The organism is uncultured Helicobacter sp., assembly GCF_949282165.1.
Classification (GTDB): Bacteria; Campylobacterota; Campylobacteria; order Campylobacterales; family Helicobacteraceae; genus Helicobacter_F.
The window spans coordinates 1-114501 of sequence record NZ_CASDOV010000003.1; the positions used below are offsets into that span (position 1 = coordinate 1).

Here is a 114501-nt window from a genome sequence, read left to right on the forward strand (position 1 = left end):
GTATTCTCACGGATATTTTCTAATTTTTTAGAATCTCGTGTTTGCGCAAAAGAAAAAGGGGTGTTATCCCCTCCCCGCACTCTCAAAGCCCCGAAAAAGCCGCCGCTTTTTGCGCAGCCACAAAGTATATCTTTTGGCGGGAGTGCCTCGCTTTTTCCTTGTCTAGGCAAAAATGCTAAAAATGCACTACTGCATTTTTTTAACGCATTTTCGCCACCACGACAAGGGCGAGAGGCGGTTGGTGCTTGCGCACCTACATATTGATTGGATTTTTGCTTTGCAAAAATGGCAGAATCTAAATCCTTAGATTCTGCTCGGCTTGCGCTATCGCGCCCATTGATTGTATTTGGCAAAGCCTCGCACAAAGTTTTTGAAGTGAGAGATTCTATAAATTGCTTAGATTCTGAATCTATTGGGCTAGATTCTGTAAATGTCTTAGATTCTATGTGGATAGGCTCTGTTATTGCTTTAGATTCTGAATCTAAATCTTTAAATCTAGATTATAATTTTTCTTTAGATTCTGAATTTGCCTCTAAAATCCCGCCCTTGGCTTGCCAGAAATTCTAGGATTGTGCGTAAGATTTAAATGTTGTGCAAGGGGCGGCGCAGGGATTTTACTAGGCGTAAATGAGCAAGCCGCCCCGCCGCACTCATTTAAAGATTGCGTGCAAGCCGAATTTCTAGAATCTAAAAATTTTGAAAGGATACCTATGCGTCTCACTCTCCCCTGCTGCCTCCTCCTCTCTCTCTCAATCGCTTGCGCAGCAGATATCGTGAGCGCCCCTCCGCCCTCCATCTCAAGCCTAAAACTCCCTAAAGATAGCTTTGGCGTGCAGGGAGGGGGATTTGCCTCATCGGGCTACTCCGAGCTAGAGCTCAACAACAAAACCTTTAAACAAAACGAGATAGACACCACTCTATGGCGCGCTGGGGCGGAATACCGCGTGTATTATGAGTTTCACCCCTTCAAGCACACCTCCATAAATCTCTTTTTTGGCACGAGCCTTGAGATCACGCAATACCGCACAGGCAGCAGGACTAAAGCCTACAACGACGGAATCTACAATGAAGACCATTCCTATGATTGGGGCGGGAGATTTTATTATGGCAATCGCGTGCATAAACTCGGTGTTGCCATTAGCATTAATCACTTTCACAAGCTCCATATCGTCCTGCGACAGGCGTTTTTGGACGATTTTAACCTTGAGGCGGTGGGCTTGCCCTTTGCCAACACACTTTGGGCAAACTCCCAAAATGCGCAGCTCTCAAGCGGCGGGGCTCGCGCACTACAAAACACACAGATTCTAATTACCTACATTCTCTACTTCTAAACGCTATATTTTTCTTGGAATGAGAGCATTCTCTGCCCCTCGGTATTGAGCGTGTATTCCCTATCATAGCCCTCTTTGAGCCGCTCGCTAAAGACTTCGAGCAAATGTGCAAACATCGGATCATCAAGGATATCAACCACCACGCTATAAAGCTGGATATTTTGGAGTAGGATTTCAAAAATCTTGCCACGATCTTGGAGGTAGTGCTTCTCATCGTTTTTGTATCTCAGCACGCGCATCACGATCCTATCGAGGATTCTAGGCAGGGCGTAGGCGTTTTGCTTGAGGTATTTTTTGAGCGCATCGTGGGTGCGCAAGAGCAGGATATCCACCTTAGCCTTGTCTGCATAAATCACACAGGGCAAAATCGCAATGAGCCTATCAATATCCGCGCCAAGCGATCTTGTCTCCCACTTTATCGCAAAACGCCTAAGAGGGCTGAAGTGATAATCCCCAAGCCTTAGCTTAGATGTTTCCATAGCTCTGCGCTTTTGGGGATTGGGGCTTGTTTGGGTGAGGCGCGGGGGCAGATTCATTAGATTCCCTAGATTCATTAGATTCACGAGATTGCGTCGGACTAGCTCCCTGCACCTCGCAAGCTTGGGACAAATCCTTTTGCCCAATCGCCACTTCTAGCGATATTTGGGCATCCACGCCGTGTAGCTCCAACGCAGGCGCGCCAAATGCAAAATCCCCATAGAGCACCTGCGCGCCCTTGTGATAGCCTCTAACTTGGAGCACGATTTTATCATCTACGCGCCCCACTTCCTCGCCCACCAAGCCCCTAAACGCGCTCCCGATGAGACTCTGTCCGCTGCGCTCATACACCGCGACATTTTCTGCGCACACGATGAAAGTCTTTGGGCTCAAATCCTGCGCTAGATTCTGTGTGGGATTGTGCGCGGGCTTAGACACAGAATCTAAGTCCATATTTGAGGAATGCTCGGGCGCAGCAGGGTTAGGCTTAACACTAGATTTAGAATGAGATTCACTGCTAGATTGGGATTCTTGAGACTTGTCAGAATCTACCTCCTGCGTGAGTGTCTGCTTAGATTCCTCGCTAGCCTGCTTAAGTCCCTCACTATCTTGCGCACTAGATTCACTGAGCTCTTGTGTGGGGACTTGCGTGCTAGTTTCGCTCTTTGCCGCTTCGCTACTTTTGGGCTGAGAGAGCACAAACACCGCGCACACTACCGCCACCACGACGACACCAAATGCTATTTGTTTCATACACCGCTCCTTTTAGATGATTGCTAGATGATTGCGCGTCCTTGAAGGATCTGCGCCACTTCCTTGGCGTGATAGGATATGATGATATCCGCGCCCGCACGCTTAAAACAGATCATCGTCTCCATAAGCACCTTAGGATAGTCGATAACGCCTGCTTTTTGCGCCATTTTTAGCATTGCGTATTCGCCACTCACATTATACACAGCAAGGGGTAGGAGCGTGCGCTCACGTATATCGCGCACGACATCAAGGTATGCCAACGCGGGCTTTACCATCAAAATATCCGCGCCCTCGCTCTCATCATTGAGGCTCTCTAGTATCGCCTCACGCCTATTTGCGGGATCTTGCTGGTAGGTTTTGCGATCCCCAAAGCTAGGAGCGGATTGCGCGACATCGCGGAATGGTCCATAATACGCGCTCGCAAACTTCGTGGAATACGCCATAATCGGTATGTGCGAGAATCCAGCCCCATCCAACCCAGCGCGCAACGCCCCCACGCACCCATCCATCATACCACTAGGTGCGATCATATCCGCGCCGCTTGCACACAGCACGAGAGCCTGCTGCAGAAGGATCTCCAAAGTCGCGTCATTATCCACTATGCCATTTGTATCCAAAATCCCGCAATGCCCGTGATCGGTGTATTCACAAAAGCACAAATCCACGCTCACAAACATCTGTGGCGCGCTTTGCTTGATCGCGCGCAGGGCTTTGGCGATGATACCATTATCACTTAGTGCCTCGCTCCCTTGAGAATCTTTGCGGCTTGGAATCCCAAAGAGGATAATGTGATAAATCCCAAGCTTATTTAGTGCTTCAATCTCTCTTAGCACCTCATCAATGCTCATCTGAAAGACGCCCGGCAGGGAATCCACCTCGTGCCTCACTCCGCTACCCTCCACCACAAACAGCGGATAGATGAAGTCCCTCACACTCACACTATGCTCACGCACGAGATTGCGTAGATTCTCATTTAGCCGCGTGCGCCTTAGGCGTTTAAACATACTCCCTCCTTATTTTAGAGTTTATCTGACACAAGCTCGGGCTTGGCGGGGCGGTTTTTGAGATCGCAAAAATTCTCAACCACACAGCCTTTGATGATAAAAATGTTTTTACCGCCCTCGTGCGTGTATTTTAGCCTAAAATTTTGGTTATCTAAGATATTTTTGATGATATACATCCCTAGCCCAAACCCTTGGATATTTTTTTTAGAATCCCTAAAATAGGGCTTAAAATACTCATTTAATCCAAATTTTAGCGGGCTGCCTAGATTCTCCACACACAGGCTATCGCCTTGAGTATAGACACACACTTTGCCATCATCGCCGTATTTTATGGCATTATCGAGCATATTTTTCACCGCGATAGCAAAGAGTTCAAAATCCGCCTTAATCAGCGCGTATGGGGATTTGAGCGTAATGGGATTTGGCGTGTTGGAATCTATAAGGAGCATATTTTGGGTTTGCTCTATCAAATCCTCTAGCACAAACTCGCTTTTTTTGATCGCATACATACGCGAGACGAGCTGCTCGATTTTGGCAAACTCCGAGATGAGCTCATTTAGGCGACTAAACGCCGAGCAAAGGCGATCTTTTTGCTGCGGATTTTCTACCATCTCAGCGGTGATACGCCCCTTGGTAATGGGGGTTTTGAGCTCGTGCATAATGGAGCGCAAAAACAAAAGCCGAGATTCATTAAGCGCCTTGACTTTGTTAGAGAACTTATAAAATTCATTTGCTAGTAGCTCGATCTCATCTCTAGGATTGCGCTTGGTGCGGATATAGTCTGCCTGCATAGAGTTGATATTTGCCACCTGTGAGCGCAGCGTGTTTAGCGGGATGAGGGCTTTTAGCAAAAGCGCGTAGATAAAGGTGAGCATCAAAATCCCCGCTAGCGTGATAAAATAAAAGCGATCGTGCGAGCTTTGCGCGCTATCTTTATACAAAATCGCTTCTTTGTTGTTCTCAAGCAGGATATAAATGCCGTTGTTGGTGTTGCGGATTTTAGCAATCGTGCCCACAAAGCCATCTGGGAGCCTATCCTCATCGCGCAGCTGATCCTTTAGGCTCTCTTGCACTTCCACAAAGCCCAAATCGTGCAAGTATTTTTTTACCACATCGCCCCCACCCCCAAAGCGCCCGATTTCATTCATCATCATCACGATTTGGTTGTATTTGATGGCGTTGATACGCTGATCCTCTTCAATCTTGTCTTTGATAAAAAAATACGAGAGGGCAAAAAACCCAAGCAGTGCCGCGCAAAACAATAGCGTGATTTTAAAAAATATGGAATTCCAAAAATGCTTCATACCCTTGCCTTAGATTCTCTATCTCGCGTGCATTGTAGCAAAACGCGCCTATACCTCGCCTAAAAAATACCTAATCGAGGCAAAGCCATAGAGATTTTCAATCTGTACGAGTTGCGCGAGCTTGCTGGGTGTGTCAATCCCGCCAAGCCCAAATGTCCGTGCCCGTGCGTGTGAATCTAGCGCGCGCAGAGATTCTATCCCGATAGGCGTGCCCTTGTGCGGCGTGGCAAAAATGGGGCTAAGCGTGGCATAGCTCGCGCCATTGCACAGAGCCTCTCGCACCTCTTTGGGGCTATGTGCGCTAAAGCCAACCATACAATGCGCGCTAAAATCGGCAATGAGCGAAAGTGCAGTGCCCTTTAGATGAATCCCATCAAAATACGGCAGGAGTGAATCTAGCTCCCCATCGCCAACGCCCTGTGAGTTTAAAAAACAAAGAATATTATGCGCGCGACAAAGAGCTGCAAACTCTCTAGAAAAGGCTCTATCGCGGCTACGATACATCGCATAATCGGGACGAAAAGCCTTTAAAATAGAGGGAAAGGATTTAAGATACGAGGGACTAACCTCGGGAGTGATGAGATAGGATTTCAAAGCAATGGGGCAGGAGAGATCTAATGATCAGAATCTACCACAACAGCCCCGTGCAAATACACATATGTGAGAATCATAAACACAAACGCTTGCAAAAACGCCATAAACGCCAAAATCGCAAAGGGCAGCACAGGCACCACCCAAGGCACAAGCACGAGCATAATGAGCAAAAACATATCATCACCCTTGATATTCCCAAACAAACGGAATGAAAGCGAGATGATACGCGAAAAATGCGAGATAATCTCCACGGGCAACATCAGCGGGATAAGCCACCACACAGGTCCAGCAAAGTGCTTGAAGTAAGTCACTACGCCTTGTGCCCTAATCCCCTCGAAGTGATAATACACAAACACCACAAGTGCGAGCACGAGCGTAAAGCTTAGGCTCGATGAGGGTGCCTCAAAGCCCGGGATAATCCCTATGAGATTGGCTGCCAAAACGATTAGCCCAATAGTCGCAGCAAGCGGGAAGTATTTGCGCGCGACTTCCTCGCCTACGATATCTTTAGCAAACCCAATCACACCGCTAATGAGCGTTTCAAAGACATTTTGAATCCCGCTAGGCACGAGCTGCATCCTACTCGTCGCAAGCGATGCGCAAATAAGCAGCACAAAAGCTATCAAAATAGTGCAAGCCGCCACCACAAAATCGTGATGAGAAAAAACACCCTCCAAAGAATGTGGATACAACGCCCCTACAAAGGTAAAAACCCGCTCTGTTATATCAATCTTTTCTTCCATAAAGCTACCTCGCTAATGCTTGAAATTTGTTTCATTATGCCTTGTTTTGAGTAAAAAAAATATAAAAAGTTTGCATTTAGATAAACTTTGTGTTGATTTTGCGCAAAAAATACATACTCACGCCAAACAAAATGATAAATGGCGTCAAAACCCCAATCTCTGGCTGCAAAATCCCGCTAATGCTAAGCTCGGAGAATGAAAAAAACAGCCCCCATATCACGAGCGCGCCCACCACGCACGCGAAGCTAATGAGCGCGAGATTGCCATAGCGTGCGAGTGAGGGGATAAAGGCAGCGATGATAAAAATGCTAAGGGGCACAAAAAACGGCACGATGACAAGCGCATACAAAATCGCGCGCATTTTGGTGGTATTAGTCCCCTGCTCAAAGGAGATAAAAAGCGTATCAATCGCATCGAGCACAGAAACCGTGGGCTTATCTTGGGAAAAGGTATCAAGCACCTTGGGGCGAAAGCCCTTTAACACCTCTAATTGCGTTAATTCAGTCTTAGTCAGCGCACTTTTGCCCAGCTCTAGCTCCTCCCCGATGAGCAGATACGCCACCTCGCTAAGCCGCCACACATCGTTGGCAAAAATCGCAGTCTTTGCCTCATAGTAGCTACGCAATGCGCGATTTTCTAGCTCAAAAATCTTGATATGCTCAGCCTTTGCCCCGCCATTTTCTAGCGGATAAATCTTACCCATAAAGATATATTTGTTGTCAAACTTTAGCAGCACATCTTGGCGCGTGTTTAGCACGGCTTGATTATTCACGATAGATTCTGCGCTCTCTTGGGCGTAGGCAAACGAAGTGCAATTGAGCCCGATATGCAAGCAGGTAAAAAAGCTCGCCACAAACACCACGGGCTTTAGAATCTGTAAGCGCGAATAACCAAGGGCTAGGAGCGCGGTGAGTTGGTTTGTCTTTAAAAAAGTGATAAAAAACATAATCGAGCTAAGCACAAGCGAGATGGGCAGTGTGTAGCTCATCGCATACACGCTATCATAAAACAAAAAGAGGATAAAGAGATTGGCAGAATCTGGCAAATCATCGACATACTTTAGCGTATCAATCGCCACGAAAAACATCTCTAGGGCGAGAAAGATGATAAAAAAATATTTGAGATAATGAAGCGAAATGAAGCGAAAAAACATCTTTTATAAATCCTTAATATGGCAAATTGCGCGCTTATCCTCGCAGCCTAGCAAAAGCTACATTATAACATTTTTTGCACGATATGGGGAGTGAGGCTTTAAGCCAAATGTGGCTTTTTAGTGGCTATAATGCGAAGAATCTACGACATTTAAGGAGTTAGATATGCGATTAATGATGATTGTCTTGCTCATTGGCTCATCATTGGGCTTTGGCGCGACAAATGCCTTCCAACAATACAAAGGCTATGAGAATGCCCTGCTCTCAAACTTTGGCGCAGGACGCGTCGTGCGTGCAAGCAGCGATGGCACCACGCGCTGGATTCTCTACAATGAAGGAATGCTAGGCTACTCTTACGCAAAGCTTGGCGATAGCTTTTTGCACTCGGCTGATATTGGGTATTCTAGCTATATTATGTCCGTCTCGAGTATGCGCGGCGTGTATCCGTATGTGGGCGTGGAGGTTACCCTGCCTATTTATATCAGACAAAGAGGCAATAGCAACGCATTTGCCACGAGTCCTTCTGACTTGCCCGGCGGCACAAAGCTCCTAGGCGAGATGGGCTTTAATGGCTGGGGCGTGCAAGTGCCTGTGGTGATAGGCTTGCAGATGAAGTCCTTTTATATCCAAGCGATGGGGGGCTATGCCTACCATTCTATCAAAGATGTGTTTTACAAAAGTGAGACAGAAAACGACTGGTCGCTTACCAACACCTATCAGGGCATCATCTATGGCGCGGGGCTTGGCTTGCGCCTGCGCAATACCTTTAGCATAGGCGCGCGATTTGTGATGGGCGATCTTAGTAGCACCCTACGCGATCCCGAGCAGCCCGCCCTGCAGAGCCATATCCGCGCAAAGGACTTCCAAGTCCCATATTGGCGCGCTTCTGTTATCTTTGGCGTGGTGTTTTAAGCACGCAAGCCACACATTACATATAAAGGAGTTCTTATGAATCTTAAAGAGACTTTAAAAAACTTTCGCAATAGGCTATTAGGGGGGGGGGCTAGTGCAGATTTCTCACGATGTGCAGTTTATCAAATCCCTCCTACTCAAACAATCCTCTCTCAACACACTCTTTGATGTCGTCTATGAGACAAACTACTGGGGCTCTGGCTCTGGTAGCGGCTCAGATGCAAACCTCTGTCGCGGCTATGTCGCGTTTTTGCAAGAATTTTTCAAAACCCACCATATCACAAGCATAGTCGATGCGGGCTGCGGGGATTGGCAGTTTTCTAAAAATATCGATTTTAGCGGGATTACTTACCAAGGCTTTGATGTCGCCTCTTTTGTGATCAACGCCAACACGCCTCTGTATAGCAAGGAAAATATCTCCTTTCATCTCTATGATGGGGACTTTGGCAAGCTCCCCAGCGCAGATTTGCTGCTGTGCAAAGATGTGCTCCAACACCTCCCAATCGCTAAAATTGAGGAGTTTATCGCGATTTTGCCGCGATTTAAATACGCACTCATCACCAACGATATAGGCGCACACAACAACACCGAGATTTTACCCACACAGGGCAGGACGCTTGATTTGCGAGAAGAGCCATTTAATCTTCAATGCTCCATCGTCTTTGAGATACAAGAAAATTACCCAAAAAGCTGGGGGATAGAATCTAAGCCCGTGATGCTGTGGGAAAACCCAAACAATCGCTAAAATCGCCCAAGCCCTAAACAGAATCTAAGCTCTAGATTCTGTGGTTTTGCAGAGCAAAAATCATAGGAAAATATGTAGCACGCAGGCACAGATTCAAAATCTTCAGAATCTAAGGAAGATTGAATGTTTCCCAATGGCGATATTGTCTCCAGCATTACAGAGAATCTGCGCTAAAAATGCAAACATAAGAAATAATTTGCTACACTTTTTTGTCGCTTGCCAAAAGTGATAGAGCCAAAAAATTCTTAAGGAGCTTACGATGAAAAAAGGACTTTTGATGGTAATTAGTGCAATAGGTGCTATGCTGCTTACGGGATGTGCGGTAGGAGGACCTGCTCTTGTCTATACCAACACCACACAACCATTAGTGGCTACCACCACTGCCTTGAGCAATTCTGGGAATATCTCCGAGGCTTCCAAAAGAGGCGAGGCGAGCTGCCACAATGTGCTAGGGATTGTTGCTTTTGGTGATTGTTCTGTGAGCGAGGCTGCAAAGCAAGGTGGTATCAGTCAAGTCAAAAGCGCTGATGTAAAAACCACTAACATTTTGTATCTTTACAACAAAACAACGGTTATCGTAAAGGGACAATAGCAAGCATTTGACGAGCAAGGAGCTCTTACTCCCTAAGTAAGAGCTAGATTGCTTGGACTTTGCCAAAGTCCTTCATTCCTCAAAGTCTCCAAAAATAGCCACTACCCTATGCCATTCTCCATTTTTTAAATACTCTCTAATCATACAGATATGTCTTTTGTAATGTGGTATCGCTAAGGGATTAGATTCTGTATTTTCATCACTTTTGCTATTTCTTGAGCAATACGGCTAACAAAAGTAAATCTAGCGATTATCAAAAATATTGCCACCCCTCTAAGCACGACGATTATTTATGCTAAGGCAAAAGGTATTTTTAAGATTTAAGGAGTGTAGGCTTGGATGAGTATTAATCTATCCAAATTATAGAATCTTAGAAGCTTTTATAAACACAGGATACCGCCCAATCAGTGCCTACATAAGACACGACCAGGCATTTTGTCATAAAGGCATAAGCTGGAAGTGATACCACCTTGCTTTGGCTAGCAGAACAATCGCCAAAAGCGACAATCCCTAGCACATTGCGGCGGTTCACTTTGTCTTTTTGGAGGCTAGGAGATATGTCCAGAGTTACCTAGAGTAGCAGCTGTGGCCGTTAATGGCTGTGTAGTGTGAGTAGAGGCGCTAGCTCCTCCCGGCGCACACCCTACAAGCCACATAGCAGCTATTGCACCAATTACCATCAAAAGTCCCTTTTTCATCGTAAGCTCCTTAAAATTTTTGGTTCCATCACTTAATGCAAAAAGTGACAAGGCAAGTATAGCAAAAATAATGAGGTTTTGCCAGCGTTTAAGGGATTGGGGTGGATTAACTTAAGCAATAGCCTTGCCAAGCAAACCACACCACACAAAGCCCTAGTTATACTCCCTTAGCATCGGGCTTGTGTCGATGTCAAAATCAAAATATTCTGATACAAAATCACTGCTGCTCACCTGCTCGTAATGATCACGCGCAGCTTTGAAGTTTTTGGCTTCTTGATAAAGCAGTCCTAGGGCAAATTTGGCTTCTAAATTCGTAGCAGATTCTATCTTAGAGATTTGCAGCAGTGCCACGGCATTCTCGTGCCGCCCAGCTCCTAGTGCCGCCACCGCACCTAGGAAGCGCGTCTGCGGATCGTCCTCTTTGAGATCATCAATAAGCGTGTTGTAATACACAAACGCCTTTTCAAAATGCCCACTATAAATGTTTAAAAGCCCCAAAACCTGCAAAATCCCTGCGTTATTGTCATTGGTGCTAAGGAGCTTTTTTTCTAGCTCAGGCTCGATACTTAGCAAAGTCCCCGTGATAAAGGAAGTATAGATATAGAGCTCGCGTGCCAAAGACGCCCCAAAGTAAATGCTGCTCATATCCAAATCCCTCTTATAATAAAGCTCATTGAGCTCTAGTGCCACCTCTTTGAGATCACGCCTAAAAAATCTCGCAAGCTCATACATCACATTTGCCACCACATCTTTTGGGTAGAGCTCTTGGATTTTTTGAAAACTCTCCATACTCATTTGCGGATCTCGCTTGGCTATGCCATAGGCACTTTTTAGCGCGTGGTATATGGGCTTTTTGGCATTGCCTATCCACGCAAAATCCTCGATTGGCACATTATTGAGATAGCGCAAAAAACAGAGCAAAAACGCCTTTTGCTCGCTAGATTCAAAGCTAATATCCGCAAAATCTGCGCTAATAGTGCTTAGGATTCTATCGACATTGCGATAGGTCAGTCGCCCAGCCACCACGGCAAAAAGTCCAGAGAGCACATCACTGCTATCTAGATGATAGGCGCGCAAAAAATGCGTATAAGCACTATCATAATCCCCCACTTGGGCATACAGCACGCCTATGTTGTAGTGCAAAATCGCGTGATTGGGGTAGATACGGAGGGCTTTTAGCATATAATCCCTTGCCTTGCGGATATTGTTTTGATTGACTTCGCGCAGGGCTAGGGCGATATTTTGATTGACTTTAGCGATCCCGCTGCCCTCGCCTAGCGCGCTTTTGGCAAACTCGATATTATCGATTTTTAGGTGTATGCCACCCTCTTGGATCACCCCAAGCCCCTGCTTAGCGTCAAAAACCCTAAAAGGCGCGTAATAATACACAATCTTATAGCCCAAAATCTGCTCGTGCTCAAACTTGCGATTCCAAAAATTCTCTTGGGCTTTGTGGATATCAAAAAGCTCATCTTTGAGCTTCACGCGTATGGGATAGAGGCTCAAATCCGGATTTTTCTCATCTTGGCGCATCATACGATTGAGGATACTCACACTTTCTTTAAAATTCCCCAGCTTTAGCTCAATAAGCTGCAAGGACATCAGCGCGTGGGGATCTTTGGCAAAGGCGTTTAGGTATTCATACATATATTGGCGCGCCTGCTTGTATTCGCCCACTCTAGCGTGGAGCTGGGCGATGGCGAGATTGTCCTTTTTGGCAGGCGTTTTTTTGAGCGCAGCGAGGGCGTTATAATCGTCGTTAAAAAGCGTGAAAACGCGTGCGGCAAGGCGGTTATTATACGCTTGGTAGGCTTTGGAATTAGGATTTAGCAATGAAGAGAGGGATTCAAAATAAAAGCCCTTATACACATCAACAAGGCTATAAAGAAAGGAGTAAAAAGGTGCTTTGCTAGATTCAAAAAGATGCGAGGAGCTAATACCTACATAGTAATCCACCAAATTTTGCTTACCGAGCTTGTGTGCGGCATACGCGGCATTTATCGCGCTCACTGCCACATCTTCACCAGATTCAATAGCCAGATCAAAGGACTGCAAAGCCTGCGCATATTCTTTTTCTTTGAGCTTAATCACGCCCAGATTGTATCCCGCAAGCGATTGGGAAAATATCGCAATATGCTCAAAGAGATCAAGTGCCTCTAGCTTGTCGCCCTGCTCATAGAGGATATTTGCCTTTTTTATCATCTGCCCTAGCTCGCTCTCATCGATACTACCCTTTTTAGAGAGCTGCTCCACTTGGGGGGCTTGGGAGATTTTAGCGGGCTTTGGCGGCGGTGGGGGGGGCATATCCTCCTCCTCACTACTGCTAAAAGCAAAAACCACAAGGCTGATGATAAGCACTAGCGCGCTCACGCCCCCGCCAATGAGCGCGATCAACGCCTTTTTATTACCCTTTAGCGCGTTTAGGGCGGGGAATTTTTGCGCTATGGGGGATATGAGCGCGGCGATTCTTTGCCCTAGCCCTAGCTTTTGTTCCGAATCTTGCTCTGCTTGCGCGCTAGATTCTGTATCTTGGTTTGGATCGTTAAGATCGACTTCTTGTGCAGCCATAGCCTACCTTAGAGATATTTTTGTAGCACCTTTGGGATAGTGATACTCCCATCTTGGTTTTGGTAATTCTCCATAATCGCAATAAGCGTGCGCCCCACGGCGAGTGATGAGCCATTTAGGGTATGCACGAGGGTGTTTTTTTTCTCATCTTTAAATCGTATCTTTGCCCTGCGTGCTTGGAAGTCGCGCGTATTGGAGATGGAGCTAATCTCGCGATAGCAGCCCTGCCCGGGCAGCCAAACCTCGATATCTATGGTATTGCTCGCGCTAAATCCCAAATCCCCCCCGCATAGCTGCACGAGGCGATGGGGTAGCTCTAGGGCTTGCAAGATTCCGCTTGCTGTCTCTACCATTTTTTCTTGCATCGCGTCGCTAGAGTGAGGATGTGTGAGGGCGACGAGCTCGACTTTGTCAAACTGATGTTGGCGTATCATTCCCCGCGTATCGCGCCCCGCGCTCCCGGCTTCTTTGCGAAAGCAGGGCGTGTGGGCAGTGAGCATAATGGGCAGCTTGTCTTTGGGGATAATGGTGTCGTTGTAGAGATTAGTGAGCGTGATCTCTGAAGTGGAGATGAGATAGAGCTCGTGTATCTTACTATCGGGAGAATCTAACTCCTCTATGTGGGTTTTTACCTTAAACATATCCTCTTCAAATTTAGGCAGCTGTCCCGTGCCAAAGAGGCAATGCGCATTGACAAGTAGCGGCGTGCTCACGACTTCAAAGCCCGCGCGCTCATTATAATCCAGCATAAAATTAATCAGCGCACGATTTAGCCGCGCACCCTCGCCGCGCAGCACGCTAAAGCGACTTTTGGCAAGCTTCACGCCAGATTCAAAGTCTATCCACCCATTTTGCTCGGCAAGCTCCCAATGCTCCTTAGGCGTGAAGTCAAATGTGCGAGGAGTTAAAACCTTAGCCACTTCCACATTATCATGCTCATCATCGCCCGCAGGCGTTTTAGAATCTGGGATATTAGGAATCGTGTGGGCGAGCGTTTGGAGCTTAGATTCTATCTCACTAAGCTGCTCTTGGGCGTGGGCGAGCTTTTGCTTGTTGGTATCTAGTGCCCCTTTTAGCTCATTGGTATCCTGCCCTTGGGCGCGGTATTGCCCAAAGAGCTTGGAAGTTTTGTTTTGGTAGGCTTGGAGCTCCTCTAGCTCTTGTTTGCATTTTTTGTGCGCACTTGCTAGCTCGCGCAACTCCGTGAGGACTTGCGCGCTCACCTTTTTTATCGCAAGCCTCTCTTGCAGAGATTCAAAGTCGTGTAACACCGCTTTTATATCAATCATTGCCTTTCCTTATAGAATCTTTGCGCTTACAAAAGCATTTGTTATTCCGAGCGGGATTTACTCTGCTCCGCGCTCGCCCAAAAAGGCTCTTAGCTTTTTATACTCCTCTTTTGTGAAATACCGCCATTTGCCACAAGGCAGGTTGTTAAGAGAGCAAAACCCATAGCCCACACGCTTCAAATCCAAAATCTCATAGCCAAATTGCGCAAAAAACCGCCTTAGCTCTCGGTTTTTACCCTCCTCTAGCACGACACGCACGCGTGGCAAAGCACTATGGCGCAAAATCTCAAAGTCTAGAAATGGTGCAAGTGTGAGGGATTGAATCTTGCTCAAAGTATGCGCACCCTTGGCATTATCTATCTCAAAGCCCCTGCCCTCCTCTAGCATCAAACGCACAGAATCCAAGAGTTTGGGGCTAAGCGCGTGGGAGAGCTTGAGATTGTATGTGCGTGGGAGGGCTGCGGTGCTTAGAGAATGCACCACCTGCTTACTATCGCTTAGGATTAAAAGCCCCTCACTTGCATAATCCAGCCGCCCGACATAGCTAAACCCCCTAAACTTAGAATCTAAGCTATCATAGATAGTCCTGCGCCCCCTATCATCGCGCTTGCTCACTAGCTCACCTTTGGGCTTGTGGTAGATGAGCGCGGTGTATTTTTGCACAGGGCGCAAGAGCTTGCCATCGACAAACACCTTATCCTTCGCTCCCAACACACTTTGCAAGGTAGCCTTTGTGTGATTGAGTTTCACGCGTCCAGATTCTATGAGCGCATCAGCCTCGCGGCGCGAAAACTTTGAATGATGGGCGATGTATTGGTTTAGGCGCATTGGATTCCTTTATGCTTGAGATGTGTGTGATGGGTGGTGGCATTGTAGCAAAATTCCTTTTTTTCCCTTTGCTCCATTATGGCTTCTTGTGCCTGTTGGCTTGGTATTACACAAAGCATTCCATAATACCCCACAAAGCATAAGCCAAAAGGAGAAAATATGCGCTATAAGCTTGTGATGTTTGGATTTTCTGCATTATGCGTGGATTTGGAGGAGGTGTTAGCGCGCCTTAGGGGCTATCCGCCAGAGCGCGCACAACGCGAAAATGGCGATCAGTGCTATCTCATCGATTTGCACGATGGCGCGTCCTATGAGATAGCCCTAGATTCTAGCAATCACTACGCCATTATTGGTTTAACCACTCAATCATCAGCGCATTAAGCTGCTTGCTAAACTCCCCGCCCTGCTCTGGGCTCCCCCCTTCAGCAATCAGCGCACTGCCAAAGAGCAGCTGCGCGACTTTAGCGATTTTGTCTTTGTCTTGTGAGTTTTTGAGCTTTTGGAAAATCTCGTGATTGACATTAATCTCGATGTTTGGCTTGGCTTTGGGGGCTTGCTGTCCCATTTGGGCAAAGAGTTGGGCTAGCATAGGATTGTCGTCTTGCTTGATGAGGCTTAGCGGGGCTTGCTGCATAAGGCTTGTGAGGCTAACCTCGCCAATTTGCTCGCCTAGCGTGTCTTTAAAGCCCGCTACAATGGGCTCAAACTCCTTTTTTACCTCCTCACTCACGCCCTCATCGCCGATCTCATCTAGCGCGTCTTTGGAGCTGATGTTTTTGAGCGGCGTTTTGTCGTATTCGCCCACCATTGGCATCACCATACCATCGATTTCATCACTTAGCAGCAGCACCTCAAAGCCCTTGTTGGCAAACTTCTCTAAAAGCGGAGAGTTTTTGAGCAGCTCCTTGCGCTCGCCTAGCACATAATAGATACTCTTTTGCTCTTTTGGCATAGATTCTTTATAACTTTTAAGCGAGATAAACTCGCGGTTTTGGCTATCAAAGCGCATAAGCTCAAGCAATTTTTCTTTGTTTTCATAATCCCCATAAAGCCCCTCTTTGAGCACCTTGCCAAATTGGGCGAAAAATTCCTTATAGAGATTCTCATCTTTTGCCATCGAGGCGATTTCTGAGAGGATTTTTTTGGTAGAGGCGGATTTGATATTGGCTAGGATTTTGTTTTGTTGCAAAATCTCGCGACTGACATTGAGCGGCAAATCGCTACTATCAATCACCCCGCGCACAAAGCGCAGATAAGAGGGCAAAAGCTCCTTATCATCATCGGTAATAAACACGCGCTTGACATAGAGCTTCACGCCGCTTTGGTAATCCACACGATAGAGATCAAAGGGCGCGCTTTTGGGGATAAAAAAGAGCGTGGTGTATTCTAGGTTGCCCTCGACTTTGGTGTGAATCCAGCGCAAAGGATCGGCATTATCGTGCGCAAAGGACTTATAAAAATCCTTATAATCCTGCTCTTTTAGCTCGGATTTGGGCAGAGTCCAGAGGGCTTTTGCCGAGTTTATCTGCTTTTGCTTTTGCTCAAGTTTTTCTTTTTTCTTGCTCTTATCCTCTGTGCCCTCTTTTTTATCCTCTGCGTTATCCTCTTGGGGCTCGCTCACGACTTCGCTATAGTGCAGATAGATAGGGAAGGCAATGTGCTCGGAGTATTTGCCAATGATACTCTCAATCTCCCAGCGCGAGGCGAAGTGCTTTTCATCGTTTTTGAGATAGAGCGTGATTTGCGTGCCAAAGTCCTCCTGCACGCACTCGCCTATCTCATACTCGCCCTTGCCATCGCTCACCCACGCATACGCCTTATCCTCGCCTGCCTTTTTGCTCTGCACCACCACGCGATCTGCTACCATAAACGCCGAGTAAAACCCCACGCCAAACTGCCCAATGAGCGCAGAATCTTTTTTCTTATCCCCAGAGAGTTGGGAGAGGAAGCTTTTGGTGCCCGATTTGGCGATCACGCCTAGATGTTCTTTGAGATCGGATTCATTCATTCCGATACCATTGTCTTGGATGGTGATAGTGCCCTTTTTGTCATCAAAGGATATATCAATACGCGGGCTAAAGGCGAGACTTTTAAACTTCTCATCGCTCAAAGTGAGATAAGAGAGCTTATCGAGCGCGTCAGAGGCGTTGCTCACAAGCTCGCGCAAAAAGATTTCTTTGTTGGAATACAAAGAATGTATCATCAAATCCAAAAGTTGTGTGATCTCTGTCTGAAAAGAATGCTTAGTAGCCATACAATACTCCTTGTGTTGAGAAAATTTGGGCGCATTGTAGCAGAAAAAACTAAAAAGATTCTGATTTTTATAGATTTATACTCAATAAACTTTATACTACTTCTATAAAGATTATTTATACTCTACGCTTAGACTTGCTTCTTTAGATTCACTCCTTTGGCGAAACTCATAAGTCTGCCCTAGTATCTGCAAATGCTTGCTTTTTAGCTCTAGCACGATGTTTTTTAGCTTGATGATGTCTTGTTTGTCTAGCTGCAAAAGCGTTTGGGTGTTGATTTTAAGATTCTGTGAGATGTTAGCCTCTTGTGATTTGTTATTTTCCATAAATCCCGCTCCTGTAAGTGTTTTCTAAAGACAAAAGTATAGCTATAAATTAATTAATTTTTACTTAATTTATACTCTATAGGGTATTTATATTATTTTATAACTACTCTTTAGAGTATATTTTAAGCTTTAGTATGGAATGCCTTTTGCTAAAAGTGTGGTTATGGACAAGCGAACATTTAAAACACTCCTAGCACGCGCAAATCTCAGCAAGAAAGAATTTGCCCAAATGGTGGGGATCAGCCCACAGAGTGTAAATAACTGGGGTTGTAGCAAGGAGTTTCCCTACTGGGTGCAAAGCTATCTGCAAAACTACATAGAAGTGCTAGAATACCGCGCACTTAAGGCACGGCTAAAGGAGATTTTGCCTGTCATTTAGGCGCAGAGTGCTACAATGCCACGAGTAACGCAAAAGGAGCGCAAATGCCACACACGCACAAAATTGCCAAGCTAAAGACGCAGCTAAACGCCTGCATTTTAGGACAAGAAAAGCTCATAGATATGGTGCTTATAGGGATTTTTGCACAAGGACACATACTCCTAGAGAGTGTGCCCGGACTTGCCAAAACCACGCTTGCTAAAGCCCTCGCCAAATCCCTAGAGCTTAGTTTCAAGCGCATTCAATTCACGCCCGACTTGCTCCCTAGCGACATCATCGGCGCACAGATTTATAACCCCAAGGATAGCGATTTACACACGCGCTTTGGTGCGATTTTTACTCATATTTTGCTTGCCGATGAGATCAATCGCGCGCCCGCTAAGGTGCAATCCGCGCTCCTAGAGGCGATGCAAGAGCACCAAGTCACCATAGGCGAGGATTCCTACCTGCTCCCAAGCCCCTTTATCGTCATCGCCACTGCCAATCCCATAGAATCTGAGGGCGTGTATGCGCTCCCTGAAGCCCAGCTCGATAGGTTTATGCTCGCCATTCCCCTAAGCTACCCCGATAGCGCAAGCGAGATAGCCATACTCCAAGGCAAGCACCACGCGCACGAGCCTAAGCCGATTTTGCAAGCCTATGAGCTAGATTCTATTAGGCAGTCCATAGAATCTGTGTATTGCGATGAGAGCGTGTATGCCTACATAGTCGCCCTGAGCCAAGCCACGCGCGGCGAGCTCCTCATAGAGGGCACTCAAGCACTGCGCCTAGGCGTCTCGCCCCGCGCAAGCCTCGATCTAAGCCTAGCAGCCAAAGCCTATGCGTTTTTGCACGCCAAAGACTATGTGAGCCCAAGCGATGTGCTAGAGGTGCTGCCCTTTGTCTTCTCTCACAGAATCTTACTAAGCTTTGAAGCCATCGGGCGTGGGATAAGCCCACAGACAATCCTAGATGAGCTCTCCCAACGCGTGCCAATCCCTTAAAGCCAATCCCTTAAAAGTAGAGAATCTATGCTAGGATTTACGCGCAAACTCCCCTTTGTCCCCCTCCCACATTTGCGCGCACGCGACACTGCGGGTGAAGGTGGAGATTTCTTCGAGCTAGGCGAGTATGTGTATGGACAGGACGCACGCCTCCTCTCACCCACTGCCTGCCTCAAACACCAAAAACCAATGGTTAAGGTTTTTCAAAGCCAAGCCCTCTCCTATCTGCACCTCTTCCTACTCCCTAGCCAAAGCCTCCTGCTAGGCACGCCCACCAAGCTAGAGACAATCGCGCAAATATGCGAGCTCCTGCTCATAAGCGCGCGCATGTATGGGCTAAAACCACTTTTGCACTACCTAGACGCACGCGAGCCAAAGACACTTAGCACGCCCTCACACATACGCGCCTTGCTAGATTCACTCAAAGCCCTGCGTTTTGCTAAGCGCGCAACTCTCCACAAAGCCACGAGCGCAAAACTCCTGCACCACCTCATCGCGCACAGACACCAAAAGGGCTTGGGCGTAGTTATCGGGGATTTTTACAAGCTAGATTCACACGCGCCCATCGCCTCGCTCAAGCACCACTTGGTGCTTTATGCGCTCTGTGTGCGCTCTATGCAGGAATGGGAGCCGAGCTTTTTAGATTCTGCGTGGGGGTATCGCATATGCGATATAGAGACTGATGAGAGCTGCACGCACGCCCTCACGCTCGCGCACTATAAGGAGAATCTAGCGCGCTATGATACTAAGCTAAGCGCGTATTTTGCGCATATGGGGGCAAAGCTCGCCTTTATCAATCCACAAGCTTCACTCCTGCCCCAGCTTCAGCGTATCTTTCATAGCTAGACTAGAAGTAGATTCTAAACCCACTTTGCAGCCCATAGCGCGAGATATAGGGCTGTGGGAGGAGATTAGATTCTATGGTGAGAAAAAGCCCGAGGTTTGGGCGCAGATTTATCGAGCCTGTGGCACTCACATAATGCCCAATATCCTGCACGCCATAGGCTCTTAGCTTATACTCTAGCGCGAGCTTAGATGCGCCATCATTGCCTAGCACCACCCCAAAGGCGTTGGAGAGCAAAAACCTGCCTTGATTGTGTCTATCAAAATACAAAGTGGGCTCAAGGAGATAATACACATAGCTATAATCTCCTATGCGCGTGGAGAGCCCGCCACCAAGGGCGAGGTAATAGCGCAGATTATCGTGCAAAAACTGCCGTGAAAAGCCCATATCTAGGCGATAAGAAAAGGGCGTGAAAAACTTGCTCACCATACCAAAGGAGGCGAGCGAGAGAATCGTAGCGTGGTGGATATGCGCGCGCATTTGGTTTTGTGAATCCACCCCAGTGTAGCCTAAGATTCTCAAAAACTCGATCTGCGCACCTATGAGATAGCCCCTGTCATTATCGCTAATATCGTGGTAGGCAAGGCGAAAATCTAGCCCCAAGCCCTGCCCTGTGATCCCGCTAGAATCTGCAGTGGCGACATACATCGGGCTAACTCGCAAGCCACGATTGCCCTTAAGCGGGGAGTTTGGCGTGGGGACTTCCACTGCTTTGCTCGCGCCAAGCTTTGAGCGCACAGACGCGCTCTCGTGGATTATGTGCGTGTAGTCGTCTTTGCTTAAGCGATCTTTGGCATACCAATACTCGCTCATCTCAATGCTAGATTCTAAGATATATTGCTTTTGGCGCAAGGAGAGATTCTCATCATCAGCGATTTCTTGCGCGCTTAGCTTGCCTTTGGCGAGCTTTTTTGCCTTGCGCACATCGCCAAAGCTCATATCGCGCTCATAGGCAAGGAGCTTAGCACGCCTGCTAGGGCGATAAGCCTCACTGATAATAAGCCCCGCATCGCGCATCACAAAGAGCGTCTCGGGAGGATTGACTTGGTAGATAAACTTCTCGCGCAACGCTAAGCTAGGGCGCGCCACCTCTAGGAGCCACAGGATATTATACGAGCAGTTTTTGTCAAAAAAATAATACCACGACCACGCATCGCCAAGCTCCCAAATATGCCGATACATCTGCAGGACTTCCTCATAGTCTAAATTGAGATCAAACTCCCATATATCGCGGTTTTCGACATCGCGATATTCTTTGAGCTTTTCGTAATAAGGCAGGATAGAAAAGCGCCCATCATACATTCCAAATAGCCCCTTAAACGCAAAGGCAAAGCCATTTTCGACATTGGGATCGGCTGAAGCTTGGTAATTAATCGCAAAGGAGAGCAGGCGTGAGTTAAACCCCGAGTTTAGAAGCAAAAAGGTGTGCCCAAACATCGAGGCGGGGGAGTTGATATGCGCTGCGGGGAAGATGAGTGTCGCGCTTTTGGGATTGACATAGGCAAACATTGCTTTAAATTCTTGGCATTCCACGTGCGGCAGCTCCTCAAAATGTAAAAGGGAATGGAGATAAAAAAACCTTGCTGGGAAGCGACAAATGCCATGGTAATCCTCTGAACTACTCGAGCGGCGCGGCAGGGAGGTCACTGCGGCATCAAGCAGGGCGTTGGATTTGCTCACGCGCTCTATGAAGTCCTCTGGCACGATGACAGAATCTATGGGCTGATAAAACGCCTCAATCGTGGCGATAAGCTCGGCTTTGGCGTCCCTTTTGCCATCTTTGGCATAAAAAAACTCAGGCGAGACAATCTCACTCTCTTTCCCATCAAAATGCAGCAAATCCCGCCACTGCTTTTGGTTATGCAGCTCTAGCTCTAGGGCTCGCGCAATCGCCCTATTTTTGGCACTATCGCGCGCCTTGCTTTGTGCCTCGTTGTGCGCCTGCACCCCGCTTTGCGCCTCATTTTGCTCCTGCGCCTGCTTGCTTTGGAGGGCGAGTAGGGGCAGCACGCACAAGGCTAATACAAGAAAATATCGCATACACGCTCTTTTTTGGATTTTGCGCGGCATTATAGCCTAATTGACATTGATTAATCCAAGCAACCTATAATTGTCGCTTACCTCAAACTTTAAGGAGCTTTTATGAAGACACTCATACTTTTTGCCCACACTTTTTGGGAAAATTCTAAAGTCAATAAGGCACTGCTGCAATCTGTGCAGGGCGCGCCAAACCTCACGATAGAGAATCTCACGCTTAGCTGCCCCAATGGCGCCATCGATGTAGAAGCCCAAAAGGCATTGCTCAAAAACGCTGATAGCATTATTTTTCAGTTTCCTTTGTTTTGGTTTAGCACGCCAAGCCTGCTCAAAGAATGGCAAGATAGGGTGCTAACGGGAATCCTCTATGGGAGTGAGCCAAAGCTGCTAGAGGGCAAGAACTTTGGGATCATCACCACCGCAGGCGGCGCAGAATCTAGCTATGATGGGCATCACGGTGCGACGATAAAGGATATTTTTGTGCCAATCTATCATAGCTTTAAATATCTAGGGACAAAGCCCAAAGAGCCTTTTTGTATCTTTAGCGCAAATGCGGAGAAGCTCCCGCTGGAGGAGTATAAGGCGTATTTGGGGGTGTAGTTTAGATTCTGTGTTAAGGCATTCAGCTTTTAGCGAAAAATCGGGGAGTTTGATTGTCGGCGGCGGTCACTACCGCCTAGGTAGCTCCCTTGCCTCCAATCTGCACAACCCCAATTTTTCATCTAAAATCTTAGAATGCCTAGGCAAGCCAAGCGCGGAGTCTCAAGCAGATTCAGAATCTAGCTCTACAGAATCTAAAACAATTACAGAATCCACAACGCTAAAAAATCCTAACAAGGCTTTGCCAAATATCAATAATAGTGCGTGCGTGCTTGCGCACGCACTATTATTGATATTTGGCAAAGCCTTACACAAAGTTTTTTAAAGTGGGGGATTTGTGAATTTGTTTTAGATTCTATAAAGATGAGGTTTTGTGTTTAATTCTATCAGTCTAGATTTTATAAGCGTTTTAGAATCTGTGAGGACAAATTTTCTCAATCTAGATTCTGTAATTCTTTAGATTCTGAACACAAATCTAGATCTGCTAAGCTAGATTCTATAAAACTTTAGAATCCAAATCGCCAAATCCAAACCCCCAGATTCCATAATTTAAAGTTTTTTGTATTACAATCCCCCTTTTTGCTTTGGCGATAGATTTTTACACAGAAGGTTGTGGAATGTTTGGCGTGGGTGTTTTTGAGATTGTAGTCATTTTGGTGGTGGCAGTGATTTTTTTGGGACCAGACAAGCTGCCCCAAGCCATCGTGGATATCACAAAGTTCCTGCGCGCCGTCAAAAAGACTATCAACGACGCCAAAGATACCTTTGACAAAGAAGTGCAGATAAGCGAGCTCAAAAAGGAAGCTCTAGAGTATAAAAAACTCTTTGAGGACAATGTTAGCGCCGCAAAGAGCGGGGTGGATTCGCTCACAAAAGATTTGGAGTTTAAAGAGCTTAGCAATCTCTCGCTACACAATCTCACTGACGAAACTACCCCCGCCCACTCACAAAAAAGCGCAGAATCTCGCGCCCTAGAATCTCTTAATAATGAATCGCTCAATCTAGAATCGCTCAACTTCCAAAGCGCGCAGATAGACGCCCAGCTAGGCATTTCAGAATCTAGCGCGCCAAGCGAGGCTAAGCCACCCAAGCAAGATTCTCACCAAAGCCCACAAAGCGAGCCCAAACCGCTAGAGCGCGATTCTTATCAAGATTCACAAAACAATCCCGCGCCCCCTCACATAAGCGACTTAACCCCCACCAACGCACCCAAAGGAGCCTAAGCGATGTTTGAAGACTTAAAACCTCACTTACAAGATTTGCGCAAGCGGCTTATCATCTCCGTGGCGGTGCTGCTCCTTAGCTTTGGGGTGTGCTTTAATTTTTGGGGCGTGATTTTTGATTGGGTTGCTGCGCCTATCAATAGCGCGCTAGAAAACGAGTCTATCAAAGCCCATCTCGCCGCCCTCACGATACTAGAAAATGTCTTTGTCGCGCTCAAAGTCGCCTTTTTCGCCGCGCTCGTGGTGTCTATGCCTATCATTTTTTGGCAGTTTTGGCTTTTTGTCGCGCCGGGCTTGTATAAGCACGAGAAAAAAATCGTCCTGCCCTTTGTGGCGTTTGCAAGCGTGATGTTTGCATGTGGCGTGGGCTTTGCGTATTATATCGTGCTGCCTGTGGTGATTGAGAATGTCCTGCTTTTTGGGAGCGATAAATTTGAGGGGAGTTTGAGCGCGGAGAATTATGTGATGTTTTTCACGCGCCTTGTGGTGGGCTTTGGGATTGCCTTTGAGCTGCCCGTGCTTAGCTATTTTTTAGCCAAAGTGGGAATGATCACAGACAAAAGCCTTAAAAATTTCTTTAAATACGCGGTGGTTATTATCTTTATCATCGCTGCCATCATCACGCCCCCCGATGTGCTCTCCCAAATCTTTTTGGCTATCCCGCTTGTGGGGCTTTATGGGTTCTCAATCCTCATCGCGCGCTTTGTCAATCCCGCACCCAAAGAGAGCGAGCAAGAGCCACAAGAAGACGAGCACGATGAGAGCCAAGAGAGTGAATCTAGCGCGCCAATCTCTACGCAAAACCCCTAGATTCTATGCGCACACACACGATCCCAAGCGATTTTGCCCTCTCTAGCTACGACTACGCCCTGCCCCAAGAGCTCATCGCCACGCACCCCACCCACCCACGATGCGATGGGCGACTGCTCGTGTATCATCGCACTAGCGGGCGGATTGAGCATAGGCATTTTAGGGATTTTTGCGAGGTGGTGCCGCGGGATTACACGCTTGTGTGTAATGATACCAAAGTCCTCAAAGCACGGCTGTATGCGAGCAAAGAGGGCGGCGAGGCGCGTAGTAAGAATCTAAGAGAGATTTTGTTTCACAAAGCCTGTGGCAAATCGCGGTTTTTCGTCCAGATTCGCGGCAGAGCACAAAGCGGCGCGCTCTTTAGAATTTACGATCACGCCAAATCCCCCACGCGCTTTTGTATGCGCGTGCTAGAGGTACTAGAGAGTGGCTTGCGCGTGGTGGAGTTTAGCAGCAGAGATTCTCAATCCATAGAATCCAGCGCGCCCCTAGAGATAGATGAGGTGTATGCGCTGCTAGATCTGTGCGGGCACACGCCCCTGCCGCCTTATATCAAGCGCGAGGATACGCCTAGTGATAGCAGGGATTATCAGAGTGTGTTTGCGCGCAATGCAGGGGCTATCGCCGCGCCCACGGCGAGTTTGCACTTTAGCCAAAAGGATTTTTCGCGCATTAAATCTCTGTATGAAGTGTGCTTTGTCACCTTGCATGTGGGAGCGGGGACATTTGCCAGTGTGCAAACCCACGACATACGCGCCCACACTATGCATACAGAATCCTATGCCCTCTCATCACAAGCGTGCGATGTGATCGCGCGAGATTCTAAGCTATTGTGTATCGGCACGACTGCTGCGCGCGTGGTGGAGCATTTTTGGCGTGTGGGGGAGAGTGAGGGCGCGTGTGATTTGTTTTTGCACCCCGGGAATGCACCAAAGCGCACAAACGCGCTTTTGACAAATTTTCATCTCCCAAAAAGCACGCTTTTAATGCTTGTGAGCGCGTTTATCGGGCGTGAAGAGATGAGGAGAATCTATGAGTGTGCCATCGCGCATAAATACAAGTTTTTTTCCTATGGCGATGGTATGCTGATACTCTAAGGAGGTGCGATGCAAGAAAACACACAGATGAGCGATGTACGAGAGCATTGCCACTCGCTTGGGATTGCCCTTAGTAGTGAAGGCGCACAAAAGCTAGGGGCGTATGCGAGTAGGCTACTAGAGTGGAATAAGATTCATAATCTAAGCGGGGCAAGCACGCTAGATTCACTCAAAGAAAATATCATCGACTCGCTCTATCCCCTGCGCTTTGTGGATAGCTTCACAAGCTGCCTTGATATAGGCAGCGGAGGGGGATTCCCCGCTATTGTGCTTGCAATCGCGCTGCCAAAAGTGCGCTTTACTCTCACCGAGCCTAGGGCAAAACGCTTTGGTTTTTTGCAGCATATCATCGCCGAGCTTAGACTAGATAATGCCAAGGTGCTGCCTGCGCGCATTCAAGAGATCCCTATCACGCAGGTTAATAATATCGATCTCATCACTTCTCGCGCGGTGATGAGCGCGGAGGAGATTATGCGCTATGGGCGCAGGTTTTTGAGCCACAATGGGCATTATCTGCTCTTTAAGGGCTCAAATTTGCAAAAAGAGTTGCCAAGTATGAGCATTGAAGAGTGCTTTAGCAGGAATGAGAGAATCTACTTTTACAAAAAGGGGTGAAGCGATGAAGTTTTTGATTATTATCGTAGCGATTTTGGCGGTGGTGTGGTTTATGCTCCTGCGCCCCGCTCTGGGCTCTAGTGAAAAACCTCGCGCGAGGAAATCGCGCAAGGATTTGCCAAGTGAGGTTATGCAAGAGTGCAGCGTGTGCGGGGTGTTTGCCTCACAAAAAGAGGGGATTAGACAGGGCGAGAAGTTTTTTTGCTCCAAAGAATGCAAAGCGCGAGGAGATGGGCGATGATTGTCTTTGGGTATCCGCATTTGCGCTCGCCCAGATTCCGCCATATCCGCACAAGTGCAGACATCGCGACAAGTGGGAATGATGAGATTGTGTGGTTTTATGCGCGAGAGGATAGGGAGTTTGCGCTGCTAGGGCATTGCGTGAGCTATGAAATCCCCTGCGCGGTGAGAGTGGAGGAGGTTTTGGACTTTGTGCTATGCGCGAGTTTCAAGCCCACCTATCTCATTATAGAATCTAGCCCCGCGACATACCAAGCAATCGCCGAAAATTATATGCTAGATTCTAAGCTCCTATGCCTCATCACGCACGAGGGGCAAATCGCCGCCCTAGCCCAAGAGGGTATCGATGGCGTGATTTTTGAGAGTTGGCTTGAGGGAGCGCGATACCCCGCGCGATGAGCGCACTGCCCTATTTTAGGGGCTTGTTGGTATCTTATTGCCCTGCCCTGCGTGCTAGCACCACGATACTCATCGCCACGCAAAACACCCCAATGCCTAGCAGCGCCCAAATATGCCCCATCACATCGCCAAATTCCGCGCCCATTTGGTTTAAGCTAACAAACCCCCTAATGCCGTGGTAGGCGGGTATCACATACGCCAACTCGCGCAGGAAGCTTGGCAAAAGCTCGCTGGGCCAAATAAATCCCATAATAAACACGAGCGGCATTGAGGAGAGAAAAATAATCTGTGTGGGCAGGCTCTCGTCCTCTAGCAGCGCACCTAGCAGCACGCCACACGCGCTACAGCACGCAATAAACACAATCCCAAAACGCCAAAAATCCCCCATACTCGCGTGGATATGCACGCCAAAATAAGGGAAAAGCACCCCAAAATACACCAAAAACCACACACAATACACGCTACTAAACGCGCAGATTCTCACAAGCACGATCCTTGCAATCCTGCTATAACCCTTAGAATCTAGCGCGCCTTTTGCCTCGCACAAGCCCTCGCTACCACCGCTAGCGCGCTTAGATTCTTTGGCGAGGCGGTTTTGGTATGCAGTGAGGATCGCGCTGCCACCGATAAGCGTCTGATGCAGGATAAACACGAGCACCGCCGCTAGCGCGTAATTGATATAGCCAAGGCTTGGATTATAGAGCGGGATTGCCTCATAGCGTATGTGAGAAGCACTTAGGGCATTTGGGTGATGAAGCTTGTGGAGCTTTTGAGAGAGGGCATCTAGGGCATTATGTATGCCCTCTACAATCGCGCCATAGATGAGGAAATACGAGGCATTGCCCATATATGAGACAACGCTCCCCACTCCCAAATACGCGCTAGATTCAAAGCCTTGTGGGATAAAAAGCACGCCATCGGCTTGAAAAGATTCTATGCTCTCCTGTGCTTCTTTGAGGCTTGGGACTTCCGCGATGAGCTCGATTTGGGGCGTTGCTCCTACTAAAAAAATGAGCTCTTTTGAAAGCGTGCTTTTGTCCTCATCCACGATGAGCAGCTTTTGCTCGCTCACGACATCGTTAAGATATGGCATAGGATAGAGCAGTCCATACACCATAGAGCCCACCACTACGACAAGCACCACGACGCGATTGGTAAAGATCGCCCTGTATTCTGCCAACAAATCGCGCCAAAACCTCATCGCCCTCTCCTCGCGTGATAGATAAGACTCCCTAGCGCAAAAAAGAGCACAAACACGCCCATCTGCCCCAAAATCTGCCACGCCCCGCTTACACTCCCCCCATAGTTTGCCTGCTGGATATAGAGCTCCATAAAGCTAGATATGGGCAAAAGCTTGCTCCAAAAAAGTGCTAGGAGATTCATAGAATTTTGCGGATAAGTCACACCCGCAAATGCCAAAGACGGCGCGGTATAGACAGCCACGACGCCAATAGTCTTTTTGATATCAAGCAAGAGGGCTTGCAAGCACACCACCACGCCATTAATCCCAAGCAGCAATACCCCTAAGCCTAACACAAGCAGCCCAAAGCTCCCGCGCACCTCAAAGCCGAGATTTTTTAGCAACAACAGCATACAAATCCCCCACCACATAAACACCATCGTATTGCCCACATAGCGGATAAAGAGGCTTTTAAACGAGTGCGGCGCACTTTTTAGGAGTTGTATCATTGCAAGTGCGCTAAGAATTTGCAGCATACAAGGGAGCAAGAGCGTGAGCAAAAACTGCGCGTAATTGCTCGAGGCGTTATAAAGCGGGATAATCTGTGAAAAAATGGGCATAGCCTTGCTAAGGGCGAGGTGCAAATCCCCATCTTTAATGAGATTTTGCGCCACGGATTGCTTAGCATCAAGCGTGCCCACAACCTGCGCAAACGCGCTATTTAGGGCTTTTCCCACGAGCACAAACTGCGCATTGTAATACAACGCGAGCTTCGCACCCTTGCCAAGTGTGAGATCTCGCTCAAAATGATGGGGTATCACGGCAAGGGCGTAAATCTCCGCGCTAGCCAAGTGGGCTTTAGCCTCCATAATCGAGCCATACTCGCGCTTGATATACATCGTGGGCGAGGCATTGATAGCAAATCTCACATCAGCACTCGCGCTTGTCCTATCCAAATCCACGAGCCCAATGGGCAAATCCCTAGGTAAGGACGCGCTAAAGATGGCATACATAAACCACCCAACCAAAATGGGCAGCACAAAATAGAGCAAAAATAAGACAAAGCGTCTGGAGAGAAACTTCCAAAGCTGCCGAAGTTTTTTCATCATCGTGGCGGGAGCGTGATGATAGCACTCATACCCACGGCGAACTCGCCCTCATTGTGCAATGGGCGTGCCTCTATCTCAAAGCTGCGCAAATCATAGCCCTTAGAATTAGAAGTCGCGCGCCAAGTGGCAAAATCCCCCATTACCGAGACATATCGCACCCTAAAGCGCACTTCTTTTTGCAATGCTGGGATATAGGCGCTAAATTCTGAATCTTTTTGAAAGTCTTTGAGGTATTCCTCCGAGACTGCCACGCGTAGCCACACATCTTTGGTATCTACAAGCATCACGACGGGGAATCCCGTGGGGCTTAGCTCACCCTCGGAGAGCAGGACATTAGCGACTTCCCCATCAGCAGGGGCGTAGGCTTGGATATCTTTGATATAGGCTTCCACTTCGCTTAGCTGCCCCGCTGCGGCGATTTCTTTTTGTTTTGCTGCTTCTTTGGTTTCATTTGTCGCGCCATCAAGGGCGATTTTGTATTGCTGATAGGCGGTGCTTTCGTTGTATTTGGCGTTTTGATACGCGGTGTAGGCTTCATCGCGCTTTTGTAGGCTTGCCACGCCTTGGTTATACAAATCATCAATGCGCTTATAGGTGTTTTCTGTGAGCTCGCGCATAGCCTTGGCACTCTGATACATATCCTTTGCCGAGAGGATTGTCTCTATGCGCGCGCCCTTGTGGGCTTCTTGGGAGAGGGCTTTGGCTGCTTCATAGCCCGCTTGGGCTTGGGTGAGCTTGGCTTGGAGCTCGGGAGATTCTATAGTAAAGATGAGATCGCCTTTTTTGACAAAATCCCCGCGTTTGACTAGGATAGATTCTATACGCCCTGCGATTTTGGAGCTCACTTTGTATTCTCGTGCTTGAATCTGCCCTTGGAGTTGCTGGGGCTTTGGCGTATAGGCTTTGTAAAAATTGATAACTAGCCAAACCACGATAGATACGCCAATAAGCGCGCCTAGGATAAGGGTTATTTGCTGCTTTTTCATCGATACTTCCTCATTGCTGGTATTGGTAAAAAGATTCTATATCATCGCTTAGCGCGAGGAGCTTGGCAAGGGCTATGATGGCTTTATAAGCGATGGTTTTTTGCTCAATAAGCGCGCTTTGGAGCATATTTTGGGCGTCTATGACTTGCGCGCTTGTCGCCATACCTTGCTTAAAGGCATTTTGCTGCAGTTTGAGATTTTCTTGTGCGAGCTGGATAGAGGAGTGCAGGCTTAGGTATTCCTCGCGCGCATACAGGGCTTCTTTATAAGTGCGCCGCACAAGTAGGGTTAAATCCTTAGTCGCTTGGGCTTTGAGGCTCTCAAGCTCTAGTTGGGCGAGCTTAGAGGCTTGGTATTTTTGGATACGCCCATTTGGTGTGATGAGGGGCACACTCACGCCCACGCCCACATACCAGCTTGGGAGGGCTTGGATCAGCAGTGAATCTTGCCTATCAGTCACGATATAGCTTCCCATACCCACTACTTGTGGCAAAAACGCCCCACGCGCGATTTTAGTGGCTTGGGCAGCGGATTCTAATTTGAGATCCATAGATTGCAGCGCGGGGTAGCTTGAGAGCGTCTTTTGGACATAATGCTCTTCATTCTCAAGTGGCTTTTGTGAGAGCATTAAGCGCGATGAAGGCTCGATATTTGGGCTATCTAGCGCGGTTTGCAGGGCGAGGTTGGTGCTTTGGTAGGTGTTTTGTGCTTGGTGGAGCTTGGTTTTGCTCTTATCGCTTGCCACTTGGGAGCTTAGCACCTCAAGGCGCGCGATTTGCCCGCTTTTTTGGAGGCTAAGCGCGTTTTGGTAGTGCAGCTGCGCGGCTTCATAATCCTGTGCAAGCACCTCCTCTAGCTCACGCGCGAGCACATCGCCATAATAGATATTGATAAACTCCTCAAAAGTCGCGAGTTTTTTGAGCCTAAGGGCTAGCTCTGCGTCCTTTTTGGCAATCTCTGCGAGCTCCACGCCCGCGGCGCGCACGCCCCCGGTATAGAGCGGATAGAGGATAGTGAGCGCACCCAGCATCACATCGCGCTGCAGTAGCGTAACGGGGCTACCAAGCGAGGCGAGGAGTGAATCTAGCGGGGGCGTGGCGGGGAGGTTTGAGGGTAGGAGCTGATGGCTCATAGGCTTGTCAAAATACACATACGCCCCGCTAAAACTCACCTCAGGCAGATAGCTTAGCTTTGCGCCTAGCGCGAGCTTTTGGGCGCGATTGAGGTTGTAGGTTTGGGCTCTTAGCGCATCACTGCTTTGGAGCACTCGCTCCCACGCACTACGGACATCTATGGCTTTAGCCTCCTTTTCCTTGGCCCCCTCACAGGAATCTTGCGCGCAAATGTGTGAAAAGTCCGTCTTTGCGCTTTGCGTATCTAGGTTTTGAGAATCCACTCCTTGTGCCACACCCACGCACAAGACAAACACGAGCGCACCTAGCCTCATAGCACACCTTTTGTCGTTAAATTTTAAGGCGCAGATTATAACGCCTTTGCGCTTTAAGTGCAAGAAGTGGTTGTGATAGCAACCAACCCACACTTGCACACGACGAATTTTTGTTTGCAATAGTAAGCCCACACAATCCACACCACACCAAAGGCAAGCCTTGATGAGATTCTATAAATGAGTGTTTGTGAATCTAAGCTTTCTTAGATTCTGAATCTGCCCCTAGAATCTCACACTTGGCTTACTCTGTGGATTCTGTAATGCCATAGAATCTTATCAAGGCTTGCCCCTTGGCATTTTAAGATTTTTTACTCCTTGAGCAAAGCTGTTGCGAGCGTAAGCGAAGCAAAAAGCCCAATGCCTTAAACACAATCTACAATCTACAATCTCAGTAACCAAAGTAACATAAAGTAACACTTGCAGCTTTAGCACCTATGTCAAAACCCTTATATTTGCTATATATGCGTGTTTAACGCCCAATGCTCCCCAAAGAAAATATGTGAGAGATTCTGTAACAAATTTTGAAATTTACCAACTATTTACAATCTCTTAATGTTTTTTTTACAAAAGTGGAGTTACATTTTTCTTGTCCAAAAACACGTTTAAGGAGGCAACTATGAGAAACAAGATTTCTTTAGTTTTGGCAGGCTTGCTCGGATCTGGGCTACTTGTGGCAGATGAGGCTAACGCGCAGCAGGCTACACAAGCTCCAAGTGAGGTCAAAAAGACGCTTGGCGGGTTTTTTGATGGTATGGAGGCAAAGGGCTTCGCGCGTGCGCGCTACACGACTATCGATGGCGCGGGCGGCACAGGGGCTGATCAGCAATATCGTATGAAGCTCGATATCACAACTGGCAAAGTCGATGGCTATAGCTTCACAGGTGGAATGATGTTTAACTACGGCACGACAGCCGTCACCCCCGCTAGCCATAGCAATGGTGCGGCACAGGGCTCTATGGCCACAATCATCGGAAAGGGCTACAACGACAGATTTGGTATCGCGACTTTTTCGGTAAATAAAGAAATTATTAGCGAATCTAGCAAAACCGAGTTTAATGTCGGCCGCCTAAACCTCAGCACCGTATTTACCAACAACACGACAGATCTCGGCACTGGAGGCAAGGTGCGACTGAAGACAAATGGCGGCATCACCTATGGCGCAGATGTCTATGGTAGCTGGATTACAAGCCATGTGATGTATAACCTAAGAGATTCTGCATTTGGTGGGTTGACTAATAATACAAGCAGTAATAACACTAGTGTTGGCGGTTTCAATCACTACAACGGAAGCCTTGGGAATGATCTGCTTATGCTCTCTATCAAAGGCGACAAGGTGGCCGATAGCGGCCTTAGCTTTAACGCAAGCTTAGGATATGCTAATCGCTTGCTAGATTATCTCGCGTTTGTGGATGCTAAATACGACTTTGGCGGATTCTATGTGCTTGGACAAGTCTCGGCAGCGGGTATGGCAAGCAATCCCAACTTTATGACAGGCGGTGGCGATAAACTCGTCAATAATTGGGTGGCGGTGTCTCAATCGCAATTAGGACAGGGGGGATTTAACGGCTTTGGCAATAATAGTGAGTGGGCAAAAACTCGCGGGATTTATAATATCCAAGTTGGCTACAAGAGCAAAGAAGCTCCGATGTCGGCTAAACTCGGCTATCTGGGAAGCTTTGGCGATGGCTATGGCACACTGCTTGATAGCAGGGGCGGTATCGACATAGTAGGGAAATTCTGGGTAGATAACTACGATGCCACCAATGAGGGCTTTGGCTTTATGGGTGCTGGGGGTAGAAAGGGCACAAGTATCCAAGTGGCGTATGCGGCGATAGACTACGCCTTTGCTAAATCATGGAAAATCGGGCTAGACTATTCCTATGTCACAGGAAACAACAACTACCCATTTGTGCGCGCTGCGGTTTCACAGGCTGCCAAAAATGCCGCCCTCGCTGGCAAAGGTGTCTCATTCCATGAAGTGGCTCCATCCATCACCTTTAAGCCTATCAAAAACATAACCGCTGTGGCTCTGTATGCCCGCAACTTCGGCGATGTGAATTATGGCAAGGGCCTCTTTGAGATCCGCTATGATTTCTAAGCCACTTTTTAGGACTGCGTGCTTTTAGTCCGTGCATCTCAAGTCTGTGCGCTTTTAAGTCTGTGCGTCCCCCGCACAGGCTCCCCCAAATCCCTCTATATACAATAAACTTTATCTGACACCCGCTGTAATGTGCTATAATGCTCAGCAAAAAGGAAGAACTATGGCATACACGATTATTGAAGTAGAGAGAAAGACGGGCGTGGCGTCTAGGACACTGCGATTTTGGGCGGATAAGGGACTCTTTCCTTTTGTGCAAAAAGATAGTAATAATGTGCGGTATTTTAGCGAGAAGGATGTGCAATGGGTGTTTTGGATAGACTGCTATCGGCAGATTGGTATGAGTATCGAGGATATAAGGCACTACATTACACTTTGCGCTCAAGGTGAGGACACCGCACAAGAGCGGCTAGCAATCATAGAGAAACAGAGGCAAAAAACGCTCAATGAGATAGAAAAGCTCCAAGTCGTGCTAGAAAAGCTAGACTACAAGGTGGCGTATTATAAGGATATGATAGCTAGACACAAAGATGATATAAATCCGATGAATGGGGAGTATGTGGGGCGCAAAAAGCGCGTAAAATTTTAGGAGTGGGGGCATTCAGCTTTTAGCGAAAAATCGGGGAGTTTGATTGTCGGCGGCGGTCACTACCGCCTAGGTAGCTCCCTTGCCTCCAATCTACACAACCCCGATTTTTCATCTCAAATCTTAGAATGCCCGGCAAGCCAAGCGCAGAATCTCAAGCAAATCTAGAATCTAGTGTAGTCTTAGATTTTAGATTCAAGGTTTTAGGTTTAGAATCTAAAGCAATAACAAAACCGAGGAAGCGCAAGAAGTGCAAAACGAGGAGGTTTTAGGTTTAGAATCTAAAGCGATAGCAACCAAACCACCCTACTTGCACACGACTAATTTTTTGCTTGCAGTAGCGAGGCTATGCAATCCACACGAGGCGAGGCAAAGCCTTGATGAGATTCTGTGAAATAGTAGATTCTATAATTGCTTTAAATTCTGAACTCCTGAATCTAAAATCTAAATCCGTCTTAGATTCTAACTTTTTACTAGATTCTGCAATTTTATAATACCTTTTGCGTGGCGTGGATTCTAGGGTTTTATAGAATCGTAATGCATGCCGAGGCAACTTTTACTAAAATTTTTACTTTCTCCCCTTGACAGACACTAGGTGTAAGGATTTAGAATCTCACAAAAACTCAAGGAGTGAGAATGAAAAAGTCAAATCGTAGGAAATTTTTGGGAGATTCTCTAGCTAGTGGGGCTTTGGTATTTGGGAGCTTGTTTAGCACTCTAGCTAATGCCTCCACAGGCAAGCAAGCACACAATGAGGGCGCAAAAATCCCTCATAAAGCAATGAATCCAAGCAAAGAAGCAAGACTTAATGCCTCTAAAAATCCCTTTGGCTTAGTCTATGAAAACGCCATTGGCAAAAACGAAAAAGGCAAGGTAAATCTGCAAAAAGTGAGTTATAAAACGCGTGGTTTAAAAGCTGTGGCAAACCTCTACACGCCTGCAAACTTTACAGCTTCCTGCTATCGTGGTAGCCCACCCAAATGGAGGTGTAAAAGAGCAAGTCGCAGGGCTTTATGCACATAATTTAGCCGAGCTTGGCTATATCACACTAGCCTTTGATGCCCTGTATCAAGGGCAGAGCGAGGGAAGCCCTAGAAATGTCGATACGCCGAGCAATCGAGTAGAGGATATAAGAGCGGCGATTGATTTTTTAGAGACTTTTAAGGGCGTGGATAGCAGCCGTATGGGGATTTTAGGCATTTGTGGTGGTGGAGGCTACACGCTAAAAGCCGCACAAGGCGATAAGAGGCTAAAGGCAATCGCCACTTTAAGTATGTTTAATACGGGTAGGGTTAGGCGAAATGGCTTTTTGGATTCAGAGAAAGACAGCATTCAAGCTAGACTTGAGGAGGCTTCAAGAGCAAGGAGACAGCAGGTGTTAGGTAATATCCTTTACGCAAGCGAAGCACCTAAAAAGCTAAGCAAGGCAGAGCTTGCTAAGATAAGCACGGATCTTTATCGCGAGGCAGCGGAGTATTATGGCGACACGCACGCGCACCCAAATGCCAGCTTTGCCTACACTACCGCCTCGCTTTTAGAGCTTATGAGCTTTGATTGCTGCGAGACAATCGAGCTTATCAATAAGCCTCTTTTGCTAATGGTAGGAGATAAAGCGGACACGGCTTATATGAGCGAGGAGGCGTATGAAAAGGCGAGTGGTGCGAGTGAGCTTTTTAGGCTCAAAGATTCTACGCATATACAAACTTATTATAAAAAAGAAGTGGTGGCAGAGGCACTTGCTAAGCTAGAGGATTTTTATAGGGCAAATTTATAGTGGATTTTACAAAGGAAGTGAGTATGCAAACAAGGAAATTAAGGGATTTGGAAGTCTCTAGTCTGGGTTTGGGCTGTATGGGTATGAGCTATGGCTATGGTAAGGCAAAAGATGTCAAGCAAATGCGTGAGCTTATTGCTAGAGCCTTTGATATGGGCGTTACATTTTTTGACACGGCTGAGGTGTATGGACCTCACACAAATGAAGAGCTTGTGGGCTTGGCGATACAGCCCTTTAGGGATAAAATCGTAGTGGCGACAAAATTTGGCATAAGCATAAAAGAACACAGGCAAATCGTAGATAGCAGCCTAAGCGTGATACGCAAAAGCATAGAGGGGAGTTTGAAGCGACTTAACACCGAGTGTATAGATTTGTATTATCAGCACAGAGTGGATCCTAATACGCCTATCGAGGAAGTCGCAAACCTTATGCTAGACTTACACAAAGAGGGCAAAATAAGGGCGTGGGGTATGAGTGAAGCGGGGATTGAGAGTATCAAAAAAGCGCATAGTGTCTTTCCCCTTACTGCGATACAAAGCGAATACTCGATGTGGTGGAGGGAGCCAGAAAATGAGCTTTTTGGGCTCTTAGAGGAGCGAAATATCGGCTTTGTGTCCTTTTCACCGCTTGGCAAGGGCTTTTTAACGGGGCGATTTGATGAGAATGCTCGCTTTGCAGGTGATGATTTTAGAAGCACGGTGCCAAGGTTTGAAAAAGAAAATATCAAGGCAAATTTAGCCCTAGTCAAACTCCTAGAGAAAATCGCAGAGAGCAAAAACGCCACAAAGGCACAAATCGCCCTAGCGTGGAATCTCGCACAAAAGCCCTATATCGTGCCTATCTTTGGCACGACAAGCATTAAGCGACTAGAGGAAAACCTAGGCGCACTAAGTGTAAGGCTTAGCAAAGAGGAGTTAGGAGCTATCAATGAAAAGCTAAATTCTATAAAAATCGTAGGCGAGCGGTATAGCGGCGATGCGGCTAAGAGAGTGGGGAAGTAAGATGGTAAATTTTATCAAAACACTTGAGGGACACTAGGTGTCAGGTAGTAGAATTTGCCTTAAGAATCTAAAGCTAGATTCTAAAAACACATAAGGAGCAAGTATGCAAGGCGGGATACAAAATCGCCGAGAGTTTTTGAAAACAAGCACAAAAATATTGGGTGTGAGTATGGCTATGGGATTAGCAAATTTTGCGATGTCGGGGGATCTGCAAGGGGTGGATTCTAAAGATTCTAAAAACATAAATTCCAAAAACACGAGAAAGGAAAAACAATGCAAACAATCACTTTAAACAACGGCGTGAAAATGCCTATTTTGGGCTATGGCGTGTATCAAATCGAAGCTAAAGAGTGTCAGAGGTGCGTTGAGGACGCCCTAGAGGTAGGCTATCGCCTCATTGATACGGCGGCGAGCTATGACAACGAAAAGGAAGTGGGTGCAGCGATAAGAGCAAGCGGGCTTAAAAGGGAGGAAGTTTTTGTAACCTCAAAGCTTTGGGTGAGCGATGTGAGTGAAGACGGAGCCAAAAGGGGCTTTGAGAACTCACTTAAAAATTTAGGGCTTGATTATATCGATCTTTACTTACTTCATCAGCCCTTTAACGATGTGTATGGAGCGTGGCGGACTCTTAGCAAACTTCACACAGAAGGGCTTATAAAAGCCATAGGGGTTAGTAATTTTTACCCTGATAGGCTTGTGGATTTTTTCTTAAATAATGAAGTCAAACCTGCCCTAAATCAAGTCGAGTGCAATCCGCTGCACGCGCAGTTTGAGGCACAAAAGATAATGAAAGATTTGGGCGTGGCTATGCAGTCTTGGGCACCTTTTGGCGAGGGGCGCAACAATATGTTTAAAAATCCTATCATCGAGGGTGTCGCTAAAAAGCACAATAAAAGCGTGGCGCAGGTGATTTTGCGCTGGCTTATACAAAGAGATATTTTGGTTATCCCAAAGACGACGAGAAAAGAACGAATGATAGAGAATTTTACGCTCTTTGACTTTGAACTAGATTCTAGCGATATGCAGATTATGGCAGGGCTTGATGATAGTAAAAGCCTCTTTTTTGATCACAGAGATCCCAAAATGGTAAAGTGGCTTAATGAATACAAAAGATGAGTGCTGCGCCCCCTTAGAGTTACCCTCATTATCTATAATACTCCTCATGTTGTTGCCACATTGTGCGCCGCGGCTTTGCACTATGACGCGCAGTGGGCAACCCACCACATACAATAAAGGCAAAGTATGAATCTACTCTATAAAATCTTTAGTGTCAAAAGAGGGGAGCTGCCCCTGCTTATCCTCTCTGCTAGCTTTATTTTCGTGCTTTTTGCGAGCTATGCCCTCTTGCGTCCTTTGAGGGATTCTCTAGGGCTAGAGGGCGGAGAGGAGGAGCTCAAATGGCTTTTTTTGAGCACTTTTGTGGCTACGCTCTTTGCCTCCTTGCTTGCGATGTGGCTTAGCACAAAGGTGAAGCGCAAAAACTACCTTAATACCATTTATTGCTTTTTTGCCCTCAATCTCTTGGGCTTTTATGTCGCTATGTCCCTTATCGCCCCGCATACTGAGGCGTTTGTGTGGCTTTGTAGAGTGTTTTATGTGTGGGTGTCGGTGTTTAATCTCTTTGTGATTTCTAGTGCGTGGAGTTTGCTAGCTGATGTGTTTAGGCAGGATTCTAGCAAGCGGCTTTTTGGCATTATCTCTGCTGGGGCAAGCCTTGGGAGTATCGTGGGAGCAGCTCTTGTGAGCCTCTTTGTCTCATATCTTGGCAATACAAATTTTATTTTTCTCTCCCTTTTGTTTTTGTGCCTTAGCCTTGCTCTTAAGTGGCTTTTAGTCAAAGAGGCGCAAAAATTCGCACTAGATAAAGAGGAATTTACGCATAGATTCCAAAAGCCCATCGGCTCGCGCAATCCTTTTGCGGGCTTTAGCCTTATCTTGCACTCCAAGTACCTCTTAGCTTTCCTAGCTTTTATCTTGCTGCTTACAAGTGTGAGCACCTTTTTGTATATGGAGCAAGCGCGGATTATCAAAGAGCTTTTCCCCACGCGTGAGGCGCGCACGCAAGCCTTTGCCAATATCGATTTTATCGTGCAGACTCTCAGCTTTATCATACAGATTTTTTTTACCGCTAAGATTGCAGAGTTAGGGCTTAGGTGGCTGCTCTCCTTGCTTGGCTTTGTGGTGGGCGTGGGCTTTGTGATTCTTAGTCTTACACACCCGATGTTTTTGCCCTTTGTGATAGTGATGAGTGTGCGCAGGGTGGGCGAGTATGCGCTTGTAAAGCCGGGCAGGGAGATGCTCTTTGTCCCACTTGATTCGGATTCTAAATACAAGGTAAAAAATTTCTTTGACACCGTTGTGTATCGCGGGGGCGATGCGCTAGGAGCGCAAGTTGAAAGCGCGGTATTAAAGCTTGGCGTGGGTGCTACGCTGCTAGTGGGCGCGCTGCTTTCATTCATATGGGGGGCTTTGGGATTTTATCTAGGCAAAAGGTATGAAAAGCCCTAGCCTATGCTCCCTAAAACCCCACGCGCATATTCGCACTTACGAGCCAATCGATATTTAAGATTCCAAAAAAGCTACGCTCAAACTCGAGATGAAAGCGCAATCACTCACTTAGCACATAATCAAGTGAGAGAGAGGCAAACATACGGCTATCGGCTATGCCTCTAAGCTCGCGCGCCCCGCTCCTATCGCGCAAAATCCTATCCCCATAGCGGTGCATATCAATCGCCCCACCTAGCCCAAAGCGCATACCAAGGCTCTGATCCTGCGGTGTGAGACAATCACTCATAGCCTGCGCGCTTTGCTTAGGGGATTGCTCAGAATCTTGAGCAAAATCTCGCACAGAATCTCCCAAAAGATTCTGTGAAGCGGGGCGTGCGCGTGATGGGCTAGCGCAAGCGGCGTGTGCCCCCGCACCCTTGGGGCTAAAGAAAAATCGCTTGCCGACAAAAAGTGCGGGCTTCACGCTCACAGGCACAGAATCCCTAAGCTCTAAGCTCACGATTGCATTTTGCCATTTTGCCCCTTGCAGATAGCCCGCGATAAGCTCGACTTGTGGCTCTAGGTAGAAATGCCTAAACGCCCTATGTGTGAAAAAATCCTCTAGCCTAAGCCTATATCCGCCCTCAACACTAAAAAGCAAGGTATTGCCCCCACTAGCACCACTTAAGCCACTTATCCCGCCTGCGCCATTTGGGATAAAGCTCGCATCGATAGAATACTCCTTATACACATAGCGCAGCACAGAATCCACATACACCCCGCTATCAAAAAGCGCGCTCACATACACGCCCGCGCCATAGCCATTGCTCTGCGCGCCTGTGCCCACGCCTTGGAGGAGATTGCGCGTGTAGTTTAGCAGCCCGCCCACATAGAGTTTGCCCCCTCTAAAGGGCAGCTGATAATCACTCCCTAGCTGCACCTCAAAGAAATTCCCGCGATAATTACCCTCGCTGCTCCCTCCGCCAAAGGTGCGCACCCACGCGCCCACTGCCTTTGGATTTTCGCGCAATTCGCCCATTCGCTTTTGCAGGTTGTTCCACTCGATGACATAGCCTAGTAGGACTTGGTTAAAAAGCCCATTGGCGCGGTTTAGCGATTCTGCATTGGGGCGGATACTAAAATAGCTTAGATTCTCTCCCATAGCGTTGTTTTGACTACCGCCGCTCTCACTGCCACTATTTTGGCTGCCGCTCTCTTCGTGCGATTTTAGCTCCAAGCTCCACTGCGCCTTATCGCCCTTATGTGTGAAAGCGACATTTGGCGTATATGTGCTAAAGCCCTCCTGTATATCGGGGAGGGCAAAATACTCCTTGCTTAGATTCTGTTTAGAATCTTGCAGGGAGGCAAGGAGGAGGCTTGGCGACGCTGCGCTAGTGCTTGGGGCAGCAAGCAGGTGCAATAGCAGTGTATTGCTGCCTCCTTGCGTATGTAGGCTAGATTCTACTCTTTGGGCGGTGTTGCTTGCCAAATCCACTTGTAGGCTAAAGGTGGTGTGATTTGCGCTTAGTGTGCGCACGGTTGAGTGAAAGCGTGGTTGTGGCGTTTGTGTTTGTGATATTGCCCTGCAGGGTAGAATCTAATATCCCTATCGTGTTGCTGCTGCCCTTAGATTCTATATCCCCCACAAAGAGCACTTCTCCTTTTGCAGAATCTGCGATTTGCCCTTGCCTTAGATTTTGAGTAAATCTCATATCCTTGCCTACGCCCTCAAGCTGATCACTCCCTACTAGAATCTCGTTGCCGTCTCTAGCGTTTGTGCTTACATTCTCCCCATCGTTTTCATCACGCCATAGGGTGCTTGTGCCTAGGCTTAGGGTAGAATCTGTAGCGTTTGTAGTCGTGCGCAGGGTGGCGTTGCGCGCTAGGCTAAAGCTCGCACTTTGCAAATCTAAGGTTTTAAGCACAAACTCCCTATGCTCCCAATCGCCTTGAGAAAAGCTCGTGGGGCTAGTGAAAACCCCTTCACCTAAATTCATAGAATCTAACTTCTCTTTTACCTCCTCATTGACAAAGGCGTGGATTGTGGGGTGTCCTTGAAAAGTGAGGCTACCATTGCTAAAGCGCATCGTGCCCTTAGCATTGTCAATATTGCCATCAAAGATGAGATTAGCTCTTGTGCTAGATTCTATATTGATACCGCCTGCGCTTGAGGCGATATTGCCGTGGTAGAGATAATCCTGCGTGTTGTTTATCGTGAGCGTGGCGGCAGTAGCACTTGAGTTTAGGATATTTGCGCCATTATCACTCGCATAGATTCTCTCAAACTTAAGATCCTGCCCATTCATATCAAGCTTCCCGCCGCGCGCACCAAAATACACATAATTTGTATCGATATTGCTCGCGCTCTCTAGCCTTAGCTCCCCACGCCCGCTGACAAAATACACTTCCTTAAAGCTTAGCCCATCGCCCCTGCCCTATCCTAAGCCCCGCATCTGGACTAGAGCTAGTAACTACGAGTGTGCCCTCCCCTAGCTTGTGCAAAAAATCATCTTTTTTAGTGGCGACATTATAAGTGATACGCGCTCCAGAATCCGCATAGATCCCGCCGTGCAAAAACCAAGGATTTGCGTTGTTGCCTGTGCTATTATTCGCTCCATTATTTGCGCCATTATTCGCGCCACCCGCATTCTCAATGCGCCACACAGAATCTTTGCCAAAGACCAAAACGCCCGCGCCCAAATCGATGTCTTTCTCTAAGGAGAGTGTGCCAGAGTCGCTAAAATACAAGTCCTTGCTAGCTTTCATCGCTTGCAATCGTTGCGCGTAATTGCCTTTGTTGTTAATGTTATGCCATAAATTCTCTCCAGCTACAGAATCTAAGATTGTGTGCGCACCCAAATCTACATTATTAGAATCTAATAACTTACCTGTATTATCAAAGCGATAAGCCCCACTGCCTATAAACACCGATTTGGGCTCTTTAAGCTCTTCAATAAGCTCATCATTGATAAGAGTGTATTGCACTTGAGAGCAAAGGGTTTCATAATTCCCATCGCAATTACTCTGACTAACCACACCCACGGCATACCATTTTTTATCGAGATTGTCATACACATAGAGTGCCGAGCCAGAATCTCCGGGAGCGGATGAGGAGCTAAAGGGGATTCTGCGATTGTCATTGTCCCAATCATAAGCATACATTTCAAGCACAAAAGGAATGCCAAGCCTCTTTAGCTCCAAAAGCCCGCCTGTGTGGTAGGCATTGCTCCCCTCTATCTTTACTGATCCTTGTCCCTCATAGCCTATCATCTGCACGCCTGTGCCTTCCCTTGCAAAGAGTGTGTAGCGATGAGAATCTAAAAGCTACCTTGCCTCACTTTCATTATAGATGTATTTGGCATAGAGGCTGCTGCCTTGCGGATTATTTGTGCTCACAAAATCTAGGTGGGGGCTGAAGTGCGCCTCGCTATTTAGACTTAACTTACTCATTTTAAGTGCGGCAAAATCAGCTGGTGCTCCCTTATTGCCAAGACGCGATTCTAAGCTATCTACCACCACAGAGCTAACCCCGCCAAAGTTGAGACTAGAGCCTACTTTTATGGGGTTTGAGAGGGAAGTATCTAGCATATGCGCCGCGGTGATGGCATAGCCTAAGCCGATATTAGTCGCCTCACTCTGCCAAGTGCCTTTCAAATTTGCCGCAGAGAAATCGGACATAGGGGCGGGGAGCGTGAGGGTGTTGGCAGGATCTTTTGCAGGGATAGTGAGGTTTGAAGCATTTGGGCTAAACTGAGCGCGATTGAGCGCGAAGTCTAAATAGTATTGATAGGCAAACTTTGGATCAAGAGCCGAGGCGTATAGCCACCCCTGCGCGATACAAACATACAAAAAAATTCCAAAATTGCGTATCATTGAGCATAAATCCTAGGTTGTCAATAGAGATTTTCATTTAGCGCGCCATTGTAGCACCAAAACACTCAAGGAAACATTATGCGCGACTTGCTGATAGGATTATTTTATCACTAGGCAAAGCTATGCGCTCCTATACTCCCGCCAAAACACGGGCAGGGCTATTAAGACGCCTGAAAGCACGATTAAAGCTATACCTATGCTAGGCAGTAAATTTAAGCTATCGCCCAAAGCCATACCCAAAAACACGCTCCACACGATACGCATATAGGCTATGGGTGCGACGATACCGGGCTTTGCATACATATAGGACTTAGTCATCAGATACTGCCCTGCTGCTCCTGTAATGCCTGTAAGTATGAAAAGTCCTAAGGCAAAGCTATCAGGCAGGATAAAGCCGCCCATTTTTTCCACAGGCACAAAGACACCGCCGATACCCACCACGCACATAGAAAGCCCGTAGTATAGGCTTACGGATTCTGCAGTGTAAAATTGCTTTAGGCTGGGTATGGTAAGAAAAGCGAGTGCCGCACAGATAGAGCCAAAGATACCTAAGATAGCGTTTATAAGAGGAATGGAGCTTGTGCTAGGATTTGCGATTAATAGCACGCCCACAAATCCTATTATCGTAGCGAGGCTTACAAAAAGGCTAGGTTTGTTGCGTGTGAAAAAGGAGAGAAAGACGACAAAGATAGGCGAGGCTTGCAAAAAGGCAGTGGCGATACCTAGCGGGATAGTGGCGAAGTTATAATACCCTATGCCAACCGCCACCGCACCAAAAAAGGAGCGCAAAAGCATAGGCTTAAAGCCGCCCTTAGCCTTTGGTTTAAATTCTAGCCTTTTAAGATTCTTAAAAAAGGGCTTAAGCACAGGGTAAAATCCGGCTAGAGCATAAAGAGAGAGCACCATAAAAAAGGCACGAAAAAAGACATTCTCCATAGAGGAGTAGCCAAGGTTTGAAAGGTATTTCACAAGGGCATTCATCAAAGCAAAAAAGATAGTGGAGATAAGCATAAGGATAATGCCAAGAGTGAGGGAATTTGAGTTTTTTGAGGACATAAAAATTCCTTAAATAAAATGGCGATGGGATTTGCTAAAATTTTGCTAAAAACCCTTAGGTGCAAGTGCTGCTATAATACCATAAAAAACGGACAAAAAGGCTAGGCGTGGATTTTGCTATCTTTGATGAGTATCTTTACTATGAAAGTGTGATAAAGCTTAGGGCTAAAAGCTTTAAAGAGGCAAAAAAGCTTTTTAAAAAGCTTGAAAGCTTAAAGCATAAATACTACTTTTTAGGCTATGTCTCTTATGAATTTTATAAAATTTTAGAAAGTCCTAGCTATGAAAGCGATGAGAATTTGGCGTATTTTGAGGGCTTTGCTAAGAAAAAAAGTCTTAAAGACTTACAAAGCGAGGCTAGATACTACCCAAAGCTTTCAAGGCTAGAATTTAGTCAGTATGAAAAGGCTTTTAAGGCAGTAAAAGAGGCGGTTGCTAAAGGACAGAGCTATCAGCTAAATCTCACACAAGGATTATTATTGCAAACAAATCTTAGCGGCTTTGAGCTTTTTAAAATCCTAGCAAAAGAGCAAAACACGAGATATAAAATGTATCTTAAAAATGAGGATTTACAGATTCTAAGCTTTTCGCCCGAGCTATTTTTTAAAACTAAGAAAAGAAATATCACAACAAAGCCTATGAAAGGCACTATCTCTAAGGGCAAAAACAAAAAAGAGACAAGACAAAATGCTAAATTTTTACAAAACGATGTCAAAAACAGAAGTGAAAATGTGATGATAGTGGATTTGCTTAGAAATGATTTAGCCCATATCGCAAAGGATATAAAGGTAAAAAGGCTTTTTGAGATAGAGAGCTATAAAAGCCTCTTGCAAATGACATCAACTATCAAGGCAAGGCTTTATAAGGGTGTGAGACTTTTTGAGATTTTCGCCGCTCTTTTTCCCTGTGGCTCGGTAACGGGTGCTCCTAAAAAAGAGACGATGAAGCTTATAAAAGCCCTAGAGCAAAGGCATAGGGGGATTTACTGCGGGGCTTTAGGGCTAGTGCATAAGGATAAAAGCATCTTTAGTGTCGCCATTCGCACGCTTTTTAGAAAAGAGGGCGATGAGAATTTTAGATACGGCGTTGGAAGTGGGCTTGTGTGGGATTCTAAGCTAGAAGAGGAGTTTAGGGAGCTAGAGCTAAAGAGTGCTTTTTTAAAGGGGGATTTTCTGCAAAAAGAATTTTATCTTTTTGAGACTATGTATCTAAAAGGTGGGGAAATTTTATTTTTTAAAGAGCATTTAGAAAGGCTCTTAGCTAGTGCTAGGCATTTTAATTTTAAGTGTGATAGGATTTTTAAGGACTTTGCGAGGGTTTTAGAGGCAAAAAGAGAGTATAAAAAGGACTTTGCAAAGGATTTAAAAGAGCTTTGTGAGGGCTTGTTTAGTAAAAAATACGGCTTTTTTGATGAGTTAGATTGTGTAGTTTCAAAGCTACGCCCTTGCGTATCACTCACACAAAATGAATCCGCCCTCACTCCGCCACACTCGCACACACTATCTAAGTCAATTTGCTTAGATTCTCTAGATTCTGCAATATCGCTAGTGGGCTTAGATTCTATAAATTCAAAGCCTGAAAATAAGGCTATCGCAAAGCTTATCCTTAAAAAAGATGGCAGTTATTTTTTTGAATTTAGCCCTTTAAAAAAGACGCAAAATACGCTTTTACTCCTTGCAAATAGTCCTGTATATAAAGATGATTTTAGCTTTCATAAAAGCTCTTGTTCTTTTGCTAAATACCACAAACTTTGGCAGGATAATAAGTGCTTTGACATAGCCCTTTTTGATGAGAAAAAGAGGCTTTTAGAGGGTAGCAGGAGTAATCTCATCGTGCAAAAAGATGGGCTTTTTTACACACCAAGCCTAGAGTGTGGTTTGCTAAATGGGCTTTTAAGGCAGTTTTTACTAAGACTTGGGAGGGTAAAAGAGAGTGTTTTATACAAAAAAGACTTGTTAAAGGCACAAAAGATCTATGCTATAAATTCAGTGCGTGGGCTTGTAGAGCTTGATTTGGAGCAAAAATGAAAGTTTTAGTGCTTGATAATTACGATTCCTTTACTTATAATCTAGTTGCCTTGCTAAAGAGCCTTAAAGCTAGGGTAGAGGTGGTGCAAAGCGATGAATTTACTTTAGCTCAAGACTTAGAAAGTTTTGATTTTTCTCATCTACTCATCGCACCGGGTCCAAATTCTCCAAAGGAAGTGCCGCTGTGCTTGGAGGCGATTTTATATTTTAGACACAAAAGCATACTAGGCGTTTGTCTTGGTTATCAGTGTATCATTGAGGCTTATGGGGGCGAGATAGCTAGACTAGATAGTCCTAAGCACGGCAAAGTAGCCATTATCAGGCACAAAAAACACGGGCTCTTTACAAAAATACCAAAGGAATTTGAGGTGTGTTTGTATCACTCCTTACACGCAAAGTCCCTGCCTAACTGCCTTAAAAGTCTAGCTAAAAGTAAAGAGGGTGTAGAGATGGCATTAGCACATAAGCGGTATAAGACTTTTGGTGTGCAGTTTCACCCAGAAGCTATTTTAAGCACCTATGGCAAAAGACTTTTAAAAAATTGGCTTTTTTTGTAGTGGCTTTAACTCTTTTCTATTTTTTAGCCACGAAAAATAATCGTGGCACTTGTAGTAAAACCTTGCCATCTTTTTGAGGCTTGATTTGTTCTTTTAGTCTTTTTAAAAGCTCATTTGTAAAGCTTTCTTTATCACTTGCAAATTCCAAATACGGACGCAGTCCCGAGCCGCTATACCAGCGGATTATGGATTCTACATTTTCTAGCGGGTGTATGTAGGTGCTCTCCCACAGCACAAAGTCGCTAAAATTTTGCTTTAAAATGTCGTAATACTGCTGCATCATCAAAGATGAAAAGACGCGAATTTTAGAAGAATTTAAGCCAAAATCCCTAGCTAAATTCTGCAAAATTTGATGAAAAACAGACTTGCTATCAAGTGGAATTTGCACGGCTAAAACGCCCTCATTTTCTAACAGCTCTAAGGCTTCTTTGAAAAATCTATCCTGTTCTTTTATCCAGTGTAAGGAGGCGTTTGCAAAAAGCAAATCAAATTTGGAATTTAGACTTAAAAAATCCTTGTTTATATCGCAGAATCTAAACTCACACTTATGAAGTTTTAAAGAATTTGCCCTCTCTAGCATAGATTCTGAATTATCAACGCCAAGCATCTTAGAATCTTTAAAATTTTCTCTTAAAAGCCTTGTGCTATTACCCGGTCCGCAGCCTATGTCAAGGATATTTTCACACTTGCTTAAAAAAGGCTTTGTTTTTTGTATAAGATCCAAAACTGCGACATTTCTCTCACTCTCAAATTCTACATATTTACTGGCGTCCCAAGCCATCTTTTCTCCTTTCATAATGCATTTGTAAATTATAAAAAAAATCCTAAGCAAAATAAAAATATAAAGCAAAAGTGAGCAAAAACAAACAAATTTTTTTACAATTTTTCCCAAATCCCCCTTGAATTAGAGTGGCTCTCATGCTTTATAATGCTTTTTAGAATCTCACAATAGATTCTAATTGCTTTCAAGGAATATGCGATGGAAAAGGTATGTGCATTGCTTTTGCTTTTAGAGGGAATCTTCTATGGCAGGCAGCCGCCCTTTAATAGGCTTGTGTATCTTGGCAAGTTAAGGGGCGATGGCGTGGAGATTCTAAAAACTATCAAGGGCGATTTTAAGGCAAAAATCACAAAATAATTAAGGAAAATATGCACACAACCATCAATGGCAAGGCGGTGGATTAGGAGGCTGTAAGGTTTATTTGTCTTTGTAATGCGTCTTGCAAGCGATGATATAGAGGTTTTCACCCTCTGTATAGTAGATTAGTCTATGCTTATCATTTATCCGCCTTGAGTAAAGCCCCTTTAAATCGCCCTTTAAGGCTAGGTTTGCCAAGCCCTTGTAAGCTACCGTTTCGTTCTATGTCTTTTAGCAGGGTATTGATTTTTTGTAGAATTTTTTTATCATTTTCTTGCCAGTAGCAGTATTGCTCCCAAGTAATATCCCAAAAAACCTTATTCATCGATAAGTTCCTTTACCATACCCTTGCCATTTTTCAAGGCCTCATAACCCGCCTTTAAAATCGCTACATTTTCCTCACTGTAAAAGGCTTCTTCTTCTGGTTCTTTTACACTTTTTTGTCTTTGCACTCTAAACGGTAAGCCTTTTTTTCTAAGGCAGGTTTTTAAAAAGATTCTAACCGCTGTGGTAGTATCAAGTCCTAAGTCAGCAAAAAGCTTATCCGCTTCTTTTTTGAGATTCTCATCTACGCGTATTTGCATTAAGGTATTTGCCATAGTAACTCCTTGTGTAATTATATACAAAAGTATAGCATAAGTATTGTTAGTGTATAAAGTTTTATCTTTGGCACATGCCCTCATCCAACCGCCACCATTTGATTAAGACACATACTTAAGAGCGGCTTAGATTGCCCCTAATCTAGAGGCTTATTTGGCTGCTTGAGATTGTCTATCAAAGGCTCTTTGCACTCTCTCCCCGCTACACAAACCTCTTGCATTTTACACACAAAGCTCACCCTGCGTCTATCCTCTGAAATATGGACAGATTCTATCCTTAGCACTCTATCTCTTGGGAAAAGCAATTCGTATTGCGTAGAAAAGGCGGCAAGCTCTGGCATAGAGACAAACATCGCATCATTTAACCTTGGCACTTTGATGATAAGCTCCACAGGGCGGGTTTGAAACACAGAATCTTTAATCAGTGTGGTAGACATAAAGCCATAGTCTTTGTAATGCTTCCCCATAAGCGTTGAGAGATACCGCTCTGCCGCACCCTCTACAAATTTGCCATTTTTATACACATGCTCAAAGAAAAACTTAGAATCTATAAGCCTTGTGATAAAGCCTAGCTTTTCATAGCGATAGGTTGTAAGATTTTCAAAGATAATGGTTTTTGAAAGAGCAGAATCTAGCTTTTTTACCTTTTCTTTCTGCTCTGATGAGAGTGAATCTAGTGGCTTGCCATCTCTAAGCTTGTCATTTATCATAAAAAAATTCCCAAAGGTATAGTCATAAATGATATCTTTCTCCTCTTTGCTCAGTATCAAGCCTGCATAAAGCCTAGACCACCACTCAATCGCCTCTTTACCGCTGCTAAATTCTCTATAATGCTCCTGCGTGGCGTTTTTTGGGCTTTCTGCAAAGATAAGGGGGCTTTGAAACATAAGGACACACAAAAGACACAATATTTTTTTCATATTAATCTCCCACAATTAAAAAGGTGCTATGAGGATTCAGAGATAGCGCAAAAAAATGGCTAGAAAATTAAGAGAAATTCCCTAAAAAGGCTACTATTAAAACTAGGAGCAAAATCTCTCTAAAAATCTTTTGTATTTTTCTACTCTTTTTGTTAGGGCCTCCTCGCTTATGCCGCCGTCCTCAATAGGCATAGCCTCAAAGGTCGTAAAATGCCCTACATAAGTGCCTCCGATAAATCTAAAAGTTGCTTGAAAAGGAGTGAGTATGGATTCTACACTAAAGCCTATGCGGGAATTGCTTTCAAAAGATTCTTTATGATCGCCAAAGCTCACCGCAAGGGCGAATTTTTTATCTTGCAAGGCAGTGCCGCTGCTACCATAAGCAAAGCCATAGGCAAAAACCTCATCAAGATACTTTTTCAAAAACGGCGGGCAGGAATACCAAAAGATGGGGAATTGAAAGATGATATTAGAATACTCTTTTAAAAGGCTCTGCTCTTTTTCTATGTCAATATCCCAAGTGGGATAAGTGGCGTAAATGTCGTGGATTGTTAGCTTAGAATTTGCCTTAGCTCCCTCGCATAAAGCCTTGTTTATGCGTGAGTTTTTTATATCCGGATGGGCTAGGAGGATTAAAGTTTTGTTTTGCATTGTGTTGTCCTTATCATAAATAAAATGGCGGTAGTCTAGCAAAATTTTGCTAATTTTTCTTCTAAAAGCCCTTGACTTAGAGTAGCTCTAATGCTTTATAATCTTTTTTAAGTTTTTGGATTCTAATTACTCCATTTGACCTTTCTTTTACCGATAAGAGTGCTTTGGCAAACAAAAATTGCCCCTGTTAGATTTAACTTACAATACACAAGAGGTATTGACTAAAAATAAAATATAATATATAATATTATAAAAATTAAAAATGAGGGAATGTATGACTAAAACAATGGCAATGCAAGGCATAGCGACACAATGGGAAGCCAACTACGCACAAAGTGCAGAAAAACATCTCGTACATAAAGCCTTTAATGGTGAGGTTTTTCTCACAGATTCTCATAGAATAGACGAAAGCACCTTTGAGATTGCAGCCTTTTTACCTAGAGCACATACTTATTATAACGATACCCAAGACTCTACAAGGCACGATGTATCTACTCTACTTGAGGTTTTTAGGCAATGTTCTATCTTGGTGGCTCATAAATTTTATGGTGTTGCTCTTAATTCGAAATTTATCTTTGATAGTGCAGATTTTAAAGTGCTGCATAATGAAATCTTGGAAAATTCGCCACAAAGCTATCAATCCATTATAAAGATTACTATTTTACAGGTAAAACATAAAAGAGGAAATAATTATGGCTTACTGCTTGATATGCAGCTTTTCATAGGCTCTAAAAAATATGCCACGAAAATTATGGATATGTCTTGGTTTGCTCCTAAGATGTATGAAAGGCTTAGAGGTGAAATTGCAAATGAAAATTATATACCATTAGACAAGAATGAAATGTCGCCAAAATCTTTAGGGCGAAGCACTATCACAAATGTTGTTATCACACAGTTCTTACAAGAATCACAATATTTTCAAACTACCATAATCCCAAACCAAGCACACCCAGCTTTTTTTGACCACCAGCTTGATCATATTCCAGCTTCTTTATTAGTTGAGGCGATAAGACAAAGTTCTTTATTGGTAATACATAGCCTTTACCATTTAACACCAGCTAATGTATATGTAAGTGGTATCAAGATTGATTTTAAGGCTTTTTGTGGATTATATAATGACAACTTTTGTTTTATTGAAAAAGAGCATTGCATCAAAAATAACAACGATAAAAATTACAGCCACCATAAAAGCAAATCATACAATCTGTGCAGTATCAGAAATTGTATTTACACTTCAGGGATAAACGATGGATACCGCGATTGCAATGATTTGGTTTGATTTTGGAGGGGTTTTATCGCCACCTATTGATAAATTATTTGAAATATATCATAAAAAAAGCGGCATTAAGCCAGAACAGCTTAAAAATGCTATGTCAAATGTAGCACAAACTATGAGTATGCCAATGCTTGCTCCCATAGAAAATGCTGTAATCACACAAGAACAATGGGGGAAGCTTTTGCGTGATTCTTTGCGAAAACTTTATCCAAACCTTGACACATCTAAAGCGAAATTAGAAGCTTTTGGGGAGCAATGGTTTGAAAATATTATGCCAAATGAAACTATGGTTTTGCTCTTTAAACAATTAAAGTTTTTTGGATACAAAGTAGGAATTTTAACAAATAATGTTATTGAGTGGGAATCTCATTGGCGTTCAATGATACAACTTGATGAGTATGTTGATGTCATTGTAGATTCTTGTAAGTTTGGGTGTCGTAAGCCAGATAGAAAAATTTTTGAAATCGCACAAAAACTTACTAACACCAAAGCACAAGAAAATCTTTTAATAGATGATGTGCAAGAAAACTGCGAAGCAGCAAGTAAAATGGGTTGGAAAAGTATCCAATTTATTACTAATAAACAAGTATTTAGCGAAATAACACGGACTTTAAAGTATCCAAAAAATACTTTTATGGATACTTTACCCTATATTACTGACATACCGCAATATGATTGCAAACAGTCTTACAAACTTATATCGCAATGCAAGAATGATAAACCCGAAATTATCGAAATTTTAAGCGGACATCAAGTGTATCACGTCACACAATATGATGATGTAAAAGCCATTCTTAGTAGCAAAGATTGTGTTAGAAAACCCACAAACAAAATTGGTGGAGCTAGCATCTTGCCTACTCTTACGCCTGATGAGCTTTTATTAAATCTTGATGGAGACGAGCACAAAAGAATGAAACAATTTGCTATGAAAGAGTATGCTCTAACAAATTTATCTAGTTGCAAGCAAGATATGCAAGAAATCATTACAAAGCATTTGCTCTCTGTCTCTAAAAGTGAAAAGTTTGATTTATTTGTGGTTTTGGATAGTATTGTCTTAGAGATTAACGCAAAACTTTTAGGGCTTGATTGTAAAGTGTATGAAGCAACCCTAAAGCCATTAAGTAAAACTATCCAATTAGCAGATTCTAAACACACAGATAAGTTGATACAAGATTTTACACAAATGTATGATTTTATCTTAGAATTTTTACAAAACACGCAATCTTTAAAGACAGAAGGTATTATTGCAAAATTTATAAAAAATAAAAATGCTACAAATCCCCATTTAAGCGATAAAGAATTATGTGGTTTATTGCTTGGTTCAATTTTGGGAGGCTATCAAAATGTTCTTACTTTTATTTCAAAAATGCTCTATGCCCTCTTATATTTTCCGCAATTTTGGAATCTACTGCTTATCAAAAGAAATCTTTGTGAGAATATGTTGTGCGAATTTTTACGATTAACAAACTTAGGCACGACCTCTACATTTCCTAGAATCACGACTGCAAACATTAGGCTATCTAAATGCGAGATACCAAAAGATAGCGTGGTGTATGCTGATGTGCTTTTAGCTAATAGAGATCCTTTGGTATTTTTGCTAATCCCACGCAAATCAATCCCTTTAGGCTTAATAATAAGCAACATTTACAGTTTGGCAGAGGAGCTCATAGCTGTATGGGACAGCACTTATTACAACTTGAGAGCTTACTAATCCTAAATGCTATTTTAGACATATTGCCACATATACAGCTAGATTCTAGCATAGCTATTAAATGGGATAGTGGCGTGATATTGCATAGACCACAGAGTATCCCTGTAATCAATCAATCCAAAACACCAAACACATAAAGGAGCAACTTATGCAAACAAAGAAAAATCTTATCTTACTTACCATTCTTTTAGCTGTTTTTGTCGTGCCAAGTGGCATTTCTGGCACTGCCATAGCCCTACCCTATATCGCTAGGGATTTGGGCGATAATCCCACATTATTACAATGGGTTGTTAATGCTTTTAATCTTTTCTTTGCCTGTTTTACGCTTATCTGGGGCAGTCTAAGCGATAGATTTGGTGCAACCAAGGCTTTGAAATTTGGTATAAGTTTATTTTTACTAGGCTCTTTGTTATCTAGTCTTGCAACTTCCTTGGTTTTGCTAGACATCGCTAGAGCAATAGCAGGTATTGGCGGAGCTAGTGTTTTTGCCTGTGGTTCAGCTATTCTTATAAAAAACTTTGAAGAAAAAGAGCGACTTAAAGCCTTTGCGCTTTTTGGCACAACCGCTGGGCTAGGCATTACCTTAGGACCTACTCTAAGCGGACTTTTGATAGATAGTTTTAGTGGCTTAAGTGTAGATTCTACTCCTATCTCATGGCGTGCTATCTTTATTCTACATTTTCTTATCCTAGCTCTTGTGCTACTTTTATCCAAAGTCCTGCCACAAGAAGATTCTAAAGAAAAGCCTAGCAAAACTGCTTTTGATTACAGCGGTGCAAGCCTTTTTGTGCTATGTATCTTTTGCTTTATGCTAAGTATCACAAGGCTTTCAAGCTTAGATTCTATGACTTTAGCAATTTTTCTCATAAGCCTAGTAAGCGCCGTAGCTTTAGTATTGCAACAAAGGCATTTACATAGCTTAGGACGCACTCCTTTACTAGACTTTGCTTTGCTAAAAAACAAAGCCTTTTTTGGCTTTTCTTTGGTGGCTGTTGTTTCTGGTTTTAGCTTTGTGGTTTTGCTAACTTATTTTCCCACATTTTTACAAGTTATTTTTGGCTTTTCAGCCTCTCTTAGCGGTCTTTTTATGCTAAGTTTGACTACGCCTATGCTTTTTTGTCCCTTTTTAGTGGGTAAGCTTTTAGCAAAAGGTATAGATTCTAGATTGCTTGCCCTTGCTATGTCTTTGATGATGAGTGTGGGAATCTTTGCTCTTTTAGCCTCGCTTTTTATTGAGAATGAGGGTGTGAAAATGGCTTGTATGGCACTAAGCCTTTTTATAATCGGCTCTGGTATGGGCTTACACGCAGGAGGCATTGATAATCTTGCTCTTAGTAGCCTAAAGGGGCAAAACACAGGCTTAGGAGCAGGACTACTAAATACCCTAAGATTAGGCAGTGAAAGCATAGGCGTAGCCTTATATGCGTCTTTGATGGTGGTCTTTATCGCTATGGCAAAGCTAACAGATTCTCATACACAAGCCCTAGCAAGTGGGAATCTAGGCTTTGCAAACTCCCAAGTTTTAGCTAAAGAGGTCTTAGTGCATATATACGAGCAAAGCTTTATTTATAGCCTATCAATTTGCGGAATTCTTTGCCTTATCTTAAGCCTTTTTGTGTGGAGGTTGTTAAGAGGGAGGCAAAAAGTGCATTCAAAGAATTTGCTATAATAATATCAAAGATTTTATAGGCAAGGAAAACCAATGCAAATTCCCTCAAGGTTTAGCATAGCCATTCATATTTGTTTGTGCGTAGAGTTTTTTAATGCAGACTCTGAATTTAATAAGCACACAGACAAAAAACACTGCAAAAAGGTAACGGGCGAGGTTTTGGCTGAATCTGTGGGGATTAATAGCGTTATCGTGCGAAATATCCTAGCGCTTTTAAAAAATGCTGGACTTATCTCTATTTTTCGTGGTAGCAATGGTGCAAGGCTTATGAAAAGTGCCACGCAAATAAGCCTTTTAGATATTTTTTATGCGGTAGAATCTACGCCTAAAAGTAAAGATTTTCTAACACTCAAGAAAGAATCTAAAGAAAGCACACACAAAGAGAGTGCTTATACAAAAGAAAAAATAGGCTATACGCTTTTTAGATTTCATACTAATCCCAATTTGCTCTGTCCTTTGGGTAAAAATATCCATAGCCTTTTAGATTCTCATTTTTTAAAGGCTCAAAGGGTTTTAGAAGAGTATTTGCAAAGCGTAAAGCTAAGTGCTTTGCTAGAAGATTTGGATAAGGATAATCTTGTGGGTTAAAGTCTTGATTTGTATCACTTCTGTGGGTTGTAATAACAATACACTGCGGCATAATCAAGTAGATTTTATGCCCCATAGTGCCGCCAAAGATAGAATATCGCCTAAGTGAGCTTGACAAGAGTAGCGCAGATTCTCTGTGTGTCTTTTGCAATGGTATTATGGGCTTTGAGGAGTAATGAGCCTCATAAAAAGTGAGAAAATACCACAAAATAAGCCATAATTTTGCATAATTCATAAAAACGCATTAAAACCTCATTTCCCCCTTGACTGATAGTAGCTCTCATCTTTTATACTATCTTTTTAGAATCTTAAGCTAATCATAGATTTAAAAAAGATTTTCAAGGAGCAAGAATGCAAGATATAGATACAAAGCAAAAAGATTCGCGTAGAATCTTTTTACAAAACACAAGCAAGGTTGTGCTAGGAGCAGCCGCATTAAGTGGCTTTGGTAGTAGCCTTTTTGCCCTAGATTCTAAAGAAGCTAAAGGCAAGAATTTTTCAGATTCTAAAAACAAAGGAGCAAATATGAACACTGTAACACCAAACGCAAAAGCAAATCTACAAAAGCTTTTTGGCAGCACTAATCTACCTAAAGAGGATTTAGAGTTTTTCACAAACTACGCAAATTTCGCATTTGATGAGGTTTTTACGCACTCAAATTTAGATGAAAATGAGAGGCTTTTAATCATCTTAGCCTCCCTTACAGCAGTCCCTGCAAAAGAGGAGTTTGAGACTATGCTAAAGGCAGCGTTAAATGCAAAAGTAAGTCCTATCGCCATAAAAGAGGTGATTTATCAAGCTACGCCTTATGTGGGTATGGCAAAGGTTGCGGACATTTTAAGTATAACAAACAAGGTTTTTAAGCAAAGAGGCATAAAACTCCCTCTAGCAAAGCAAGGCACGACAAATAAAGAAAACAGATATGAAAAGGGTTTGCAAACGCAGGTAGATATTTTTGGTGAGGGTATGAGAAGTGCGATAGACAAAGCCCCTAAGGGACAAAGGCACATAAGGGAGTTTTTAAGTAGCAATTGCTTTGGAGACTACTACACACGCACGGGGCTTGATTTGAAATTTAGAGAATTACTAACCTTTGTGTATCTCATATCTATGGGCGGGCTTGAACCGCAGGTAAAAGCACACATACAAGGAAATGTAAATATGGGCAACGACAGAGACAAACTCATAGCAGTTGTTACAGCCTTAATCCCATACATCGGCTATCCACGCGCTCTTAATGCCCTAAGTGCGATTGATGAGGTGGCGCAGATTCCATAAATCCACCTTTTAATACTTCCTCTCCAAAATCCCCTGTGCCTTTTTAATCATCGGTATATCCACGACATTGCCCTCAAAGCTAAAGGGCTCGCCCTTATGAATCGCCGCTAAGCGCAGCACTTCCTTCGCCCACTGCATTTGCGTGCTGCCCTGCGAAAACACGGCATTGATGATGGCAAGCTGATTGGGATAAAAGGTGAGCGATCCGCCAAAGCCCATAGAATAGGCAGATTCCATATTTGCTTTGAGCCTTGAGTCATCGCGGGTATTGGGGAAAACGCGATTGATAGGCGGCAGGAGATTATGCGTCCTACTAGCTAGTGCCATCTGCACGCGCACGAAATTGAGCATAAAGTCCTTGCCCTCGCCATCGCGCAAGCCCAAATCCAAAATCATATCAAACGCCCCAAAAGCAAGCTGCGCCACACAAGGGTGCGATGCGGTAACATTGAGGTTTTGCACCCCTAGCGCGCTCTCAACGAGCAACAGCAGCGCTATCTCCCCTAGCGCACCAATCACAGATTCTATATGCGCTCTTTGCTCGGCTTTTGGGAGCATTATGCCATAGAGCTGCTCTAAGCCTAATTGCTTCAAAAACGCCATATCATCGGCAAAAAACGCACTTTGCGCGTCGTTAATACGCACGAAAAATTTTGCGCTTGGGTTAGCCTGACAAAACGCCAAAATATTCGCCCTGCCCTCGTTTTTGCGCTCGCTTGGCACAGAATCTTCTAAATCCAAAATGACAGCGTCCGCCTCGCTCCCAAAGGCATTTTCAAACTCCTCCCTGCGCGTCGCAGCAACAAAAAGAAGGCTCTTAGCGCGTGGGAAATCCCGCATAATCGTCTCTCGCATAATCCGTCCTTTGTGGTAAAAATTTGGGCTAGGATTATACAAAATTCCGCATTCAATGCGCTTAAGAAATAAAAATTTTTGGCTTTATCAATCCCCACTCTTAAACAAAGGGCGAGCCTAGATTCTGTGTTTGTGGCATTTGGCTTTTTTAAAAAACTTTGTTTTTAAGACAAGTTTAGATTCAAATGCAAAATACAGAATCCAACCTAGATTCACAAAAGTAAAATATAAATTCTCAAATTTTTACAAAATCTAGCTCCATAGATTCTGAACTTGCCTTACATTCTGCGCTTGGTTTGCCCGGGCATTCTAAGATTTATGAAAGAAATTTTGGCTGCGCCTTGTTGTAAAACAAGGGAGGGGTGAAGTGAGGAAATCCTAGGGGGTAAAGGGGGCTATGCAATCGCAAGCGAGGAGATAAGACTAGAGTATCTATCGAGCAAGTGAGCGACAAACTCCCCGATGTATTGCTCCTTGAGCAAAGCTGTTGTAAGCGTGAGCGAAGCAAAGAGCCAAATGCCCCCACACACAGAATCTAAGCTAATGCGCAGGGCTTGTGGCGGCTTGCCCAAAGCACACGCTAAAGGTGCTGCCCTCGCCTAATTTGCTCTTTAGATTCACACTCGCGTTGTGATAGCCCGCCACAGATTCTACGATGGAGAGTCCTAGCCCCGTGCCGCCTAGCTGCTTGCTGCGCCCCTTATCGACACAGAAAAACCGCTCAAACACGCGCTCTTGCGCATCTTTTGGTATCCCCACGCCACTATCGCGCACCTCTAGCACGACTTTGCCATCGCTTTTTTGGAGCGCGATATGCACTGAACCCTTGGGCTTGTTGTATTTGATAGCGTTGTCACAGAGGTTATACACGAGGTTTTCTATAAGCTCGGCATTGCCCATTATCGCGCAATCCTCTAGCTTGGTGTGGATGCTGATATGCTGCTTTTGGGCGATGAGTTTCAAGCGTTCAAGCACGCTCTGAATGATGGCTTTGAGGCTTAGCTTTTGCATAGGCAGCGTGTGTGTGAGCTCGCGCTGCTCATCGAGGAATGAGAGCTTTAGCACCTCATCGATCATCGCCAAAAGCCGCCCCGCCTCACGCTCGATTTTGCCAACAAATTCTGAAAAATCCTCCTTTGCCACGAGGTTATTGCTCATCATCTCGCTAGCAGCAAGGATTGAGGTGAGCGGGGTTTTGAGCTCGTGGGTTACATTGGCACTAAAATGCCGCTGCAGCATTTGCGCCCTTTTTTTAGCACTTAAATCCCGCACGAGCACCATCATACCCTTAAACTTTTTCTTAGAATAAATCGGACCAAAGAGCAGCTCGCATTCTTTGTGTGCAAACTCTAGTGTCTGGGGCGTGGAACGCTCTGTTTTAAACCTACTGAGCAAAAAAAGTGTTTTTTGCAAAAAAAATGTATCCTTGCTCTCATAGATATTTTGCAAAGCACCTCCTAGATACGCCTGTGCTTTTTTGTTAGCGAGCAGGACTTTGCCCCGTTTATTGAGTAGCAAAAAGCCATCGCTCATATTTTGGGCAAGGAGCAGAATCTGACTTTGCTTTTGTTTGAGGATTTTGAGCTGATTTTTGACAAGTCTGTGCTCGTTTTTGACTTTTTGGACAAAGGGCTTTAGCTCATCATAGGGGATTTTGCTAAGGTTTTCGAGCTTGATAGTGCGCAGGGGCGCGATGATGGAGCGCGTGAGGATCCTAGCAATCACAAAACTTAAAAGCAAACAGCCCAAAAACTCTAGCCCAAAATAGGGCAAAAACTGCACAAACAAATCCTCTATCGTGCTTTTTTCTAACGCGAGACGCAGCACCACCTCATCATCGCCCAAACTCGCCATCGTCGCAAAATAGAGCATATCGTGCTTAAGCGTGTCTGAATAGCGCACGCTCTGGGCTTGTCCGCTTTGGAGCGCACCCTCAATCTCTACGCGCTGGCTATGGTTTTCGCTTCTACTCACATCCGAATGCGTATCATAGAGCACCTCGCCGCTAGGCGCGATAAGCGTGATACGATAGGAGCTAGGGGCACTTTCATAGGTTATGAGTGAATCTAAGTGGGGCTTTAGCGAGGTGGCTTCTTGTCTTAGCATATCAAAGGCTTGGGTTTGGAGGGAAGATTCTAGCACGATGAGCAGCGCGATATTTACCACCACTAGCAGGCTCGCACAGCTAAAAAATATCGCGCTAAAGATTTTTTGTCGCATATTATTCCTTATCGAGCTTGTAGCCCACGCCGCGGATAGTTTTTATCCTCTTGCTCCACTCCCCGAGCTTTTGGCGCAGGGTTTTGATATGCACATCGAGCGTGCGCGTCTGCGTGGTGTAGTGCTGCCCCCACACGACTTCTAGTATCTCCTCGCGGCTAAAGGATCGCTCTTTGTTTTTGAGCAAAAAGCCTAGGAGCTCAAATTCTTTAAGCGTGAGATCGAGCTTTTTGCCTTCCAGCGCCACTTGGTGCTTGGTGAAAGAAAACTCCAGTCCCTCAAAGCATATATCCTCCTCATTGCGCTCTATCCTCCTTAGCATAGCGCGGATTCTCGCGAGTAGCTCCATCACGCCAAAGGGCTTAGTGAGATAGTCATCAGCACCCAAATCCAAGCCCTTGACTTTGTCATACTCGCTGCTTAGTGCCGTGAGCAAAAGCACGGGAATATGGCGCGTTTTGGGACTACTTTTTAGCTGCTTTAGCACTTCAAATCCGCTTGTGCCCGGCAGCATCACATCGAGCACCACGAGACTTGGGGATTGAATCTTGCAGGCTTCAAAAAACGCCTTGGCATTACCAAAGCCGCTAGATTCTATATTTTGGGATTTGAGCGCATAGAGCACAAGCTCGAGGATTGAATCGTCATCTTCTAAGACATAAACCACATTGAATCCTTTCATTAATTTGATGCAAGTTTTTGCTATGGCAAAAACTTGTTACCGCTCGCGGAGAGTGAATCTCCGCTCGCTCCGCTGCGCGAGCATACACAGAATCTAAATGCGAGATTCTGGAATCTTTGGTGTCGCCACATCATTGACACCCCTTGAGCTAGCACCTTTTCTATAAACCCGCCTTAGATTCTATCATTTTAGCAATCACCCAAATTTTCCTTCAATATAATCTTGGGTTTTCTTATCCTTTGCCTTACTAAAGATTTTTTGTGTCTCATCAAACTCTATCATCTCCCCTAGTAGAAAAAACGCCGTCTTATCGGAGATTCTATGCGCTTGCTGCATATTATGCGTAACGATGATGATGGTGTATTCTTTTTTGAGCTTGGCGATGAGCTCCTCGATTTTGAGCGTAGAGATAGGATCGAGTGCGCTTGTGGGCTCGTCCATCAAAATCACTTCGGGATTTATCGCAATCGTGCGCGCGATACACAGCCGCTGCTGCTGCCCACCACTTAGGGAGAGCGCGCTTTTGTGCAGTCTGTCCTTGACATCTTTCCACAGCCCCACATCTTTTAGAGACTCCTCCACGATAGAATCTAGCTTGGCTTTATTTTTCACCCCGTGTGTTTTGGGACCAAAGGTGATATTGTCATAAATGCTCATCGGGAAAGGATTTGGCTTTTGAAACACCATACCCACCTTTTTGCGCAAATCATTAACATCGTATTTTTTATAAATATTATCCCCGCGGAAGAGAATCTTGCCCTTTATCCTGCAGCCTTCCACGAGATCGTTCATACGATTAAGACTCTTAATAAAGGTGCTCTTCCCACAGCCACTAGGACCGATAAAGGCGGTTACATCGCCCTTGTAAATATCCATATTGATATTTTTTAGCGCGTGAAAATCGCCATAGAAAAGATTCATATCCTTGATACTAAAGATAAGCTTTTTATCCATTTGTGCTCCTTATGCTTTTGTGAGTTTTTTGGCGACTATGTTTGAGATGAAATTAATCCCAAGCACGATGAGGATGAGCACCATCGCCGTGCTATAGGCTTCATTGATATGCAAGCCCTCACTAGAGATGATATACATATGCACGCTCAAAGTCCGTCCAGAATCTAGCATACCCGCCACCTTTGCCACGCTCGCGGAGGTATAAAGCAGCGCAGCAGATTCCCCCACGATTTTCCCAATGCTCAAAATCACTCCTGCCAAAATCCCCGGAGCTGCAGCGGGCAGCACGATAGAAAAAATCGTCCTAAGTTTGCCCGCCCCAAGCGCGAAACTCGCCTCGCGATAGCTTAGCGGCACGGCGAGCAATGCCTCTTGAGAGCTGCGCAGGATAAGGGGCAGCACCATAATGCTAAGCGTGAGGCAGCCCGCAATGAGGCTATAGCCTAGCCCAAAGTAAATCACAAACGCCAAATACCCAAAGAGCCCATACACGATAGAGGGAATGCCCACAAGCGTCTCAGCCGCCACGGCGATCACGCCTAAAATCTTAGATTGTTTCTTGCCATATTCATTTAAAAAAATCGCGCCAAAAATCCCTAGAGGCATAGCAATCAGCAGCGAGACAAACACCATCGTGAGCGTGTTGATGATAGCAGGCATCATCGAGACATTTTGTGAGTTATACTCCCACGCGAACAAGTCCAGATTGAGATAGGCAATACCTTTGATAAAAATAAATCCTACCAAAAGCACAAACACCCCAAGCACGCCGACGAGTGAAAGCCGCAGTGCGAGGAATAAGACAAGTGAGATTCTGTCTTTTTTGCGCACTTCCCGCCATAGAGAATCTAGATATTCTTTCATCATCGCCCCCTATGCCTTGTCTTTTTTGAGCAGGTTAAAGCTCACATTGATAAGCAGGATAAACACAAAGAGCACCACGCCATTAGCGATGAGCACATCGCGATGTAAGCCCTCCGAGTAGCCCATCTCCATCACGATATTTGTGGTGAGCGTGCGCACGCCTTCAAGCACGCTGCTAGGGATCTGCGTCTGATTGCCCGCTACCATTATCACTGCCATCGCCTCGCCAATAGCCCTGCCCACGCCCAAAATCACGCTAGCTAGTATCCCTGATTTTGCCGCAGGGAGCATAGCAAAAAACACCGCCCTCTCCGCGCTCGCGCCCAGAGCCAGCGCGCCTTCATAATAGCTCTTTGGCACAGAATCTATTGCCGCCTTAGAGACGAGAATAATCGTAGGAAGCACCATAATGGCGAGGATTATCGCAGCAGCGAGCACGCTTTTGCCCGAAATCCCCCCAAAGGTATGAGAGAGAAATGGCACGATAACCACAAGCCCAAAAAACCCATACACCACGCTAGGAATCGCCCCTAATAACTCCACAGCGGGCAGCAAAAAGCGTGCGATTTTAGGCGGGCAAAACTGCGAGAGATACACCGCACTTAGCACACCCAAAGGCACACCAATAAGGATAGCAAGGGCGGTCACATACAAGCTGCCCACAATCATAGGCAAGATCCCAAAAATCTCTTCAATTGGATACCAATCTAACCCAAAAAGGAAATCAAATGCACCGATTTGGTGGATAGTGGGCAGGGCATTGCTAAATAAAAAGAGGCATATCATCGCCACAGCGAGGATAGAAACCATCGCACAAAAGGCAAAGAGAGTGGCGAAAAACTTCTCTTTGTATTTATAAAAAATGTGTGTCATCGTAGCTCCTTTCTTAGATTCTATGAATTTTTAGGCTTACTTGTGTTATAGGCAAGTGTATCTTTCTTGCGTTTCATACTATGTGTAAAAGCCTCTTGGATTGTGGTTTTATAACTTTCACTAAAGCGACCAGTGGAGTCGCATAGTTTCTCCATATCATAATGACCATCAAAAAGATTGCTAAAATATCCTCGCACAGATAATCCATCTGCCTTGCAGTATTCGCAATATGAGAGCAAATCATATAGGCTTTCCTCACTAAAATCCTTGCAGGCTATATCCTCACAAATATTTTTCCAAAAACCTGTATCGCCATAAGAAAGGTTAAAAAACTCTTCTATTTTTTGATCAAAAAATCGCTTTGCTTTTTCAGCATTAGTTTTGATGATTTCTGCTAAAGTGTTTATGGCGTTTTTACCCATTTGGGTATTGCTAAAAATGGCAGCGAGAAAGGCAATGAGTGCGGCGACAATAATAGCAAGCCACCAAGTAAGAGAGGCGGTAACTATTATGGTTACTACAATGGTTAAAAGCTCAAATATAACAGCCACAACACCTCTATACCACTCTTTTGTGCCTTGATTGTAAGTAAAAGTTATGGCTAGGCTTTCTAGTGTGAAAATCCATTTCGTGAAACCAACTCCTTTGATATTTAGATGTCCAGCTTTTCTTAGCTCATCAATGCCTTGTGTGATAGAGACAAACACACTACTGATAGTCGCCATACCGATGTCTGAACCATTTCCTTTAAAAGATAATCCTGTAATATTGATCTCTAAACTATCCTCTTGTTTGTTTTTGTAGAATGCTACATTTTTATCATAAAAGATACGCGTTTTTGCACTCTCTATCTTTGCTTGCTCTTGTTGATAATATGAAGAATCATTAAATAATGGAAAATCTCCCCAATCTCTCATCAAAACTCCTTTATATACAAATGCTGTATGATTTCTTTGGCATTATGGCATTCTATGCCTTGTTTTTCTAATGCTTCCCGTGTCTTTTCGCGTAATAGGCTAATGAGCTGTTTCTCATCTTGAGATTCTCTATTGTCGGCAAACATATACATTTTTGCATTCCTTGCAAAGATACTATATCTCTTGTGTATGCCATAGATTTTGAGAATCCCAAAGCTCCCTATCTGCCCTCCGCCTATCCCTATGTATGCTCCAAAGCTGCCATACTCATAGAATCTATGGTCATACCAAAGTTTCATACTCATAAATGACACCGATTTGACATACATACCTTTTTGGGTTAGTAGTATTTTGCTATGTGGCTGGAGGAGGAGCATATCAACTATGCGGATAATACACCACAAAAAAACTATGAGTATAAAGGCAAAAATCCCACCCCAAAGAAAGTCGCTTAAAGATACATAATTTGAGGTCACAAAAATCATCTCAAAAAAATACCACCACCAATACACAGCAACAAAAAGGGCGATAGTCAAAGCGGTATTATCCAAAATCTTTACAATGCGATTCCCAAGTGTCTTGGGAAATGTGTAGGCAAACTCATAGATAATCTCATCTTGACTTGGTTTGTTTGTGTTCATCAACACTCCTTATCGTTAAACCTCTAGATTCTAGAAATTCGTCTCTTTGTGTAATCTTTAAATGATTTCAGCGACTTGGCTTGGTTACATACGCTAAGTATGCGCCCTCGCGCTTTTTCTTGCAACCCACTTTTACCCTCTGGGATTTCCTCGCTTCGCTCCAGCATCTCATCTAAAATCTTAGAATGCAAGAGGCAAAGCCAAATATAGAATCTAGAGAAGCATTGTCATTGCGAGTGAAACGAAGCAATCTAGAATCTAAAACAAAAGTTATTTCAGAATCTAGCTTCTTTAAATCTCTTGTCCTACGAATATTTCCTAGATTCTCCACATCTCTTGTTTTATGCGAGAGGGGGGAGGGGCTTGAATGTGCAAGTGTGGGCGAGTGGCAAAGCCACGCGCGCGAAGGTCGCTCCCTCCCCTCTCAACCTCTCCCCACCCCGACGACGCTTCTTACGGGTGCTCCGCACGGGATAATGTTATAGGCAAGCCAAGTGCAGAATCTAGGGTAGATTCAGAATCTAAGAAAGCTTTAGATTCTAGATTCAGAAGTTTAGAATCTAAAGCTGTTTTAGAATCTGCTACTTTCGTAGAATCTCATCAAGGCTTGCCGGGCATTCTAGGATTTGAGATGAATTTTTAGGGTTATCAAGCGAGGGGCGCAGGGATTTACCTTAATCGGTAATGACCAAGCACCGAGCGCAGATTCCCTAAAAAGTCGCTCAAAGCCGAATGCCATAACGGATCAAAGCTCTTCCCATTTTGTGATTTCTCCCATAAAGATTCCTTTCACATGCTCTTTTGAGATATTATCAAGCCCATTGGCTTTATTGACAATCACAGCTAGTCCATCAGTAGCGAGCACTTGCACTTTTAGCCCCTTTTTGACTTCCGATTCTTTAACTTCACGAGAGACCATACCGATATCAGCTATCCCCTCCACGACGGAATTTACCCCCGTAGTAGAATCGGATTGTAAAATCTCGATAGTGGCGTTTGGATTGACACTCTTATAGCTCTCTGCGATTTTTTCCATCAAAGGCGTTACCGAGCTAGAGCCCGCAATCACGAGCTTGCCGCTTGGCTTTTTGGAGCTAAATTTAGAATCTTTATTAGCGATATAGCCCGCCTTTTCTATCACGGCTTTTGCATTCACCGCATAGCCCAAAAAGTCCGTAGCTAGCACAGAATCTTTGCCCTCTTTGGTTACGACATTAAAGGGGCGAGAGATTTTGTAGCTTTTGTTGTTGATATTTTCCACGCTTGGGGCTACTCCATCGACTTTGAGAGCCTTTATTGTATCATTGAGCGAGCCTAGTGAGATATAGCCAATAGCACTCTTAGAGTTGGCTATGCTTGTTATCATCACGCCTGTGGAGTTGGTAACCTCCGCTTTTGTCGTGGTGGCGTCAATCTTTTTGCCCTTGACTTCTTTTTGGATTCCAAAGATCTCTACAAACGCCCCGCGTGTCCCAGATCCCATCTCACGCGAAATAGGGTGGATAGCCTCTGCTAGAAGCGTATTTGCACTAAGGGTTAGTCCCGCAAGTATGCCTAATGCCAATTTTGAAAATGTGTTTTTCATCGTATTCTCCTTGTGATTTGAAATACGAGGGCATTATAAAGGTGCTGTGTAAAATGCATAAGTAGTGATTGTAAAATTTTTGTAAAGTTTGGTGTGTTGCTCCAAAACTATGTAAAAAATCAAAAACACATATTGTATTTTAAAAATTTTGTGATAGAATCTCGCGCTTATTTGTAAAATATAAATGCTTCATCATTTATGTAAGGGGTGTCCCATCATCACATTAGAGCAGATTCAAAAAACCTATCCCAACGGCTTTTGCGCGCTCAAAGGCATCGATTTGGAAGTGCAAGAGGGCGATATAATGGGGATTATCGGCTATTCTGGCGCGGGCAAAAGCACGCTTGTGCGTATCATAAATCGCCTAGAGGAGCCAAGCAGTGGGCGCGTAAATATCGGTGGCGTGGATATGCTACGCCTCACGCCCAAGGAGCTCCAAAAGCAGCGACAAAAAATCGGTATGATCTTTCAGCACTTCAATCTCCTAAGCGCGCGCGATGTGTTTGGCAATGTCGCCTTTGCACTAGAGATTGCCAAATGGAGCAAAAGCGATATAAAAGCGCGCGTGCTAGAGCTTTTAGAGCTTGTGGGGCTAAAGGAAAAGGCACATTTTTATCCAAGCCAGCTTAGCGGGGGGCAAAAGCAGCGCGTGGCGATCGCTAGGGCATTAGCCAATCATCCAAAGATTCTGCTATGTGATGAAGCCACAAGCGCGCTAGATACCAAAACGACAAAATCCATCCTAGCCCTGCTAAAAGAGCTCCAATCCAAGCTCTCGCTCACCATCGTGCTCATCACGCACCAAATCGAAGTCGTGCAGCAGATTTGCAACAAAGTCTGTGTGATTAGCGAGGGGGCAATAGTCGAGCGGGGCAATGTGGAGGAGGTGTTTGCCAATCCCAAACAAGAGATTACCAAAGAGCTCATCTCCTTTTTGCCTAAAGATGAGCGTGAAGTCGTGGCGCATTTGGCAGATTCTCATAATGTCTATCGTATCATTTTCACAGGACCAAATGCCCAAAATCCGCTCATCAGCCAAGCGATTAAAAAATTTGGTATCGATGTGAATATTTTAAGCGGCTCTATCGAGGAATTTAACGCCAAGGAAGTGGGGCATTTAGTCGTGAAGTTTTTGGGTGTCAGCGAGGATATCACGCGCGCACTAGAGTGGCTCCAAGCCCAAGGCGTAACGCTCCAAACAATGGCAGATTAAAGGAATAGAAAATGAAAGAATTTTTGCGCGCAGGCGATAGAATCTTTGAGGATATTTTGCACGCGCTTTTTGGCAATGATTTGCTCTTTTTGCTGATGAAAGGCTTGTTTGAAACAATCTATATGGTTGGCTTTTCTATCGTGTTTGCCGTGATTTTTGGCTTGCCCCTTGGGGTGCTACTCACGCTCACGCGCGCAGATTCTATCAAGCCTATGCCACTGCTTAATAAGACACTAGGCTGGGTGGTTAATACGATTCGCTCCTTTCCCTTTATGGTGCTCATCATCGCGCTATTGCCCATTTTCCGCTATCTCATTGGTATCAGCACGGGCTCATCGGCAGCGATCATCGCCCTTAGCATCGCAGCGATCCCCTTCATCGCGCGGCTTTTTGAGGGCGCGCTGCTAGAGGTGTCAAAGGACTTGGTAGAAGCCACGCAGAGTATGGGCGCAAACACTTGGACGATTATCAAAATGATGCTTAGTGAATCTAAGCCCGCGCTTGTCAATGCCGTGGTGATCACTTCTGTGAGCCTTGTGGGGTATTCTGCGATGGCTGGGATCGTGGGCGGGGGCGGACTTGGGGATTTGGCCTATCGCTTGGGCTTTAATTCTTTTAGAGAAGATGTGCTCATCTATGCAGTGCTCATCACGATGGTGCTCGTGCAAGCGGTGCAAAGCAGCGGCGATCTCATCGTCAAAGCCCTAAGAAAGCATAGATAGAATCTAAATAAGGAGAGTGTATGCGATATGTAGTAAGCATTGTAATGCTAAGTGTGGCGTTGTTTTTGGCTGCGTGTGGAGAGAGTGGGGGCAATGCTAAGGCTGAATCTAGCGCGCCAGATTCTATAGATTCTAAAAGCACACAAACAACGCTTGTCGTGGGGGCTACGCCCGTGCCAGCTTCCGAGATTTTGGAGTTTGCCAAGCCCTTGCTAGCCAAGCAGGGCGTGGAACTGCGCGTGCAGGTTTTCACAGATTATGTGATGCCTGATGTCGCGCTTGATGATAGGAGCAATGACGCTAATCTCTATCAGCACAAGCCCTATATGGAGGCGCAAAACGCCCAAAGGGGCTTTAATCTCGTGTCCCTAGCGCCCGTGTATGTCGTGCCGCTTGGGTTTTATTCTAAAAAATACGCGAGTGTTGATGAGATCCCAAATGGTGCGGATATCGCCCTGCCTTCAGATAGCTCAAACCTCGCGCGCGCGCTTATCCTGCTACACGATTTTGGCGTGATTAAGCTAAAAGATCCTAGTAATCTTGCCGCGACTATAGAATCTGATATTTTAGAAAATCCCAAAAATCTGCGCTTTAAGCCCATAGAGGCGGCGGCACTGCCTAGGGCGTTGCCCACGCTTGATGGCGCGGTGATAAATGCCAACTACGCCCTGCAAGCTGGAATGAGCATAAAGGAGGCGTTTTTCCACGAAAATGAGAAATCTGAATATGTCAATGTGCTCGTCGCACGCGAGGACAACAAGGACGATGAGCGTATCGCTAAGCTCAAAGAGGTGCTGCTAAGCAAAGAGGTGGCGGACTTTATCTTAGAAAAATACAAGGGCGAGATAATCCCTGTGAGTGCCAAATAAAACAATAAAGAAAACAAAGGAGAGTGCAATGAGAGCAAAACAAAGTCTATGGGCGTTTGTGCTAGGCGTGGCGGTGCTAGTGAGTGGCTGCGGGCAGAATGATGGCAAAAATGAGGCGCAAAAAACAAATATGGTGGAGCTCAAAGTAGGGGCTACGCCCGTGCCACACGCAAAGATTCTAGAAATCATCAAAGAGGATTTGCAAAAAGAGGGCGTGCGGCTTAGCATCGTGGAGTTTTCTGACTATGTGACGCCAAATCTTAGTCTAAATGATGGGAGTTTGGATGCGAACTTTTTCCAACACAAGCCCTATTTGTATGAGATGAACAAAGAGCGCAAGCTCGATCTCGTCGCGGTGGCGGATATCCACATCGAGCCTATGGGGTTTTACTCATCAAAGATTAGTGATATCACAGAGCTTGCACAAGGCAGTGCGATCGCTATTCCAAACGATCCTACAAATGGCGGGCGCGCGCTTATCCTGCTACACAACAAAGGGCTTATCACGCTAAAAGATCCTAGCAATCTCGCTAGCACGCAAGCTGATATCATAGAAAATCCAAAGGGCTTTAAAATCATCTCCATAGAGGCGGCACTCCTCCCTCGCATAGTCAAAGAATACGAGGGCGCAGTGATAAATAGCAACTTTGCTATCCCTGCGGGATTTAGCTCCAAAGACGCGCTTATCATCGAGGATCGCAGCTCGCCCTATGTCAATGTGCTCGTTGTCAAAGCTGCCAATATCGACAATCCGCACATTCTCAAGCTCAAAAAAGCACTCCAAAGCCCCAAAGTCAAGGAATTTATCGAGCAAACTTACAAAGGCGAGCTCGTCCCGGTGTTTTAGTCAAAGTCTTGCGATATTTATACGCTTATGGTTTGGGTGCTTGCCCTTAGGCGAGTGCCTGCCCTCACATATCTCGCCCATTTTGCCACTAGCTTCTTGTGTGTGAGCCTTATCTCAAAACTCATCACTATAATCCGCATTCATATCGACTACAATCTCTTCATCGAGTTGTTCTAAATCTGTCTTACTCATTTTGTTAATGTTGTGTTTATAGGTTGCATAAGCCTTGCTTTTTTTGAGTGGTATTGATTGTGGTTCCTTGATTTTTTCATTGAGCTTAGATTGCAGTGCGCAAGGGGCGCAATTTAGCCACTCTAGAGCCTAGTATGTCTTGCATTTTTGCTTATCATCTAGTGCGCAGTCTTTGGACTCTGCGTCCCAAAAATCTGTATAAAACTTACTCGCCCTTAAGCCCAAATGCTCACTCATAAACTCCTTTTCATTGCTAGAAAATACCATAATGCAGCCGCCATTTGCGATATATTCTTGTGCAAGTTTTGCGCTTTTGTCATCTCTTAGCGCGCTTGTGTGGGTGGCTACCATAGGGATGGCAAGCTCTGTGGCTAGCTTAAAGTCCTTGGTGGAGAGCATAGGGTATCTGATACCCTCCTTGTGGGCTTTGTAGTAGTTATTTAGCCCAAAGACTTCGACTAAGATTCTCTCCCCAAACTCTAGCTGTGTGGCGATAGCCCTAAAATCATTGAGCTTGTCGGTTACTAAAAACACCGATGGATTTTGTCTAAAAATCTCATTGATAGAATCCCTGCCAAGCGGGGTAAAGATCCCATAAATTTTGGCTTGGCTGATATACGCCTTGCTTGGCTGGGCGTTAGATTCTATGACTTGGCGCGTTGGTGATACCATAAAAATGCGCATAATCGTGCGCGCCAAAAATCTCCCCATCACTATCTAGCATCAAATCTAGCTCGATAAACCTATAGCCCTTATGGATACTTGCTAGCAATGCCTCTTTGGAGTTGGAGTATGTGTAGGGCTTGCCCTCGTGGATAATCGCCCCGCCAGCGTGTGCGATGAAGTTTTGCCAATCCCCTAAGTCCCTGCTAGAGGGAAATGCGCACTTCTGGCGCGCGGAGGCAATCTGTGTGGCTATGTCGTGGTATTGTGAATCTACTTTGTGCGTTGTGAGTAGGGTATGGATCTCTGCTAGGCTTTTATGCTTATACAATGCCCCCCCCCCCGATACACGCTAGCAAAGCCACGGCGATGATAGAAATCTTTGCTTTCATTTGCTCTCCTTTAGTTTGGTTTTATCGAGATTCCAAAATCCCTCATAGATTTTTGAGGGGGCTCTGAGCCCTTGGGCGAGGCTCTGCTCCCCTAGAGATTCTAGAAGTGTTTGGGAATACAGGGGGTTGCGCCCTAGCCCAAATCGCTCTATGGAAATCCCTAGAGATTCTAAAAAAAGCGGTGTGATGTCAAAGTGGCTAATAAGCCGATTTTTTAGCTTCTCTTTTGGGAAATGCGTGTTGATAAAGGCGTTATATACGCTGCGCTTTGTATCGGGCGGGAAAAAGTCTTGTTTCATGCTTTTGTGATCGCCTAAGATGATGATACTTGTATTGTCTTTGAATCTCGAGCTCTGCACCCATGAGACAAAATCGTTGATGATTTTATCCGAGCAGCGCACAGCGTTTTGAAAGGTTTTTTCAAAGCCTTGGCAGTATTGCGTATCCACAAAGCCATTGGGGTGGTGGGTGTCCATCGTGGAGATATAGAGCGCAAAGGGCTTAGATTCTGTATAAGCTTGTAGGTAGTCTTTGGCAAATGCAAAAATTACAGAATCTTTCGCGCCCCACATACCTTGGAAATCCCCTTGGAGCATTTGGCGGGATTCAAAGTATTTGTAATCACGCATTGCTATCTTGTGGCTAGTGAAAAATCCTCGCGCAGCAGCAAAATCCGCTGAAGTGCCTTGAAACATCACCTGTGCATAACCCAATGAATCTAACACATCGCCCAGACACACTGCCGAGTGGAGATAGTAGCGCGCGACATTGTCATTATAGCCGCTTTTGTAGGGGAGTTGGGTTTGGGGGATAGCGCAGTTATAGGAGATGAGCGCGGCTATCGTCCAGCCCGTGCCTATGGTTTGGACGATACCCCCTAGCGCATCCGTGGCGCTAAAGTTGTCATTTGCAAGCGCGAGTTGTGTAAGGTTGGGGATTAGCTCGCCAAAGGGCGCATAGGTATTACCCCCCCCCCCCAATTCCTGTCGGAGTGCTTTTAGCACTATAAGTGGATTCTAGAGATTCAGCAAAGATCACGATGAGATTGCGCGGACTTTGGAGGCTCGCAAACTGCGTGGCAATCTCCTCAAGCGGAGGAGTGGCATAATGGCTCTCATAAAAGCTCCCATAGGCTTTTGAAGCATTTTGCGCGAGAAATTCTCTGACTTGGAACTTCGTATCTATGAGCTTTGTGGCAAAGGCGATGAACCCTAGGCACGCCACCATGCGCAGAGCAACGCTATGCCTCGCGCCAAAGCCAAAGACGCGCCTCACACCCGCACAGATCTTTGAGATACCAACGCGTCCCAAACGCCACAGCACACGAACGCCGCTAGCCAAAATGCGCAGGGGCACGACGAGCGCGAGACTTACAAGGAGACTTGGCAAAAGTGCCTTGAGGGCAAAGCCTCTGATAAAGGCGGGATCGGTATCGGCGATGGGGTATTGGATATGGAAGAGAATCTGGGCTATCTCCACCTCCGCACCAAAAGTCTTTTTAATCCAAATCGTGGCAAAAATAAGCAAAAAAGCCAGAAAAAAGCTCGCAAAAAGGGCAAGAGAGAGAAAAAATCGTTTGTAAGACATCACAATCCTTAAAGTAAGCAATGGCAGAGAGGAAGGGATTCGAACCCTCGAAGGCTTGCACCTTACACGCGTTCCAGGCGTGCTCCTTCAACCACTCGGACACCTCTCTACATAAAGGGTGCTATTATGCCCACAACAGCTTTAAAAGATTCTTATACCCTGCGCGCTTTAAATCCCATTCAAACCCCAAAGCGCGCGCAATTTACACAAATACACTACCATTTAGATTCACACAAATCTCACACAAAGGAGCGTTATGAGAGGTATTGTAGCCATTTGCATAATGTGGGCGTGTCTGGGGACATTGGGGGCTAAAAATCTGCAGGTAAGCGCCACAGGCTCCACACAGGAGGAAGCCAAAAACAACGCGCTTGAGGAGCTCTCCCAAAGTATCGCCGTGCAGGTGCGCACGCATAATGAGATAAAACAAGTGCGCATCGAGGATACCACCACAGAAGAGATGATAAGCCACATCACTTTAGAATCCAACACGCAGTTTATCAATCCCAAAATCACTTACCAAAAGCTCTCGCGAGATTCTTATGAAGCAAGCGTGCTAGTGGATAATCCCAAAGACTATCACGACGCTACCCAAAAGCTAAGCCTAGAGATTAACGCGCTAGGGATTGGGGTGGATACGCCCATCACGCAGCGTGATTTAAAAGAGAGAATCTACAAGCTAGAAAATATCCTAACCCAATACAAACTCTACCAAGCATACGCGCAGGTGCTTATTGCTATGGGCGAGGAGGTGCGGCACTTCCCCACGCAGAGTATGGCGTATTTTGCGAGCAAATACGCCTCGATAGATCCCGATATGTTTGAGCAAAGAATCGCGCCAAAGGAAGTGAGCACAAGCAGAATCTATCGCTACAAACACGGATATAGCTCAAGCGCGGGGCTGCTTGCAGCCATTAGGGCAAACGACGCAGATGGCGTGTATTCAGCACTCAAAGATGGGGTGAATCCCGACATAATGGACGAGTTTGGCAATACCGCGCTTATTTTGGGCATAACCAACGCAGAGATTGTAACCCTACTCCTAGAGTTTGGCGCAAATCCCGATGAAGTCAATAACGAGGGCTACACGCCGCTTATCTTTGCAAACGATCCAAGCATTAGTGCTAAGACTTGCACGAGTATCCAAGCACTCCTAGCCCACAAGGCAAATCCAAACCACACAATTGAGATCAATCACACTAAAATCGTGCCCATTATGCACTTTTATGAGAAGCACACGCCCGGATTTAAGGGCGAGTTTTGGGAGAGGCAGGGGCAGGTGTATTGTGACAAAAGCGAGGTGGTGAAGCTCTTTGTCAAAGCGGGTGCTAATGTCAATGAGCGCGACGATCACGCGCGCGGGATCCTCACGCTTGCCGCGATGTATGGGGATATAGATCTTACGCGCTTTTTGCTAGATTCTGGCGCGTTGGTGTATGCTAGGGAAGATCGTGGCAACTCCAACACAAGTGCTGGCAAGAGCATTCAGATGTTTTTAGACGACGCGATAAAAAGGGGTAGAATCTGGGAGCCAAAATGATGAAAAAATCGCTTGTAAGATTCTATAACACATAGCTATAACGCGCTTAAGTTTTAGCGTTTTGGAGCTCCCACGCCTTTTGCTCAAGCGTGAAATAGCGCTCTAGCTTAGAATCTAACTCGCTTTTTAACGCCTCTAGCTCACTTGCCAAAGCCGCTATGCCCCTTATTTGGTATGCCTCTGGGTTTGCTAAGTCAGATTCTAAATCCGCAATGCGGGCTTCTAGCTCATCGATCTCGCTGGGCAGTGCCTCTAGGGCTAGCTTTTCTTTATAGCTTAGCTTGCTTTGTGGCGCGCCCCTCTCATCGCCTTTGTGTGGATCTCGCGCCGCTTTAGACGCAGTATCACTTATGGATTCTATCTCGCTAATCTCCGCTCTAGCCTCTAGATACTCGCTATAGCTCACATACGCCACGCTCACCGCGCCCTCCCCCTCAAAGATGAGGAGCTTGGAGGCGAGCTTATCCACAAAATACCTATCGTGGCTGACAAAAATCACGCTCCCGCTAAAATGCGCGAGATACTCCTCAATGATATTCATCGTGCTGATATCAAGATCGTTTGTGGGCTCATCGAGAATGAGTACATCGACTTCTTTAGTAAAAAGCAGGGCGAGAGCTACGCGCTTTTTCTCCCCGCCGCTTAAAAAACCGATTTTTTTGTCCAAAAACTCCTTGGGGAAGAGGAAGTTTTTGAGATACCCATACGCGTGGATATGCTTCCCGCGCACCTCTACCATATTCCCGCCATTAGGGCAGAAAGTCTCTAGCAAATCCTTGCTATCATCTAGCATTCCTAAATGCTGATCAAAATACCCCACGCGTATCGCACCGCGCTTTATCACACCGCTACTTGGGGCACTCTCGCCTAGCAGGAGCTTGAGCAGTGTGCTCTTACCCGCGCCGTTTTTGCCCACCACGCCGATTTTCTCCCCCGCTAAGATTCTAAGGCTAAGGTTATCAATAAGCACCTTGCCATTTAGCTCCTTGCTGAGATTTTCGAGCTCAAAAAGGCATTTTTTGGCGTTTTTGCCCTCATCTGCGCTAAATCGCTTATACTCGCGCTCTAGCTCTAGCTTTAATTTACGAATAACGCTCGGATTTTTCTTTGCCTCCTCTCTGAGCTCGAGGATTCTTCTCTTGCGCCCCTCATTGCGCTTTAGGCGTGCTTTGACACCGCGCCTTAGCCACTCCTCCTCGCTTCTTAGGGTTTTTAGGAGATTTTCGTGCGCATTATTTAGCGCACGGAGCATCTCTTCTTTTTTGCGCAGGTAGCTGCTATATCCGCCCTCAAAGCCCGTGAGTTTGCCATTCTCCACCTCGATGATACGCGTGGCGATATGCTCGATAAAATACCTATCGTGGCTCACAAAGACGATACTAAATTTGCAATCTTGGATATATTTTTCCAAAAACCCCACCATCTCCACATCTAGGTGGTTAGTGGGCTCATCGAGGATGAGCAAATCCACGCTCCCAAGCAAAATCTCACACAACGCCACGCGCTTTTGCTCCCCGCCACTTAGACTCACTGCTAGCCTGTCTTTGAACTCCACGAGCCCAAATCGCTCTAACACCTCATCTACGCGCGATTGCAAATCCCAGCCATTGTGCTCATCGATGAAGTTGCTCACCTGCGCGTATTGTGCGAGCAAGTCTAAATCTTGTGGGTTTCTCTCAATCATTTGTGAGAGGGATTGTAGCTTTGTGTGTGCGTCTTTTAGCGTATTGAGAGCATTGGCGATCACTTCCTGCACGCTTGCATTTGGCGGGAAGCTTGGATTTTGAGCAAGCGAGAGGATTTTTAGATTTTTGGGCACAATCCGCTCTCCAGAATCTAGCTCTATGCTCCCCTCGATGAGTTTTAGTAGCGTGGATTTGCCCGAGCCATTGCGCCCGATTACCGCAACGCGCTCGTGTGAGGAGATACTAAAATTGATAGATTCTAAAATAGGCGTGTGCTCGTAGTATTTACTTGCACTAAGCAGGCTGCACAAAGTCATAGCGATTACAAATCTTAAGAGCTAGGTTGTGAAAGCGTGAGGTTTTTTATATCTGAAGCTTTAAGCAGCATAAACTTCGTATCTTTGTTGCGCTTAGAGGACACGCCGGCTTTGAGAATCTCCCTAGGATTTGAGAGGCGCAGCTCTGAATCTATAAAGCATATCTCAAACTTCATCTTATTTACCGCGGTAAAAAACTCAATCTCTTTTTGGAACACATACACATAGTTGTTTTTGGCTAGGGCGAGGATTTTGACTTTCAAATCCAGCTCAAAGGCTTCGCTCTCGCAAAAAATCACATAATTTTTGTAGCCCTTGCTGTATCGTTGGGCGTAGTTGTAAATCACGCTCTCATTATTGCTCATCTTGGCTTTGTTGAGATGCTTTATGTGGTTTTCGACAAAAGTCATCGCGCAAAATGGCGAGTTGATATGCTGACGGAAAAACACATTTTTAATAGCTTGTGAGCCCATACCCAGATTCCATACCTTATCATCAAGCCTCGTGCCACAGATATCTAGCGCCTCTTTTGTCTTATCCACAAGCACTTGATAGATTTTATTAAACACCACTTCAAAAGTCGCAAAATTATCCTTCACAAATGCCTCACTCATACCCTTAAGCCTAGCGATAAGCATATCGATATTTTTGGTATCGCTTTTGGCTTTTGCCACGATTTTCCCAATCTCTATTTTTTTAGCCTCAAGCACCTTGGGATCGCCCTTTTTGGCGTCAAGCTTGGCTTGGATAGAGCGCAGCTCCATACCGCACACGCGCACCTTGTTTTCTATCTGGAGCTTTTTTTCATTAAACACCTCGATGGCGCGCAGCACGCCCTTGTAGTGGTATTGTGCGTCTAGGAAGCATTCTTTATAGATTTTGGAGGCATTGACATTGACATTGGTTTTGAAGTGGTTGTAGGAGTATTCAAGCTGCTTTAGGGTTTGAAGCTCGGAGGTGAAGTTATCCATCGTGATATGGCGATCGTTATAGACGAGAAAATCAATAGCCTTGCTCAAAAACGGCTTGATGATGAGATAGCTGAGCATTATGCCCTGTGTGGGGGTAGAATCTTTTTGTATCGTATCCAAAAATGCGATGGCATTAAACTCATCACGAAAAAAAGCCTTGATACACTCCTGCGCGGAGGCACTTAGCTCGATTTTAGAGAGCTTGACATAATTTGTCTTAGCAAAAATCTGCTTGGCGATATTTGCCTTGGCGTCAGCCTCCTTTGCCCTTAGCTCCTCATCGGTATTGGTGCGCCAAAAGTCAATCTCGCGCAAAAGCCCGCCCTCTGGGAAGCTCTGATAGCTTGACGCTCTACAATCCACAATCGTATAGCCATTATCATCACAGCGAAACTCCACAAACATACCCACAGCTGGCATTGTCCTAGGATCGTGCCAACTATTGCCGCGGAGCTCAAAGATTTTCTTAGATGCGTTGGTAACCACGCCATTTTTTGTCTGTGTCGAATAGCGCAGAATCTTGCCGTGCATTCCCTCTCCTCCCCAAAGCCTAGATTAAGTCGTTTGGGCTGCATACTACATCATTTAGCTTTAAACTTACGATATTCCGCCCAAAACTCCCCTCCCCTCGCCCCGCAATCGTAACAAATAGTAACGAAAATCGCGCACAATATGCTATAATTTAGCCCATCACTTGTCATTTTAGCTAAAGGATTCCCTATCAAAAAACCAAAAAAAAGCGCGAAAAACTTCCATAGCAGAATCTATCTCTATATCTTTAGCAACATCGTGCTAGTCTTCCTCTCTATGGCTACTATCGTGGGCGAGAGCGGCGCGGTAGGGGTGCTGGGGCAGCAGTTTGCGATGATAAACCTCAGCATTTTTGGCTACATCGGCTATGTGTATTTGCTTTTTTTGCTCTATCCAGCGTATTATTTCTACAAACACCCCGAGCTTAGCTTTCACAAGCTTGAGCTGCTCATCGCTTGGCTGCTTGGGTTTGTGAGCCTGCTGCTAGCCCAATCACTCCTTTTTTCTAGCGGACTTTTTGGCAATAGCGTGGTGCATTTGCTGCAGGGCTTTATCGGCGTTTTTGGTATGTGGGTGCTCGTGCTAGGCTGCCTCTCACTCTCCATACTCGTAGCCACACAGAGCAATATCGATACGATTTTTAGGCACTCCCGCTTTTTGCTCACAAAAGCCTATCGCGCGATTGTGCCTCTAGCGCGACGCTTTCTCACAAAGCTATGGGCGATGATATTAGCCTTTTTCACGCTACTACGCTCGCTCTATGCGCTAGGCAGGGCATTTGTCTCCAAACTCTCTGTAGCAATGACAAACACCGCCAAAAAGGGCTACCAAGCTTGCGCGCAAAAGATTCAGTGCTACGCCCAAGCGCGAAAGGAGCGCGAAAAAGAGCGCATAGAGCATCTCCAAGCCATACACACCCTCTCGCTAGATTCACTCCCCAAAAATGCGCACAATCTCCCACAGGAGCTAGATGAGCACCCACAAGCCCCACTGACACCACAAGTCCCACAATCTGATTTAATCTCTAGCGTGGAGTTAGATTCACACACGCCCACCACACCCATATACGCGCCCACGCACGATGGAGTGAGTGGCATAACTCCCACCACTGCCGCGCACGACTTACCCACCGCGCCCGCGCATAATCCCTCCTCTTATCAGTCCGTGATGGCTACGCGCGATAATGCCTCGGATTTGCACATCGAGCTTGTGCAAGATAGCGCGCTCGATTCAGAGGCATTGCTACAAAAGCATGTGCAGGAGTTTAAGCAACGCTATGAGTTCAAGTCTAGCCCCAAGCCCCCACAGCCACCCCAATCTAGTGAGTTTATCCAAGAAGTCTCCCTCTCTAGACAGCAAGAAATCACCCAAAACGCGCTAAATAACGCCTACAAAACAGCTTATTATGGCGCGCACATCACGCCCAAAGCACCCAAAGCTAGGCTAGCTGCGTCACAAGATTCAGCGCGTCCTAGCGAGGGCGGCACTTTGCACCCCGCTCCGCTTGATATACAAGCCATCATTGCTAATTCTCATCAGGCAAACTTCACCAAAGCTCCCAAAGCTAGGCTAGCCACACCACAAGATTCAGCGCGTCCTAATGCGCCTACTCCTTTAGAGCCCCGCGCCCCACAACGCCCCGCGCCGCATTCACAACCACAAGATTCACAGCCGCACAATACAGAATCTACACCACCACAAAGCGCGCAGAGCGCGCCCCACACAGCCCAAAATCCGCACGCCGCGCAGAGCGCACACAATCCACAGCCACCCACGCCCAAGCCCGCTAGCGTCGCAGAGCTCATCTCTAGCCTTGATATCCAAGAGATCGCGCCCCAAGCCCCCGATACGACGCACACAGCACCAAACCACACGCCCACAGATTCACAGCCCCAAGATTTAGAATCTAACAACGCACAATCTATGCCCCCACTCCAAGACTCCCCTAGCCTAGATTCACACGCGCCCACAGATACGCTTACCACGCCCACGCACGACGCTCCTGCCGCGAGCGATTTGCACGCGCCTAACGCGCCACACACGCCTAGTGCGCCCACTCCATCTCTACAATCACACTTTATAGAATCCACGCCACAACCCACACCCCCGCTAGATTCTATAAATGCGCTAGATTCTGTGCCTCTAGATTCTGTGCCCGCGCCCTCCGCGCCACTCACACAATCTGCCTCCATAGATTTTGCACCCACAGAATCCACGCCTCTAGATTCTGCTCCAATGGATTCTCTGCCTCTAGATTCTGTGCCCAAAAAAGCCCCCATCGTGCGTGAGCTTGAGGAAAACACTGCATTGCTAAAAAGCCTTGATTTTGGCAAGCGCGCCGCGCCGCTAAACTTCAAACTCCCGCCAACAAGCCTCCTAAACCAGCCCGATTATCACAAAAACGAGATTGATGAGGTAGAAATCGATACCAAAAGCGAGATTTTGCTCGCCAAGCTCAAGACTTTTAAAATCGATGGCGATGTCGTGCGCACCTACACAGGTCCCATCGTTACTACCTTTGAGTTCCGCCCCGCGCCCAATGTCAAAGTCTCTAGGATCCTAAACCTCGAAGACGATATCGCGCTTGCTCTCTCGGCAAAATCTATCAGGATCCAAGCCCCCGTGCCGGGCAAAGATGTCGTGGGTATAGAAATCCCAAACAATACTATTGAGACGATATTCCTGCGTGAAGTGCTAGAATCTGAGCTCTTTAAAAACGCGCAGTCCCCTCTCGCGCTCGCCTTTGGCAAAGATATCGTGGGCAATCCATTTATCCAAGACTTGCGCAAGCTCCCACACCTGCTCATCGCGGGGACTACGGGCAGTGGCAAAAGCGTGGGATTAAATGCGATGATTCTCTCCCTGCTCTATCGCAACTCGCCCGATATGCTAAGGCTAATGATGATCGATCCCAAACGCGTGGAATTTGCGCTCTATAGCGATATACCCCATCTCATCACGCCCATCATCACTGATCCCAAAAAGGCGATCGTGGGCTTAAACAACGCAATGCACGAGATGGACAGACGATACGAAAAGATGAAAGATATGCGCGTCAAAGATATCGAGGGCTACAACAAAAAGGCGCGTGAAGAGGGCGAGGAGGAGATGCAGTATTTTGTGATTGTGATTGATGAGCTTGCAGATCTTATGCAGACTTCTGGACGTGAAGCTGAAGCCCCGCTAAGCCGTATCGCGCAAATGGGGCGCGCGTGCGGTATGCACCTAATCATCGCCACCCAACGCCCAAGCGTGGATGTCGTGACAGGCACGCTAAAGGGCAATCTCCCCTCGCGCATAAGCTACAAAGTCGGCAGCAAGGTGGATTCTAAAGTGATCCTTGATGATGTGGGCGCGGCAAGCCTGCTGGGCAGGGGCGATATGCTCTTTAAAATCTCAGATACGATTATGCGCCTGCACGCGCCATTTAGCACTGAAGCGGAAATAGAATCTGTCGTGGAGTTTCTCAAATCCCAGAGAGAGCCCCAATATGACAAAAGCTTCCTGCTCGATGACAAGGAGCAAGTGCTCGCAGGCGGGGAGAGCAAAGATGAGGGCGATGAGGATATGCTCGAGCAGATTAAGCGATTTATGCTTGAGAGTGGCAACACCTCATCAAGCAGCGTGCAGAGGCGATTTAGCATAGGATTTAACCGCGCCACAAATTATGTCGAGCAGCTTGAAAAAGAGGGCTTCCTCTCTAAGCGCAACGCTAAGGGCGTGCGAGAGATTATCCGCTAAGGAGAATGTATGCACTCACACTTTAGATTCAGCACTTCTGCGCACACTAGGGATGCAGACGCGGGAGTATGAGGCGGATTTGGATATATTGAGACAATAAGAGCTAGATTCATAAAATCCGCTAGCGACATTGCAGAATCTAGATTGGGTTTATAAAAAAGGTGCTAGTCTAAATCGCGTTGATGAGGTAGCAGCATTAAGAGATTCTATAAAAATGCAATGTATGCTCGCGTAGCGGAGTGAGTGGCAATTCACTTGCCACGAGCAGCAACGAGTTTCACGAGAGTGAAACTTGCACAAAATGATGGGCTCGCGTAAGCGGAGGGGTAAGGGGCTTTGCCTCACACCCCGATAACAAGTTTCACGAGCGTGAAACTTGCATTATAGATACAAACCTACTTCGTAACAGGTGCTTCAAAGCCGATATTCACTTGCGACCAAGTCATACCCTCGTGCAAATCATACACAGCCTTTTGGAGATTTGCTCTAGCATCTTCGAGCTTAAACTCGCCCAAATCAAGCACGCCACTTGCCTTTAGCACACCATTTGTGATTTTGTATTCCATTGGCACTTTGTTGGTTTTGCCATTCATCTTGACAGAGGCGAGCAGTGTGCCCTGATCCTTGCCCTCTACTACATTGCGCAGCGTTACTTTGATCTCTTTTTTGCTAAATTTTGAGAAGAAAAAATCACGCAAATTCGCATTTTTCACATCATCATTGAGCTCGACTTTCATCGGATCGATGCTCACACTCGCTCCCTCAAGCGTAGAGGCGATAGAATCCCTTTGCTTGCCAAACTGAAACTTCGCATCTGTAAAGCTCCCGCTCACCGCAGCCTTTGTAGGAGTTTTATACGCAGTCCATACGACATTGACTTTGTCTGTGTCGATACTCGCAGCGTTAAGCCCTACTGCACCCAATAAACCTATAGCTAGCATTTTTAGCTTCATGATAAATCCTTTGTGGTAAATTCACACATTATGTGCGTAAGGTGCATTATAGGCAAAATAGGGTAATCAAAAGTTGCACATACCAAAATTCCATAGAATCTAAGCCCTAGCGCACGCCCCTAGCGCGCCAAATATTTGCTATTTTGTGTTTTTTGGTTTGTATCATTAGCCCAAAATTTTGCAAAAGTGAGGGTTGTAATGGTTTTAATACTGCTTTTTTTGTGCGCGTATATTGTGCCTAGTATCGCACTAAACCTCCTGCAAATCGCGCATATCAAATCCGCTCTTACCCAAAAAGCCGTGCTTTTGGATTCACTAGATTACAAAAAAGCCGGGAATTACGCCCTAGAAAATCTCTACCTTGACACATTGCACAAACTCATAGAGCTCGGGTTGTGCGTGTTTTGGGTGGGCTTTGGGCTCTCATTTTTTTGGCAGTGGCTCTATGATTTGGGACTTAGCGAGGTGTGGCATCATATCGCGTTTTTGCTCCTCTTGCTTCTTTTGCCACTCTTTGTCTATCTGCCTCTAAGCCTCTATGAAACCTTTAGCATTGATAAGCGTTATGGCTTTTGCAAGCAAAGTGTGGGCTTATTTTTCATCGATTTGTTCAAATCAAGCCTTCTTAGTATCCTCATTGGCGGGGCGATTTTTTATGTGCTCTTGTGGGTGATGGATAGCTTTAGTCTGTGGTGGCTTGGGGGCTTTGTGCTGATGTTTGGCGTGGTAGTGGTGGCAAATGCCATCTATCCCACGCTTATCGCCCCGCTTTTTAACAAATTCACTCCGCTTGAGGATAAAGAGCTACAATCACGTATAGAGGGGCTTTTGGAGCGAGTTGGATTCAAAAGTAGTGGGGTGTTTGTGATGGACGCGAGCAAGCGCGATGGGCGGCTTAATGCGTATTTTGGCGGTATCGGCAGGACCAAGCGCGTGGTGCTCTTTGACACATTGCTTGAAAAAATCAGCAAAGACGGGCTTTTGGCGATTTTGGGGCACGAGCTAGGGCATTTCAAGCACAAGGACATACTCAAAAATCTCATCATAACAAGCATTTTTCTCTTCGCGCTCTTTTTCCTCGCTGCGCACCTGCCACAGAGCTTTTTCGCCCAAGCCTCCCTGCCACAAGAGAGCACCACGACTTTGGCACTGATTTTTTTGCTCTCTCCTGTGATTTCATTTTGGTTTTTGCCCTTGATGGGGTATTTCTCACGCAAGGCGGAGTATCGCGCTGACGCCTTTGGGGCTTCCCTCTCCTCCAAACGCTGCCTTGCCAACGCGCTTGTGCGTCTCATCAATGAAAACAAAGCCTTCCCCAGCTCGCATTGGCTCTATATCTGCTTTTATTACTCCCACCCACCGCTTTTGGAGCGACTTAGGGCGTTGGATTATGAGATTTAGCGCGCAGCTCGCGCTAGAATCTGCGCGCAAGATTCTAAGCACAAGCGCGCTTCAAATCGCCCAGCCAGATCTCCGCATAGGATTAGAATCCCAAATCCTGCTTGCCCATCATCTACAAAAAGATCGCGTGTTTCTCCACGCCCACCCCGAGACTTTGCTCACTCCCACGCAAGCGCGGCGGTTTTTTGACTCGATCCAAAAGCGCGCCCTAGGCTATCCGATAGAATACCTCACGCACAAAGTGAGCTTTTATGCACGCGAGTTTGACATAGATTCACACACGCTCATCCCGCGCCCAGAGACAGAGCTACTCATTGACAAGGCACAAGAGGCATTGTGCGCGCATAATCATCGCATAGTCGCAGAGGTAGGCACGGGCTCGGGCGTGATAGCCATTACGCTTGCGTTGCAAAACCCACACATCCACATCTATGCTACGGATATAAATCCCCGCGCCCTTGCCCTAGCGCGTCAAAATGCTAAGCGTTTTGGGGTGGATTCACAAATCAGCTTTTTGCACACCTCGCTGCTTGATGGGCTAGAGCACATTCATATCGATATGCTCATCTCAAATCCCCCATATATCCCAAATGCCTACCGCCTCCCGCTAAGCGTGTGCTATGAGCCAAAAGAAGCGCTCTTTGGCGGGGAGGTGGGCAGCGAGATATTGCACGCGCTCATAGGGCTTGCTAAGGCGCGCCAAATCGCGTGTGTGTGCTGCGAGATGGGGCACAACCAAAAGGCAGATATACAAGCCTTTGTGCGCGATATGGCGCATAAATCTCTAGCCTTTTACACGGATTTAAGCGGTTTTGATAGGGGATTTATCCTAGAATTTCCGGCAAGCCAAACGCGGAATCTAAGGCAGATTCAGAATCTAGATTTAGAGTTTTGGTTTTAGATTCAGATTTAGAATCTAAAGAGCACACACAATCCAATCAAAACTTAGAATCTAGCCTCTTAGATTCGCATTCCCACGAATATTTTCTAATTTTTAGAATCTTGTGTATCGCAAAAGAAAAAGGGGTTTATCCCCTCCCCGTTTCCTTTAGCCCCGAAAAAGATAAAGCGCCGCGTTTTTGCTGCGCTACGCTTGCAACCCGTTGGGTCTTTTTGCGCAGCCACAAAGTATATCTTTTGGCGGGAGTGCCTCGCTATCTCCTTGTCTAGGCAAAAATGCTAAAAATGCACTCCTGCATTTTTTTAACGCATTTTTAACACCACGACAAGGGCGAGTGTCGGTTGGTGCTGACGCACTTCCACATTGATTTGATTTTTGCGTTGCAAAAATGGCAGAATCTAAAGATTTGGAATCTTTAGATTCTGCTCGGTATTGCGCTATCGCGCCCATTGATTGTATTTGGCATTTGAAGTGGTGGATTCTGTGAGTTGATTAGATTCTGAAAAGCTAGATTTTAGGTTTTGATTGGATTGTGTGTGCTCTTTAGATTCTGTGCGTTTGAGAATCTCTCGGGCTAGGTTCTGTAAAAGCCTTAGATTCTGAATTTTCTTTAGATTCCGCGCTTATCCCAAACACCAAATTAATATATGTTTAAAAAAATATAGTGTAAAATCGCCGTATTTCACATCCAAAGGAGGTTTTATGTTATTACGCGTTGTGTTAGCGTGCGGGTTGCTTGTGAGCAGTGCGCTTGCGGAGAAGATTCAGGTTTTGGCGGCGGCAAGCCTTAAGTTTGTCCTAGAGGACATCAAAAATGAGTTTTTGCAAACTCGCGAGGGTGATAGCATTGAGATTAGCTACATCTCTTCAGGCAAGGCGTATGCGCAGATCCAAAATGGCTCGCCAGCGGAGCTTTTCATCGCGGCAGACACCGAGTATCCCCAAAAGGTTTATAAAGAAAAATTGGGAGCGGACAAGCCACAGAATTATGTGCGCGGCAAGCTCGTAGTCTTTAGCGCGAACAAAGATTACGACGCAAGCACGCCAGAAGTCCTCAAAAACCCCGCCATCAAGCACATCGCCATCCCTAATGCCAAGCTCGCCCCCTATGGCGTGGCGGCAGAGGCGTATATCAAAAGCGCGAAGCTAGAAAAGCTGCTCAATCCCAAGCTTGTGCTTGGTGAATCCATCGGGCAGGCGACTACCTATGTGCTTGAAGGCTCGGCAGAAGTGGGCTTTAGCGCGCTTTCTATGGTGATCAAAGAGGCGCAAAAAGAGGGGAGTGCCATCACTTACGCCATCATCGATGAAAAGCTCTATAAGCCCATCGTGCAGTCTCTCATCATCACAAAGGCGGGCAAAGATTCTAAGCTAGCCAAGGATTTCGCGCAGTATGTGCTAGATTCTAAGGCGCAAGAGATTTTTAAATCCTATGGTTACGACGCGCCATAATCGCGCACACCACGCACATCGGGTATATCGCGCACACCACGCACGGGCGCGCAGATGAATGCACTTGCTTACACGATTGCAAACATCAGCACGGAGGGCAATCTAAGTCTTTTAAGCCTTGAGACGCCCATAGGTGCGCTTTGGGTGCTTTTGCTCGCTACACAGGATATGGGTGAGGATATGCGCGTGGGGGCACGCGGGAGTGCGTATTTTAAGCCCACCCAAATCCTGCTAATGCCCCAAAATCCCGCCCCCTGCACGCATAATTGCTTTGCCTCGCGTATCGCGCGTATCCAAAGGGAGGCGATTTTGAGCCTTGTGAGCCTTGAGGGTGGCATTAGCGCGCTAGTGCCCACGCGGAGCATTGAGGGCTTTAGCGAGGGGGATTGCTGCTTTTGGTGGGTAAATCCTAGCGATATTTTGTTGCAGTCTTAGAGTTTGGCTTGGAAAATCTGTGCAAACGCCAAAACACGATTTAGATTCTAAAACGCACTGACAGCTCGCGTAAGCGGAGTGAGCGGGGATTCACTCTCCACGAGCGGTAACAAGTTTGCTTTAGCAAACTTGCATAAAATGATTAGGTTCTACTCGAGTTTATAGAAAAGGTGCTAGCCCAAATCGCGTCAATGAGGTGGCGGCACCAAAGATTCTAGAATCTCGCATTTAGATTGCGTGTATGCTCGCGTAAGCGGAGGGGCGAGGGGCTCTGCCTCACGCCCCGATAACAAGTTTTTGCCGTAGCAAAAACTTGCATAAAATGATGGAGCCTAGTCGGGTTTATAGAATCTGCTCCATTGCCACATCGCGTTCCTGACGCGCTGACACTAGAAAATCACAGAATCTCGCATTTAGATTCTGTGTATGCTCGCGCAGCGGAGGCAATGAGGGCTTTGCCCACATTGCCGATACCAAGTTTTTGCCATAGCAAAAACTTGCATAAAATAATTAAGGAGCTTAAACCCTATGGATTTTTTGGATTCTGAATTTTTGCAAACAATGCTCCTCACCTTCAAGCTCGCGCTTTACACCACCCTGCTCTTACTCCCCATAGGCATAGCCCTCGCCCTGCTCCTAGATTCTCTGCGCTCAAAGCTTAGCATTATCCTGCACGCGCTCATTTGGATGCCCCTTATCCTCCCACCCTCCGTGCTTGGATTCTATCTGCTTGTGTTTTTCAATCGCCACAACGCCCTGGGCGCGTTTTTGCTAGAGCATTTCTCCTTTCAGCTCGCCTTTAGCTTTGCCGGACTAGTGGTGGCGAGCGTGATTTTTTCTCTGCCATTTATGGTAAATCCTATCAAAAACGCGCTCTCCTCCCTCCCACCCTCGCTCAAAGAAGCCAGCTACACGCTAGGTAAGGGTAGAATCTACACATTGTTGTTTGTGCTCTTACCCAATGTCAAATCCTCGATTTTGCTAGGTTGTGTTACGAGTTTTGCGCACACCATAGGCGAATTTGGCGTGGTGATGATGATAGGAGGCTCGCGCACGGGCGAGACAAAAGTCGCGAGTATCGCCATCTATGAGCAAGTCGAGACGCTAAACTACACACTTGCGCACCAATACGCGCTCACGCTCTTTGTGGTGAGTTTCGTGAGTTTGTGCGCGATATTTGCCCTCGCACGCGCCAAAACTCATATTTTATAAAGGGCTCTTATGGATATCGTTTTTGAATGCAAGAAAAACCTGCACACACCGCACACTTCCTTTAGCCTTGAAGTCTCACAGGGCTTAAACTTTGGGGATTTTCTCGCACTCTTTGGCAAAAGTGGCGCGGGCAAAACCACGCTCCTTAGGATTTTCGCTGGGCTCACGCAGCCCGATAGCGGCTATCTCAAAGTCGGCGATGAAGTGTGGTGCGATGAGGGATTTTCCCTCCCGCCCCAAAAGCGTAGCATAGGCTTTATGTTTCAGGACTACGCGCTTTTCCCACATCTGAATGTCTTACAAAACATCACCTTTGGGCTTAGCAATAAAAAAAACCTCGATTTTGTGCAATGGCTTGTAGAGATTATGGAGCTTGAGCCTATCCTTACGCGCCACACGCACCAAATCTCGGGCGGGCAAGCCCAGCGCGTCGCCCTCGCACGCGCCCTAGCGCGCAAGCCAAAGATTTTGCTGCTCGATGAGCCTTTAAGCGCGCTAGATTCTCTAATGCGCCTAAATCTGCAAAACCTCCTAGCCAAGCTTCATCAGCAGCTAGGGCTTAGCACGATTCTCATCAGCCACGAGATCACAGAGATTATGCGCCTAGCTACAAAGGTTTGGTGTATCGAGGGAGGCAAGGTCACTCAAAGCGGGAGTGTGGATGAGATTTTTGGCGCTAGGCTAAGTGGCAAGGTGCAGCTCAGTGGCGAGATACTGCGCAAAACCCCACAGGGCGTGGTGGAGATAATCGATATCGTGTGTGCTTCAGAGGTGGTGCGCGTGCTCTATCCTGCTACTAGCGCGCGGGAGTTTAGCGTGGGCGATAAGGTGCTTATTGTCTCCAAAGCCTTTAATCCGCTGCTTTTTAAGCTCCACCTTTAAGCCAAGCCCAACGCAAAACCTGCTACAATCGCCAAAAACAAAAGGCATTGTGTGAAAAACATCATCTTGTGTGTGTTGCTAGCGTTCGGGATTTTGCGCGCGGATTCCTTTATACTAGAGCTTGGAGAGAGCTTTAGGGAGTCCTATAGGCAGGCAAAGATTCAGAGTAAGGGCAAGCCAAAGCTTGTGATCATTATGGACGATATCCAAAACCTCGCGCAATACAAAAGCCTGCTTAGGCTCAATCTCCCCATCACCCCTTCACTTTTCCCCAAAACCCCTCATAGCCCCGATACGCCTAAAATCGCCGCCAAGGCCAAAGACTATATGATACACCTGCCCCTAGAGGCACTAAACTTCTACCAAAAAGAGCTAGAGCCAATCGCGGTGGGCGTGAGCCGAGATGCGCTCCTAGCCTATATGCGCGCGCTCAAAAAAGACTTCCCCAATCTCAAATACCTAAACAACCACACCGGTAGCAAATTTACCACAAGCTATGAGGATATGCGCAACCTCCTAAGCGTGCTCGATGAGCTTGATTTGCGCTTTATTGATAGCGTTACTAATGCCGATATCGCAAGCCCCAAAATCGCCAAAGAGCAGGGCAGGCTCATTATGCAGCGCGATATATTCTTAGACACCATAGCCCAAAGCGAGCACACCGAGCGTCAAATCGAGCTCGCTATCCAAAAAGCCAAGGACAAGGGCTATGCCATAGCCATTTGCCATCCATTCCCAAGCACCCTGCAATCCCTGAAAAACGCCCGCGATAAGCTTTTACAAGAAGTCGAGCTCCTAAGCCCCGCGCAGTTAGAATCCTACCTCAACGCCCAGCACATCACCTCCTACCATCGCTCCAAATTCCACTTCGCCCAAAACCGCTAATGCTAGATTCACACTCCCACCAAGCCCCCACGCCAAAGCGTTTAGATTCACTCCCGCCTTCACTCCTAGCGTTGCCAAAGCCCCCAAAGGCGTTGTTTTACTGCGGGGATAGGAGCCTTTTGGACGCGCCTATCAAAATCGCCATCGTGGGCACGCGGCGTCCCAATCCCTACACCAAGCACTTTTGCGCCATCCTCGCTGCACAAATCGCCAAGGCTGGTGGCGTGGTAGTGAGTGGAGGCGCGCTAGGCGTGGATATCATCGCGCATTCTGCCGCACTGCCACGCACGATTATGTTCTCCCCTGCAAGCCTTGAGATTATCTACCCAAAGGCAAACAGAGCCATTATCCAAGCGATGATGCGCCAAAGCCTCGTGCTCAGCGAGTATGAGCGAGGCTATATGCCACAGGCGTATAGCTTTTTGGAGCGCAATCGCCTCGTGGTGGGGCTTAGCGACATTGTCATCATCCCCCAAGCCGATCTGCAGAGCGGCTCGATACACAGCGCGCGCCTCAGTAAGCAATCCCACAAGCCGCTTTTTGTGCTCCCTCATAGGATAAATGAGAGCCTAGGCACACAGAGCCTCCTAGCGCGCCAAGAGGCGGAGTGTATCTATGATATAGGGGCGTTTATCACACAGATTTTTGGCGCACAAGAAGAGCTAAGCGATGAGGTGCTAGAGTTTTGCAAGCTCGCTCCGCGCTATGAAGAGGCGGTGCAAAAATTTGGCGAGAAAATCTTCCAATACGAGCTAGAGGGGAAAATCGTGCGTGAAAATGGAGTGGTGCGCGTATGCTAGATTCACACCCCCGCGCAGAATCTAAAGGCAATATCCTCGCGTGCGATGTGGGGCTAAAGCGCATAGGGCTCGCCCAATGCCTTCAGGGCATCGTGCTGCCGCTTCCCGCGATTTTGCGCAAAAATCGCAAGCAAGCTAGCGATGAACTGCGCGCACTCCTTGCCCAAAGGGATATTAGCGTGCTTGTGGTGGGGCTGCCAAGCGGTGGGCAGGCGCACTATGAGGATACCATCGCGCGCATTAAGCACTTTGTGGGGCTTGTGGGATTTGGCGGGGAAGTTGTGTATGTCGATGAGGATTATACCTCGCAGGAGGCGTTAGAAAATCTCAACCATCTAGGACGACAATCGCGCGCGCTAGCCCAAAAGGACGGGCGGCTTGATAGTCTGAGTGCGTGCTATATTTTGGAGCGGTATTATTTGCGGAGTTTGTAAGATTCTAAAACTCGGCTTGTGCGCGCGGGAAAATGGCTCCTTGGGTAATCATTGCGTAGATTTGGCGAGTTTGGGGATAGTCACTACCCTCTAGGTAGCTCCCACCCCCAAACCCGCCAAAAACTCCACAAGCCCCACCGCAATGACTAATTTTGCTTGCAGTAGTAACACCATAGAATCCACGCCAAACCAAGTGTAAGATTCAAAGGCAGATTCACAATCTAAGGGAGTTTAGAATCTAGCTTTGGTAACTTAGATTCAAATTTAGAATCTAACCTCACAAGATTCAAAAACAAAAATAAAAAATCTAACGCACTACACAATCTAATCCCACAGATTCAAATCTAAGGAAACACAGAATCTCGTTTCAATGCCTTAGATTCAAATCCAAAATCTAGGGAAGATTCAGATTTTTATTTAGATTCTAAAGCCATTACACAATCAATAGATTTTAGAATCTAGATTGAGAGATTTAAACACAAAATCTCATCTCATAGAATCTAATCTTTTCTTAGATTCTGAATCTGCACGAGATTCTGTATTTTCTTGAATCTCCGCGCTTGGCTTGCCCGGGCATTCTAGGATTTTGGATGAGAAATCGTTGTTTTCAAGTGAGGCACGCCGGGAGCATACTTAGGCGTATGTGACCAAGCGCCTCACGCAGAATCAACGATTTATCGCCAAAAGATGAATGCCTTAAACACAGAATCTGGAATCACAAAAACCACTGCCAATACACAAGCCCAAAAATCGTAGTGAGCACAATCCCACACACACTCAGCACCGCGCCAAATTTAAACATCTCCTTAGTGCTGATATTGCCCTTGTTTGCGACGATGGCATTAGGCGGTGTGGAAAAGGGCAGCAGGAAGGAAAAGCCAATGCAAATCGTGGCGATAAGCATAATAAGGCTCTGATAGCTTGGCTCTAAAAACTCCTTCGTCGAGGTGTAAAGCACGGAGAGCAAAATCGCACTTAGTGCCGTGGAGCTCACAAACATCGTGAGAAAAAGCACAAACACGCACACACACAGCACAAAGAGCAGCAGTGGCAGGGTGCTAAAGTAGCTAAACACGGGGGCAAACGCCTCGCCTAGCTCGATCTTAGAAATCGCCATCGCCACGCAAAACCCCGCCCCAAAGAGAAAGATAATCTCATAAGGAATGGAGCGAGAATCCTCCCAAGTGAGAAAGCCCACTTTGGGGATAAACATCATAAGCCCAAAGCTTAGCAGGATAATGTTTTCATTTAGCCCAAGCCCGGGATAAATGGGCTTAATGGGCGAGTTTAGCAGTAGTAGCACAAGCAGCGCGGCGATATAGCCTAGGAGCTTTTTGTGCGCAAAGCTCATCGTGATGGATTCAAAGGAGCTGATGGGAATCTCCTCGCTATTATCTAGCCCATAGGAGAGGATAGCAATCATTGCATAGAGCATACTGAGGCTTAAGGGCAGCATAAGCATCATCCAGCCCACAAAGCTAATGCTCCCAAGCCCCGTAGTCTCTAGGAATCCTAAAAAGATGAGGTTTGGCGGGGTGCCTATGGGCGTAGTGATCCCGCTAATGCTCGCGCCAAATGCCACGGCGAGCAAAAAGCGCGTCTTTAGCACACAATCTTGCGTGATAGAGAGCGCGATAGGCACGAGCAGCAGAGCCACCGTGGAGTTTGAGAGCGCGCTCCCTAGCGCGACACTTGCCGCCCCAAATGCCGTAATAATGCCCTTTGGCGTTTTGGGGAAGCGCGATAGAAGGACTTTAGCGATGATTTTGTGCAGCCCGATTTTTTCTACCGCAGTGGCGAGCATAAAGCCCCCAAGGAAGAGGAAAATGATGGGGTTGGCGTAGTTACTCGTGGCAGATTTGACATCTAAGATTCCAAAGGCGGGGAAAAGCACGATAGGTAGGAGTGAAACCATTCCCAAAGGCAGCGCGCCATTTGTCCAAAGCACGATGAGAAAGGCGAGTATCCCTAAAAACGCGCTTACCTGAAAGCTCGCATCGTAGTAAAAAATGCTCAAACTCCACACGAGCGCGGACACGCTCGCTGCGATTATTAAGCCCACTAGCACTTCATCTTTGGTTTTTGTTTGCAGTTTTTTGCGCATTGTGCTTCTAAACAAGCGCGCTTTTGTTTTTAATGGCATAGGCACTCTTTCTTTGGATTGGATTTATGGATTCTACAATAATTAGCGGCATTATGGAATCTAAACAATCTAAATAACTAGACTTAGGCGATATGCTTGCATAAGCCACAGCGGCGAGGGGCTTTGCCCTAGCTTGGTTTATAGAAAAGGCGTTTGCCCAAGCGGCGTTCCTGACGCGGCGGCACTAAGAGATTCTATAAGCTTGCTAGAAAATGCCGTGTATGCTCGCGCAGCGGAGCGAGTGGGGATTTACTCCCCACGAGCGGTAACAAGTTTTTGCTAAAGCAAAAACTTGCATAAAATCATAACCTTAAAAAATTGCTAAGAATCTTTAGCCCCACTTCGTGGCTTTTCTCGGGGTGGGGCTGGATACCAAAGACATTGTCACACCCCACAATCGCGCTAAATGTGTAGCCATACTCGCAGGTTGCAAGCGTGTGCGCACAATCCCTGCTATGAAAGCTATGCACAAAGTAGAGATAAAACGCCTGTGGCAGCCCCGCAAAAAGCGCGCTTGCGCTGCCCTGCTCAGTAAGATGGCATTGATTCCACCCGATATGGGGGATTTTTAGCCCACTAAGCACACTGCGATCAAAAGATTCTATCCTGCCTTCCATCAGCCCAAGCCCCTCGTGCGTGCCAAACTCCTCGCTTTGGGCAAAAAGCAACTGCATACCAAGGCAGATCCCAAGCATATATTTGCCGCTTTTGGCAAATTCCTTGATGGCTTCACACATACCGCTTGTGCGCAAATGCTCCATCGCATCGCCAAAAGCCCCAACGCCGGGCAGGATAATCTTGTCGTAATGCGCGAGTTTGTGCGGATTAGATTCTATAATGATGGAGGTGTTTGGCAGCTCTTTACTCGCGTATGTGAGGGCGTTTGCTACGCTAGCGAGATTGCCGATGTTGTAGTTTAGGATCGCGACATTCATTGCCTTGCCTTGTGAAGTTTTAGAGCAATTGTAGGATTCCTAAAGAAACTGCGGCTTGCGCACAAGCCGAATTTCTTAGATTCTAGAATCTACAAAACCTGCTTTACTAAAACCTCTATCACTTGCTTAGAATCTGGCTCCACAAGACGCTCGCCGACTTCCTCGCCATTTTTGTAGCCTATCAGCGTGGGGATAGCACGCACGCCTAGCGTATCTTTGAGCGCGCCCTCTGAATCTATAGAGATGTGATAAAACTCCACTTTGCCATCGTATTCTTTAGCCAACATATCCAAAATCGGCTCTATCCTGCGACAATCTGGGCACCAAGAAGCCCCGAGTATCACGACACTAGAGCCATTTTTGATGTTTTCTAGGTATTGTTGGGTGTTGATATGGTGTAGCATTTGCTCTCCTTTGTTTTTAAGATGCACAAAGCCTATCTTTATAGACTAAACACTTAGTTAGCTTAGGCTAAATTCTAAAAGACAAAATCACAAAAAATGGGCTTTCTCAGCACTATGGGCTTTGGGATCGAGCGCGTCGCGCAGCCCCTCGCCGATAAACACGAGCACAGAGAGCAGCACCGAGATAATCACAAATGAACTAATGCCTAGATGGGGCGAAGTGAGGTTGTTTTTGCCCTGTGCGAGCAGCTCGCCTAGGCTCGCATCTTGCGTCCCAAAACCCAAAAAATCCAAACTCCCAAGCGTGATAATCCCACTCGCCATAATAAATGGCACATAGGTGATAGTCGCTACCATCGCGTTTGGCAAAATATGACGCGTGATGATATGCCAATCGCCAAAACCCATCGCCTTAGCGGCTCTGACAAACTCGAGATTGCGCACTTTGAGCACCTCTGCGCGCACTACGCTCGCAAGCCCAATCCACGAAAACGCAAGCACGACTGCCAAAATCCACCAAAAGCTCGGCATAATGGTGTTTGCCACGATGATAATCACAAAGAGCACAGGGATAGAATTCCATATCTCAATCAGCCGCTGCCCCAAAAGATCGATCCCCCCGCCATAATACCCTTGCCCTGCCCCCACGCTCACGCCTATGAGCAGCACACACACACTTAGCAAAAACCCAAAGGCTATGGAAGTGCGCAGCCCATAGAGCATTCTAGCGAGCACATCTCTGCCCTTATCATCTGTGCCTAGCCAATGCTTAGAATCTGGGGGCGTGGGCGAGGGTGCGTGTAAATCAAACAAAATGCTATCATCGCTATATGGCACGAGCGTGCGCAGGACAAAGCTATCCCTAAGCAATACCTCCCGCACATACGGATCTAAATAATCCGTAAAGCTCTCAAAATCCCCGCCAAAGGTAGTCTCTGGATAATCCACAAACACCGGAAAATACGCCCTGCCCTCGTGGTAGATAAAAAGCGGCTTTTGGTTAGCAATAAATGGCGCAAGGAGGCTCAAAGCCACCAAAATGCCAAAAATCCACGCGCTCACATACGCGCGCTTGTTTGCTCTAAATCGCCTCCACACTGCCCTAGATTCCATCGCTACGCCTTCTTATCAAAATGTATGCGCGGATCGATGAGCATATAGAGCACATCGCTCACAATCCCCACAATCAGTGCGAGAAAAGTAAAAATATACAAAGTGCCAAAAATCACGGGATAATCGCGATTAATCACGCTTTCATAGCCCAAAAGCCCAAGTCCATCGAGGCTAAAAATAATCTCTATGAGCAAACTCCCGCTAAAAAACATACCCACAAACACCGCTGGGAAGCCACTCACAATAAGCAGCATAGCATTGCGAAAAATATGCCCATAGAGGATTCTGCCCTCACTCGCGCCCTTGGCACGCGCGGTTTGGACATAGGTTTTGTGAATCTCTTCTAAAAAGCAGTTTTTAGTCAGCATCGTGAGCGTGGCAAAGCCCCCCATCGAGATACAAAACACCGGTAGCACCAAATGCCACAAATAGTCTTTGAGCTTATCAAATGGGCTAAGGGTTGAGAAATTTTCACTCACAAGCCCCCGAAGTGGGAAAATATCGAGATAGCTCCCTCCAGCAAAAAGCACGATGAGAAAAATCGCAAACAAAAACGAGGGAATGGCGTTTGCCACGATGATGACAAAACTACTTGCCACATCAAAGCCACTGCTATGCCGCCTCGCCTTGGCAATGCCTAGCGGAATGCTGATAAGATAAATGATAAGCGTGCTAAACACGCCTAGCGAAACGCTCACGGGCAATTTTTCTTTGATGATATCTAGCACCTTGCTCTGCCGATAAAAACTCTCGCCAAAATCAAAGCACAAATAATTTTTGAGCATCACAAAATACCGCTCTAGCAAGGGCTTGTCAAACCCATAGAGCTTGTTGATATGCGCGATGAGCTCCGGATCTAGCCCCGCTGCGCCTTTATAAAAGCTCTTTTGGGCTAGGGCAGATTCTGTGGGCTTGTCGAGATTTTCTAGCTGGGCTATGGTGCGCTCTATGGGACCTCCGGGCGCGATTTGGATAAGCAAAAAATTGAGCGTGAGTATGCCAAAAAGCGTGGGGATAAGGAGCAAAAGACGCTTAAAAATATAGCCTAACACTTGCTCTTCTTAGTCTTGCTCGATTTTTTCTTTGCATTTTAGGCATTCATAGATATGCTTTTTGCGTAGCTCGCGCTCACACATTGCTCCGCCGCATTTGGGGCATTTGCTAGCCACAAGCGGGTATTTGGAGAGGAAAGTGCATTTAGGATAATTCCCACACCCATAAAACGCCCCGCGCCTGCTAAATCGCTTGAGCATCTCGCCGCCACACTCTGGACAGGGGAGCTCTAGCTTTTCTTGGGGTTTATTTTTAAGCGATTTTGTGTTTTTGCACTCTGGATACCCGCTACAGGCGATAAACTCGCCATTTTTGCCAAATTTTTTCACCATCGGCTTGCCGCATTTCTCACACACCTCGCCGCTAAGCTCATCTTTAGCATTTTCATCGGGCTTGATGTATTTGCACTTAGGATACCCACTACACGCGATAAACTCGCCAAATTTGCCATTGCGTTTCACGAGCTCTTTGCCGCATTTGGGGCACATCTCCCCCGTGGGGATAGCGATTTTTTGACTCGTGATATTTTGCTTGCCCTCCTCGATTTTTTGCATAAATGGCTCATAAAACTCCCATAGCACCGCATTCCAATCCGCCTTTTGCTGCGCGATAGAATCTAGCTTATCCTCCAAAGACGCGCTAAAGGAGCTATCCACAATCTCCTTAAACCCCTCTTCGAGCATTTGCGTAACCTTAAAGGCATTTTCTTGCGGGATTAGGGTTTTTTTCTCATTTTTGAGATAGTCGCGGCTGCATAATAGCGCGATAGTGGGCGCATAAGTGCTCGGTCTGCCGATACCTAGAGATTCTAAGGTTTTGATAAGGCTCGCCTCGGAATAGCGCGCAGGCGGCTCTGTGTGCTTTTGGTGGCTTTGCAAATCCACTAAAGTAGCACCACTGCCCTCCTGCAATACAGGCAAGAGCGTATCGCTCTCCTCATAGCCTATGATTTTATAGAATCCATCAAAGATGAGCTTCCTGCCATTTGCCTTAAATTGGGCTTTGGTATCGCTAGATTCAAAAATGATGTTTTGGAGCTCAAACTCCGCGTCCGTGCTTTGCGAGGCTAAAAACCGCTCATAGATGAGCTTATAGAGCTTGTGCTCTTCTGGCTTGAGATATGCCTTAGCAATCTCTGGAGTGAAGTCGAGATTTGTCGGGCGGATGGCTTCGTGCGCCTCTTGGGCGGCTTTGGATTTGGCTGTATAGACTTTTGGCTTAGGCGGGACATATTCTTTGCCATAGACTTTGGCAAGGAGTGCCCTCGCCGCACTGCTGGCTTCTTTGGCGATATTGAGACTATCAGTCCTCATATAGGTGATAACCCCCATCACACCACTATGCGTCTGCACGCCCTCATAGAGCCTCTGGGCGATACTCATCGTGCGCGTGGGGCTAAGCCCTAGCCTTGTGGAGGCGCTTTGCTGGAGTGTGGAAGTCATAAAGGGCGGAGGGGTGCTCGTTTTTTTGCGCTTGGTGTTGATTTGGGCGATTGTGTAGGATTGGGTTTTTAGAAAATCTAGCATAGCACTCACTTCGTCTTTATCCTGCAGGCTAAGCTTTTGGAGTGCCTTGCCTCCATAGCTTATGAGTTCAGATTCTATCTCGCTGGAGCTAGAGACAAACTTCGCGCTGATGAGATAGTAGGTGATGCTCTCAAACGCTTGGATTTCGCGCTCCCTATCCACGACGATTTTTAGTGCCGCGCTCTGCACGCGCCCTGCGCTTAAGCCCCGCGCGATTTTAGAGGAGATGAGATTGCTTAGCTTAAAGCCCACGATTCTATCGAGCAAACGCCTTGCCTGCTGGGCATTGACTTTGTCCATATCGATGGTGCGCGGGGATTTGAGTGCGTTTTGTATGGCACTCTGAGTGATTTCGTGAAAGACGATGCGCGGGAAGTCCTCGCTAGGCAGCCCGAGTGTCTGGGTGATGTGATAGCCTATCGCCTCGCCCTCTCTGTCCTCATCGGTGGCGATGTAAGTGGTTTTGGCTTTTTTAGCAAGTTTTTGAATCTCTTCAACAATCTTTGCGTGGTCCTTATCCACCATATATTTGGGGATAAAATGCTTATCTTTTACCTCAATGCCAAGAGTGTATTTGGGGAGATCGCGGATATGCCCTTTTGAGGCTATCACCTCATAATCCTTGCCAAGAAAATTTTTGATAGTTCGCGCTTTTGCTGGGGATTCTACAATGATGAGATTTTTCATAATTACTGCACTTTCGTTGTCTAAAATAGGCTCTAGCAAGCCTTATAAGTGAGAATTCTAGCATAAACGCAAGAGAAAATAGGCATAAATTGTTGGAATATCTTTTGCTTTAATCGACAAAATCAAAAAAACTTTAGCAAAGGATGCCTAATGAGTTTTAGGATTAACACCAACATATCCGCACTAAACGCCCACACTATCGGGGTGGCAAACAACAGAAGTTTGCACAACTCGCTTGAAAAGCTAAGCTCTGGCTTGCGTCTAAACAAAGCCGCTGATGACGCCTCTGGTATGGCGATTGCCGATAGCTTGAGGAGTCAAAGCGAGGGGCTAGGACAGGCTGTGAGAAACGCAAATGATGCCATTGGTATCATTCAAGTGGCGGACAAGGCGATGGATGAGCAGCTAAAAATCCTAGATACGATCAAAACCAAAGCGATCCAAGCCGCGCAAGATGGGCAAACCACCGAGACGAGAAAGGCACTCCAAAGCGATATTTTGCGCCTATTAGAAGAGCTAGATAATATCGCCAACACCACAAGCTTTAATGGGCAGCAAATGCTCTCTGGCGCGTTTTCTAACAAAGAATTCCAAATCGGAGCGTATTCCAACACCACCATAAAAGCCTCCATCGGTCCCACAAGCTCGGATAAAATCGGGCATATTAGGATGGAGAGCTCATCATTCTCTGCTGTAGGTATGCTCGCCTCTGGTGCGGCGCGCAACCTCACTGAAGTGATGTTTAATGTCAAAGAAGTCGATGGCAAAAATAGCTTTGAGATAGAAACCGTCAAAATCTCTACTTCAGCAAATACTGGTATTGGCGTGCTCTCAGAGGTTATCAATAAGCATTCTGACAAGCTAGGCGTGCGCGCAGCGTGGAGCGTGATGGGGACAGGTAGCTCGCCCGTACTCTCTGGGACGGTGCGGGGCTTAATCATCAATGGCGTAACCATTGGGACGATTAATGATGTGCGCAAAAACGATGCCGATGGACGCCTCATAAATGCCATAAATTCAGTCAAAGAGCGCACAGGCACAGAGGCATTTATCGATATTACTGGTAGGCTAAACTTGCGCAGCACCGATGGGCGCGCTATCGCAGTGCAAACACAAAGTGCCACGGGCTTTGTGTTTGGTGGCGGGAATTTCGCAGGGATTAGCGGGACAGAGCACACTATCATCGGGCGATTGACACTTATCCGCACTGATGCGCGCGATATCATCATCAGCGGATACAACTTCAGCCACGTGGGATTCCACACTGCGCAAGGTATCGCAGAATACACGGTAAATCTCCGCTCACTACGCGGCGAGATGGACGCTAATATCGCTTCAGCCTCTGGAGCCAATGCCAATGTCGCCCAAGCCGAGCTCCACGCGGGCGGTATCGGTGCGGGGGTTACAAGCCTCAAAGGCGCGATGGTGGTAATGGATATGGCAGAATCTGCACGCATTCAGCTTGATAAATTGCGCGCTGATATGGGTGCAGCGCAGATTCAGCTCGTGGCGACTATCAACAATGTCTCCGTAACCCAAGTCAATGTCAAAAGCGCAGAATCCCAAATCCGCGATGTGGATTTTGCTTCAGAATCTGCGACTTTCTCCAAGCACAATGTCTTGGCTCAAAGCGGGAGTTTCGCACTCGCGCAAGCTAATGCCGTGCAGCAAAATGTCTTACGATTGCTCCAATAAGCGTTTTTGCGCGTAAAGCTCCTAGAGATGGGTGGCTATGCAGGATTTTTTTGCGCTTAACCTCAGCGCGCTTGCGGACACTTCGCCAAAACTCGCTAAAAGGCTTCAAGCCATCGTACCAAACACGCATTATGAAGTGTTTTTGGGCGATGATGTGCTCAATTTTAATATCATCGATACGCGCGATTGCACGCCGATTTTTGTGGATTCTCCCATTGCCCAGACTAATCAAAAAATCGTAGAATTTATGCCCTATGCGCAATATCCGTATTTGTATTGCTTCGGGCTTGGCAATGGGGTGTTTTATAAGGTGCTTTTGCAAAATGCGTTTCTTAAACGCGTAGTGGTGATCGAGCCCGAGCTTGAGATTCTCTTTGTCGTGCTGCATTTGCTAGATTTTTCCAAAGAGATTACAGAATCTAAAATCGTGTTTTTGGATTCACAAAGCACTTTCCAAGATGTGCTTTTGCTCTTCCTCCAAGACAAGCACACTAAAATCTACTCCAAACTTTATAATCTCCATATTTTTAACGCCTACTACGAGCGGTATGCCGCGCTTAGCATTGAGTTTAACCGCTATTTTATCAAAGCCTTAGAGCATTGTGTCATCAGCGTGGGCAATGATAGCAAAGACGCCATCACAGGTATCGCGCACCATATCGCCAACCTCCCCAAAATGCTGCGCTCCCCCTCGCTCATAGCACTCATTAGGGAGCTACGCGCCAAACGCGCACACAAGGGAGATACCGCTATCATCGTTGCTACCGGACCAAGCCTAAGCAAGCAGCTCCCGCTGCTAAAACAATACCAAGACTATCTCACGATTTTTTGTATCGATGCGTCCTTGCCAATCCTCGCTAGAGAGGGGATTAAGCCCGATGTGGTGTTTTCGCTTGAGCGCGTGGATCTCACGGCAAGATTCTATGAAGAGACGCCAAAAGAGGCGCGCAAAGATGTGATCTTTGCCATCACCACCATCGTGCATAAACGCCTATGGCGCGCACTGCAAGAGGATTGTGTGCAGTGGAGTATGCGCCCTTTTGGCTATACTTATTACTTCGGATTTAGCGAGTATGGCTATATCGGCGTGGGAATGAGCGCGGCAAATATGGCGTATGAAATGGTGGTGTATGCGAGGTTTTCACGCTGTATCCTCATCGGGCAGGATCTCGCATTTGCCAAAGACGGCAGCTCGCACGCCAAAAATGCCGTGTATGGCGAGCGGGAAATAACGCCCAAGCAAGATTCACAACGCGTCCTACTCCCCGCCTATGGCGGAGAAGGCATGGTGGAGAGCACAAGCGTGTGGAAGCTCTTTTTGGAATTTTATGAAGCCGATATCGCGCAGACTCCATACCCGCTAGAAGTCATCAACGCCACAGAGGGCGGCGCGAGGATACAAGGCAGCATAGAAATGCCCTTTATCAAAGCCCTAGAGGGCATAGAGATGAGGGGGAAAAAGCAGCCCCTAGCCCTCACGCCCCCACCCCTAGAGATGATAGAATCTAACATAGCCAAGGCGCGTGAAAAAACGCGGGAGTTTTTAGCCTATGCGCGGGAGAAAAAGGCGCGTATCGAAGAGGTGTTTTTGGAAGTGGCGGGGCTTATTGAGGATTTGGAGGCACACAAGAGCGATTTAGAAAACTTTGACTTTAGCAAAGTAAGCAGCGCGCTAGAGCATATAGAATCTATCAAGGAATTTTTTGCCGATGAAACTTTCACGACTTGCTTTAATGACGCCATTCAGTCCTACATCGTGCATCAGGAGATGGAAATCGCTAAAATCATCGTGCGCGTGGCACAAGATGAAATCGCGCTCAAAGCCAAACAAATCGATTTGCTCTATGCGCATAAATATTGGCTCTTTTCACTTGCTGGCGGGATAGACTGCGTGATAGAAGTCGCCCAAAAATCTTTTAGTGAGTGGGAGTGCGAGAGCCTTGCAGTGCCCTAGCAGGCATTTGCTAGATTCTAAATAAGGCGTTTGGGAAGTGTTTGTAAAAACTCCTCGAGGTTAAATTTGTCGCGGTGGTTTTGGGTAAAGATATGCACCATCACACTCCCCAAATCCGCGATGATCCAATCCTCGCTCTCCTCATCGGTGGCATAAAACTCCACGCCCTTAGCCTTAAGTGTGGTTTTGAGATGATCAAGCAGGGCAAAGGAATGCTTGCCCACCATTGCGGTAGCTATCACGACACAATCCACGAGATATTCCCTATCACTCACATCGATACACACGACATTTTCCGCCTTTTTGTCCTCTAGGATTGTCACCACTTCTTGTGCAAGGCTCTGCAAACACGCTCCTTATGATAGATTTTGCGCGCCATTATAGCAGGGTTTTTGTAAGAACTTTTTAAGTGTAGGGAGCAAAAAGGGCGGAATCTCGCTAAAATCCCCGCGTGAGAGCCGCTCCCTAATGCGTGTAGAAGAAATCGCGTGCGCAAAGGGGATAAAGCGCGCACGCAGACTTGCAATCCCAAAACCCTCTAACAGAGTCCTAAACTCCCCCTCGCTATGCCCTCCTCTATCAAACACAAACAAATGTAAAGCTCGCGCCAAAGAGGTAAAATCGCGCCACAGATGAAAACTCTCAAAATTATCCCACCCTAGCACAAAGCCTAGCCTTTGGCTGCTATAGTGAGAATCTACTCCACGCCCCGCCGCGCACTCCTGCCTCAATCGGGCTTGCAGATAGCGCACAGATTCTATGCTATAGGTGGGCTTGGCACGCGCGATCTCAAAATCACACACTTCAATGCGCGCCTTTGGGTAACACTCAGCGAGGTGGGCTGCAGTTAGCTCACACAGACTGAGCCGAGCCTGCGGGCTAAGGAGCGAGCGGGATTTGAAAGGCGAGCAAAATGTGGGTAAGATGATGAGATGCTCTATGCCCAACTCCCCAAGCACAGCGTGCATAATGCCCAAATGCCCATTATGCAGCGGATCAAAGCTCCCGCCAAAGAGAGCGATTTTTGGGAGCGTGTGGGGCGAGTATAGATTCTCACTCATCATTTCATCGCTTCTAGCTATCACGCTCTAGCGCGCCTCATTGCGCCCATCGCGTGCCCACCACACATAGGGATCAAAGCCATAGAGTGGCATAGTCTTTGGCATAGCGATTTTGTCATTCCAATACGCCACACGATAGCCCTGTGCGTGAAAATGCGGTATCACATAAAAGCCCCAGAGCAAGATTCTATCTAATGCCCTGCCATAGGCGATTTTCTCACTAGAATCTTGAGCATTTATAAGCCCCTCGATGAGCCTATCCACATTTTCATCATCAATGCGTGCGTAGTTGCGCCCACCGCGATTGTTTGCCGCCTCACTCCCCCAATAAAACCGCTGCTCATTCCCCGGATTTAGGCTCTGCCCCACAAGCTCAATCACCATATCATAGTCAAAATTTCGCACTCTGTTGGTGTATTGCGTATCATCGACTTTGGCTAACGTGGCTTGTATGCCGAGTTTTTTGAGGTTTTGGATAAAGGGCAGGCAAATGCGCTCAAAACCCTCATAATTGATGAGAATCTCAAACCTTAGCGGCGCGCCATCTGTGCCTACAAGCACGCCGTTTTTAAATCTAAATCCCGCTTGGGCTAGGAGTGAGGCGGCGTATTTGAGATTTTCTCGCTTATCTTGGGCAAAAATCGGGGCATCATCGGTGTGTGTGATACCACGCCAATCCCGATAGCCAGATTCTATACGCGGCGGGAGCTTGTAGTCAGTGCGAGGGATTAGGTATTTGTGGGTTAAGATTCTAGAATCTGTGAGGGCTAATCCCGCTAAAATCTCGCGCTCACGCCCGATTGGTATGCCGCTAGAGGCAAAAATGGAGTTGTCAAAAATATTTATGGTGCGCTCATACTGCCCAAAGAAAAGATTGGCATTGCTCCACTCAAAGTCAAAGGCATAAAAAATCGCCTCACGCACGAGTTTGTTAGCAAAAACCTCTCTTTTGGTGTTGAAAAAAAACCCTTGCAGCGTGCTTGGGAGGTTGTTTGGTATCAGCATTTGAGTGAGCGTGGGCTTAGAGCTCTCATAATCCTTTGCCCAGACTTTGGCACTAGATTCTATACGCCAATCATACGCCCCTGCCATAAAGGCTTGCTGCGCCACCACGGGATCTTTGTAGTATTCTATCTCGATTGTCTCAAAGTTAAAAAACCCCTTGCGCGTGGGGTGCTCACTCGCCCAATAGTTTGGATTGCGCTTTAGAGTAATCTTGCGCCCCAAATCGTAGGAATCCAGCACATACGCACCGCTTCCTATGGGCGTATCTAGGGGATTTTGCCCAAAGGTATTGCCCTCTTTGCTCATAAAAATATGCTTTGGCAAAATGGGGAGTTGGGAGAGGATGAGGGGGAGTTCGGTGTTTTGGTTGGTAGCAAAATAAAAGCGCACTGTGTGAGAATCTAGCACCTCTACACGTTTCACATCGGCATAATATCGGCGGTATTGTATTTTACCAAGACTTATAAGCGTCTCGAAGCTAAACTTCACATCTTCTGCGCTCACGCTCACGCCATCGCTAAAGCGCGCCTTTGGGTTTAGGCGGCATTCTAAAAAAAAGCCCTTGGGATCGAGGACAAACTCCTGTGCGATGAGCCCATACTCGGTAGCACTCTCATCAAGACTCCCCACGCCTAGCGTCTCATACACGAGGGCAGCGATACTTTGGGCGGCATTGCCCTTTTGGGCGAAGGGATTTAGCGAGTTAAAGTCCCCAAGCTCAAAGCTCTTTAGCGTGCCGCCCTTGGGGGCTTGTGGGTTGGCATACGCAAAATGGCTAAAGCCCTTAGGGTATTTGGGCGTGCCAAAGAGGGCTATGGCGTGCGTGCCAAAAGCCTCTCCAAAGGCAAACATAAGAGCGAGAAAGCACGATATGAGTTTAGCCATACGCAATCCTAGGGGTGTAGTGTGGGCGAGATTGTAGCTTAGATTCAAGCCAGAAGCAAGGGCAGTTGGTATAGAATTAATGCAAGTTTCACTTTTAGTGAAACTTGTTGCCGCTCGTGGAGAGTAAATCTCCACTCGCTCCGCTGCGCGAGCATACACGCAATCTAAATGCGAGATTCTGTGTGTTTTTGGTGTCAGTGCGTCAGGAACGCCGCTTGGGCAAACACCTTGTCTATAAACCGAGCTAGGGCAAAAATTGCTCTCGGGGCGTGAGCAATCACAGAATCTAAGGCGAGATTCTATAATTGTTTGGTATAAGCCGCGTTAGGCGCGCAATGTGGCGTTTGCCTAGATTCTATAAACCAAATGCATACGAGGTTAGGAATGCTACTGTATATCCACATACCATTTTGTGCGAGCAAATGCGGGTATTGCGCGTTTAACTCCGTGGTGGATTCACAAGAGATGTATTTGGCGTATGTGGAGGCGTTGTGCGCGGATATCAGCGCATCGCTACAGAGCCACAAAGTCGCGCCGGGAGGGATAACAAGCGTCTTTATCGGTGGAGGGACACCAAATATCCTGCCTGCGGGGTATTATGAGCGGATTTTTGAGAGTTTCTTAGCGTATGTGAGTGGGGATTGTGAAATCAGTATAGAATCTAATGTCAATCTCATCACGCAGCATTGGTGCGCGCATCTCCGTAGTCTCGGGGCAAATCGTATCAGCGTGGGCGTGCAGAGCTTCCTCCCACAAAAGCTCGCATTTTTGGAGCGCGAGCATAGCGTGGGCGATATTTTTAGCGCGTTTAGCTCTATCCAAAAGGCGGGGTTTAGCAATATCAGCTGCGATGTGATATACGATACGCCCCTAGATTCTGTGCGGAGTTTAGAATCTGAATACGCCAACCTCGCCAAACTCCCGCTCTCACATATCTCGGCGTATTCTCTAAGTATTGATGAGGGCTCACGCTTTGAGGCAAAGCAGCTCAAAGCCCCCACACAGAATCTAAGCCATAAAGTGCGCGAGATATTAGAATCTCTAGGATTTGGGCAGTATGAGGTATCAAACTATGCCAAAAATGGCGCGTATTGTCGGCACAATCTGGGTTATTGGGAGGCGCGGGAGTATATCGGGTGCGGAGCGGGGGCGTTTGGGCGCGTGGGGAGCGTGCGCACAAAGGCACTTAGCAACCCACGAAGCTATATCGCTAATCCCCATCATCGCACGCAAGAAGTCCTAAGCGCGGAGGATTTGAGGCTAGAGGCTATTATGCTAGGGCTTAGGTGCAAAAGTGGCGTGCGATATGATCTCGTGCGCTCTGCTGCCAATCTCGCCCTACTGCTAGATTCTCACAAACTCACCAAAACCACGCACGCAGATTCTCAAGGTGCGTGGGGCGAGTATATCATCGCAAGAGATGTGTTTCTAGCCGATGAGCTAGCTATGTGGCTGTGTTAGGCATTGTTGTTTTGGGTGGGGTATAATTTTAGATAATTTTAAGGGCAGGGCTCTTAAGACGCATTTAGAATCTAAAATCTACAAGGACACAAAAGCTATGCAAAAGATACAAGAGCAGACGAAGCGATACCGCCCAAATGTCGCCGCGGTGATACTCTCGCCCAAATACCCCAGCGAGTGTGAGTTTTTCATCGCCCAGCGCAATGATATCAAAGGCGCGTGGCAATTCCCCCAAGGCGGGATTGATGAGGGGGAAAATCCGAGAGAAGCACTCTTTAGGGAGCTTAGCGAGGAGATAGGCACAAGCGAGGTAGAAATCATCGCAGAATGCCCGCAGTGGGTGAAATACGACTTCCCAGAAACCATTAGCAAAAAAATGTATCCCTTTGATGGGCAGATTCAGAAGTATTTTCTCGTGCGCCTAAAGCCAAGCGCAAAAATCAATCTCTGCACCCACACCCCGGAATTTGACGCGTATAAATTCGTCAAATACAAGGAAATTTTCCACCATGTGACGCACTTTAAGAAGCGTGTTTATAAAAATATTTTAGGATACTTTAAAGAAGAAGGTTTTTTATAAAATAGCTTTAAAGAGATTAGGACAACCCCAAGATGAAACAACTCCCCAAAATCGTGCTGTGTGTGTGCTGTATGGGTGCGCTTGCCCTCGCCACACCTCAAGCTAAAATGCCACAAGAGCTCTCACCCGCCACAAACACGCAATCTGTGCATACGATGAGCGTCGCGGAGTTTTTTGAACGCATAGAGCAAAACTCCATCGCGCTTGCCAAATCCCAAGCCTATGCCAAATCGCTCATCTATGAGGGCAAGGCAGCGAGAGCGTGGAATAGCCCCTATGCCGATGTGAGTGCGATGCAGGTGCGCTCGCCAAGTGGCGGCAAGGAGCTAGAGACTGAAGCGTATTTTATGCTTGCTCCGCGCCTGCCTTGGGTTAGCTCCATACTGCGCCAAATGTATCAAACCCGCCATATCAGGGCGCAAAAAAACTATGAGCTTACCAAGCGACTTAGCGTGATTAGCACCAAGCGATTGTATCTAGATTATCTCGCGCAAAAAGAGCTCTTTGATATCTATGAGGATAGGCTCGCAAATGCCAAAGAGCAGCTAGATATAGCAAAGATTCGCTTCGATGCGGGGCGGATCTCGCGCTCACAATATTTATTTTTCCGTAGCGACTTTTTGAGCGTGCGGGTGCTGTGTGAAAACTCTAGAAAAAACCTCCTAAACACTCTCAATGCTCTCAAAGTCGGGCTTGGGATTATCGATAATAGCGTGGATATCCAAGTTGATGGGCTTGCGTTTAGTTACATTGAGCTAGGCGATGTGGATATAGAATCTAGTCTGCAAGATTCTTTGTATTTAGAGATTGTCGCGCTTGATATCGCGGATTATTCTAATAGCGCGAAGTTTGCCTCAAGAAGTCGCTTTGACTCCCTAGAGCTAGGAGCTGGAGCCAATATCGCAGAATCTAGCACTGGCGCGGCTTTCAAAGTCAAAATCCCCCTCCCGCTCACGACAAAATATGGCAACCAAAAAGCGATGTATCTCGCCCTGCAAAGTGGCTCTGTGCGTGAAAGTGAGATTTTAAAAAACACCTTGCAAAACAACGCACACTCCTACCTTGAGCAACTTGAAGTGAAAAAAAACGCCATCAATGTGGCAAAAACCGATGAGGAAAACAAGAAAAACCTCACAGAGATTAGCAGGATCGGCTATGAAGCTGGGAAAACGAGCGTGTTTGAGTATTTGCTAGTAAAGAATAATTATCTAGATTCTATGATTGCCACGATTGAAGCAAAGCGGGATTATATCAACACCTTGGCTATGCTAGAAGAGAGCCTCGCGCAAGTATTGGCTGTAGAGAAACAAGAGTAAGGAGAGGATATGCGAAAGATTGCCCTAGTGTGTAGTTTGTGTGCCTGCCTATGGGGGTATGATGAGATCATCATCAGTGAAAGCGAGATGAAAACAAATGGTATCAAAGTCGTGAGCGTGGGGAGCAAGGGCTTTAATACGCGTGGCATACCCTTTAATGCCTTCATCGATTTTGATGACAAAACCTCTGTGGCGCAGAGCTCGAGCTTTGAAACCGTGGTGGTTAATATCTACAAACGCGAGGGCGAGTATGTCAAAAAAGGGGATTTAATCTGTGATATCAGCTCCAATGAGCTAAGCACTCTCTTTTTTGATTTTAAAAACACGCGTGAGCGGCTAAAAATTGCCTCTGAAAATGAGAAAAAAGACAAAATGCTCTATGAGAGTGGCGTCATCTCACGCAGGGAATATCAGCTAAGCTACCTCACGATGAATGAGCTAAAACTCAAATACAACGAGACTTCTGCCAAGCTTGACTTATTAGGCGTGAGCAGGGCGTTTATGGAGAGTGGCAAGCAGGGGCAGTATGGATTCCCCATCGTGGCACGTGCCTCGGGCGTGCTCTCTGTCGCCCCAAGGCAAATAGGGCAAAAAATCAACGCCTTTGCTCCCTATGTGAGAATCTCGCTCAAAGACAATAGTTTCCTAGGGCGTATCCGCATACCCACAAACCTCGCACACACGGTAGAAAAGGGCGATGCACTCCTCAACCAAGCTGGCAAAAATATCGGCTATATTGATACGATTTCAGTGGCTATTGATAGAGAGACTAATACGATTTTGGCAGTGGCAAAAATCACAGCCAAAGAATACAAAGTGGGCGAGATGGTGGAAGTGTATATCGGCGGCAAACTCCCTGATAATAGTATGCTAATCCCCTCCTCATCGGTGTTAAAGATTGGCAATGATTATGTGGTGTTTGTGCGCACCAAAAATGGCTTTTTGCCCACTAAGGTAAATGTAACCGAGGAGCGCGATAATAGCTTTGGGATTACCAAAGGCGTGCTACAACCAAATATGCAGATTGCCACGGGTTCTATCATTATCCTGCAAGGTATGCTAAGCGGACTTGGATCGGGTGGCGAGCATGCTCACTAGCATTATTGAGTTTTCGCTCCGCCAACGCTTGATGGTGGTAATTTGTGCGTGTGGGCTTTTGTTTTTTGGCGCATATAGCTTTTTGACAATCCCCATTGATGCATTTCCTGATATATCCTCTACCCAAGTCAAAGTGATCCTAAAAGCCCCCGGTATGGCACCAGAGGAGGTAGAAAATCGAGTGGTAAGGCCTCTAGAGCTCGAACTTTTGGGCTTGCCAAACCAAAAGAGCCTGCGCTCGCTCTCAAAATATGGCTTAGCAGATATTACAATTGATTTTAATGACGGCACAGATATTTACCTCGCGCGCAATATGGTAAATGAAAAACTCACGATGGCTATGGCGGATTTGCCCGCAGAGGTGAGCGGTGGGCTAGCGCCTATCGTTACGCCACTTAGCGATATGTTTATGTTCACTATTGAAGGCAATATGAGCGAGGTGGAAAAGCGTCTGCTGCTTGATTTTACCATCCGCCCTATGCTTAGGAATACCAAGGGCGTGGCTGATGTCAATAGGCTTGGGGGCTATGCGCGCGCGATTGCGGTCGTGCCGGATTTTGACAATATGGCGCGCCTTGGGATTAGTATCTCCCACCTCCAAGATGCTTTGAGTGCAAATCTCAAAAACGAGGGCGCGGGACGCGTGGATCGCGATGGGCAGACATTTTTAGTCAAGGTGCAAACCGCCTCGCTCACGATTGAAAAGATTAAAGAAATCCCCGTGATTACCAAAAATGGCTTTGTCAAAATTGGGAATTTTTGCGATGTGATAGAATCTCATATGACAAGGCTTGGGCTTGTGGTGATCGATGGTGTGGGCGAGACGACACAGGGGCTCGTGCTCTCGCTCAAAGGAGCAAATGCACGCGATGCCATCGATGGTATCAAGCAAAAGATGGAAGAGCTCAAGCCAAATCTTCCAGAGGGCGTGGAGCTACGCGTATTTTATGATCGCTCGCAACTCACCCAAAAGGCAGTAAATAATGTCGTCAAAGTCCTCGCTGAAGCCGTAATCCTCATCATCATCACGCTCTTTTTGTTTTTGGGCGATGTGCGTGCTGCGGTGGCAGTGAGCGTGATTTTGCCACTCTCAATCTCGGTGGCATTTGTGATGATGAAAGAATACGGAATCTCTGCCAACCTTATGAGTCTTGGGGGCTTAGCCATTGCCATAGGGATTTTGGTGGATTCTGCAGTGGTGATGGTAGAAAACGCCTTTGAGCGGCTAAGCCAAAACAAAAACTCGCCCAAGCTCCACACAGTGTATCGCGCGTGCAAGGAGATTTCTGTCTCGGTGTTTAGCGGGATTTTGATTATTATCATTTTCTTTGTGCCGCTTCTCACCTTGCAGGGGCTAGAGGGCAAGTTTTTCGTCCCGCTCGCCCAAACAATCGTATTCGCGCTCCTAGGTAGCCTCATACTCTCTATGACGGTTATTCCGGTGATAAGCTCCTATGTGCTGAAGGTAAAAGAGCACAAAGAAACCGCGCTCATCGCGTTTTTACACAAACTTTACGATCCGCTGCTAAATTTTTCACTCAATCACTTCAAGATCGTGTTTTTGAGTGCCATTGCGTTTTTGGTGCTCTCCCTCTCGCTTTTCCCCTATATCGGGACGGCGTTTATGCCCACGCTCAATGAAGGCGATATCGTTATCAATGTCGAGGGACCACCATCTATCTCGCTAGATCAAAACAAAGAGCTTATGCTCATACTCCAAAAACAGCTCCTAGAGCGTGTGCCAGATATCAAAAGCGTGGTGACGCGTATCGGGGCTGATGAAGTGGGGCTCGATCCCGCAGGGCCTAACCAAAGCGATGCCTTCATCTCACTCAAGCCCCAAGAGGAGTGGCAAGCCGAGGATCTCGATGACATTCGTGAGCAAATCCGCGAAGTGATCGCGGATATCAAGGGAATGAATCTAGCCGTGCTCCAACCTATCGATATGAGAATCTCTGAAATGCTCACGGGGGTGCGCGGGGACTTGGCGATTAAGATTTTTGGGACAGAGATTAATGAGCTCAATAGTTTGAGTGAGCAGATTATGGAGATTCTAAAAGGCATTGATGGGGCGCAGGAGACTTTCACGACTTTTAATAAAGGTGTGAATTACCTCCATATCACGCCCTATTCCCCAGTAATGGCAAATATGGGGATTCCAAGCAATGAGTTTGCGAAGTTTATGAAAAGCTCGCTAGAGGGCATTATGGTGGAGTATATCCCGCAAGGCACCGCGAGAATCCCCGTGATTATCCGACAGAGCAAAGAGCTAAGCAGTGATATCACTAAGCTAAAAAGCCTAGAGATGAGCTCACAAAATGGCTCGCCTATCCCCATTAGCTCCATTGCCGAGATTGTCGAAGTCGATGGCCCCGTGCAGATACAGCGTGAGGGTGCGCAGCGATACAATGTCGTGCGAACCAATGTGCAAGGCAGGGATTTGGGCGGATTTGTGCAAGAAGCCCAAGAAAAAATCGCCGCACAAGTGCAACTCCCCGATGGATATAGCATAGTCTATGGCGGGCAGTTTGAAAACCAACAACGCGCCCTAAAGCGTCTCTCAACCGTGATTCCGCTTAGTATCCTAGCGATTTTCTTTATTTTATTCTTTACCTTCAAATCCATTCCGCTCGCTCTGCTTATTTTGCTAAACATTCCTTTTGCGGTTACCGGGGGGCTTATCTCGCTCTTTGTGTCAGGAGAATACATCTCTGTGCCCGCGTCTGTGGGCTTTATCGCGCTCTTTGGTATCGCGGTGCTTAATGGCGTGGTGATGGTGGGGTATTTCTTGCAGCTACTGAGACAAGGCAGGACGCTAGAAGAATGCGTGCTCATTGGCGCGAGACGGCGTCTAAGGCCAGTGCTTATGACGGCGTGTATCGCTGGGCTTGGGCTCGTGCCAATGCTGCTCTCAAGTGGCGTGGGAAGCGAGGTGCAAAAACCCCTAGCAGTCGTGGTGCTCGGAGGACTGATAACCTCATCATTCCTCACGCTTGTGATGCTACCGCCGCTCTTTAAGTTTGTGGTGCGCAAATTTGGCATATAGGGGGAAAAATGGGCGAAGAAATAGTGCTTGAAATCTACTTTAGGTTTAACCTCAAAGATTCTATCGTGGATATGCTGCTTGATGATGGGTTTGATGACTTTTTTTACCACAGATGTTCTAAATACGCCTCTAGCTCGATGCTCCATAGCTCGATGGAGCAGGTGAGCGGCAGGCAGGATTATGGTATGTTTAAAATCGCCTTGAGTGAGGACAATGCAAAATTCCTAGCCAATAAGCTTTTGCAAGCCTTTGGCACAGATGATGTCAAGATTTTTAAGAGCAGTTTGGAGCACTACACACTATAAACAATCGCCATACTCTTCACAAGGGTTCGCCCCGCTATCAGGCTTAGGGCGAGCTCTTTGGCTACACCACGCAATTATCCTATTTTTAGAATCTAAAGATTTGCTGAGATTCTATCACGCGCCTTATATACTTGAAACAATGGAGTGATTTTTGCTTTATGCCTTGCCTAGTATATCGCATCAGGAGTTTTCATTGCAGATTAACACCCTCACGCCATTTATCCCCTCGCCCTATACAGAATCTAACCCCGCGCAGCAGCCAAATACTCAAGAGAATACCAAGCAAAACAACTCTCACAAAATCCAAGATACCAACGACGCGCAATCCTTGCAATCCCAAATCTCCCCGCTCACTACCACACAAGAGATAGCCGACAAACAGGCACAAAACCTTTTAAAAACTGATGAAAACCCCCACCCAGAGCGCATAACCTATGGCTTGAGAATTTTGGAGCTAATGAGCGATGAGGAATACCGCGCCTTTGTCTTTGCCTCGCAGGGACTAAGCGAATCCCAAAAAATGCTGATGGCACAGGGCTTGTATCGATTTACAGATTTTTATCAAGGACGCAAGGAGAGCGAGAGAGCGCAACTAGATGCGAAGATGCAGCGACAGCTCAAAGCCTTTGGCGCGCAAAATAGCCAAATTGAGGGCTTTATCAATCGCTACAAAAACGCGTATGCGCAGATTCTAAGCGAGGGGTATTTGGGCTAGATTCTATGCCTCCTGCACGAGTTTCAATGCCTTTTAAGCAAAACTTCTTTAGAATACGCGTTTTTATCTTTATCCGCTCATTAGTCAGGGTAGCTCAGCTGGTTAGAGCGCTGGTCTCATAAGCCGGAGGTCGGGAGTTCAAGTCTCCCCCTTGACACCATCTACGACTTTCACTCCCATAGAACCTTTAAGCCAATGCAATGCCAAAACACAAAATACACGCGCTACTTGTGGCTATAGTGTGCTTTACTCAAAGCGTTTTCAAACAAGGGGGCGCGCTAGATATGCCATTTGCAATTGGGGACTAGAGCCTTATAGAATCTACAAGCACTCCACAAAATGCACAAAAGCAAGCGTGCTAGAGGGCTAGGCTTCGAGCTTGTAGCCCACGCCACGCACGGAGATAATATATTGGGGATTTTTGGGATTTTCCTCTATCTTAGCGCGCAATCTCCCGATAATCACATCGATACTTTTATTGGAGCTCTCTGGGTTGAT

General features: G+C 46.4%; 117 protein-coding genes, 2 tRNA genes and 1 pseudogene (1 of these 120 only partly in view). 59 read left to right on the forward strand and 61 right to left on the reverse strand.

Going from position 1 to position 114501, the window contains the following annotated elements; translation table 11 throughout:
• Positions 1-353 (reverse strand): hypothetical protein (locus tag ACH2BK_RS02585; protein ID WP_395001962.1); only part of this gene is annotated, 353 nt, incomplete at its 3' end.
• Between ACH2BK_RS02585 and ACH2BK_RS02590 the strand changes: the two genes are divergently transcribed.
• Both ACH2BK_RS02590 and ACH2BK_RS02595 read left to right on the forward strand, forming a co-directional pair.
• Positions 337-567 (forward strand): hypothetical protein, encoded by a 231-nt coding sequence (locus tag ACH2BK_RS02590; RefSeq protein WP_395001963.1) that lies wholly within the window; start codon positions 337-339, stop codon positions 565-567. The genes ACH2BK_RS02585 and ACH2BK_RS02590 overlap by 17 nt on opposite strands.
• Positions 568-710: 143 nt before the next feature.
• A complete protein-coding gene (locus tag ACH2BK_RS02595; protein WP_395001964.1) occupies positions 711-1331 on the forward strand; it encodes a hypothetical protein in 621 nt (206 codons plus the stop codon).
• On the opposite strand, the gene ACH2BK_RS02600 is transcribed toward ACH2BK_RS02595, so the two are convergent.
• From ACH2BK_RS02600 to ACH2BK_RS02630, 7 genes are all read right to left on the reverse strand, one after another.
• Positions 1328-1810 (reverse strand): hypothetical protein, encoded by a 483-nt coding sequence (locus ACH2BK_RS02600; RefSeq protein WP_395001965.1) that lies wholly within the window; start codon positions 1808-1810, stop codon positions 1328-1330. The two genes, ACH2BK_RS02595 and ACH2BK_RS02600, sit on opposite strands and share 4 nt — an antisense overlap.
• Entirely contained in the window at positions 1797-2561 is a 765-nt protein-coding gene (locus ACH2BK_RS02605; protein ID WP_395001966.1) for a hypothetical protein, read from the reverse strand. The genes ACH2BK_RS02600 and ACH2BK_RS02605 overlap by 14 nt, the downstream gene beginning before the upstream one ends.
• Positions 2562-2584: 23 nt before the next feature.
• Positions 2585-3565, reverse strand: a complete 981-nt coding sequence (hemB, locus tag ACH2BK_RS02610) for a porphobilinogen synthase (RefSeq protein WP_395001967.1) — start codon at positions 3563-3565, stop codon at positions 2585-2587.
• A gap of 14 nt (positions 3566-3579) precedes the next feature.
• Positions 3580-4869 carry an ArsS family sensor histidine kinase gene (locus ACH2BK_RS02615; RefSeq protein WP_394997778.1) on the reverse strand — a complete coding sequence of 430 codons (1290 nt, stop codon included), beginning with the start codon at positions 4867-4869 and terminating at the stop codon, positions 3580-3582.
• 48 nt (positions 4870-4917) lie between these two features.
• Positions 4918-5463, reverse strand: a complete 546-nt coding sequence (locus tag ACH2BK_RS02620; RefSeq protein ID WP_395001969.1) for a thiamine phosphate synthase — start codon at positions 5461-5463, stop codon at positions 4918-4920.
• Between the two features lie 20 nt (positions 5464-5483).
• On the reverse strand, positions 5484-6188 hold the full coding sequence (locus ACH2BK_RS02625) for a F0F1 ATP synthase subunit A (RefSeq protein ID WP_394997790.1): 705 nt from the start codon (positions 6186-6188) through the stop codon (positions 5484-5486).
• 94 nt (positions 6189-6282) lie between these two features.
• Complete coding sequence (locus tag ACH2BK_RS02630; RefSeq protein WP_395001970.1) at positions 6283-7359, reverse strand: LptF/LptG family permease; 1077 nt, start codon at positions 7357-7359, stop codon at positions 6283-6285.
• A 163-nt stretch (positions 7360-7522) separates the two neighbouring features.
• Here ACH2BK_RS02630 and ACH2BK_RS02635 point away from each other — a divergent pair, with 163 nt between their 5' ends.
• Together ACH2BK_RS02635 and ACH2BK_RS02640 are read left to right on the forward strand one after the other, a co-directional pair.
• The gene (locus ACH2BK_RS02635) at positions 7523-8269 is read left to right on the forward strand and encodes a hypothetical protein (RefSeq protein WP_395001971.1); all 747 of its coding nucleotides are present in this window, start codon (positions 7523-7525) and stop codon (positions 8267-8269) included.
• Between the two features lie 94 nt (positions 8270-8363).
• Positions 8364-9014, forward strand: a complete 651-nt coding sequence (locus tag ACH2BK_RS02640) for a methyltransferase (protein WP_395001972.1) — start codon at positions 8364-8366, stop codon at positions 9012-9014.
• On the opposite strand, the gene ACH2BK_RS02645 is transcribed toward ACH2BK_RS02640, so the two are convergent.
• Positions 9011-9148, reverse strand: a complete 138-nt coding sequence (locus ACH2BK_RS02645; RefSeq protein WP_395001973.1) for a hypothetical protein — start codon at positions 9146-9148, stop codon at positions 9011-9013. The genes ACH2BK_RS02640 and ACH2BK_RS02645 overlap by 4 nt on opposite strands.
• A 125-nt stretch (positions 9149-9273) precedes the next feature.
• Between ACH2BK_RS02645 and ACH2BK_RS02650 the strand changes: the two genes are divergently transcribed.
• A complete protein-coding gene (locus ACH2BK_RS02650) occupies positions 9274-9606 on the forward strand; it encodes a TRL-like family protein (RefSeq protein ID WP_394997770.1) in 333 nt (110 codons plus the stop codon).
• Positions 9607-10457: 851 nt separating this feature from the next.
• On the opposite strand, the gene ACH2BK_RS02655 is transcribed toward ACH2BK_RS02650, so the two are convergent.
• From ACH2BK_RS02655 to ACH2BK_RS02665, 3 genes are read right to left on the reverse strand one after another with little or no spacing between them, the layout of a single operon-like run.
• A complete protein-coding gene (locus ACH2BK_RS02655) occupies positions 10458-12872 on the reverse strand; it encodes a tetratricopeptide repeat protein (protein WP_395001974.1) in 2415 nt (804 codons plus the stop codon).
• An 8-nt stretch (positions 12873-12880) separates the two neighbouring features.
• Positions 12881-14161: a serine--tRNA ligase gene (gene serS, locus ACH2BK_RS02660; protein WP_395001975.1), complete on the reverse strand. Its 1281-nt coding sequence runs from the start codon at positions 14159-14161 to the stop codon at positions 12881-12883.
• Positions 14162-14218: 57 nt separating this feature from the next.
• Complete coding sequence (locus ACH2BK_RS02665; protein WP_395001976.1) at positions 14219-14989, reverse strand: pseudouridine synthase; 771 nt, start codon at positions 14987-14989, stop codon at positions 14219-14221.
• A 159-nt stretch (positions 14990-15148) separates the two neighbouring features.
• Here ACH2BK_RS02665 and ACH2BK_RS02670 point away from each other — a divergent pair, with 159 nt between their 5' ends.
• Entirely contained in the window at positions 15149-15370 is a 222-nt protein-coding gene (locus ACH2BK_RS02670) for a hypothetical protein (RefSeq protein WP_395001977.1), read from the forward strand.
• Here the strand turns inward: ACH2BK_RS02670 and htpG are convergent.
• Positions 15336-17243 (reverse strand): molecular chaperone HtpG, encoded by a 1908-nt coding sequence (gene htpG, locus ACH2BK_RS02675; protein WP_395001978.1) that lies wholly within the window; start codon positions 17241-17243, stop codon positions 15336-15338. The two genes, ACH2BK_RS02670 and htpG, sit on opposite strands and share 35 nt — an antisense overlap.
• Before the next feature lie 111 nt (positions 17244-17354).
• On the reverse strand, positions 17355-17567 hold the full coding sequence (locus ACH2BK_RS02680) for a hypothetical protein (protein ID WP_395001979.1): 213 nt from the start codon (positions 17565-17567) through the stop codon (positions 17355-17357).
• Between the two features lie 163 nt (positions 17568-17730).
• Between ACH2BK_RS02680 and ACH2BK_RS02685 the strand changes: the two genes are divergently transcribed.
• From ACH2BK_RS02685 to ACH2BK_RS02695, 3 genes are read left to right on the forward strand one after another with little or no spacing between them, the layout of a single operon-like run.
• Positions 17731-17946, forward strand: coding sequence for an XRE family transcriptional regulator (locus tag ACH2BK_RS02685; RefSeq protein WP_394997757.1), 216 nt, complete (start codon positions 17731-17733; stop codon positions 17944-17946).
• A gap of 44 nt (positions 17947-17990) precedes the next feature.
• Entirely contained in the window at positions 17991-18929 is a 939-nt protein-coding gene (locus ACH2BK_RS02690) for an AAA family ATPase (RefSeq protein ID WP_395001980.1), read from the forward strand.
• Between the two features lie 27 nt (positions 18930-18956).
• Complete coding sequence (locus ACH2BK_RS02695) at positions 18957-19775, forward strand: hypothetical protein (RefSeq protein ID WP_395001981.1); 819 nt, start codon at positions 18957-18959, stop codon at positions 19773-19775.
• 1 nt (position 19776) lies between these two features.
• Here the strand turns inward: ACH2BK_RS02695 and ACH2BK_RS02700 are convergent, their stop codons facing one another.
• On the reverse strand, positions 19777-21813 hold the full coding sequence (locus ACH2BK_RS02700) for a DUF4105 domain-containing protein (RefSeq protein ID WP_395001982.1): 2037 nt from the start codon (positions 21811-21813) through the stop codon (positions 19777-19779).
• Between the two features lie 102 nt (positions 21814-21915).
• Between ACH2BK_RS02700 and ACH2BK_RS02705 the strand changes: the two genes are divergently transcribed.
• The 8 genes and pseudogenes from ACH2BK_RS02705 to ACH2BK_RS02740 all read left to right on the forward strand — a co-directional run bounded on the left by ACH2BK_RS02705 (position 21916) and on the right by ACH2BK_RS02740 (position 26794).
• A complete protein-coding gene (locus ACH2BK_RS02705) occupies positions 21916-22410 on the forward strand; it encodes an NAD(P)H-dependent oxidoreductase (protein WP_394997750.1) in 495 nt (164 codons plus the stop codon).
• 10 nt (positions 22411-22420) lie between these two features.
• Positions 22421-22735 carry a hypothetical protein gene (locus tag ACH2BK_RS02710; RefSeq protein WP_395001983.1) on the forward strand — a complete coding sequence of 105 codons (315 nt, stop codon included), beginning with the start codon at positions 22421-22423 and terminating at the stop codon, positions 22733-22735.
• A gap of 292 nt (positions 22736-23027) precedes the next feature.
• A pseudogene (tatB, locus tag ACH2BK_RS02715) lies at positions 23028-23250 on the forward strand (Sec-independent protein translocase protein TatB); the annotation flags it as partial.
• Positions 23251-23636: 386 nt separating this feature from the next.
• A complete protein-coding gene (tatC, locus tag ACH2BK_RS02720; RefSeq protein ID WP_394997745.1) occupies positions 23637-24443 on the forward strand; it encodes a twin-arginine translocase subunit TatC in 807 nt (268 codons plus the stop codon).
• A 5-nt stretch (positions 24444-24448) separates the two neighbouring features.
• A complete protein-coding gene (gene queA, locus ACH2BK_RS02725; RefSeq protein WP_395001984.1) occupies positions 24449-25540 on the forward strand; it encodes a tRNA preQ1(34) S-adenosylmethionine ribosyltransferase-isomerase QueA in 1092 nt (363 codons plus the stop codon).
• Positions 25541-25549: 9 nt separating this feature from the next.
• Positions 25550-26155, forward strand: coding sequence for a 16S rRNA (guanine(527)-N(7))-methyltransferase RsmG (rsmG, locus tag ACH2BK_RS02730; protein WP_395001985.1), 606 nt, complete (start codon positions 25550-25552; stop codon positions 26153-26155).
• A gap of 4 nt (positions 26156-26159) precedes the next feature.
• Complete coding sequence (locus ACH2BK_RS02735) at positions 26160-26396, forward strand: PP0621 family protein (RefSeq protein ID WP_395001986.1); 237 nt, start codon at positions 26160-26162, stop codon at positions 26394-26396.
• Entirely contained in the window at positions 26393-26794 is a 402-nt protein-coding gene (locus tag ACH2BK_RS02740; protein ID WP_394997739.1) for a hypothetical protein, read from the forward strand. Before ACH2BK_RS02735 ends, ACH2BK_RS02740 begins: the two co-directional genes overlap by 4 nt.
• Positions 26795-26828: 34 nt before the next feature.
• Here ACH2BK_RS02740 and ACH2BK_RS02745 read toward each other — a convergent pair whose 3' ends face one another.
• The 4 genes from ACH2BK_RS02745 to ACH2BK_RS02760 are packed head-to-tail and all read right to left on the reverse strand — an operon-like array spanning position 26829 to position 31516.
• Entirely contained in the window at positions 26829-27995 is a 1167-nt protein-coding gene (locus ACH2BK_RS02745) for an ABC transporter permease (RefSeq protein WP_395001987.1), read from the reverse strand.
• Positions 27992-29083, reverse strand: a complete 1092-nt coding sequence (locus ACH2BK_RS02750; RefSeq protein WP_395001988.1) for an ABC transporter permease — start codon at positions 29081-29083, stop codon at positions 27992-27994. The genes ACH2BK_RS02745 and ACH2BK_RS02750 overlap by 4 nt, the downstream gene beginning before the upstream one ends.
• Entirely contained in the window at positions 29080-30069 is a 990-nt protein-coding gene (locus ACH2BK_RS02755) for an HlyD family secretion protein (protein WP_395001989.1), read from the reverse strand. The genes ACH2BK_RS02750 and ACH2BK_RS02755 overlap by 4 nt, the downstream gene beginning before the upstream one ends.
• Before the next feature lie 10 nt (positions 30070-30079).
• On the reverse strand, positions 30080-31516 hold the full coding sequence (locus ACH2BK_RS02760; protein WP_395001990.1) for a TolC family protein: 1437 nt from the start codon (positions 31514-31516) through the stop codon (positions 30080-30082).
• Positions 31517-32132: 616 nt separating this feature from the next.
• Between ACH2BK_RS02760 and ACH2BK_RS02765 the strand changes: the two genes are divergently transcribed.
• Together ACH2BK_RS02765 and ACH2BK_RS02770 are read left to right on the forward strand one after the other, a co-directional pair.
• Positions 32133-33614 (forward strand): hypothetical protein, encoded by a 1482-nt coding sequence (locus ACH2BK_RS02765; RefSeq protein WP_395001991.1) that lies wholly within the window; start codon positions 32133-32135, stop codon positions 33612-33614.
• A 163-nt stretch (positions 33615-33777) separates the two neighbouring features.
• Entirely contained in the window at positions 33778-34203 is a 426-nt protein-coding gene (locus ACH2BK_RS02770) for a MerR family transcriptional regulator (protein WP_395001992.1), read from the forward strand.
• A gap of 343 nt (positions 34204-34546) precedes the next feature.
• Here the strand turns inward: ACH2BK_RS02770 and ACH2BK_RS02775 are convergent, their stop codons facing one another.
• Positions 34547-34753 carry a hypothetical protein gene (locus ACH2BK_RS02775; RefSeq protein ID WP_395001993.1) on the reverse strand — a complete coding sequence of 69 codons (207 nt, stop codon included), beginning with the start codon at positions 34751-34753 and terminating at the stop codon, positions 34547-34549.
• Between the two features lie 83 nt (positions 34754-34836).
• Between ACH2BK_RS02775 and ACH2BK_RS02780 the strand changes: the two genes are divergently transcribed.
• Genes ACH2BK_RS02780 through ACH2BK_RS02790 form a run of 3 tightly spaced genes read left to right on the forward strand, consistent with a single transcriptional unit; the run spans position 34837 to position 36975 of the window.
• A complete protein-coding gene (locus ACH2BK_RS02780; RefSeq protein WP_395001994.1) occupies positions 34837-35223 on the forward strand; it encodes a hypothetical protein in 387 nt (128 codons plus the stop codon).
• Entirely contained in the window at positions 35165-35974 is an 810-nt protein-coding gene (locus ACH2BK_RS02785) for an alpha/beta hydrolase (protein WP_395001995.1), read from the forward strand. The genes ACH2BK_RS02780 and ACH2BK_RS02785 overlap by 59 nt, the downstream gene beginning before the upstream one ends.
• Before the next feature lie 23 nt (positions 35975-35997).
• Positions 35998-36975, forward strand: coding sequence for an aldo/keto reductase (locus tag ACH2BK_RS02790; protein WP_395001996.1), 978 nt, complete (start codon positions 35998-36000; stop codon positions 36973-36975).
• Positions 36976-37008: 33 nt separating this feature from the next.
• Here ACH2BK_RS02790 and ACH2BK_RS02795 read toward each other — a convergent pair whose 3' ends face one another.
• Positions 37009-37254 carry a hypothetical protein gene (locus ACH2BK_RS02795; protein WP_395001997.1) on the reverse strand — a complete coding sequence of 82 codons (246 nt, stop codon included), beginning with the start codon at positions 37252-37254 and terminating at the stop codon, positions 37009-37011.
• Here ACH2BK_RS02795 and ACH2BK_RS02800 point away from each other — a divergent pair.
• Together ACH2BK_RS02800 and ACH2BK_RS02805 are read left to right on the forward strand one after the other, a co-directional pair.
• On the forward strand, positions 37249-38091 hold the full coding sequence (locus tag ACH2BK_RS02800; RefSeq protein WP_395001998.1) for an aldo/keto reductase: 843 nt from the start codon (positions 37249-37251) through the stop codon (positions 38089-38091). The genes ACH2BK_RS02795 and ACH2BK_RS02800 overlap by 6 nt on opposite strands.
• 126 nt (positions 38092-38217) lie before the next feature.
• The gene (locus ACH2BK_RS02805; protein WP_395001999.1) at positions 38218-39483 is read left to right on the forward strand and encodes an NTP/NDP exchange transporter; all 1266 of its coding nucleotides are present in this window, start codon (positions 38218-38220) and stop codon (positions 39481-39483) included.
• 100 nt (positions 39484-39583) lie between these two features.
• Here ACH2BK_RS02805 and ACH2BK_RS02810 read toward each other — a convergent pair whose 3' ends face one another.
• The 5 genes from ACH2BK_RS02810 to ACH2BK_RS02830 form a co-directional block, all read right to left on the reverse strand.
• The gene (locus ACH2BK_RS02810) at positions 39584-40957 is read right to left on the reverse strand and encodes an autotransporter outer membrane beta-barrel domain-containing protein (RefSeq protein WP_395002000.1); all 1374 of its coding nucleotides are present in this window, start codon (positions 40955-40957) and stop codon (positions 39584-39586) included.
• A 7-nt stretch (positions 40958-40964) separates the two neighbouring features.
• Entirely contained in the window at positions 40965-41867 is a 903-nt protein-coding gene (locus tag ACH2BK_RS02815; protein WP_395002002.1) for a S6 family peptidase, read from the reverse strand.
• A 4-nt stretch (positions 41868-41871) separates the two neighbouring features.
• Complete coding sequence (locus ACH2BK_RS02820; protein WP_395002003.1) at positions 41872-42732, reverse strand: S6 family peptidase; 861 nt, start codon at positions 42730-42732, stop codon at positions 41872-41874.
• A gap of 54 nt (positions 42733-42786) precedes the next feature.
• The gene (locus ACH2BK_RS02825; RefSeq protein WP_395002004.1) at positions 42787-43335 is read right to left on the reverse strand and encodes a hypothetical protein; all 549 of its coding nucleotides are present in this window, start codon (positions 43333-43335) and stop codon (positions 42787-42789) included.
• Positions 43336-43455: 120 nt separating this feature from the next.
• Positions 43456-44391, reverse strand: a complete 936-nt coding sequence (locus ACH2BK_RS02830) for a DMT family transporter (protein WP_395002005.1) — start codon at positions 44389-44391, stop codon at positions 43456-43458.
• A gap of 107 nt (positions 44392-44498) precedes the next feature.
• On the opposite strand from ACH2BK_RS02830, the gene ACH2BK_RS02835 reads away from it, so the two are divergent.
• The gene (locus ACH2BK_RS02835) at positions 44499-46418 is read left to right on the forward strand and encodes a chorismate-binding protein (RefSeq protein WP_395002007.1); all 1920 of its coding nucleotides are present in this window, start codon (positions 44499-44501) and stop codon (positions 46416-46418) included.
• On the forward strand, positions 46415-46975 hold the full coding sequence (locus ACH2BK_RS02840; protein ID WP_395002008.1) for an anthranilate synthase component II: 561 nt from the start codon (positions 46415-46417) through the stop codon (positions 46973-46975). The genes ACH2BK_RS02835 and ACH2BK_RS02840 overlap by 4 nt, the downstream gene beginning before the upstream one ends.
• A gap of 16 nt (positions 46976-46991) precedes the next feature.
• Here ACH2BK_RS02840 and ACH2BK_RS02845 read toward each other — a convergent pair whose 3' ends face one another.
• Entirely contained in the window at positions 46992-47756 is a 765-nt protein-coding gene (locus tag ACH2BK_RS02845) for a methyltransferase domain-containing protein (RefSeq protein WP_395002009.1), read from the reverse strand.
• Between the two features lie 198 nt (positions 47757-47954).
• On the opposite strand from ACH2BK_RS02845, the gene ACH2BK_RS02850 reads away from it, so the two are divergent.
• Positions 47955-48113 carry a hypothetical protein gene (locus tag ACH2BK_RS02850; protein WP_395002010.1) on the forward strand — a complete coding sequence of 53 codons (159 nt, stop codon included), beginning with the start codon at positions 47955-47957 and terminating at the stop codon, positions 48111-48113.
• 60 nt (positions 48114-48173) lie between these two features.
• Here the strand turns inward: ACH2BK_RS02850 and ACH2BK_RS02855 are convergent, their stop codons facing one another.
• From ACH2BK_RS02855 to ACH2BK_RS02875, 5 genes are all read right to left on the reverse strand, one after another.
• Entirely contained in the window at positions 48174-48311 is a 138-nt protein-coding gene (locus ACH2BK_RS02855; RefSeq protein ID WP_395002012.1) for a type II toxin-antitoxin system YoeB family toxin, read from the reverse strand.
• Positions 48253-48438, reverse strand: coding sequence for a type II toxin-antitoxin system YoeB family toxin (locus tag ACH2BK_RS02860; RefSeq protein WP_395002013.1), 186 nt, complete (start codon positions 48436-48438; stop codon positions 48253-48255). The genes ACH2BK_RS02855 and ACH2BK_RS02860 overlap by 59 nt, the downstream gene beginning before the upstream one ends.
• Complete coding sequence (locus tag ACH2BK_RS02865) at positions 48431-48712, reverse strand: type II toxin-antitoxin system RelB/DinJ family antitoxin (RefSeq protein WP_395002014.1); 282 nt, start codon at positions 48710-48712, stop codon at positions 48431-48433. The genes ACH2BK_RS02860 and ACH2BK_RS02865 overlap by 8 nt, the downstream gene beginning before the upstream one ends.
• Positions 48713-48849: 137 nt before the next feature.
• Positions 48850-49632: an ADP-ribosyltransferase gene (locus tag ACH2BK_RS02870; RefSeq protein WP_395002015.1), complete on the reverse strand. Its 783-nt coding sequence runs from the start codon at positions 49630-49632 to the stop codon at positions 48850-48852.
• A 102-nt stretch (positions 49633-49734) separates the two neighbouring features.
• On the reverse strand, positions 49735-50283 hold the full coding sequence (locus ACH2BK_RS02875) for an NAD(P)H-dependent oxidoreductase (RefSeq protein WP_395002017.1): 549 nt from the start codon (positions 50281-50283) through the stop codon (positions 49735-49737).
• Between the two features lie 274 nt (positions 50284-50557).
• On the opposite strand from ACH2BK_RS02875, the gene ACH2BK_RS02880 reads away from it, so the two are divergent.
• From ACH2BK_RS02880 to ACH2BK_RS02900, 5 genes are all read left to right on the forward strand, one after another.
• Positions 50558-51562, forward strand: a complete 1005-nt coding sequence (locus tag ACH2BK_RS02880) for an AfsA-related hotdog domain-containing protein (RefSeq protein WP_395002018.1) — start codon at positions 50558-50560, stop codon at positions 51560-51562.
• A complete protein-coding gene (locus ACH2BK_RS02885; RefSeq protein WP_395002020.1) occupies positions 51531-53270 on the forward strand; it encodes an HAD-IA family hydrolase in 1740 nt (579 codons plus the stop codon). Before ACH2BK_RS02880 ends, ACH2BK_RS02885 begins: the two co-directional genes overlap by 32 nt.
• 148 nt (positions 53271-53418) lie before the next feature.
• Positions 53419-54939 carry an MFS transporter gene (locus tag ACH2BK_RS02890; protein ID WP_395002021.1) on the forward strand — a complete coding sequence of 507 codons (1521 nt, stop codon included), beginning with the start codon at positions 53419-53421 and terminating at the stop codon, positions 54937-54939.
• Positions 54940-54972: 33 nt separating this feature from the next.
• A complete protein-coding gene (locus ACH2BK_RS02895) occupies positions 54973-55527 on the forward strand; it encodes an Rrf2 family transcriptional regulator (protein WP_395002022.1) in 555 nt (184 codons plus the stop codon).
• 525 nt (positions 55528-56052) lie between these two features.
• Complete coding sequence (locus ACH2BK_RS02900) at positions 56053-56805, forward strand: carboxymuconolactone decarboxylase family protein (protein WP_395002079.1); 753 nt, start codon at positions 56053-56055, stop codon at positions 56803-56805.
• A gap of 9 nt (positions 56806-56814) precedes the next feature.
• Here the strand turns inward: ACH2BK_RS02900 and ACH2BK_RS02905 are convergent, their stop codons facing one another.
• The 9 genes from ACH2BK_RS02905 to ACH2BK_RS02945 form a co-directional block, all read right to left on the reverse strand.
• Positions 56815-57660, reverse strand: a complete 846-nt coding sequence (locus tag ACH2BK_RS02905) for an HpcH/HpaI aldolase/citrate lyase family protein (protein ID WP_394997861.1) — start codon at positions 57658-57660, stop codon at positions 56815-56817.
• 395 nt (positions 57661-58055) lie between these two features.
• A complete protein-coding gene (locus ACH2BK_RS02910) occupies positions 58056-58232 on the reverse strand; it encodes a hypothetical protein (protein WP_395002023.1) in 177 nt (58 codons plus the stop codon).
• Complete coding sequence (locus ACH2BK_RS02915; protein ID WP_395002025.1) at positions 58201-59880, reverse strand: ATP-binding protein; 1680 nt, start codon at positions 59878-59880, stop codon at positions 58201-58203. The genes ACH2BK_RS02910 and ACH2BK_RS02915 overlap by 32 nt, the downstream gene beginning before the upstream one ends.
• 1 nt (position 59881) lies before the next feature.
• The gene (locus ACH2BK_RS02920) at positions 59882-60547 is read right to left on the reverse strand and encodes a response regulator transcription factor (RefSeq protein ID WP_395002026.1); all 666 of its coding nucleotides are present in this window, start codon (positions 60545-60547) and stop codon (positions 59882-59884) included.
• 210 nt (positions 60548-60757) lie between these two features.
• On the reverse strand, positions 60758-61516 hold the full coding sequence (gene pstB, locus ACH2BK_RS02925) for a phosphate ABC transporter ATP-binding protein PstB (protein WP_394997871.1): 759 nt from the start codon (positions 61514-61516) through the stop codon (positions 60758-60760).
• A gap of 9 nt (positions 61517-61525) precedes the next feature.
• The gene (pstA, locus tag ACH2BK_RS02930) at positions 61526-62383 is read right to left on the reverse strand and encodes a phosphate ABC transporter permease PstA (RefSeq protein ID WP_394997873.1); all 858 of its coding nucleotides are present in this window, start codon (positions 62381-62383) and stop codon (positions 61526-61528) included.
• A 6-nt stretch (positions 62384-62389) separates the two neighbouring features.
• Positions 62390-63253: a phosphate ABC transporter permease subunit PstC gene (gene pstC / locus ACH2BK_RS02935; protein WP_395002027.1), complete on the reverse strand. Its 864-nt coding sequence runs from the start codon at positions 63251-63253 to the stop codon at positions 62390-62392.
• A 20-nt stretch (positions 63254-63273) separates the two neighbouring features.
• Positions 63274-64170, reverse strand: a complete 897-nt coding sequence (locus ACH2BK_RS02940) for a hypothetical protein (protein WP_395002028.1) — start codon at positions 64168-64170, stop codon at positions 63274-63276.
• Positions 64170-64811 (reverse strand): hypothetical protein, encoded by a 642-nt coding sequence (locus tag ACH2BK_RS02945; RefSeq protein WP_395002029.1) that lies wholly within the window; start codon positions 64809-64811, stop codon positions 64170-64172. The genes ACH2BK_RS02940 and ACH2BK_RS02945 overlap by 1 nt, the downstream gene beginning before the upstream one ends.
• A 367-nt stretch (positions 64812-65178) precedes the next feature.
• Here ACH2BK_RS02945 and ACH2BK_RS02950 point away from each other — a divergent pair, with 367 nt between their 5' ends.
• Positions 65179-65454: a hypothetical protein gene (locus ACH2BK_RS02950; RefSeq protein WP_395002030.1), complete on the forward strand. Its 276-nt coding sequence runs from the start codon at positions 65179-65181 to the stop codon at positions 65452-65454.
• A gap of 102 nt (positions 65455-65556) precedes the next feature.
• Here the strand turns inward: ACH2BK_RS02950 and ACH2BK_RS02955 are convergent, their stop codons facing one another.
• Positions 65557-66396 carry a substrate-binding domain-containing protein gene (locus tag ACH2BK_RS02955; protein WP_395002031.1) on the reverse strand — a complete coding sequence of 280 codons (840 nt, stop codon included), beginning with the start codon at positions 66394-66396 and terminating at the stop codon, positions 65557-65559.
• Positions 66397-66580: 184 nt separating this feature from the next.
• On the opposite strand from ACH2BK_RS02955, the gene ACH2BK_RS02960 reads away from it, so the two are divergent.
• From ACH2BK_RS02960 to ACH2BK_RS02975, 4 genes are read left to right on the forward strand one after another with little or no spacing between them, the layout of a single operon-like run.
• Complete coding sequence (locus tag ACH2BK_RS02960; protein WP_395002032.1) at positions 66581-67609, forward strand: methionine ABC transporter ATP-binding protein; 1029 nt, start codon at positions 66581-66583, stop codon at positions 67607-67609.
• Between the two features lie 11 nt (positions 67610-67620).
• Complete coding sequence (locus ACH2BK_RS02965; protein WP_395002033.1) at positions 67621-68331, forward strand: methionine ABC transporter permease; 711 nt, start codon at positions 67621-67623, stop codon at positions 68329-68331.
• Between the two features lie 20 nt (positions 68332-68351).
• Positions 68352-69200, forward strand: a complete 849-nt coding sequence (locus ACH2BK_RS02970) for a MetQ/NlpA family ABC transporter substrate-binding protein (RefSeq protein ID WP_395002034.1) — start codon at positions 68352-68354, stop codon at positions 69198-69200.
• Between the two features lie 28 nt (positions 69201-69228).
• Entirely contained in the window at positions 69229-70047 is an 819-nt protein-coding gene (locus tag ACH2BK_RS02975; protein ID WP_394997883.1) for a MetQ/NlpA family ABC transporter substrate-binding protein, read from the forward strand.
• A gap of 17 nt (positions 70048-70064) precedes the next feature.
• Here the strand turns inward: ACH2BK_RS02975 and ACH2BK_RS02980 are convergent, their stop codons facing one another.
• From ACH2BK_RS02980 to ACH2BK_RS03005, 6 genes are all read right to left on the reverse strand, one after another.
• Positions 70065-70187: a hypothetical protein gene (locus ACH2BK_RS02980; RefSeq protein WP_395002035.1), complete on the reverse strand. Its 123-nt coding sequence runs from the start codon at positions 70185-70187 to the stop codon at positions 70065-70067.
• Between the two features lie 181 nt (positions 70188-70368).
• Entirely contained in the window at positions 70369-70938 is a 570-nt protein-coding gene (locus tag ACH2BK_RS02985) for a hypothetical protein (protein WP_395002036.1), read from the reverse strand.
• On the reverse strand, positions 70877-71233 hold the full coding sequence (locus ACH2BK_RS02990) for a hypothetical protein (RefSeq protein ID WP_395002037.1): 357 nt from the start codon (positions 71231-71233) through the stop codon (positions 70877-70879). Before ACH2BK_RS02990 ends, ACH2BK_RS02985 begins: the two co-directional genes overlap by 62 nt.
• A 57-nt stretch (positions 71234-71290) precedes the next feature.
• Positions 71291-72298: a sulfatase-like hydrolase/transferase gene (locus ACH2BK_RS02995; RefSeq protein ID WP_395002038.1), complete on the reverse strand. Its 1008-nt coding sequence runs from the start codon at positions 72296-72298 to the stop codon at positions 71291-71293.
• Entirely contained in the window at positions 72258-72881 is a 624-nt protein-coding gene (locus tag ACH2BK_RS03000; RefSeq protein WP_395002039.1) for a hypothetical protein, read from the reverse strand. The genes ACH2BK_RS02995 and ACH2BK_RS03000 overlap by 41 nt, the downstream gene beginning before the upstream one ends.
• Positions 72882-72902: 21 nt before the next feature.
• A tRNA-Ser gene (locus tag ACH2BK_RS03005) sits at positions 72903-72990 on the reverse strand.
• A gap of 147 nt (positions 72991-73137) precedes the next feature.
• Here ACH2BK_RS03005 and ACH2BK_RS03010 point away from each other — a divergent pair.
• Positions 73138-74421, forward strand: coding sequence for an ankyrin repeat domain-containing protein (locus ACH2BK_RS03010; RefSeq protein WP_395002040.1), 1284 nt, complete (start codon positions 73138-73140; stop codon positions 74419-74421).
• A 46-nt stretch (positions 74422-74467) separates the two neighbouring features.
• On the opposite strand, the gene abc-f is transcribed toward ACH2BK_RS03010, so the two are convergent.
• Positions 74468-76423 carry a ribosomal protection-like ABC-F family protein gene (abc-f, locus tag ACH2BK_RS03015; RefSeq protein ID WP_395002041.1) on the reverse strand — a complete coding sequence of 652 codons (1956 nt, stop codon included), beginning with the start codon at positions 76421-76423 and terminating at the stop codon, positions 74468-74470.
• A 14-nt stretch (positions 76424-76437) separates the two neighbouring features.
• Complete coding sequence (locus ACH2BK_RS03020) at positions 76438-77925, reverse strand: hypothetical protein (RefSeq protein ID WP_395002042.1); 1488 nt, start codon at positions 77923-77925, stop codon at positions 76438-76440.
• A gap of 258 nt (positions 77926-78183) precedes the next feature.
• Here ACH2BK_RS03020 and ACH2BK_RS03025 point away from each other — a divergent pair, with 258 nt between their 5' ends.
• Positions 78184-81666, forward strand: a complete 3483-nt coding sequence (locus ACH2BK_RS03025) for a DNA translocase FtsK (protein WP_395002043.1) — start codon at positions 78184-78186, stop codon at positions 81664-81666.
• A 395-nt stretch (positions 81667-82061) separates the two neighbouring features.
• Here ACH2BK_RS03025 and ACH2BK_RS03030 read toward each other — a convergent pair whose 3' ends face one another.
• Positions 82062-82619, reverse strand: coding sequence for a YceI family protein (locus ACH2BK_RS03030; protein ID WP_394997895.1), 558 nt, complete (start codon positions 82617-82619; stop codon positions 82062-82064).
• 198 nt (positions 82620-82817) lie between these two features.
• Here ACH2BK_RS03030 and ACH2BK_RS03035 point away from each other — a divergent pair, with 198 nt between their 5' ends.
• From ACH2BK_RS03035 to ruvX, 9 genes are all read left to right on the forward strand, one after another.
• The gene (locus tag ACH2BK_RS03035; protein ID WP_395002044.1) at positions 82818-84020 is read left to right on the forward strand and encodes a M48 family metallopeptidase; all 1203 of its coding nucleotides are present in this window, start codon (positions 82818-82820) and stop codon (positions 84018-84020) included.
• Entirely contained in the window at positions 84010-84921 is a 912-nt protein-coding gene (gene prmC, locus ACH2BK_RS03040) for a peptide chain release factor N(5)-glutamine methyltransferase (RefSeq protein ID WP_395002045.1), read from the forward strand. The genes ACH2BK_RS03035 and prmC overlap by 11 nt, the downstream gene beginning before the upstream one ends.
• Before the next feature lie 702 nt (positions 84922-85623).
• Positions 85624-86373: a molybdate ABC transporter substrate-binding protein gene (gene modA / locus ACH2BK_RS03045; protein ID WP_394997899.1), complete on the forward strand. Its 750-nt coding sequence runs from the start codon at positions 85624-85626 to the stop codon at positions 86371-86373.
• A 54-nt stretch (positions 86374-86427) separates the two neighbouring features.
• Positions 86428-86808: a hypothetical protein gene (locus ACH2BK_RS03050; protein ID WP_395002046.1), complete on the forward strand. Its 381-nt coding sequence runs from the start codon at positions 86428-86430 to the stop codon at positions 86806-86808.
• A 537-nt stretch (positions 86809-87345) separates the two neighbouring features.
• The gene (gene modB / locus ACH2BK_RS03055; protein ID WP_395002080.1) at positions 87346-88020 is read left to right on the forward strand and encodes a molybdate ABC transporter permease subunit; all 675 of its coding nucleotides are present in this window, start codon (positions 87346-87348) and stop codon (positions 88018-88020) included.
• Between the two features lie 9 nt (positions 88021-88029).
• Positions 88030-88902 carry an ABC transporter ATP-binding protein gene (locus tag ACH2BK_RS03060; protein WP_395002047.1) on the forward strand — a complete coding sequence of 291 codons (873 nt, stop codon included), beginning with the start codon at positions 88030-88032 and terminating at the stop codon, positions 88900-88902.
• 51 nt (positions 88903-88953) lie between these two features.
• Positions 88954-89787: a divergent polysaccharide deacetylase family protein gene (locus ACH2BK_RS03065; RefSeq protein WP_395002049.1), complete on the forward strand. Its 834-nt coding sequence runs from the start codon at positions 88954-88956 to the stop codon at positions 89785-89787.
• Positions 89787-90587, forward strand: a complete 801-nt coding sequence (locus ACH2BK_RS03070; RefSeq protein WP_395002050.1) for a DNA-processing protein DprA — start codon at positions 89787-89789, stop codon at positions 90585-90587. Before ACH2BK_RS03065 ends, ACH2BK_RS03070 begins: the two co-directional genes overlap by 1 nt.
• Entirely contained in the window at positions 90581-91021 is a 441-nt protein-coding gene (gene ruvX / locus ACH2BK_RS03075) for a Holliday junction resolvase RuvX (RefSeq protein ID WP_395002051.1), read from the forward strand. Before ACH2BK_RS03070 ends, ruvX begins: the two co-directional genes overlap by 7 nt.
• 715 nt (positions 91022-91736) lie before the next feature.
• Here ruvX and ACH2BK_RS03080 read toward each other — a convergent pair.
• Complete coding sequence (locus ACH2BK_RS03080) at positions 91737-93164, reverse strand: SLC13 family permease (protein ID WP_395002052.1); 1428 nt, start codon at positions 93162-93164, stop codon at positions 91737-91739.
• Between the two features lie 133 nt (positions 93165-93297).
• Here ACH2BK_RS03080 and ACH2BK_RS03085 point away from each other — a divergent pair, with 133 nt between their 5' ends.
• Complete coding sequence (locus tag ACH2BK_RS03085; RefSeq protein ID WP_394997016.1) at positions 93298-93447, forward strand: hypothetical protein; 150 nt, start codon at positions 93298-93300, stop codon at positions 93445-93447.
• 19 nt (positions 93448-93466) lie between these two features.
• On the opposite strand, the gene hisH is transcribed toward ACH2BK_RS03085, so the two are convergent.
• The 5 genes from hisH to topA form a co-directional block, all read right to left on the reverse strand.
• Positions 93467-94099 (reverse strand): imidazole glycerol phosphate synthase subunit HisH, encoded by a 633-nt coding sequence (gene hisH, locus ACH2BK_RS03090; RefSeq protein WP_395002053.1) that lies wholly within the window; start codon positions 94097-94099, stop codon positions 93467-93469.
• Between the two features lie 89 nt (positions 94100-94188).
• On the reverse strand, positions 94189-94503 hold the full coding sequence (locus ACH2BK_RS03095) for a thioredoxin family protein (protein WP_394997014.1): 315 nt from the start codon (positions 94501-94503) through the stop codon (positions 94189-94191).
• 87 nt (positions 94504-94590) lie between these two features.
• Positions 94591-95616, reverse strand: coding sequence for an ABC transporter permease (locus ACH2BK_RS03100; RefSeq protein WP_394997012.1), 1026 nt, complete (start codon positions 95614-95616; stop codon positions 94591-94593).
• Between the two features lie 2 nt (positions 95617-95618).
• Positions 95619-96668, reverse strand: a complete 1050-nt coding sequence (locus ACH2BK_RS03105) for a microcin C ABC transporter permease YejB (protein WP_395002054.1) — start codon at positions 96666-96668, stop codon at positions 95619-95621.
• Positions 96669-96677: 9 nt separating this feature from the next.
• Complete coding sequence (gene topA / locus ACH2BK_RS03110; RefSeq protein WP_395002056.1) at positions 96678-98882, reverse strand: type I DNA topoisomerase; 2205 nt, start codon at positions 98880-98882, stop codon at positions 96678-96680.
• 150 nt (positions 98883-99032) lie between these two features.
• On the opposite strand from topA, the gene ACH2BK_RS03115 reads away from it, so the two are divergent.
• Both ACH2BK_RS03115 and ACH2BK_RS03120 read left to right on the forward strand, forming a co-directional pair.
• The gene (locus ACH2BK_RS03115) at positions 99033-100577 is read left to right on the forward strand and encodes a flagellin B (protein ID WP_394997007.1); all 1545 of its coding nucleotides are present in this window, start codon (positions 99033-99035) and stop codon (positions 100575-100577) included.
• 37 nt (positions 100578-100614) lie between these two features.
• The gene (locus ACH2BK_RS03120) at positions 100615-102531 is read left to right on the forward strand and encodes a motility associated factor glycosyltransferase family protein (RefSeq protein ID WP_395002057.1); all 1917 of its coding nucleotides are present in this window, start codon (positions 100615-100617) and stop codon (positions 102529-102531) included.
• Positions 102532-102548: 17 nt separating this feature from the next.
• Here the strand turns inward: ACH2BK_RS03120 and rsfS are convergent, their stop codons facing one another.
• Genes rsfS through ACH2BK_RS03135 form a run of 3 tightly spaced genes read right to left on the reverse strand, consistent with a single transcriptional unit; the run spans position 102549 to position 105482 of the window.
• A complete protein-coding gene (rsfS, locus tag ACH2BK_RS03125) occupies positions 102549-102878 on the reverse strand; it encodes a ribosome silencing factor (RefSeq protein ID WP_395002058.1) in 330 nt (109 codons plus the stop codon).
• 9 nt (positions 102879-102887) lie between these two features.
• Positions 102888-103616: a nicotinate-nicotinamide nucleotide adenylyltransferase gene (locus ACH2BK_RS03130; protein WP_395002060.1), complete on the reverse strand. Its 729-nt coding sequence runs from the start codon at positions 103614-103616 to the stop codon at positions 102888-102890.
• Between the two features lie 3 nt (positions 103617-103619).
• Positions 103620-105482, reverse strand: coding sequence for an extracellular solute-binding protein (locus ACH2BK_RS03135; protein ID WP_395002061.1), 1863 nt, complete (start codon positions 105480-105482; stop codon positions 103620-103622).
• Between the two features lie 384 nt (positions 105483-105866).
• Here ACH2BK_RS03135 and hemW point away from each other — a divergent pair, with 384 nt between their 5' ends.
• From hemW to ACH2BK_RS03175, 8 genes are all read left to right on the forward strand, one after another.
• A complete protein-coding gene (hemW, locus tag ACH2BK_RS03140) occupies positions 105867-106943 on the forward strand; it encodes a radical SAM family heme chaperone HemW (RefSeq protein WP_395002063.1) in 1077 nt (358 codons plus the stop codon).
• A 97-nt stretch (positions 106944-107040) separates the two neighbouring features.
• The gene (locus ACH2BK_RS03145; RefSeq protein WP_394996998.1) at positions 107041-107523 is read left to right on the forward strand and encodes an RNA pyrophosphohydrolase; all 483 of its coding nucleotides are present in this window, start codon (positions 107041-107043) and stop codon (positions 107521-107523) included.
• Between the two features lie 32 nt (positions 107524-107555).
• Positions 107556-108839: a TolC family protein gene (locus tag ACH2BK_RS03150; RefSeq protein ID WP_394996996.1), complete on the forward strand. Its 1284-nt coding sequence runs from the start codon at positions 107556-107558 to the stop codon at positions 108837-108839.
• A gap of 9 nt (positions 108840-108848) precedes the next feature.
• Complete coding sequence (locus ACH2BK_RS03155; protein ID WP_395002064.1) at positions 108849-109937, forward strand: efflux RND transporter periplasmic adaptor subunit; 1089 nt, start codon at positions 108849-108851, stop codon at positions 109935-109937.
• A complete protein-coding gene (locus tag ACH2BK_RS03160; protein ID WP_395002065.1) occupies positions 109927-112983 on the forward strand; it encodes an efflux RND transporter permease subunit in 3057 nt (1018 codons plus the stop codon). Before ACH2BK_RS03155 ends, ACH2BK_RS03160 begins: the two co-directional genes overlap by 11 nt.
• An 8-nt stretch (positions 112984-112991) precedes the next feature.
• Positions 112992-113288, forward strand: coding sequence for a DUF3240 family protein (locus ACH2BK_RS03165; RefSeq protein WP_395002066.1), 297 nt, complete (start codon positions 112992-112994; stop codon positions 113286-113288).
• 151 nt (positions 113289-113439) lie between these two features.
• Positions 113440-114003 (forward strand): hypothetical protein, encoded by a 564-nt coding sequence (locus tag ACH2BK_RS03170; RefSeq protein ID WP_395002067.1) that lies wholly within the window; start codon positions 113440-113442, stop codon positions 114001-114003.
• Positions 114004-114086: 83 nt separating this feature from the next.
• Positions 114087-114163, forward strand: a tRNA-Met gene (locus tag ACH2BK_RS03175).
• A gap of 206 nt (positions 114164-114369) precedes the next feature.
• Here ACH2BK_RS03175 and ACH2BK_RS03180 read toward each other — a convergent pair.
• Positions 114370-114501, reverse strand: partial view of a response regulator transcription factor gene (locus tag ACH2BK_RS03180; RefSeq protein WP_394996987.1) — the 3' portion only. 549 nt of this gene lie beyond the right edge of the window; only the last 132 of its 681 coding nucleotides appear in the window; its start codon lies beyond the right edge, outside the window; it ends in the stop codon at positions 114370-114372.

Bases quoted from the DNA above. Each gene is read 5' to 3' on its own strand.
- ACH2BK_RS02595 (WP_395001964.1), top strand. From the start codon at position 711: ATGCGTCTCACTCTCCCCTGCTGCCTCCTCCTCTCTCTCTCAATCGCT.
- ACH2BK_RS02600 (WP_395001965.1), bottom strand. From the start codon at position 1,810: ATGGAAACATCTAAGCTAAGGCTTGGGGATTATCACTTCAGCCCTCTT.
- ACH2BK_RS02605 (WP_395001966.1), bottom strand. From the start codon at position 2,561: ATGAAACAAATAGCATTTGGTGTCGTCGTGGTGGCGGTAGTGTGCGCG.
- hemB (WP_395001967.1), bottom strand. From the start codon at position 3,565: ATGTTTAAACGCCTAAGGCGCACGCGGCTAAATGAGAATCTACGCAAT.
- ACH2BK_RS02615 (WP_394997778.1), bottom strand. From the start codon at position 4,869: ATGAAGCATTTTTGGAATTCCATATTTTTTAAAATCACGCTATTGTTT.
- ACH2BK_RS02630 (WP_395001970.1), bottom strand. From the start codon at position 7,359: ATGTTTTTTCGCTTCATTTCGCTTCATTATCTCAAATATTTTTTTATC.
- ACH2BK_RS02635 (WP_395001971.1), top strand. From the start codon at position 7,523: ATGCGATTAATGATGATTGTCTTGCTCATTGGCTCATCATTGGGCTTT.
- ACH2BK_RS02650 (WP_394997770.1), top strand. From the start codon at position 9,274: ATGAAAAAAGGACTTTTGATGGTAATTAGTGCAATAGGTGCTATGCTG.
- ACH2BK_RS02655 (WP_395001974.1), bottom strand. From the start codon at position 12,872: ATGGCTGCACAAGAAGTCGATCTTAACGATCCAAACCAAGATACAGAA.
- serS (WP_395001975.1), bottom strand. From the start codon at position 14,161: ATGATTGATATAAAAGCGGTGTTACACGACTTTGAATCTCTGCAAGAG.
- ACH2BK_RS02665 (WP_395001976.1), bottom strand. From the start codon at position 14,989: ATGCGCCTAAACCAATACATCGCCCATCATTCAAAGTTTTCGCGCCGC.
- ACH2BK_RS02670 (WP_395001977.1), top strand. From the start codon at position 15,149: ATGCGCTATAAGCTTGTGATGTTTGGATTTTCTGCATTATGCGTGGAT.
- htpG (WP_395001978.1), bottom strand. From the start codon at position 17,243: ATGGCTACTAAGCATTCTTTTCAGACAGAGATCACACAACTTTTGGAT.
- ACH2BK_RS02680 (WP_395001979.1), bottom strand. From the start codon at position 17,567: ATGGAAAATAACAAATCACAAGAGGCTAACATCTCACAGAATCTTAAA.
- ACH2BK_RS02685 (WP_394997757.1), top strand. From the start codon at position 17,731: ATGGACAAGCGAACATTTAAAACACTCCTAGCACGCGCAAATCTCAGC.
- ACH2BK_RS02690 (WP_395001980.1), top strand. From the start codon at position 17,991: ATGCCACACACGCACAAAATTGCCAAGCTAAAGACGCAGCTAAACGCC.
- ACH2BK_RS02695 (WP_395001981.1), top strand. From the start codon at position 18,957: ATGCTAGGATTTACGCGCAAACTCCCCTTTGTCCCCCTCCCACATTTG.
- ACH2BK_RS02700 (WP_395001982.1), bottom strand. From the start codon at position 21,813: ATGCGATATTTTCTTGTATTAGCCTTGTGCGTGCTGCCCCTACTCGCC.
- ACH2BK_RS02705 (WP_394997750.1), top strand. From the start codon at position 21,916: ATGAAGACACTCATACTTTTTGCCCACACTTTTTGGGAAAATTCTAAA.
- tatC (WP_394997745.1), top strand. From the start codon at position 23,637: ATGTTTGAAGACTTAAAACCTCACTTACAAGATTTGCGCAAGCGGCTT.
- queA (WP_395001984.1), top strand. From the start codon at position 24,449: ATGCGCACACACACGATCCCAAGCGATTTTGCCCTCTCTAGCTACGAC.
- rsmG (WP_395001985.1), top strand. From the start codon at position 25,550: ATGCAAGAAAACACACAGATGAGCGATGTACGAGAGCATTGCCACTCG.
- ACH2BK_RS02735 (WP_395001986.1), top strand. From the start codon at position 26,160: ATGAAGTTTTTGATTATTATCGTAGCGATTTTGGCGGTGGTGTGGTTT.
- ACH2BK_RS02740 (WP_394997739.1), top strand. From the start codon at position 26,393: ATGATTGTCTTTGGGTATCCGCATTTGCGCTCGCCCAGATTCCGCCAT.
- ACH2BK_RS02745 (WP_395001987.1), bottom strand. From the start codon at position 27,995: ATGAGGTTTTGGCGCGATTTGTTGGCAGAATACAGGGCGATCTTTACC.
- ACH2BK_RS02750 (WP_395001988.1), bottom strand. From the start codon at position 29,083: ATGATGAAAAAACTTCGGCAGCTTTGGAAGTTTCTCTCCAGACGCTTT.
- ACH2BK_RS02755 (WP_395001989.1), bottom strand. From the start codon at position 30,069: ATGAAAAAGCAGCAAATAACCCTTATCCTAGGCGCGCTTATTGGCGTA.
- ACH2BK_RS02760 (WP_395001990.1), bottom strand. From the start codon at position 31,516: ATGAGGCTAGGTGCGCTCGTGTTTGTCTTGTGCGTGGGTGTGGCACAA.
- ACH2BK_RS02765 (WP_395001991.1), top strand. From the start codon at position 32,133: ATGAGAAACAAGATTTCTTTAGTTTTGGCAGGCTTGCTCGGATCTGGG.
- ACH2BK_RS02770 (WP_395001992.1), top strand. From the start codon at position 33,778: ATGGCATACACGATTATTGAAGTAGAGAGAAAGACGGGCGTGGCGTCT.
- ACH2BK_RS02780 (WP_395001994.1), top strand. From the start codon at position 34,837: ATGAAAAAGTCAAATCGTAGGAAATTTTTGGGAGATTCTCTAGCTAGT.
- ACH2BK_RS02790 (WP_395001996.1), top strand. From the start codon at position 35,998: ATGCAAACAAGGAAATTAAGGGATTTGGAAGTCTCTAGTCTGGGTTTG.
- ACH2BK_RS02800 (WP_395001998.1), top strand. From the start codon at position 37,249: ATGCAAACAATCACTTTAAACAACGGCGTGAAAATGCCTATTTTGGGC.
- ACH2BK_RS02805 (WP_395001999.1), top strand. From the start codon at position 38,218: ATGAATCTACTCTATAAAATCTTTAGTGTCAAAAGAGGGGAGCTGCCC.
- ACH2BK_RS02820 (WP_395002003.1), bottom strand. From the start codon at position 42,732: ATGATAGGCTATGAGGGACAAGGATCAGTAAAGATAGAGGGGAGCAAT.
- ACH2BK_RS02825 (WP_395002004.1), bottom strand. From the start codon at position 43,335: ATGATACGCAATTTTGGAATTTTTTTGTATGTTTGTATCGCGCAGGGG.
- ACH2BK_RS02830 (WP_395002005.1), bottom strand. From the start codon at position 44,391: ATGTCCTCAAAAAACTCAAATTCCCTCACTCTTGGCATTATCCTTATG.
- ACH2BK_RS02840 (WP_395002008.1), top strand. From the start codon at position 46,415: ATGAAAGTTTTAGTGCTTGATAATTACGATTCCTTTACTTATAATCTA.
- ACH2BK_RS02845 (WP_395002009.1), bottom strand. From the start codon at position 47,756: ATGGCTTGGGACGCCAGTAAATATGTAGAATTTGAGAGTGAGAGAAAT.
- ACH2BK_RS02850 (WP_395002010.1), top strand. From the start codon at position 47,955: ATGGAAAAGGTATGTGCATTGCTTTTGCTTTTAGAGGGAATCTTCTAT.
- ACH2BK_RS02860 (WP_395002013.1), bottom strand. From the start codon at position 48,438: ATGAATAAGGTTTTTTGGGATATTACTTGGGAGCAATACTGCTACTGG.
- ACH2BK_RS02865 (WP_395002014.1), bottom strand. From the start codon at position 48,712: ATGGCAAATACCTTAATGCAAATACGCGTAGATGAGAATCTCAAAAAA.
- ACH2BK_RS02870 (WP_395002015.1), bottom strand. From the start codon at position 49,632: ATGAAAAAAATATTGTGTCTTTTGTGTGTCCTTATGTTTCAAAGCCCC.
- ACH2BK_RS02875 (WP_395002017.1), bottom strand. From the start codon at position 50,283: ATGCAAAACAAAACTTTAATCCTCCTAGCCCATCCGGATATAAAAAAC.
- ACH2BK_RS02880 (WP_395002018.1), top strand. From the start codon at position 50,558: ATGACTAAAACAATGGCAATGCAAGGCATAGCGACACAATGGGAAGCC.
- ACH2BK_RS02885 (WP_395002020.1), top strand. From the start codon at position 51,531: ATGGATACCGCGATTGCAATGATTTGGTTTGATTTTGGAGGGGTTTTA.
- ACH2BK_RS02890 (WP_395002021.1), top strand. From the start codon at position 53,419: ATGCAAACAAAGAAAAATCTTATCTTACTTACCATTCTTTTAGCTGTT.
- ACH2BK_RS02895 (WP_395002022.1), top strand. From the start codon at position 54,973: ATGCAAATTCCCTCAAGGTTTAGCATAGCCATTCATATTTGTTTGTGC.
- ACH2BK_RS02900 (WP_395002079.1), top strand. From the start codon at position 56,053: ATGAACACTGTAACACCAAACGCAAAAGCAAATCTACAAAAGCTTTTT.
- ACH2BK_RS02905 (WP_394997861.1), bottom strand. From the start codon at position 57,660: ATGCGAGAGACGATTATGCGGGATTTCCCACGCGCTAAGAGCCTTCTT.
- ACH2BK_RS02915 (WP_395002025.1), bottom strand. From the start codon at position 59,880: ATGCGACAAAAAATCTTTAGCGCGATATTTTTTAGCTGTGCGAGCCTG.
- pstB (WP_394997871.1), bottom strand. From the start codon at position 61,516: ATGGATAAAAAGCTTATCTTTAGTATCAAGGATATGAATCTTTTCTAT.
- pstA (WP_394997873.1), bottom strand. From the start codon at position 62,383: ATGATGAAAGAATATCTAGATTCTCTATGGCGGGAAGTGCGCAAAAAA.
- pstC (WP_395002027.1), bottom strand. From the start codon at position 63,253: ATGACACACATTTTTTATAAATACAAAGAGAAGTTTTTCGCCACTCTC.
- ACH2BK_RS02940 (WP_395002028.1), bottom strand. From the start codon at position 64,170: ATGAGAGATTGGGGAGATTTTCCATTATTTAATGATTCTTCATATTAT.
- ACH2BK_RS02945 (WP_395002029.1), bottom strand. From the start codon at position 64,811: ATGAACACAAACAAACCAAGTCAAGATGAGATTATCTATGAGTTTGCC.
- ACH2BK_RS02950 (WP_395002030.1), top strand. From the start codon at position 65,179: ATGTGCAAGTGTGGGCGAGTGGCAAAGCCACGCGCGCGAAGGTCGCTC.
- ACH2BK_RS02955 (WP_395002031.1), bottom strand. From the start codon at position 66,396: ATGAAAAACACATTTTCAAAATTGGCATTAGGCATACTTGCGGGACTA.
- ACH2BK_RS02960 (WP_395002032.1), top strand. From the start codon at position 66,581: ATGCTTCATCATTTATGTAAGGGGTGTCCCATCATCACATTAGAGCAG.
- ACH2BK_RS02965 (WP_395002033.1), top strand. From the start codon at position 67,621: ATGAAAGAATTTTTGCGCGCAGGCGATAGAATCTTTGAGGATATTTTG.
- ACH2BK_RS02970 (WP_395002034.1), top strand. From the start codon at position 68,352: ATGCGATATGTAGTAAGCATTGTAATGCTAAGTGTGGCGTTGTTTTTG.
- ACH2BK_RS02975 (WP_394997883.1), top strand. From the start codon at position 69,229: ATGAGAGCAAAACAAAGTCTATGGGCGTTTGTGCTAGGCGTGGCGGTG.
- ACH2BK_RS02980 (WP_395002035.1), bottom strand. From the start codon at position 70,187: ATGCGGATTATAGTGATGAGTTTTGAGATAAGGCTCACACACAAGAAG.
- ACH2BK_RS03000 (WP_395002039.1), bottom strand. From the start codon at position 72,881: ATGTCTTACAAACGATTTTTTCTCTCTCTTGCCCTTTTTGCGAGCTTT.
- ACH2BK_RS03010 (WP_395002040.1), top strand. From the start codon at position 73,138: ATGAGAGGTATTGTAGCCATTTGCATAATGTGGGCGTGTCTGGGGACA.
- abc-f (WP_395002041.1), bottom strand. From the start codon at position 76,423: ATGACTTTGTGCAGCCTGCTTAGTGCAAGTAAATACTACGAGCACACG.
- ACH2BK_RS03020 (WP_395002042.1), bottom strand. From the start codon at position 77,925: ATGCACGGCAAGATTCTGCGCTATTCGACACAGACAAAAAATGGCGTG.
- ACH2BK_RS03030 (WP_394997895.1), bottom strand. From the start codon at position 82,619: ATGAAGCTAAAAATGCTAGCTATAGGTTTATTGGGTGCAGTAGGGCTT.
- ACH2BK_RS03035 (WP_395002044.1), top strand. From the start codon at position 82,818: ATGGTTTTAATACTGCTTTTTTTGTGCGCGTATATTGTGCCTAGTATC.
- prmC (WP_395002045.1), top strand. From the start codon at position 84,010: ATGAGATTTAGCGCGCAGCTCGCGCTAGAATCTGCGCGCAAGATTCTA.
- modA (WP_394997899.1), top strand. From the start codon at position 85,624: ATGTTATTACGCGTTGTGTTAGCGTGCGGGTTGCTTGTGAGCAGTGCG.
- ACH2BK_RS03050 (WP_395002046.1), top strand. From the start codon at position 86,428: ATGAATGCACTTGCTTACACGATTGCAAACATCAGCACGGAGGGCAAT.
- ACH2BK_RS03060 (WP_395002047.1), top strand. From the start codon at position 88,030: ATGGATATCGTTTTTGAATGCAAGAAAAACCTGCACACACCGCACACT.
- ACH2BK_RS03070 (WP_395002050.1), top strand. From the start codon at position 89,787: ATGCTAGATTCACACTCCCACCAAGCCCCCACGCCAAAGCGTTTAGAT.
- ruvX (WP_395002051.1), top strand. From the start codon at position 90,581: ATGCTAGATTCACACCCCCGCGCAGAATCTAAAGGCAATATCCTCGCG.
- ACH2BK_RS03080 (WP_395002052.1), bottom strand. From the start codon at position 93,164: ATGCCATTAAAAACAAAAGCGCGCTTGTTTAGAAGCACAATGCGCAAA.
- hisH (WP_395002053.1), bottom strand. From the start codon at position 94,099: ATGAATGTCGCGATCCTAAACTACAACATCGGCAATCTCGCTAGCGTA.
- ACH2BK_RS03095 (WP_394997014.1), bottom strand. From the start codon at position 94,503: ATGCTACACCATATCAACACCCAACAATACCTAGAAAACATCAAAAAT.
- ACH2BK_RS03100 (WP_394997012.1), bottom strand. From the start codon at position 95,616: ATGGAATCTAGGGCAGTGTGGAGGCGATTTAGAGCAAACAAGCGCGCG.
- topA (WP_395002056.1), bottom strand. From the start codon at position 98,882: ATGAAAAATCTCATCATTGTAGAATCCCCAGCAAAAGCGCGAACTATC.
- ACH2BK_RS03115 (WP_394997007.1), top strand. From the start codon at position 99,033: ATGAGTTTTAGGATTAACACCAACATATCCGCACTAAACGCCCACACT.
- ACH2BK_RS03120 (WP_395002057.1), top strand. From the start codon at position 100,615: ATGCAGGATTTTTTTGCGCTTAACCTCAGCGCGCTTGCGGACACTTCG.
- ACH2BK_RS03135 (WP_395002061.1), bottom strand. From the start codon at position 105,482: ATGGCTAAACTCATATCGTGCTTTCTCGCTCTTATGTTTGCCTTTGGA.
- hemW (WP_395002063.1), top strand. From the start codon at position 105,867: ATGCTACTGTATATCCACATACCATTTTGTGCGAGCAAATGCGGGTAT.
- ACH2BK_RS03145 (WP_394996998.1), top strand. From the start codon at position 107,041: ATGCAAAAGATACAAGAGCAGACGAAGCGATACCGCCCAAATGTCGCC.
- ACH2BK_RS03150 (WP_394996996.1), top strand. From the start codon at position 107,556: ATGAAACAACTCCCCAAAATCGTGCTGTGTGTGTGCTGTATGGGTGCG.
- ACH2BK_RS03155 (WP_395002064.1), top strand. From the start codon at position 108,849: ATGCGAAAGATTGCCCTAGTGTGTAGTTTGTGTGCCTGCCTATGGGGG.
- ACH2BK_RS03160 (WP_395002065.1), top strand. From the start codon at position 109,927: ATGCTCACTAGCATTATTGAGTTTTCGCTCCGCCAACGCTTGATGGTG.
- ACH2BK_RS03165 (WP_395002066.1), top strand. From the start codon at position 112,992: ATGGGCGAAGAAATAGTGCTTGAAATCTACTTTAGGTTTAACCTCAAA.